Origin of the sequence: Pandoraea bronchicola, from assembly GCF_902459805.1 — a bacterium.
GTDB lineage: Bacteria > Pseudomonadota > Gammaproteobacteria > Burkholderiales > Burkholderiaceae > Pandoraea > Pandoraea bronchicola.
The window spans coordinates 624,628-739,970 of sequence record NZ_CABPST010000001.1 but is presented as its reverse complement, the minus strand read 5'-3'; the positions used below and the strand labels follow the sequence as shown (position 1 = coordinate 739,970).

The 115,343-nt window shown below is 64.2% G+C and carries 98 protein-coding genes, 1 tRNA gene and 1 pseudogene (2 of these 100 only partly in view); 72 read left to right on the top strand and 28 right to left on the bottom strand.

Annotation, left to right across the window (positions count from 1 at the left end; all coding sequences use genetic code 11):
• A protein-coding gene (locus PBR20603_RS03345) for a FadR/GntR family transcriptional regulator (RefSeq protein WP_174977759.1) crosses the window boundary here: on the top strand, window positions 1-95 show its 3' portion. Its footprint begins 946 nt before the window's first position; the window shows 95 of its 1,041 coding nt (coding positions 947-1,041); its start codon lies beyond the left edge, outside the window; it ends in the stop codon at window positions 93-95.
• 14 nt (window positions 96-109) lie between these two features.
• Here PBR20603_RS03345 and PBR20603_RS03340 read toward each other — a convergent pair whose 3' ends face one another.
• The 4 genes from PBR20603_RS03340 to PBR20603_RS03325 all read right to left on the bottom strand — a co-directional run bounded on the left by PBR20603_RS03340 (window position 110) and on the right by PBR20603_RS03325 (window position 7,009).
• Window positions 110-1,180, bottom strand: a complete 1,071-nt coding sequence (locus tag PBR20603_RS03340; RefSeq protein ID WP_150558087.1) for an agmatine deiminase family protein — start codon at window positions 1,178-1,180, stop codon at window positions 110-112.
• Between the two features lie 63 nt (window positions 1,181-1,243).
• Complete coding sequence (locus PBR20603_RS03335) at window positions 1,244-1,813, bottom strand: molybdopterin-dependent oxidoreductase (RefSeq protein WP_150558086.1); 570 nt, start codon at window positions 1,811-1,813, stop codon at window positions 1,244-1,246.
• A 139-nt stretch (window positions 1,814-1,952) separates the two neighbouring features.
• Window positions 1,953-5,714: an ATP-binding protein gene (locus PBR20603_RS03330; RefSeq protein WP_150558085.1), complete on the bottom strand. Its 3,762-nt coding sequence runs from the start codon at window positions 5,712-5,714 to the stop codon at window positions 1,953-1,955.
• A gap of 338 nt (window positions 5,715-6,052) precedes the next feature.
• Window positions 6,053-7,009 (bottom strand): aliphatic sulfonate ABC transporter substrate-binding protein, encoded by a 957-nt coding sequence (locus PBR20603_RS03325; protein ID WP_150558320.1) that lies wholly within the window; start codon window positions 7,007-7,009, stop codon window positions 6,053-6,055.
• Window positions 7,010-7,689: 680 nt separating this feature from the next.
• Here PBR20603_RS03325 and PBR20603_RS03320 point away from each other — a divergent pair.
• Together PBR20603_RS03320 and PBR20603_RS03315 are read left to right on the top strand one after the other, a co-directional pair.
• On the top strand, window positions 7,690-9,933 hold the full coding sequence (locus tag PBR20603_RS03320) for a TonB-dependent receptor (protein ID WP_150558084.1): 2,244 nt from the start codon (window positions 7,690-7,692) through the stop codon (window positions 9,931-9,933).
• Between the two features lie 152 nt (window positions 9,934-10,085).
• A complete protein-coding gene (locus tag PBR20603_RS03315; protein WP_150558083.1) occupies window positions 10,086-10,772 on the top strand; it encodes a Fe2+-dependent dioxygenase in 687 nt (228 codons plus the stop codon).
• 126 nt (window positions 10,773-10,898) lie between these two features.
• Here PBR20603_RS03315 and PBR20603_RS03310 read toward each other — a convergent pair whose 3' ends face one another.
• Entirely contained in the window at window positions 10,899-11,459 is a 561-nt protein-coding gene (locus PBR20603_RS03310) for a Spy/CpxP family protein refolding chaperone (RefSeq protein WP_150558082.1), read from the bottom strand.
• A gap of 234 nt (window positions 11,460-11,693) precedes the next feature.
• Window positions 11,694-12,101: a DoxX family protein gene (locus tag PBR20603_RS03305; protein WP_150558081.1), complete on the bottom strand. Its 408-nt coding sequence runs from the start codon at window positions 12,099-12,101 to the stop codon at window positions 11,694-11,696.
• Window positions 12,102-12,484: 383 nt separating this feature from the next.
• On the opposite strand from PBR20603_RS03305, the gene PBR20603_RS03300 reads away from it, so the two are divergent.
• The 3 genes from PBR20603_RS03300 to PBR20603_RS03290 all read left to right on the top strand — a co-directional run bounded on the left by PBR20603_RS03300 (window position 12,485) and on the right by PBR20603_RS03290 (window position 14,559).
• On the top strand, window positions 12,485-13,072 hold the full coding sequence (locus PBR20603_RS03300; protein ID WP_150558080.1) for a hypothetical protein: 588 nt from the start codon (window positions 12,485-12,487) through the stop codon (window positions 13,070-13,072).
• Window positions 13,073-13,183: 111 nt separating this feature from the next.
• A complete protein-coding gene (locus PBR20603_RS03295) occupies window positions 13,184-13,585 on the top strand; it encodes a PaaI family thioesterase (RefSeq protein WP_150558079.1) in 402 nt (133 codons plus the stop codon).
• Between the two features lie 74 nt (window positions 13,586-13,659).
• A complete protein-coding gene (locus tag PBR20603_RS03290) occupies window positions 13,660-14,559 on the top strand; it encodes a patatin-like phospholipase family protein (protein WP_150558078.1) in 900 nt (299 codons plus the stop codon).
• Between the two features lie 2 nt (window positions 14,560-14,561).
• Here PBR20603_RS03290 and PBR20603_RS03285 read toward each other — a convergent pair whose 3' ends face one another.
• Window positions 14,562-15,572, bottom strand: a complete 1,011-nt coding sequence (locus PBR20603_RS03285; RefSeq protein ID WP_042113870.1) for a D-2-hydroxyacid dehydrogenase family protein — start codon at window positions 15,570-15,572, stop codon at window positions 14,562-14,564.
• A gap of 562 nt (window positions 15,573-16,134) precedes the next feature.
• On the opposite strand from PBR20603_RS03285, the gene PBR20603_RS03280 reads away from it, so the two are divergent.
• The 3 genes from PBR20603_RS03280 (at window position 16,135) to PBR20603_RS03270 (ending at window position 18,946) form a co-directional block, all read left to right on the top strand.
• Window positions 16,135-18,021 (top strand): phosphoenolpyruvate carboxykinase (GTP), encoded by a 1,887-nt coding sequence (locus PBR20603_RS03280; RefSeq protein WP_246174350.1) that lies wholly within the window; start codon window positions 16,135-16,137, stop codon window positions 18,019-18,021.
• A 257-nt stretch (window positions 18,022-18,278) separates the two neighbouring features.
• Complete coding sequence (locus tag PBR20603_RS03275; protein ID WP_174977758.1) at window positions 18,279-18,485, top strand: FitA-like ribbon-helix-helix domain-containing protein; 207 nt, start codon at window positions 18,279-18,281, stop codon at window positions 18,483-18,485.
• 17 nt (window positions 18,486-18,502) lie between these two features.
• Window positions 18,503-18,946 (top strand): type II toxin-antitoxin system VapC family toxin, encoded by a 444-nt coding sequence (locus PBR20603_RS03270; RefSeq protein ID WP_150558076.1) that lies wholly within the window; start codon window positions 18,503-18,505, stop codon window positions 18,944-18,946.
• Between the two features lie 33 nt (window positions 18,947-18,979).
• Here the strand turns inward: PBR20603_RS03270 and PBR20603_RS03265 are convergent, their stop codons facing one another.
• Together PBR20603_RS03265 and PBR20603_RS03260 are read right to left on the bottom strand one after the other, a co-directional pair.
• The gene (locus PBR20603_RS03265) at window positions 18,980-19,612 is read right to left on the bottom strand and encodes a response regulator (protein WP_150558075.1); all 633 of its coding nucleotides are present in this window, start codon (window positions 19,610-19,612) and stop codon (window positions 18,980-18,982) included.
• Complete coding sequence (locus PBR20603_RS03260) at window positions 19,609-20,994, bottom strand: cache domain-containing protein (RefSeq protein ID WP_150558074.1); 1,386 nt, start codon at window positions 20,992-20,994, stop codon at window positions 19,609-19,611. Before PBR20603_RS03260 ends, PBR20603_RS03265 begins: the two co-directional genes overlap by 4 nt.
• Window positions 20,995-21,360: 366 nt before the next feature.
• Here PBR20603_RS03260 and PBR20603_RS03255 point away from each other — a divergent pair, with 366 nt between their 5' ends.
• Together PBR20603_RS03255 and PBR20603_RS03250 are read left to right on the top strand one after the other, a co-directional pair.
• On the top strand, window positions 21,361-23,427 hold the full coding sequence (locus PBR20603_RS03255; RefSeq protein ID WP_150558073.1) for a carbon starvation CstA family protein: 2,067 nt from the start codon (window positions 21,361-21,363) through the stop codon (window positions 23,425-23,427).
• A 17-nt stretch (window positions 23,428-23,444) separates the two neighbouring features.
• A complete protein-coding gene (locus PBR20603_RS03250; protein ID WP_150558072.1) occupies window positions 23,445-23,642 on the top strand; it encodes a YbdD/YjiX family protein in 198 nt (65 codons plus the stop codon).
• Between the two features lie 91 nt (window positions 23,643-23,733).
• Here PBR20603_RS03250 and hemN read toward each other — a convergent pair whose 3' ends face one another.
• Complete coding sequence (hemN, locus tag PBR20603_RS03245) at window positions 23,734-25,278, bottom strand: oxygen-independent coproporphyrinogen III oxidase (RefSeq protein WP_246174349.1); 1,545 nt, start codon at window positions 25,276-25,278, stop codon at window positions 23,734-23,736.
• 446 nt (window positions 25,279-25,724) lie between these two features.
• Here hemN and PBR20603_RS03240 point away from each other — a divergent pair, with 446 nt between their 5' ends.
• Entirely contained in the window at window positions 25,725-26,675 is a 951-nt protein-coding gene (locus PBR20603_RS03240) for a LysR family transcriptional regulator (protein ID WP_246174347.1), read from the top strand.
• A 125-nt stretch (window positions 26,676-26,800) separates the two neighbouring features.
• Here PBR20603_RS03240 and PBR20603_RS03235 read toward each other — a convergent pair whose 3' ends face one another.
• The 3 genes from PBR20603_RS03235 to dprA form a co-directional block, all read right to left on the bottom strand.
• Window positions 26,801-29,509 carry a DNA topoisomerase III gene (locus tag PBR20603_RS03235; protein WP_150558070.1) on the bottom strand — a complete coding sequence of 903 codons (2,709 nt, stop codon included), beginning with the start codon at window positions 29,507-29,509 and terminating at the stop codon, window positions 26,801-26,803.
• 227 nt (window positions 29,510-29,736) lie between these two features.
• The gene (locus tag PBR20603_RS03230) at window positions 29,737-30,126 is read right to left on the bottom strand and encodes a thioredoxin family protein (RefSeq protein WP_150558069.1); all 390 of its coding nucleotides are present in this window, start codon (window positions 30,124-30,126) and stop codon (window positions 29,737-29,739) included.
• Window positions 30,127-30,227: 101 nt separating this feature from the next.
• Entirely contained in the window at window positions 30,228-31,631 is a 1,404-nt protein-coding gene (gene dprA, locus PBR20603_RS03225) for a DNA-processing protein DprA (protein WP_246174345.1), read from the bottom strand.
• Window positions 31,632-31,761: 130 nt separating this feature from the next.
• On the opposite strand from dprA, the gene def reads away from it, so the two are divergent.
• The 14 genes and pseudogenes from def (at window position 31,762) to PBR20603_RS03155 (ending at window position 45,958) form a co-directional block, all read left to right on the top strand.
• Window positions 31,762-32,265 (top strand): peptide deformylase, encoded by a 504-nt coding sequence (gene def, locus PBR20603_RS03220; protein WP_039370642.1) that lies wholly within the window; start codon window positions 31,762-31,764, stop codon window positions 32,263-32,265.
• A gap of 144 nt (window positions 32,266-32,409) precedes the next feature.
• Window positions 32,410-34,152, top strand: a complete 1,743-nt coding sequence (locus PBR20603_RS03215; protein WP_150558068.1) for an ArnT family glycosyltransferase — start codon at window positions 32,410-32,412, stop codon at window positions 34,150-34,152.
• Between the two features lie 30 nt (window positions 34,153-34,182).
• On the top strand, window positions 34,183-35,163 hold the full coding sequence (gene fmt, locus PBR20603_RS03210; RefSeq protein ID WP_150558067.1) for a methionyl-tRNA formyltransferase: 981 nt from the start codon (window positions 34,183-34,185) through the stop codon (window positions 35,161-35,163).
• A 213-nt stretch (window positions 35,164-35,376) separates the two neighbouring features.
• Window positions 35,377-36,237 (top strand): zinc metalloprotease HtpX, encoded by an 861-nt coding sequence (htpX, locus tag PBR20603_RS03205; RefSeq protein WP_150558066.1) that lies wholly within the window; start codon window positions 35,377-35,379, stop codon window positions 36,235-36,237.
• 174 nt (window positions 36,238-36,411) lie between these two features.
• Window positions 36,412-37,725, top strand: coding sequence for a 16S rRNA (cytosine(967)-C(5))-methyltransferase RsmB (rsmB, locus tag PBR20603_RS03200; RefSeq protein WP_150558065.1), 1,314 nt, complete (start codon window positions 36,412-36,414; stop codon window positions 37,723-37,725).
• Window positions 37,722-38,315 (top strand): annotated as a pseudogene (locus PBR20603_RS03195) (DUF4390 domain-containing protein); the annotation flags it as partial. The gene rsmB and the pseudogene PBR20603_RS03195, both read left to right, overlap by 4 nt.
• A gap of 289 nt (window positions 38,316-38,604) precedes the next feature.
• Window positions 38,605-40,896: a sensor histidine kinase gene (locus PBR20603_RS03190; RefSeq protein ID WP_281355984.1), complete on the top strand. Its 2,292-nt coding sequence runs from the start codon at window positions 38,605-38,607 to the stop codon at window positions 40,894-40,896.
• On the top strand, window positions 40,897-41,640 hold the full coding sequence (locus PBR20603_RS03185; RefSeq protein WP_150558062.1) for a response regulator: 744 nt from the start codon (window positions 40,897-40,899) through the stop codon (window positions 41,638-41,640).
• Between the two features lie 106 nt (window positions 41,641-41,746).
• Window positions 41,747-41,822: transfer RNA gene (locus PBR20603_RS03180), tRNA-Phe, on the top strand.
• Window positions 41,823-42,031: 209 nt separating this feature from the next.
• Window positions 42,032-42,769, top strand: a complete 738-nt coding sequence (queC, locus tag PBR20603_RS03175; RefSeq protein ID WP_150558061.1) for a 7-cyano-7-deazaguanine synthase QueC — start codon at window positions 42,032-42,034, stop codon at window positions 42,767-42,769.
• A gap of 22 nt (window positions 42,770-42,791) precedes the next feature.
• Window positions 42,792-43,427 (top strand): 7-carboxy-7-deazaguanine synthase, encoded by a 636-nt coding sequence (gene queE, locus PBR20603_RS03170; protein ID WP_150558060.1) that lies wholly within the window; start codon window positions 42,792-42,794, stop codon window positions 43,425-43,427.
• 9 nt (window positions 43,428-43,436) lie between these two features.
• Window positions 43,437-43,880 (top strand): 6-carboxytetrahydropterin synthase QueD, encoded by a 444-nt coding sequence (queD, locus tag PBR20603_RS03165; RefSeq protein ID WP_039370303.1) that lies wholly within the window; start codon window positions 43,437-43,439, stop codon window positions 43,878-43,880.
• Between the two features lie 804 nt (window positions 43,881-44,684).
• Entirely contained in the window at window positions 44,685-45,107 is a 423-nt protein-coding gene (locus PBR20603_RS03160; protein WP_150558059.1) for a DsrE family protein, read from the top strand.
• A 137-nt stretch (window positions 45,108-45,244) separates the two neighbouring features.
• Window positions 45,245-45,958 (top strand): tetratricopeptide repeat protein, encoded by a 714-nt coding sequence (locus PBR20603_RS03155; RefSeq protein ID WP_150558058.1) that lies wholly within the window; start codon window positions 45,245-45,247, stop codon window positions 45,956-45,958.
• 72 nt (window positions 45,959-46,030) lie between these two features.
• On the opposite strand, the gene rodA is transcribed toward PBR20603_RS03155, so the two are convergent.
• The 5 genes from rodA to PBR20603_RS03130 all read right to left on the bottom strand — a co-directional run bounded on the left by rodA (window position 46,031) and on the right by PBR20603_RS03130 (window position 52,216).
• A complete protein-coding gene (rodA, locus tag PBR20603_RS03150) occupies window positions 46,031-47,179 on the bottom strand; it encodes a rod shape-determining protein RodA (protein ID WP_150558316.1) in 1,149 nt (382 codons plus the stop codon).
• Window positions 47,179-49,443 carry a penicillin-binding protein 2 gene (gene mrdA / locus PBR20603_RS03145; RefSeq protein ID WP_150558057.1) on the bottom strand — a complete coding sequence of 755 codons (2,265 nt, stop codon included), beginning with the start codon at window positions 49,441-49,443 and terminating at the stop codon, window positions 47,179-47,181. The genes rodA and mrdA overlap by 1 nt, the downstream gene beginning before the upstream one ends.
• Before the next feature lie 54 nt (window positions 49,444-49,497).
• Window positions 49,498-50,010 carry a rod shape-determining protein MreD gene (gene mreD, locus PBR20603_RS03140; protein ID WP_058376794.1) on the bottom strand — a complete coding sequence of 171 codons (513 nt, stop codon included), beginning with the start codon at window positions 50,008-50,010 and terminating at the stop codon, window positions 49,498-49,500.
• A 9-nt stretch (window positions 50,011-50,019) separates the two neighbouring features.
• On the bottom strand, window positions 50,020-50,988 hold the full coding sequence (gene mreC / locus PBR20603_RS03135) for a rod shape-determining protein MreC (protein WP_150558056.1): 969 nt from the start codon (window positions 50,986-50,988) through the stop codon (window positions 50,020-50,022).
• Between the two features lie 184 nt (window positions 50,989-51,172).
• Window positions 51,173-52,216, bottom strand: a complete 1,044-nt coding sequence (locus tag PBR20603_RS03130; RefSeq protein ID WP_010805637.1) for a rod shape-determining protein — start codon at window positions 52,214-52,216, stop codon at window positions 51,173-51,175.
• A 550-nt stretch (window positions 52,217-52,766) separates the two neighbouring features.
• Here PBR20603_RS03130 and gatC point away from each other — a divergent pair.
• From gatC to PBR20603_RS03055, 15 genes are all read left to right on the top strand, one after another.
• Window positions 52,767-53,066, top strand: a complete 300-nt coding sequence (gatC, locus tag PBR20603_RS03125; RefSeq protein WP_150558055.1) for an Asp-tRNA(Asn)/Glu-tRNA(Gln) amidotransferase subunit GatC — start codon at window positions 52,767-52,769, stop codon at window positions 53,064-53,066.
• A gap of 112 nt (window positions 53,067-53,178) precedes the next feature.
• Entirely contained in the window at window positions 53,179-54,669 is a 1,491-nt protein-coding gene (gene gatA, locus PBR20603_RS03120; RefSeq protein WP_150558054.1) for an Asp-tRNA(Asn)/Glu-tRNA(Gln) amidotransferase subunit GatA, read from the top strand.
• 95 nt (window positions 54,670-54,764) lie between these two features.
• Window positions 54,765-55,181: a hypothetical protein gene (locus PBR20603_RS03115; protein WP_246174388.1), complete on the top strand. Its 417-nt coding sequence runs from the start codon at window positions 54,765-54,767 to the stop codon at window positions 55,179-55,181.
• A 115-nt stretch (window positions 55,182-55,296) separates the two neighbouring features.
• Entirely contained in the window at window positions 55,297-56,769 is a 1,473-nt protein-coding gene (gatB, locus tag PBR20603_RS03110; protein WP_150558052.1) for an Asp-tRNA(Asn)/Glu-tRNA(Gln) amidotransferase subunit GatB, read from the top strand.
• 225 nt (window positions 56,770-56,994) lie between these two features.
• Window positions 56,995-57,801: a polyphosphate kinase 2 family protein gene (locus PBR20603_RS03105; RefSeq protein ID WP_150558051.1), complete on the top strand. Its 807-nt coding sequence runs from the start codon at window positions 56,995-56,997 to the stop codon at window positions 57,799-57,801.
• 148 nt (window positions 57,802-57,949) lie between these two features.
• The gene (locus tag PBR20603_RS03100; RefSeq protein WP_150558050.1) at window positions 57,950-59,182 is read left to right on the top strand and encodes an efflux RND transporter periplasmic adaptor subunit; all 1,233 of its coding nucleotides are present in this window, start codon (window positions 57,950-57,952) and stop codon (window positions 59,180-59,182) included.
• Window positions 59,179-62,337, top strand: coding sequence for an efflux RND transporter permease subunit (locus PBR20603_RS03095; protein WP_150558049.1), 3,159 nt, complete (start codon window positions 59,179-59,181; stop codon window positions 62,335-62,337). Before PBR20603_RS03100 ends, PBR20603_RS03095 begins: the two co-directional genes overlap by 4 nt.
• Before the next feature lie 533 nt (window positions 62,338-62,870).
• Entirely contained in the window at window positions 62,871-63,467 is a 597-nt protein-coding gene (locus tag PBR20603_RS03090; protein WP_174977757.1) for a type 4 pilus major pilin, read from the top strand.
• 55 nt (window positions 63,468-63,522) lie between these two features.
• Complete coding sequence (locus PBR20603_RS03085; protein ID WP_150558047.1) at window positions 63,523-64,098, top strand: toxin co-regulated pilus biosynthesis Q family protein; 576 nt, start codon at window positions 63,523-63,525, stop codon at window positions 64,096-64,098.
• A 51-nt stretch (window positions 64,099-64,149) separates the two neighbouring features.
• A complete protein-coding gene (locus tag PBR20603_RS03080; protein WP_150558046.1) occupies window positions 64,150-65,913 on the top strand; it encodes a secretin N-terminal domain-containing protein in 1,764 nt (587 codons plus the stop codon).
• A 1-nt stretch (window position 65,914) separates the two neighbouring features.
• Window positions 65,915-67,270: a type 4b pilus protein PilO2 gene (pilO2, locus tag PBR20603_RS03075; protein WP_150558045.1), complete on the top strand. Its 1,356-nt coding sequence runs from the start codon at window positions 65,915-65,917 to the stop codon at window positions 67,268-67,270.
• Window positions 67,260-67,721 carry a hypothetical protein gene (locus PBR20603_RS03070; RefSeq protein ID WP_150558044.1) on the top strand — a complete coding sequence of 154 codons (462 nt, stop codon included), beginning with the start codon at window positions 67,260-67,262 and terminating at the stop codon, window positions 67,719-67,721. The genes pilO2 and PBR20603_RS03070 overlap by 11 nt, the downstream gene beginning before the upstream one ends.
• Entirely contained in the window at window positions 67,705-69,423 is a 1,719-nt protein-coding gene (locus PBR20603_RS03065) for a GspE/PulE family protein (protein WP_150558043.1), read from the top strand. The genes PBR20603_RS03070 and PBR20603_RS03065 overlap by 17 nt, the downstream gene beginning before the upstream one ends.
• A gap of 42 nt (window positions 69,424-69,465) precedes the next feature.
• Window positions 69,466-70,557: a type II secretion system F family protein gene (locus PBR20603_RS03060; RefSeq protein WP_150558042.1), complete on the top strand. Its 1,092-nt coding sequence runs from the start codon at window positions 69,466-69,468 to the stop codon at window positions 70,555-70,557.
• 2 nt (window positions 70,558-70,559) lie between these two features.
• On the top strand, window positions 70,560-71,450 hold the full coding sequence (locus PBR20603_RS03055; protein WP_150558041.1) for a prepilin peptidase: 891 nt from the start codon (window positions 70,560-70,562) through the stop codon (window positions 71,448-71,450).
• Here PBR20603_RS03055 and PBR20603_RS03050 read toward each other — a convergent pair.
• On the bottom strand, window positions 71,421-73,133 hold the full coding sequence (locus PBR20603_RS03050; protein WP_150558040.1) for a GMC family oxidoreductase: 1,713 nt from the start codon (window positions 73,131-73,133) through the stop codon (window positions 71,421-71,423). The genes PBR20603_RS03055 and PBR20603_RS03050 overlap by 30 nt on opposite strands.
• A gap of 288 nt (window positions 73,134-73,421) precedes the next feature.
• Here PBR20603_RS03050 and PBR20603_RS03045 point away from each other — a divergent pair, with 288 nt between their 5' ends.
• Window positions 73,422-75,086 (top strand): isovaleryl-CoA dehydrogenase, encoded by a 1,665-nt coding sequence (locus PBR20603_RS03045; protein ID WP_150558039.1) that lies wholly within the window; start codon window positions 73,422-73,424, stop codon window positions 75,084-75,086.
• A 152-nt stretch (window positions 75,087-75,238) separates the two neighbouring features.
• Window positions 75,239-76,639, top strand: coding sequence for a coniferyl aldehyde dehydrogenase (locus tag PBR20603_RS03040; RefSeq protein ID WP_425495785.1), 1,401 nt, complete (start codon window positions 75,239-75,241; stop codon window positions 76,637-76,639).
• A 128-nt stretch (window positions 76,640-76,767) separates the two neighbouring features.
• On the opposite strand, the gene metK is transcribed toward PBR20603_RS03040, so the two are convergent.
• Window positions 76,768-77,946, bottom strand: coding sequence for a methionine adenosyltransferase (gene metK, locus PBR20603_RS03035; protein ID WP_150558037.1), 1,179 nt, complete (start codon window positions 77,944-77,946; stop codon window positions 76,768-76,770).
• 186 nt (window positions 77,947-78,132) lie between these two features.
• Between metK and PBR20603_RS03030 the strand changes: the two genes are divergently transcribed.
• The 5 genes from PBR20603_RS03030 to PBR20603_RS03010 all read left to right on the top strand — a co-directional run bounded on the left by PBR20603_RS03030 (window position 78,133) and on the right by PBR20603_RS03010 (window position 83,244).
• Window positions 78,133-79,029, top strand: coding sequence for a lipid A biosynthesis lauroyl acyltransferase (locus tag PBR20603_RS03030; RefSeq protein ID WP_150558036.1), 897 nt, complete (start codon window positions 78,133-78,135; stop codon window positions 79,027-79,029).
• Between the two features lie 43 nt (window positions 79,030-79,072).
• Window positions 79,073-79,924: a diaminopimelate epimerase gene (dapF, locus tag PBR20603_RS03025; RefSeq protein WP_150558035.1), complete on the top strand. Its 852-nt coding sequence runs from the start codon at window positions 79,073-79,075 to the stop codon at window positions 79,922-79,924.
• 151 nt (window positions 79,925-80,075) lie between these two features.
• Entirely contained in the window at window positions 80,076-80,744 is a 669-nt protein-coding gene (locus tag PBR20603_RS03020; RefSeq protein WP_150558034.1) for a DUF484 family protein, read from the top strand.
• A 203-nt stretch (window positions 80,745-80,947) separates the two neighbouring features.
• Window positions 80,948-81,871 (top strand): tyrosine recombinase XerC, encoded by a 924-nt coding sequence (gene xerC, locus PBR20603_RS03015; RefSeq protein ID WP_150558033.1) that lies wholly within the window; start codon window positions 80,948-80,950, stop codon window positions 81,869-81,871.
• 158 nt (window positions 81,872-82,029) lie between these two features.
• Complete coding sequence (locus tag PBR20603_RS03010) at window positions 82,030-83,244, top strand: class I SAM-dependent rRNA methyltransferase (protein ID WP_150558032.1); 1,215 nt, start codon at window positions 82,030-82,032, stop codon at window positions 83,242-83,244.
• 19 nt (window positions 83,245-83,263) lie between these two features.
• On the opposite strand, the gene PBR20603_RS03005 is transcribed toward PBR20603_RS03010, so the two are convergent.
• Window positions 83,264-84,139 (bottom strand): DMT family transporter, encoded by an 876-nt coding sequence (locus PBR20603_RS03005; RefSeq protein ID WP_150558031.1) that lies wholly within the window; start codon window positions 84,137-84,139, stop codon window positions 83,264-83,266.
• 148 nt (window positions 84,140-84,287) lie between these two features.
• Between PBR20603_RS03005 and PBR20603_RS03000 the strand changes: the two genes are divergently transcribed.
• From PBR20603_RS03000 to hslU, 7 genes are all read left to right on the top strand, one after another.
• The gene (locus PBR20603_RS03000; RefSeq protein ID WP_150558030.1) at window positions 84,288-84,782 is read left to right on the top strand and encodes a Fur family transcriptional regulator; all 495 of its coding nucleotides are present in this window, start codon (window positions 84,288-84,290) and stop codon (window positions 84,780-84,782) included.
• A gap of 91 nt (window positions 84,783-84,873) precedes the next feature.
• Window positions 84,874-85,962, top strand: coding sequence for a CobW family GTP-binding protein (locus PBR20603_RS02995; protein ID WP_150558029.1), 1,089 nt, complete (start codon window positions 84,874-84,876; stop codon window positions 85,960-85,962).
• A 389-nt stretch (window positions 85,963-86,351) separates the two neighbouring features.
• The gene (gene dksA, locus PBR20603_RS02990) at window positions 86,352-86,771 is read left to right on the top strand and encodes an RNA polymerase-binding protein DksA (RefSeq protein ID WP_010805609.1); all 420 of its coding nucleotides are present in this window, start codon (window positions 86,352-86,354) and stop codon (window positions 86,769-86,771) included.
• 231 nt (window positions 86,772-87,002) lie between these two features.
• Window positions 87,003-87,461: a hypothetical protein gene (locus tag PBR20603_RS02985; protein WP_150558028.1), complete on the top strand. Its 459-nt coding sequence runs from the start codon at window positions 87,003-87,005 to the stop codon at window positions 87,459-87,461.
• A gap of 370 nt (window positions 87,462-87,831) precedes the next feature.
• A complete protein-coding gene (locus PBR20603_RS02980) occupies window positions 87,832-89,883 on the top strand; it encodes a TonB-dependent receptor (protein WP_150558315.1) in 2,052 nt (683 codons plus the stop codon).
• A 292-nt stretch (window positions 89,884-90,175) separates the two neighbouring features.
• The gene (gene hslV, locus PBR20603_RS02975; protein WP_150558027.1) at window positions 90,176-90,727 is read left to right on the top strand and encodes an ATP-dependent protease subunit HslV; all 552 of its coding nucleotides are present in this window, start codon (window positions 90,176-90,178) and stop codon (window positions 90,725-90,727) included.
• 124 nt (window positions 90,728-90,851) lie between these two features.
• Window positions 90,852-92,210 (top strand): ATP-dependent protease ATPase subunit HslU, encoded by a 1,359-nt coding sequence (gene hslU / locus PBR20603_RS02970; RefSeq protein WP_150558026.1) that lies wholly within the window; start codon window positions 90,852-90,854, stop codon window positions 92,208-92,210.
• A gap of 61 nt (window positions 92,211-92,271) precedes the next feature.
• On the opposite strand, the gene PBR20603_RS02965 is transcribed toward hslU, so the two are convergent.
• Entirely contained in the window at window positions 92,272-92,814 is a 543-nt protein-coding gene (locus tag PBR20603_RS02965) for a response regulator transcription factor (protein ID WP_150558025.1), read from the bottom strand.
• The gene (locus tag PBR20603_RS02960) at window positions 92,811-94,079 is read right to left on the bottom strand and encodes an ATP-binding protein (protein WP_150558024.1); all 1,269 of its coding nucleotides are present in this window, start codon (window positions 94,077-94,079) and stop codon (window positions 92,811-92,813) included. The genes PBR20603_RS02965 and PBR20603_RS02960 overlap by 4 nt, the downstream gene beginning before the upstream one ends.
• 219 nt (window positions 94,080-94,298) lie before the next feature.
• Here PBR20603_RS02960 and PBR20603_RS02955 point away from each other — a divergent pair, with 219 nt between their 5' ends.
• On the top strand, window positions 94,299-94,790 hold the full coding sequence (locus PBR20603_RS02955; RefSeq protein ID WP_150558023.1) for a copper chaperone PCu(A)C: 492 nt from the start codon (window positions 94,299-94,301) through the stop codon (window positions 94,788-94,790).
• Between the two features lie 28 nt (window positions 94,791-94,818).
• Here the strand turns inward: PBR20603_RS02955 and PBR20603_RS02950 are convergent, their stop codons facing one another.
• Entirely contained in the window at window positions 94,819-95,079 is a 261-nt protein-coding gene (locus tag PBR20603_RS02950) for a cysteine-rich CWC family protein (RefSeq protein ID WP_174977756.1), read from the bottom strand.
• A 432-nt stretch (window positions 95,080-95,511) separates the two neighbouring features.
• On the opposite strand from PBR20603_RS02950, the gene argB reads away from it, so the two are divergent.
• A complete protein-coding gene (gene argB, locus PBR20603_RS02945; protein ID WP_150558021.1) occupies window positions 95,512-96,417 on the top strand; it encodes an acetylglutamate kinase in 906 nt (301 codons plus the stop codon).
• A 120-nt stretch (window positions 96,418-96,537) separates the two neighbouring features.
• Entirely contained in the window at window positions 96,538-97,236 is a 699-nt protein-coding gene (locus tag PBR20603_RS02940) for an adenine nucleotide alpha hydrolase (protein ID WP_150558020.1), read from the top strand.
• 16 nt (window positions 97,237-97,252) lie between these two features.
• On the opposite strand, the gene PBR20603_RS02935 is transcribed toward PBR20603_RS02940, so the two are convergent.
• Window positions 97,253-98,158 (bottom strand): LysR family transcriptional regulator, encoded by a 906-nt coding sequence (locus PBR20603_RS02935; protein WP_150558019.1) that lies wholly within the window; start codon window positions 98,156-98,158, stop codon window positions 97,253-97,255.
• 279 nt (window positions 98,159-98,437) lie between these two features.
• On the opposite strand from PBR20603_RS02935, the gene mdlC reads away from it, so the two are divergent.
• From mdlC to PBR20603_RS02920, 3 genes are all read left to right on the top strand, one after another.
• Window positions 98,438-100,066: a benzoylformate decarboxylase gene (gene mdlC / locus PBR20603_RS02930; RefSeq protein ID WP_150558018.1), complete on the top strand. Its 1,629-nt coding sequence runs from the start codon at window positions 98,438-98,440 to the stop codon at window positions 100,064-100,066.
• 84 nt (window positions 100,067-100,150) lie between these two features.
• On the top strand, window positions 100,151-101,620 hold the full coding sequence (locus PBR20603_RS02925; protein ID WP_150558017.1) for an aldehyde dehydrogenase: 1,470 nt from the start codon (window positions 100,151-100,153) through the stop codon (window positions 101,618-101,620).
• Window positions 101,621-101,754: 134 nt separating this feature from the next.
• Entirely contained in the window at window positions 101,755-103,140 is a 1,386-nt protein-coding gene (locus PBR20603_RS02920) for an MFS transporter (RefSeq protein ID WP_150558016.1), read from the top strand.
• 85 nt (window positions 103,141-103,225) lie between these two features.
• Here PBR20603_RS02920 and PBR20603_RS02915 read toward each other — a convergent pair whose 3' ends face one another.
• From PBR20603_RS02915 to PBR20603_RS02905, 3 genes are all read right to left on the bottom strand, one after another.
• Window positions 103,226-104,170, bottom strand: coding sequence for a PDR/VanB family oxidoreductase (locus tag PBR20603_RS02915; protein ID WP_150558015.1), 945 nt, complete (start codon window positions 104,168-104,170; stop codon window positions 103,226-103,228).
• Entirely contained in the window at window positions 104,167-105,231 is a 1,065-nt protein-coding gene (locus tag PBR20603_RS02910; RefSeq protein WP_150558014.1) for an aromatic ring-hydroxylating oxygenase subunit alpha, read from the bottom strand. The genes PBR20603_RS02915 and PBR20603_RS02910 overlap by 4 nt, the downstream gene beginning before the upstream one ends.
• An 84-nt stretch (window positions 105,232-105,315) precedes the next feature.
• Window positions 105,316-105,984: a GntR family transcriptional regulator gene (locus tag PBR20603_RS02905; RefSeq protein WP_150558013.1), complete on the bottom strand. Its 669-nt coding sequence runs from the start codon at window positions 105,982-105,984 to the stop codon at window positions 105,316-105,318.
• Between the two features lie 212 nt (window positions 105,985-106,196).
• On the opposite strand from PBR20603_RS02905, the gene PBR20603_RS02900 reads away from it, so the two are divergent.
• The 11 genes from PBR20603_RS02900 to PBR20603_RS02850 all read left to right on the top strand — a co-directional run.
• Window positions 106,197-107,039 carry a gallate dioxygenase gene (locus PBR20603_RS02900; RefSeq protein ID WP_150558012.1) on the top strand — a complete coding sequence of 281 codons (843 nt, stop codon included), beginning with the start codon at window positions 106,197-106,199 and terminating at the stop codon, window positions 107,037-107,039.
• Window positions 107,036-107,395: a protocatechuate 3,4-dioxygenase gene (locus PBR20603_RS02895; RefSeq protein ID WP_150558011.1), complete on the top strand. Its 360-nt coding sequence runs from the start codon at window positions 107,036-107,038 to the stop codon at window positions 107,393-107,395. Before PBR20603_RS02900 ends, PBR20603_RS02895 begins: the two co-directional genes overlap by 4 nt.
• A 7-nt stretch (window positions 107,396-107,402) precedes the next feature.
• Window positions 107,403-108,743, top strand: a complete 1,341-nt coding sequence (locus PBR20603_RS02890; protein WP_150558010.1) for a LysR family transcriptional regulator — start codon at window positions 107,403-107,405, stop codon at window positions 108,741-108,743.
• Window positions 108,744-109,134: 391 nt separating this feature from the next.
• On the top strand, window positions 109,135-110,331 hold the full coding sequence (locus PBR20603_RS02885; RefSeq protein WP_150558009.1) for an ABC transporter substrate-binding protein: 1,197 nt from the start codon (window positions 109,135-109,137) through the stop codon (window positions 110,329-110,331).
• Window positions 110,332-110,368: 37 nt separating this feature from the next.
• On the top strand, window positions 110,369-111,241 hold the full coding sequence (locus tag PBR20603_RS02880) for a branched-chain amino acid ABC transporter permease (RefSeq protein WP_150558008.1): 873 nt from the start codon (window positions 110,369-110,371) through the stop codon (window positions 111,239-111,241).
• A gap of 22 nt (window positions 111,242-111,263) precedes the next feature.
• Window positions 111,264-112,328 carry a branched-chain amino acid ABC transporter permease gene (locus PBR20603_RS02875; protein ID WP_246174343.1) on the top strand — a complete coding sequence of 355 codons (1,065 nt, stop codon included), beginning with the start codon at window positions 111,264-111,266 and terminating at the stop codon, window positions 112,326-112,328.
• A complete protein-coding gene (locus PBR20603_RS02870; RefSeq protein ID WP_150558006.1) occupies window positions 112,325-113,077 on the top strand; it encodes an ABC transporter ATP-binding protein in 753 nt (250 codons plus the stop codon). The genes PBR20603_RS02875 and PBR20603_RS02870 overlap by 4 nt, the downstream gene beginning before the upstream one ends.
• Window positions 113,070-113,789: an ABC transporter ATP-binding protein gene (locus tag PBR20603_RS02865; RefSeq protein WP_150558005.1), complete on the top strand. Its 720-nt coding sequence runs from the start codon at window positions 113,070-113,072 to the stop codon at window positions 113,787-113,789. Before PBR20603_RS02870 ends, PBR20603_RS02865 begins: the two co-directional genes overlap by 8 nt.
• 35 nt (window positions 113,790-113,824) lie before the next feature.
• A complete protein-coding gene (locus PBR20603_RS02860; protein WP_150558004.1) occupies window positions 113,825-114,580 on the top strand; it encodes a PIG-L deacetylase family protein in 756 nt (251 codons plus the stop codon).
• Window positions 114,577-115,281: a 4-carboxy-4-hydroxy-2-oxoadipate aldolase/oxaloacetate decarboxylase gene (locus PBR20603_RS02855; RefSeq protein WP_174977755.1), complete on the top strand. Its 705-nt coding sequence runs from the start codon at window positions 114,577-114,579 to the stop codon at window positions 115,279-115,281. Before PBR20603_RS02860 ends, PBR20603_RS02855 begins: the two co-directional genes overlap by 4 nt.
• Before the next feature lie 19 nt (window positions 115,282-115,300).
• A protein-coding gene (locus tag PBR20603_RS02850) for a 4-oxalomesaconate tautomerase (protein WP_150558003.1) crosses the window boundary here: on the top strand, window positions 115,301-115,343 show its 5' end (the start). It continues 1,076 nt past the right edge of the window; the window shows 43 of its 1,119 coding nt (coding positions 1-43); its start codon is at window positions 115,301-115,303; its stop codon lies beyond the right edge, outside the window.

The window sequence follows — 115,343 nt, the reverse complement described above, 5'->3', positions numbered from 1 at the left end:
CCAGCAAGACCTCAGCGAAGCCAAAGACGGCAGATACGGAGACGGCTGCGGCGAAAGCGGCAGCCCCGCGCAAACGTCGTGTGGCGTCGAGCTAAGACGCTCTGATGGCTCAGGGCAGGGCGGCGGCGGGCTGCTGTTGCGTGCAGCAGTGAATGCCACCGCCGCGCCGGGCAATCCCGCGAAGCGGCAACTGCACGATGCGTCGGTCGGGGAACGCTTGTTTCACGACGTCGTGCGTACGCGCATCGGCCACCGCGTCGCCAAACGACGCCATCACGACGCCCCCGTTGGGCAGATAGAAGTTCACATACACCGGCGCGAAGTCGGGATCGTCTGCGACGTTGGCGGGCAGCGCATCGAAGTCGGGGGACGGCAAGATGCCGATGTCGAACGGCCGTCCGCGGGCGTCGCGCGCGAGCCGTAGCGCACGGAGATTCTCTCTCGCCTCGCGCGACCATTCGTCGTTCCCGTCTGCGCCCGTTGCGAGCAGCACGCCGGGTCGTACGAAGCAGGCGGTGCCATCGACATGACCGTCGGTAATCGTGTCGAGCCACGAGCCCGGCAGCCACACAACGTGCGTCACGCCCAGCCAGTGACGAAATACCGCTTCGGCCTCGCGGTGCGTCAGACCGGGATTGCGGTTTGCGTTGAGAATCGACGTCTCCGTCACGATCAGCGTGCCTTCGCCATCCACATGCAACGATCCGCCTTCGGCCACGAGCGACGCGGGCGATGTGCCGGCGCCGAGCGCGCAGGCAACGCGTTCCGCCACGCGTGGATCGGCGTCGGGCATCGGCCGCATCTTTTGTCCCCAGCCGTTGAAGTTCCAGCGCACGGCGTGCAGTGTCATCGCGTCGTCGAAGACGAAGGTCGGGCCGGTGTCGCGCATCCAGTGATCGTCCACTGGCATGACGTGGAGCGTGGCGCTGCCGGGCAAAAACCGCAGCGCTTCGTCCAGATGGGCCGGATCGACGGCGACGCGCAAGGGCTCGAATTGGGCGATCGCATGTGCGATCGCCCCCAGTTCATGAATGACTTCGTGCCGTCGTGCGCCCGACACGACGCTGTGGCTCGGCCACGCCATCCAGCAGGCGGCATGCGGATGCCATTCGGGCGGCATGCGCCAGCGGCCGATGGCTTGCGTGCCTGCCGCGTCGGAGTTCTGGTGAGGTGCCGTCATGTTTCGCGTGACCGTGAGAAGAGTGCCACCAGTGTAGGGGGCGCACGGCAGTCGCGAAGGGGGTCAAAGCGCGTGCGGATCGGCCAGATGGACGGTGAGGCGCTTGAGTGCTCGCACCTGACGTAGCGCCACGCGCAAATCGCACGTCGAAATTAGGCCGATGCCTCCCTCGTCGTCGCCAAGCGGGAGGCCGTCGCGTTCATAGACGACCAGCGCACCGACGCCGACCGGCGTGTTGTACAGCTCGTGCCACGAGAACATGACGGTGTAGCCGTCAGCGCCTTGCGCCAGCACGAACGCCCGTGTGAAGTCGCGCGCTTGCGGCAGACGCAGGCGTGCGATGTCGAGCAGCGCGGTCAGCCGCACGCCTTTGTAATCGCTTGCGCTTCGCACCGTCCTGCCCGACAGACAGACGACGTCGAGCGGCCCGGTCAGTTGCGTTGGCAAACGCATGAGCGAGCAGAGATCGAAGGAGTGACGACGATTGACGCAACCTGAGACGACGACTTCGCGTGAGACAAGCGGGGCGGGGGCCTCGCGCGCGGGGCTCACCAGCGTGAGCGGCGCGCCGTTGGCGCTCAGGCGACTGTCCGGCGAAGCGCCGGACGGCATACGCAAGGGGTCGATGGGCATGTCGGTTCGGTATGGGCTTGGGGGCACCGGTCGCCTCAATATAGCGGCCGGGCCCCTGGCGGACATACGAAGCGCCTGATAGCGCCTATTCGCAGGGCTTGAGCGTGCCAAGTACCGGCAACGACTTGCCGGTACCCGGTCAACTTCCGTAGCGGGCAGTGCGGTGCACGGATTGAGGGGCCAACATATCGGCAATCATGGCGCGCGCCTCCTGCACGTCGGCGAGCGTCTCGCCGCCATGTAGCGCGTCGAGCGCCTCGCGCAGCACCCTCAAGCGTTCGTCGTCTCCGGGCGCATTGCCGCCGCTCAGACGTAACAGACTGAGTGCAGCACGCAAGGTGAGCATCGGCGACGCCTGCGCGCGTGCGATCTGCAACGCCTGTTCCAGACACGGGCGCACCACTTCCTCGGGATGATGACCAGCGCGCAGGAAGTCGCCTTTCTGACGCAGGAATTCCGCTTGCCAATGGGCGTCGTTGCGGCGCGCTGACACGTGCACACCACGCTCGGCCGCGTGCAGCCCGAGGGCAATGTCGCCGGTGCCTGCACAGGCTTCCACCAGCAATCCGAAGAATATGCCTTCGACCCCGCCCATGATTTCGCTCAGGCGTCCCACGCTGTCGGTGATGCGCTCCAGGCCATTCACGTCGCCGCGTGAGGCGAGTGCCCATCCGCGAATCGTCTGTCCGGCGAGCGCCCAGAGTGCAACGCCTGTCTCCGTCGCCACTTCGGCGGCTTCGCTCGCCAGCGCCTCGGCAGGCGCGACTTCGCGACGCAACCGTCGCAACAACGCCGCAAACACCAGCGCAAACGAGAAAGAGTAGCGACGGCCTTGCTGGCGTCCCATTGCCAATGCCTCCTCGCTGGCTGCGAGCGAGGCGTCGTGGCGTCCGGTGAACCAGTACGCCCATGAGAGGAACGACAGGCCGGTAATGCGAGCGTCTTCCCCAAGGCCGGTGTCGGCGTGTTCGGGACGGTAATACGCGAGGCCCGTCTCCAGTGCCTTCACGGCATTACCGAAGTCACCCTGGCAGCACAGGCTGTTGCCCAACGCATAGTAAGCGTGCGCGAGCAGCGGCGCGGCGCCGGCCTGCTCGGCGATGAGGATGAGTTTGCGCGCGAGTTCGACGCTGCGGTCGAAGTCGCTCCACGAACTGGAACCGAGCCACAGCCCCCAGTAGACGGGGAACAGCGCGACATCGTCGCCCATCGGTTGCGCCAGAGCGAGCGCGGTTTCGAAATTGTGGCGCGCCGGTTCCGAGCCGTAGCCATGCAGCGAGACGAGCGGCACGCCGAGCGCCATGCGCAGTTGCAATTCTTGTTGTGCGGTCTGGGCACTGGTACCCGTCTGCCGCAAGACGTCCAGCGCGCTCTGGTAGTGGGCGCACGCTTCACGGAATGCCTGACGGCCTGTCGCATACTCGCCCGCGAGACGGTAGTGCTCGATGGCCGCCTCCGGTTCGTCGGCCTGACGGAAATGCCACGCGAGCACTTCGGGTTCGGTCTGCACGGCTGTCGCGTCATGTTCGCGCATGGCGAGCGCGATCCGGCGGTGCGCATCCTGACGGCGTTCCTGCGGCTGCGCGTCGTAAGCGGCCTTGTGCAGCAGCGCGTGACGGAAGACGTAGCGGCCGCTGTCCCGACGCTGCACGAGGGCGCAGGCGACGAGCGTGTCGAGCGCGCGCTCGACGAGCGCCATCGAACGTCCGCTTGCGGCGGCGAGGACATCGGCCTGAAACTCCGGGCCGAGGCACGATGCAAAGTGCGCCACTGGCTTGGCGCTGCCCGCGGCGTCGATGCGGGCCATCATCAATTCCTGAAGGCTGGCCGGCATCGGCATGGTGCCGACGGCACCGCGTCCGCCTTGTTGTGCGGCGGTGGCTCGCGCCAGCTCTTGCAGGAACAGCGGCACGCCCTCGGCCAGATTCACGATGCGCTCGCGCATGGCGGCCGGAAGCGCCACGCGCGGCGTCGCCGCGCGCACGATGGCGGCGGCCGCACCCGCATCGAGCGGCGCCAGATCGATCCGGCGCAAACCCGCCGTGTGATGCCACGGCAGCTCGAACTCGGGCCGTGCGCACACGATCAACAAGCGGCCGCCGGGCGGATTCTCCGCCATGAGGGCGAGCAATTCCTGCGTGGACGGATCGGCCCAGTGCGCGTCGTCGAGCACGAGTACGCCGCCGTCGGGCAGCAGCGTGGCGAGCAGCGCCGGCGCTTCGTCGAGCACGGCCTGTTTCCAGGCGTGCGGCACGTTGCCGTCGGCGTGCATGTCGAACAACGCGTGCAGGCGACGATGAGCGAGCAGGGCGGGTTGGGGGAGTTGCGAGGCGTCGTCAGCGGACTGCGTGCGCAGCCAGCGGGCAATCGGATGGAACGGGGTGCCTGCGCCGTCTTGTGCGCAGGCCAGATCGATCACGCGCAGACCACGCGTTTCGACGAAATGACGCACCAGCGCCGACTTGCCGATGCCGGCCTCGCCGATCACCAGCGCGAGCACGCCGTGAACAGCACTGGCGTCGCGCATGGCCGCGTGCGCGCCGGCGAGTTCGGCGAGCGCCGCGTCACGGCCGAAGAGCATGGCCGCGCGCCGGCGTGAGCGGCGTTCCGGCGTTGGGTCGGGATTGACGCGAAACACCGCGATATCACGATTGGCGTGGCGCTCGCGCACACTGCCATGCGGCGTGGTCGCGATGGCTACGCCAATGAGGCGTTGCGTGGCATCGCAGATCACCACTTCGCCGGGCAACGCCATGTCGGCCAGTTGCGTGGCTGAGCGTGAGACACGTCCGCCCGTATCGGGACTGTCGTCGGCCACCGAACTGATGACGAGTCCGGTGTGAACGCCTGCACCAATGCCCACGCGTGCCGTGCTTGCCTGCACGCAGCGCAAGGCGGCTTCGACGGCATGACGGCCGGCGCCCTCGAGCGCGGTGGGGTAGCCGAAATAGCCGAGCAGGCCGCCCGTCGGCGTGCGCATGGTGTAGCCCCACGACTGGCGCAGGATCGTTTCGCATTGCACGAGCGGCGGACGCATCATGCCCACGAGCTGATCGGGGTCGTCAAAGCCGTTGGGCGCGAATTCGATGGCCACGACCGTCAATTGGCGGCGCTCGGGCCCCGTGGCGCGCTGCTCCATGCGTGCGGGCGGTGTCTCCAGCAACTGCGTCAGCGCCTCGCCGGGCAATTCACCGAGTTCCTCGTGCAGGATGTCGCACAGGCGGCGGTATTCGGTTTCGGCTTCGTCACGACGTCCGGCGCGCAATAGCAGGGCAAGCAGACACTGCCAGCCCGACTCGTCGAACGGCGCGAGAGCGACAAGCTGTCGTGCGTGAGCGAGTGCCTGATCGAGGTCGCCCAATCGCGCGTAACCGTCGGCAAGCAGTCGTTCGCCGAAGACACGGCGGCGCTGGTATTCGTCGCGTTGCAGCTCGATCCACTGTTCGAGATCGGGCGTGTCGCGCACCGACAGGCCGTGAAGGAAGGGGCCTTGGTAAAGCGCAACGGCGTCGGCCAAGTGCTGGAGATGGGCGGCGAGATCCAGCCCCGTCACCCCGTCGAGCGTGCGATGCGCCTGCTCGATCATGCTCGCGAAGACATGGGCGTCGATCCACAGACCCGTCTCGGGACGCAGGCGCACGACCTGACGATCGGATTCGAAGAGTTCGTCACCGAGGGTGTCGCGCAGATGGAAGAGCATGCGCTTGAGCTTGTCGCGGCCACCCTGGCCGTCTTCTTCCGGCCAGAACAGGTCAGCGAGTGCGCCGCGAGTGTGATAGCCCGGTTGCAGGGCGAGATAGGCCAGCAGCCCGCGCGCCTTCGTATATTTCACGGCGCAGGCTTGTTTGCCTTGTTCGACCCGCATCGGTCCGAGCAGGTAGAGCGATCTGGTGGCTTGCATTGTCCCTGGACGGCAAATAGGCAACACCGGCGCACACGTATGAGTGTTGCACCGGGGTCGCGAATTTCATGATGTCGTCGAGCCAGACCGACGGTTCCGGAAGGCAGCGAGCGCTACCGTCGGCGCCGGACAGTCGGTAATCTGGCGAGACGCCAAGGCCGTTCCGGGGGGGCTCCGGCCGAATGCTTCAGATATTACGCACTCAAGTATAAACACCTGTATGAAATTCCGTTGGGAATACCTGAGAAATTCTCACGATATTGTGGGAATTACGTCATGGCGGTGGGACCGGGCCCAGGCTGCCGTTCCACTGCGCCATGCGTTGCCCGTCGGCGCGGTCAGACCGGCGGGTGCCAGAGGGTGGCGTCGGCGGCATCGACCCGCTTGGGCAGCAGGCCAGCCTGTGTGAAGACATCGGCAATGCGTTGCTGCTCGGCGATGGCGTCGCGCCCTACCGGTTGCACGTCGTAACTGCGCCGTTTGTTAGCGGCTTCGATCGTGGCGGCATCCAGTCCCCAGAGGGGGGCGAGTTGCGCTGCGGCGTCGCGGGGGTTGGTGCGTACCCACTGACCTGTCTCGCGCAACGTCCGGTAGACCTCGCGCAGAACGGCGTCGTGTTCGCGGGCAAACGCGGGCGTCGCGAGGTAGTAGCGCTGATAGCCCGCCAGGCCGCGCGCTGTAGTCAGCGTGCGCACCTTGTCCTGATGCTCGACGCTGGCCAGGAACGGGTCCCATGTCACCCAGGCGTCGACGTTGCCGCTGACGAACGCCGCGCGTGCGTCGGCCGGCGTGAGGTAGGCGGGCTGCACATCGTTGATGCGAAGGCCGGCGCTTTGCAGTGCCACGATCAGCAAGTAATGCACCCCCGCGCCCTTGGTCACGGCAATGCGCTTGCCCTTGAGATCCGCGAGCGTCTTGATCGGTGAGTGTTGCGGCACAAGAATCGCTTCGGCGTCGGGTGACGGTGTCTCGCGTGCGATATAAGCGATGCGCGCGCCCGCGGCCTGCGCGAACACTGGCACCGTGTCGGCCACGTCCGCCGAGAAATCGATGCTGCCTACGTTAAGCGCCTCGAGCAGCGGCAGCCCGCTCGTGAACTCATGCCACGTGAGCGTGACGTTGTGCGGCGCCAAGGCTTGCGCCAATGTGCCGCGCGCCTTGGCGAGCACGATGAGTGTCGACGACTTCTGATATCCGATGCGCAGCGTGAGCGGCGTGGCGGCCGCGCAGGCGTTGCCACTGAGCGCCAATGCCCCCGCTGCACCGAAGGCATGGATGCCGCCGCCCGCGAGCATCGCCGTGCCTGCGCGCCGGAGAAAGTGGCGGCGCTGTGGACGTTGCGGGGCAGCCTCGCAAGCGTGAGCGGACTGGACGGGCAGGGTGGAATCGATCTGACGGGACATGACGCAGTGAGATGGAAGACTGTGACGACGCGGCGCAAGTGCCGCGCAAGCAAGAGATATCCCTTGTATCGCAACGTCACTCGACCACGCCAATAAGCGATTTGTCTTTGGATATCGATGCAGGCGTCATATCGATATGACACCCGCCAGAACGCCAATATCGACAGTCGAAACCGGCGCAGCTCGGCACAACGAACACGATTGCCTCAAAAGCGCCGCAATCGTTGCGGCATTGGTTCTAGGGAAAACCCTTGGTTGAACGGGGCAGTGCGAGCGAATACCGATTCAGTGTCGACGAAGCAATCGCCGTGCTTTCATCACCTTACCGATCGCGCGCACCGAATCGGTGCATATGTATTACCGGATATTACAAGAAAGTCTTTGATTTCATGGGGTTACTGCCAATCGCATGTCTTGTAATGAAAATCATTCCTATTTATATTCGCGCCGCATGTCGAGGGTGACGACCGGGAATGAAAAAAGGCAGCGGTTGTCCTGGTACGTCATCCGTCGGCGCCTTTTCTGCATTCCCGATTCCTCATCCCGATAGCGACGTACTTCGAAATCCGATCATGATGCAACGCAAGCCGCTGGCCCTGGCAATGATGGCGCTTTTCGCCACGCCACTCGCCGTCACCTACGCCTCGCCCGCCATGGCGCAGAGCGCGGACCCGGTGCAACCTCAGGGCGCGCCGCAGAGTGCGAGCCCGGCAGCAGTGGCCGCCACGCCGTCCGCTGCGCTGCCGCAGACCGAGGTGTCCGGTACGTCGATTCGCGACGAGTATCAGCGTGACGTCTCGACCGTCGGCGGCAAGGTGCCCACGGCGATTCGCGATATTCCGCAGTCGGTCACGGTGATCGACAAGGCTGTCATGCAGGCGCAGGGGGCGACGTCGTTTGCCGACGCCCTGCGCAATTCGCCGGCCATTACCATCGGCGGCGCGGAGGGCGGGCAGATTGGCAACAACATCAACTTGCGCGGTTTCGCGGCGCGCACCGACATCTATCTCGACGGATTTCGCGATCGCGGGCAGTACTACCGCGATACGTTCTATCTCGACGCCATTGAAGTGCTGGAAGGCCCGTCGTCGATGCTGTTCGGACGCGGCTCCACCGGCGGTGTGATCAACCAGGTCAGCAAGCAGGCGAATCTCAAACCGCTTAACGAAATCTCTGGCACCCTCGGCACGAACGACCGGTATCGCACGTCATTCGACTTCAACCATCCGCTGTCGGACACCGCCGCCTTCCGCATCAACGGCTTCGCGCAGGATATCCACACCACGCGCGACGTCATGAACAATCAGGACTGGGGCGTCGCGCCAACGCTCAAGCTGGGCATCGGTACGCCCACGCAAATCACGCTCTCGGCGCTCATCGAACATAACCGCGACATGGCGGACTATGGCACCGTGGGCTACAACGGCAGCCCATTGCCGATCTCGAAGCACCAGTTCTACGGCCTGACCAGCGACCGCACGGTGCAGGACGTCGCGAGCTTCACGGCGAAGATCGAGCACAAGGTCGACGACAGCCTGAAGATCACGAACCAGACGCAGTACAGCCGATACGTCATCGACGCCATCGAAACCTCGTCTCACGCCGTCGGCGTGCCCAATGGATCGGGCGGCTTCACGACGCTGCCCACCGGTGCCACGGCAGGTATTCCGTCTTACTCGCTCGATCAGCTCTGGGTGCAGTTGCAAAGCCACGACCGGAAAATTACCGACACGTCGCTGTTCAACCAGACCGATGTCGTGAAGACGTTCTCGACCGGGCCGTTCAAGCACACGCTGATTGCCGGGGCGGAACTCGGGCGCGATACCTACGAGAACCAGGCGTATTCGCGCACGGGCGCCGGACAGGCGACGGGCATGCTGGGCTGGATTCCCGCCGATAGTACGGCGTACTACTCGAATCTGCCGAACGTGACGACCAGCGTTGGCAATCTGGCGCAGGGGTCGGCGGAAACGGTCGCGTTCTACGCGAACGACACTATCGAGTTGACCAAGCAGTGGAAGATCGTGGGCGGTTTGCGCTGGGATCGTTACAAGGCACAGCTCTCGAACTCCATCAGCGCGCCGGGTTATGCGACGCAGACGGTCAACTACACGAGCGTGCGCACGGGGGTGATCTACCAGCCGAGCGAAGCGCAATCGTATTACTTCTCGTACGGCACGTCGTTCAATCCGTCGCTCGAAACGCTGACCGTCACGAACAATACGCAGGCGTTGCCGCCTGAGACGAACCAGTCGTTTGAAGTGGGCAGCAAGTGGAATCTGTTCGACGACGATCTGTCGATCAATACCGCGCTCTTCCAGGTCACGCAGAACAATTCGCGCACGCAGACCGGCACATCGGGCGAGTACTCAAGCGCGGGCAAGGTTCGCATTCGCGGAGCGGAAGTGAGCGCCACGGGCCACGTCACGTCGAACTGGCAGGTGATGGGCTGCTACATGTTCCTGAATTCGCAGGTCTTGCAGGCGAACGACGGCACGCAGGGCAATGTGCTGGCAAACACGCCGCGGCATTCGCTCACGCTCTGGTCGACGTACACGCTCGGTCACTGGGAAGTGGGCGGCGGCATGAACTACATGTCGATGCGCTATGCGGCCAATACGAACCTGATTCGCGTAGGCGGTTACACCCGCTGGGACGCCACCATTGCCTACCACCAACCGAAGTACGACATTCGCTTCAACCTGCTCAACGTGTTCAACAAGAACTACTTCGACGCGCTGATCCAGTCCGATGGCGGACGTGCGGCGCCGGGTATCGGGCGCACCGCGTTGCTCACGGGCACGTATCGCTTCTGACAGGTGCCGGGCGGCGCAGCGCGGGGTGACCGGGCAGCGAAAAGCCGATCGCCGCGTTATCGCCCCTGGCAAAAAATGTCGCACAATACAAGGCGCGAGCCGGTGCGATGCGCCGTGTTCGCGTCTTGCGCTTTCCCGAGGGATGTCAGCCTATGTTGCTCCGTATACCGAATGTGCTCAGCGCCGATCAGGTGCGTTGGGTTCGCACCAGGCTCGACAACGCGGGCGACGCCTGGGTCGACGGGCTCGCCACGGCGGGTTACCAGGGGGCGCCCGTCAAACAGAACCAGCAGATCGATGAGCGTTCGGCCGTCGCCCGCGAACTCGGCGACGTGATTCTCGGCGCGCTGGAGCGCCATCCGCTATTCATCAGCGCCGCATTGCCGAATAAGGTCTACGCGCCGATGTTCAACCGTTACGGCGAAGGCATGCACTTCGGCAATCACGTCGACGGTGCGATTCGTCTGCAACCGGGCAGCGGCATGCGTATCCGCACCGATATTTCCGCCACGCTCTTTCTCACCTCGCCGCAGGAGTACGACGGCGGCGAACTCGTGATCGAAGACCTATACGGCACACATCAGGTGAAGCTGGCCGCGGGCGAGATGGTGCTGTATCCGGCGACGAGCCTGCACCGTGTGAATCCCATTACGCGCGGCTCGCGGGTGGGGTGCTTCTTTTGGGTGCAGAGCCTCGTGAGGGACGACACGCAGCGCACGCTGCTGTTCGACATGGACAACGCGATTCAACGCCTGAATGCGACGGAGGCGGATGAGACCGCACGCCGCACGCTGGTTGGCACTTATCACAACCTGCTGCGTCTCTGGAGCGAGACTTGATTGCTCCTGGGCGCCGTCGGCCGGCATTCTTGCGGCAATAAAAAACGCCCGGCCCCTGCATGACGGCAGGGACCGGGCGTCTCACGGCATGCCGGGCCGTTGTGCCCGGCGGCGCTGGCCTCGCGCTTATTGTGCTTGACTGGCCGGCGCTGGCGTTGCCGGCGCGCCCTTGTGCATCTGACCGCGATGCTGCATCGCCTTATCATGCCAGGCCTTCATCTTGGCCCAGCGCGCCTTGATCGCGTTGCTCACCAGAATTTTCTGATCGTTGTTCAGCCCGTTGTACACGTTCAGCCACGCATCTTCCGTCTGACTGCGAAGCTGACGGTTCTGATCGAATACCTTCTCGCGTGCGGCACGCATACCGGCCAGATCGAGCACCTGCTGGTCCTTCGCTTGCGCGATCATCTGACCGAACTGTTCGCCGTTCTTGCGCATGGCGTCGTGATTCTGCTTCGACGTGTTCACCGCCTGCTGCCAGGCTTGTTCCTGCTGCGCGTCGAGCTTCAACTGATCGTGCAGTTTGCGAATGTCACCGAGCCCCCAGGGACCGTGTTCGCCGCGCATATGGTGCATTGCAGCGTGCGGACCCGTGGCCGGCGCAGTGGCGTCTGCGGCATGGGCGACGCCGAACATCGAGGTGGCGACGAGAATTGCCGACGCGGCGGCGATCTTCAGTTTGCGCATGGTGTTGACTCCTGTTGATACTGCCGGAATTGGCAATTTCAGAGTAAGCCATCGCCACGCTGAACAGGTTGCAAAGTGCAACCGCCGTATTACCCCACGTTACCGACGCCCGCGTATGCAACATTCCGAAACGACTCGGCCCGCCCGTGCCGGCATTCGGCAGGGGCGGGCCGTCACGACCTTCGACGCGATGGGGCGTTCGCGGGCCGGTTCCCGATGGATCCTGTCTTTCGATCAGTCCCAGGCGCCACGGCCGCCGGACACGCTGTAGCGGCCAGCGCCGAAGAGAATGACGCACAGGCCCGCGACCAGATAGAAGCCTTGCAGCTCCAGCGCCCAGCCGCCCGTTTTCGCGAGGTCGCCGAGTTGGCCCAGGTGGACCAGCGAGAAGGCGACGAGCATGTTGCCCACGACAAGCAAGCCGCCCAGACGGGTGAGTACGCCGAGAATCAGCAGCACCGGTGCGAGCACCTCACCCAGGTAGGCGCCATAGGCGAGAAAACCCGGCAGGCCGTGCGACGTGATCATGCCCTCGATGAAGCCGACCCCGTTGATCACCTTACTGACGCCGTGAAACAGCAGCAGGATGCCGAGGGTGAGTCGCAAGATCAGTTTGCCGAGGTCGTCTCTGGTGCTCTGCATGGTGAAGGCTCCTTCTTGGCTTGCTAGTTCGCGTATGGGGGGGATGAAAGATATCGGGGGGCGCGCGACGGTAGGGCGTGCCGGCCAAATGGGCACCACTGTATCAAATCGTTACGGCGCTGTCTGCGGCTGTCTGAACGAATTCAGGGACATAGCGCGCGCCAGGCGGCGCGAGGAGATTACAAGCCGTTACTTTTCGGACTGCCCGGTTACACGATGGCTGTCGGCGCAGCGCTCGTCCGCTTCGTTAATCCGCATAAGGACGCGGTCATTCGCTGGCAATCCCGCCAACGGCTCCGGTCCCGCCAGTTTCCTGAGTACGCATTCTCCAAATCGTGTTCGGGAATTTTGAAAGCACTGCCAAAGTCAATAAGGATTCCATCATGAACGTTCGTAAAACTCTGATCCTCAGCGCCGTGACCGTTGCGCTCGGCGGTGTGTTCGCCTCGCAGGCGTTTGCGCAAAACACCACGACCGAGACGGCGCGCGACGTCAACCAGCAACAGCGCATCGAGAACGGGCTGAAGAGCGGTCAACTGACGACGAAGGAAGCGTCGAGTCTCGAGAAGGGCGAGGCAAAGATCGATCGTATGCAGGCCCATGCTGATCACACGGGTGACACGGCAGCGGAGAAGGCCCGCATCGCGAACGCGCAGAACAAGGAGAGCGCGAAGATCGATCAGCTCAAGCACAACGGCCGGGTGGGGAATCCCACGTCGAAGTCGTCGGAGCGCATGCAGGCCGACGTGCAACGTAACGTCAATCAGGAAAAGCGCATTGCTCAGGGGCAAGCCGCCGGTACGCTGAACAATCGTCAGGCCGGCAACCTTGAGCGCGGGCAGGCCCATGTCGATAGCGCCGAAGCTCGCGCGGGCAAGAACGGTCATGTGAGCGCGGGTGAGCAGGCCGGCATCCAGCACCGTGAAAATCATCAGAACCATAAGATTCATCAGGACAAGACGAACGGATGAGTTGCCGCTGATTACGGTTCGCACGCATGACGTCAGCGCCACCCCTTACCGGGTGGCGCTGCTGTTTTGGGGCTATCATCGGCGTCACAACGAAACCGGAGGATGCTCAGGATGGAGCTGGTGCAAGCGCAGGAAATGCTCGATGGACTCGTCTCGCCGTGGGTGCGGCAACTCAATCTGCAAGTCGAGGCGACCGGGCCGGAGCAAAGCGAATTGCGATTGCCGTTCGACCCCGCATTCAAACACGGCGGCGGCGTCATTTGCGGGCAGGTGTTCATGGCGGTGGCTGACACGGCGATGGTGGTCGCGCTCAGCGCCGCGCTCGGTGGCTTCGAGCCGATGACGACCGTCACGCTCAACACGCAGTTCATGCGCCCGGTGAGCGAGGGCGATCTGCGCGTGATCGCGCGGATTCTGCGTCGCGGCAAGAATCTGGTGTTCGGCGAGATCGAGATTTTCGATGTGTCGGGCAAGATGGCCGTACATGCCACCACTACCTACGCGCTGTTGTAAGCGTTCCGCTTCGAGGCGTTCGGCGCGGATGGCGTCCAAAGCGTAGAGAATGCGATACCACCGGGGGAGACCAAGTGTTCGATCAGATCGTATTTGCCGGCGGCGGCAACCGTTGCTGGTGGCAGGCGGGATTCTGGGAGCGTGTTGCGCGCGACGTGCCGCTGCGCCCGCGAGTCATCACCGGGATATCGGCTGGCGCAGCCACGGCGTGCATGCTGCACATGCGCGCGTCGGACTGGGTCATGGATTACTACCGGCAGGCACTTGCAGGGAATCGCAAGAACGCGTACTGGGGGAATCTGCTGCGCCGTGAGCGAGTGTTTCCGCATTACCGCATTTATCGGCAGGCGCTGCTCGACATCTATGACGGCCAGCTCGACAAGCTCGCCGCCGGGCCGGAAATTCGTGTGGGGGTGTCGCACATCCCGCGCTGGCTCGGGCCGCGCACGGCGACGGCGGCAGGACTGTTGGCATACAACATCGACAAGCATGTACGCCGCACGCTGCACCCGACGCTTGCCCGGCAACTCGGCTTCACGCCAGAATTCGTGCGTGCGCAGGACTGCCGCTCTACCGAGGATCTGGCCGATCTGATGCTGCAATCGTCATGCACGCCGCCGTTCACGCCGATTTTGCGCCGCGGTGGACGGGCGGTGCTCGATGGCGGCATGGTCGACAATGTGCCCGTCGACGCGCTCGATGCCACGCCCGGCCAAGTGCTCGTGCTGGTGACCCGGCGCTATCCGCGGCCGCAGATATTCACGCAGCATCACGCCGGGCAGGACCGGCTTTACGTGCAGCCGTCCGTGCCCGTACCGATTTCCAGTTGGGATTACACGCGCCCCGACATGATGGGCCCGGCGTTCGAATTGGGCCGAAAGGACGGCGAGACGTTCCTGCGGCATCTGGATACGATGAATCAGGGCGCGCCTCGCCGGCTTGACAGGGGCTGCGATGGGGGTAAAGGGCGCTAGCGTTATCGGCCGAACCCGAGCAGTGCCGCCGGGTTCGCAACGTGAGCGCGGTCGCCGTTCAGGAAGTCGACGATGTTCTGGAAAGCCACGCGGAAATACAGTTCGTAGCTCTCACGCTCGACGTAGCCGATGTGCGGCGTACACACGCAATTCTCCAGGCGCAGCAGCGGGTTGCCTTGCAGAATCGGCTCGCTCTCGAAGACATCGATGGCCGCCATGCCCGGACGGCCGCGATTGAGTGCCGTGATCAGCGCGTTTTCTTCCACCAGTTCCGCCCGGCTCGTGTTGACGAACAGCGCGGTCTGCTTCATCTGCAGCAGATCTTCGAGCTTGACGAGGTGACGCGTCTCGTCGTTCAGGCGCAGATGCAGCGACAGCACATCGCTTTGCGTGAAGAGTTCTTCCTTGCTGTTCGCCACGCGCAGGCCGTCGGCCGCTGCGGCTTCACGCGACCCCTCACGGCCCCACACCATCACTTCCATGCCGAACGCACGGCCGTAGCCCGCCACGAGACGGCCGATCTTGCCATAGCCCCAGAGACCCAACGTCTGGCCGCGCAGCACCTGACCCAGACCGAAGTTCGGTGGCATGCTCGACGACTTCAGGCCGGATTGTTGCCAGGCGCCGTGCTTGAGGCTTGAGACGTATTGAGGAATGCGGCGCTGGGCGGCCATGATCAGCGCCCAGGTGAGTTCGGCCGGCGCGATGGGCGAGCCCACGCCCTCGAGCACGGCCACGCCACGGGCGGTGCAGGCGTCGATGTCGATGTGATTGCCGGCGCGTCCGGTCTGGCTGATGATCCGCAGACGGGGCAGTTTGTCGATGAGCTGCGCCGTGATGGCGGTACGCTCGCGAATCAGCACGAGCACTTCGGCTTCGCCGACGCGGGCGGTGAGTTGCCCAACGCCTTTGACCGTGTTGTTGAAGACTTTGACGTCGTGACCGGCCAACAGGGAGAAGCAGTCGAGCTTGCGAACGGCGTCCTGATAGTCGTCGAGAATGGCAATTTTCATGGCAAAACGTAATCGGATCGGCGCGGGACCGGGAAAGTCCTGCGCAGACGGAACAATTGTCGGAGGCCGCCGCACTGGCGGGCGTTCTGGTCGTGGACATGGGCGGCGTCTATCGGGGCAAATCCCCTGCCGTCCTTGTTGCGACGCAGCACCGGCGCGATTTGCGCGGTGGTATGCTGACGCCTCGTTTTGCATAGTATGGCAGGTGTCCTGGCAACCATGGCGAAACCGCCTCAACACGATGGCAAAAAATCGAATCCACCCCGCAAACGCAAGCCGGATCTGGTGAACGAGACGCCTGAAGCGCACGTATCGGTGCGCCTGTTGCCTCCTGCCTTCCCGCGTGTGTTGTTACGTGCGTCGCAAGACGCGCCACACGCGCCTCACTTCACGCGGCCCGAGCCTGCGAGCGCCCTGATTGACCGCGCCCGCAGTAATTGCCGGGGCATTTCCACCTGTCTGGTATCCCCAACCGGATGGGCCGCCCGGCGATCCAAGGTGCCCGCGCGACGGACGCTCGCCGTCCGCATCGATTTCTAGACTCTGCATGGAGACAACCCCCATGACGCAAGCCAGTGTGAGCGCCAGCGCGCTCAACGCCTCCTCCTCGTCCAACGTCGCCACACGTGATCTGCCCGCCTGGGTGCGTCACAGCAAGCTGATCGACTGGGTGTCGCGCATCGCGGCGATCACCCAGCCCGAGCGTGTCGTCTGGTGCGACGGCTCGCAGGAGGAATACGACCGTCTGTGCGAACAGATGGTGGCCGCCGGTACGATGAAGCGGCTCAACCCCGCCAAACGCCCGAACTCGTTCCTCGCGCTGTCCGATCCGTCGGACGTGGCGCGCGTGGAAGATCGCACGTTCATTTGCAGCGAGACGCGCGAAGACGCAGGCCCGACCAATCACTGGGTCGATCCGCGTGAAATGCGCACGACGCTCGATGGCCTGTTCCAGGGCTGCATGCGCGGCCGCACGATGTATGTCGTGCCGTTCTCGATGGGGCCGCTCGGCTCGCCGATCGCCCACATCGGTGTGGAATTGTCCGATACGCCTTACGTGGCCGTGAACATGCGCATCATGACGCGCATGGGGCGCGACGTGTACGACGTGCTCGGCACCGACGGCGAATTCGTGCCGTGCGTGCATACGGTCGGCAAACCGCTCGCCGCCGGCGAGAAGGACGTGGCATGGCCGTGCAACAACACGAAATACATTGTCCACTTTCCCGAAACCCGCGAGATCTGGAGCTACGGCTCGGGCTACGGTGGCAACGCGCTGTTGGGCAAGAAGTGCTTCGCGTTGCGCATCGCCTCGAAGATGGGCCGCGACGAAGGCTGGCTGGCCGAACACATGCTGATCCTCGGCGTGACCTCGCCCGAGGGCAAGAAGTATCACGTGGCCGCAGCGTTCCCGTCGGCGTGTGGCAAGACCAACTTCGCCATGCTGATTGCGCCGAAGGGCTTCGAGGGCTGGAAGGTCGAGACCATCGGCGACGACATCGCCTGGATCAAGCCGGGCAAGGACGGCCGTCTGTACGCGATCAACCCCGAAGCCGGCTTCTTTGGCGTGGCACCGGGCACGAGCGAGAAGACTAATCCGAACGCGCTGGCGACGCTCGGCGCGAATGTGATCTTCACCAACGTGGCGCTGACCGACGATGGCGACGTCTGGTGGGAAGGTATGACCGACACGCCGCCTGCGCATCTGATCGACTGGCAGGGCAAGGACTGGACGCCCGAGAGCGCAAAGGAGACGGGCCGCAAGGCGGCGCATCCGAATTCGCGCTTCACGGCACCGGCGTCGCAATGCCCATCGATCGATGCCGACTGGGAGAACCCCGCCGGCGTGGCAATCGATGCGTTCATCTTCGGTGGCCGCCGCTCGACGACGGTGCCGCTGGTAACGGAAGCACGCGACTGGACCGAGGGTGTGTACATGGCCGCGACGATGGGCTCGGAGACGACAGCCGCGGCGGCGGGTCAGCAGGGCGTGGTGCGCCGCGATCCGTTCGCCATGCTGCCGTTCTGCGGCTACAACATGAGCGACTACTTCCAGCACTGGCTCGACACCGGCGCGCGACTCGGCAAGACGGGGGCGAAGCTGCCGAAGATCTACTGTGTGAACTGGTTCCGCAAGGGCGCCGACGGCAAGTTCGTGTGGCCGGGCTTCGGCGAGAACATGCGCGTGCTGGCATGGATGCTCGGCCGTATCGATGGCACGGCGCAGGGCGTGGAGAACGCGTTCGGTATCACGCCGCGTTACGAAGATCTGAACTGGAACGGTCTGTCGTTCACGCAGGCGCAGTTCGACGACGTGACGTCGATGGACCCGGCCGCATGGCATGAGGAGCTGAAACTGCACGCCGAATTGTTCGACACGCTCAAATACCATCTGCCGCAGGCGCTGCTCGACACGAAGGCCGACATCGAGCGGCGTTTGAAGTCGTGATTCGTCTGATCGTCAGCATGATGGCGCGCTGATCGTGCGTGATTGCCGGTTGCGCCGGTAACGCCAGGGCGGTGCGCACAGTGGTCCCACCGAGGGAAACTTCGGTGGGATTTTTTATTGCCTTGTGATCATTCCGAAAGGTGCGCCGGACAAGGTTCTGGCCGGTTTTCGAAAGTTCTCCGGTGCTAGCATTTCTCCTGGGGTTCGGGTGTTCGATTCGGACGGCGATTTCTGGTTAAGTACGGAGAGAGGCGCTTATGCACATGATGCTGATTGAGGGGATTGATGAGCCGCTGATGAGATCGATCCGGTCTCGCGCGGCGCTGCATGACAGAACGCCGGAGGCAGAGGTGCTGGCGATTCTGGATAACGTGGCGAGAGTTCCAGGGTTTCGGTGCATTGGAGAAGCGATCATGAACTTCCCTAATGTCGGACTCGATAGTGATTTCGAGCGTGGCAATTGAGCCAGTCGAGTCCCGCAATGTATCTGCTTGATACGAACGTGATCAGTGAGTGCAGGAAACTGGGTGGGGGCGACGTTGGGGTGCAACGATTCATTCGTCACACGACGCAAAACGCGATACCCCGCTACCTGTCGGTCATCACGCTTGGGGAATTACGACGCGGGGCGCTCTTGCTCCGTTACCGCAACGATCCGCGTCAGGCGACGCTTGTCGACAATTGGGTGACGACGGTGCATCGCGATTTTTTGGAGCAGATTCTCCCCGTTGATTTGAGCGTCTGCAACATGTGGGCCCGTCTGCGAGTCCCCCATCAACAACATCCCATCGACAAGCTGATCGCTGCGACCGCGCTAGTTCACAAGCTCATCGTAGTGACGCGCAACGTCAAGGATTTCTCCAATACTGGTGTGGAGGTGTACAACCCCTTTCAGCATGGATCCCGTGATGGATTCCGCACGTGATCTCATGAAGGCGCGTAAGAACGCCGCGTTGCGTCACAGCCGATTCTCCACCGCGAACTTGATCAACTCGGCTTGCCCTTCGATGCCGAGCTTGCGCTTGATATTGAGCCGGTGTGTCTCCACTGTCCGGACCGACAAATCCATTTCCGTCGCAATCTGCTTGTTTGCCAGTCCGCGCGCGATACGCGTGAGGATTTCCCGTTCTCGGGGCGTGAGCGAATCGATGGGGGCATGCGAAGTCGAGGCCTGCACCACGCGCGCGGCAATGGCGGCGCTGTAGTAGGCGTCGCCGCGCGCTACGCGTTCGATGGCGGTCACGATCTCGTGCGCAGGTGCGTCCTTGAGCACGTAGCCGCGTGCACCGGCACGCACGGCCTGACGCACATACTCGGCGTTGTCGTGCATCGAGAGTATCAATACGGCGATGTGCGGAAACTGCTCGCGAAACTGCGCCGTCAGTTCGATGCCATTTGTGCCGCGCATGCTGATGTCCATCAACGCGAGATCCGGCGACGATGTCGTCGCCCGCATGAGCGCCTCCTGCGCGTTGCCCGCTTCTCCCACGACCTGAAGATTGGGAGAGGCATCGAAGCGCGCACGCAGTCCGTCGCGTACGAGCGGGTGATCGTCGATCAAAAGCAATCGGATGGGATGAGCTTGCATCATTTGCGTGTGGTTGCGCGAAGCGCCGCTTTCACCGCGGCGGGCGTGAGGGGTACCCACGCGCTGATGGTGGTGAGGCCGGGCCATGACTGAATGCCGAGCACGCCGCCGACGGCATCGAGACGCTCGCGCATGTTGCGCAGGCCAATGCCGTGGCTGGGATCGTGGTGCACGTCGGTCACATCGAAACCGCGCCCGTTGTCGGCAATCGACAGATGAATGCCGTCGGATTTGAAGATCAGCAGGATCGAGACGTGCGACGCCTGCGCATGGCGCTCGATGTTGGTCAGCGACTCTTGCGCGATGCGGTAGAGCATCGTCTTGATGTTGTCGTCGAGAACAGGCGCGTCGCCTTCGACCGTCATTTCGACGGGAAGCCCTGCGTGTGAGCCGAACTCCCGCGCGAGCTGATCGATGGCGGCGGCCAGCCCGAGATCGTCGAGCATGGCCGGGCGCAGCGCCTGCGAGATCCGGCGCACCTCGCCGAGCGTGCCGTTCAGCCGCTCGATGGCAACGCCCAGCGTGGTGCTGGCCGCGGCGGGTGAACCCGGCAGACGCATCGATGCCGACTCGAGCAGCAGCTTGACCGAGACAAGGAGCTGGCTGATGCCGTCGTGCAACTCGCGCGAAATACGCGAGCGCTCCAGTTCCTGCGACTCCACGACCTGACGCGCCAGTTGACGCAGCTTCGCGTCGGCGGTCTTGAGTTCGGTGATGTTCACGACGAGCCCGCACAGACCCACGATCGCCAGACACGATGACGCGATGAGCGTAATCCAGATCAGGGTACGGTCGATGTTCTCCTGCGCCCGCTCGTCCGACTCACGCAGTGTGGCTTCGACATCGTCGAGATAAATGCCCGTACCGATCATCCAGTTCCAGCGCGGCAGGGCAATGACGTAGCCGAGCTTCGGTGTCATTTGCTGGCGGGACGGCTTATCCCATGCGTACTGCACGTAGCCCCCGCCCGCGCGCGCAGCCGCGATCAGGCGTTGGATCGTGGGGGCGCCCGACGCGTCCTTGAGCGACCAGAGGTTGTGGCCGACAAGCTCTGGTTGACGCGGGTGCATCAGGCTGCGGCCTTCGAGATCGTAGACGAAGAAGTAGCCGTCCTTGCCGAACTCCATGCGGGCGAGGGTGGCGAGGGCCTGCTCGCGCGCGGCGGGAGTGTCGGGGCCGTTGTACAGCGGTTCAATGGCATTGCGCGCAAGACCCACGTAATGCAGCAGCTCGGCCCGCTTGCTGGCCAGCGATGTGGTTTGCACGGCGTCGTGCTGCGCGCGCGAAAGCTCGTTGCCTTGATGTCGTACGGCCAGCGCAATGGCGACCATCGCCAGCGCGACCGGTAACAGCGCCAGGACGAAAAATTTCTGTCGGAGATTCATGGCGTTCGAAAAGCCTGCAATGCCGTATGTCACAGCATTTGGCTACGTAGTAGCACGTAGCGGATCTGCGTAGTTCCGCGCTTGTGGCGCAATGGGCAAACGCCAATACTACACGCCGAATCGTGGCCGGGGCTGCCGAGCGCAGCCCGCAAGCGTCTCGCACGCGTCGCGCAAGTTCGCATGCCGGCATGCGGCCTCTGTGCAGATCGCCGCCGGTCCTCGCTGTAGGCAGACCCCCGAAAGAGGGGCGTTCGCAGTGAGCCACGATTCGAGGCGTCTCGATGGCGCCGAATCAAGAGGCGGGACAGTGCCGTAACGGCACCGTCCCGGGTTGCTGCCCGAAGGAGGCAGTTCCGAGGAGAGACAATGAATCGCATCTGGCAACAACTGCCCTGGGCAGCGGTGGCCATCGTCGGCGCGTGCGCGCTTGGCACGGTGGCACTATCGCGCGGCGAAACCGTCAGCGCACTCTGGATCGTGATCGCAGCCATCTGCGTTTACCTGATCGCTTATCGCTTCTACAGCAAGTTCATCGCCACGCGTGTGGCGCAACTCGACGGCACGCGCATGACGCCGGCCTGGCGTCATAACGACGGGCTCGACTACGTGCCGACCAACCGCTACGTGCTGTTCGGTCACCACTTTGCCGCGATTGCCGGTGCAGGACCGCTCGTCGGTCCGGTGCTCGCCGCCCAGATGGGCTATCTGCCGGGCATGCTGTGGATTCTCGCCGGGGTGGTGTTCGCCGGCGCCGTGCAGGATTTCATGGTGCTGTTCATCTCAACGCGCCGCGACGGCCGTTCGCTGGGCGATCTCGTGAAGTCCGAACTCGGCATGATCCCCGGTGTGATCGCGTTGTTCGGCGCGTTCCTCATCATGATCATCATTCTCGCCGTGCTGGCGCTGATCGTGGTCAAGGCGCTCACGGGGTCGCCGTGGGGCACGTTCACCGTTGGGCTGACGATTCCGATCGCGCTCTTCATGGGCATCTACACGCGTTTCATCCGTCCGGGCCGCATCGGCGAAGTGTCGATCCTCGGCTTCGTGATGCTGATGGCCGCGATCTACTTCGGCCAGAGCGTGCATGACAGCGCTGCGCTCGCGCCGCTGTTCACGTTCGACGGCAAGCAACTCACGTGGATGTTAATCGGCTACGGCTTCGTCGCGTCCGTGTTGCCGGTATGGCTGCTGCTCGCCCCGCGCGACTATCTGTCGACGTTCCTGAAAATCGGCACGATTCTGGCACTGGCCATCGGCATTCTGGTGGTCGCACCTGAGCTGAAGATGCCGGCGCTCACGCAGTTCGTCGACGGCAGTGGCCCGGTCTGGTCGGGCAAGCTGTTCCCGTTCCTCTTCATCACGATTGCGTGCGGTGCCGTCTCCGGCTTCCACGCATTGATCTCGTCGGGCACCACGCCGAAGCTGCTCGATAACGAAGTCAACGCGCGCTTCATCGGCTACGGCGGCATGTTGATGGAATCGTTCGTGGCCATCATGGCGCTCGTCGCAGCGTCGGTGATCGACCCGGGCGTGTACTTCGCGATGAACAGTCCGGCCGCCGTGATCGGCACGACGCCGGAAGCCGTGGCGCAAGTCGTCTCCGGCTGGGGCTTCTCGATCACGCCGGACGTGCTGCGAGCCACCGCACACGCGGTCGGCGAGAACACGATCATCTCGCGCGCCGGTGGCGCACCGACGCTGGCCGTCGGCATGGCCCACATCCTGCATCAGGTGGTGGGCGGCGAGGCGATGATGGCATTCTGGTATCACTTCGCGATTCTGTTCGAGGCGCTGTTCATTCTGACGGCGGTCGATGCAGGCACGCGTGCCGGCCGCTTCATGCTGCAGGATCTGCTCGGCACGTTCGTCCCGTCGCTCAAGCGTACGGAATCGCTGCCCGCCAACCTGATTGCCACGGGGCTTTGTGTGGCAGCGTGGGGTTACTTCCTCTATCAGGGCGTGGTCGATCCGCTCGGCGGCATCAACACGCTGTGGCCGCTGTTCGGTATCTCCAACCAGATGCTGGCCGCCATCGCACTGATTCTCGCGACTTGCGTGCTCTTCAAGCTCAAGCGTGAGCGCTTCGCCTGGGTGACGATCCTGCCGACGCTGTGGTTGCTCGCCTGCACGCTCACGGCCGGATGGCAGAAGATGTTCGATCCGGATCCGAAGGTGGGCTTCCTCGCTCACGCGGCGAAGTATCAGGCCGCGCTGGCCGACGGCAAGCTGCTCGCTCCGGCGAAGTCGGTGGCCCAGATGCAGCAGATCGTGTTCAACGACTACGTCGATGCAACGCTCGCCGGTATCTTCATGTTTGTGGTGGTGGCTGTGGCGGGCTTCGGTCTGCGCACCATCCTCGCGGCGCGCCGGGCCAACAAGCCGACGGCCCGGGAAACGCCGTTCGAGCCGATGCCGGCAGGCCGTCAGGTCTGAGGCCGGAGGAGAACGCCATGCTCGATGAAGTCGGCAAGGTCGGCCGGTATCTGGGACAGGCCATGCGCCTGATGGTCGGCCTGCCCGACTACGACACGTACGTGGCGCACATGCGGGCCACGCACCCGGATCAGGAGGTCATGAGCTACGAGGCCTTCTTCCGCGAGCGGCAGGAAGCGCGCTACGGCGGCAAGAGCGGTGGACGATGCTGTTGACGCGCCGATAGCCTTGCCACGTCGACGTCGATAATGAAAACGCCCGGTGCGGTTTGCACCGGGCGTTTCCTTTTGTGGCCAGCGCTCGTGCTTACATGACCTTCGCACAACGTGCGTTCGCAGCGCTGCGGCGATAGCCGTCGAAGACTTGCGCCACGACGCGCACCAGCAGGCGCCCGGCGGGCAAGATGCGCAGCCCGCGGGCGTCGATGGCCACCAGACCGTCGGCGGCCAGACCGGCCAACTCGCCCAGTTCGCTCGAGAAGTAAGTGACGAAATCGATGCCGTGCCCCTGCTCGATGTCGGCGAAGCTGAGCGACATGTGGCACATCAGGCGGGAAATGACGTCGCGCCGGATATGGTCGTCTTCATCGAGGCGCACGCCGCGCGTGATCGCGAGGCCACCGGCATCGATGGCTTCGTAATACGTCTTCAGCGTCTTGGCGTTCTGTGCGTAGCTGTCGCCCACACGGCCGATGGCCGACATGCCGACGCCGACGAGATCGCAATCCGCCCGCGTGCTATACCCCTGGAAGTTGCGATGCAGGGTGCCCGCCGCTTGCGCGCGTGCGAGTTCGTCGTCGGGCCGTGCGAAGTGATCCATACCGATGTGGACATAGCCCGCGGCGCTCAGCCGGGCGATGATCGTCTGCAACAGCGCCAGCTTTTGCCGGCCGTCCGGCAGGGCGTCGGGCAGGCAGCGTTGCATCTTGAACTGCTCTGGCAGATGCGCGTAACTGAAGACCGACAGGCGTTCCGGCGCCATCTCGATCACGGCGTCGAGCGTGTTCGAGAAAGACTCAGGCGTCTGGTAGGGCAAGCCGTAGATCAAATCGAAATTGACCGACCGGAAACCGCAACTGCGGGCCGCGTCGAGTGTGGCTTCGACCAGTGCGCGTGGCTGAACGCGATGAATGGCCTGCTGAACGCGAGGGTCGAAATCCTGCACCCCGATGGACAGGCGATTGAATCCGAGCGCCCGCAAGGCGCGAATCGACGCGGGACCCGCGCTGCGGGGATCGATCTCGATGGAGTACTCGGCACTGTCGTCGGACATCATCACGAAGTGGCGGCCGATGGCGTCGATCAGCGATGTGATCTGTTCCAGTGCGAGAAACGTAGGCGTGCCGCCGCCCCAGTGCATCTGCGCGAGCGCGCGGCCGGCACCGAGCAGCGACGCCTGGCGCGCAATCTCCGTGTGCAGGCGCTCGACGTAGGCATCGGCATGCGCACGGTTGTGGGTAACGACTTTGGTGCACGCGCAGTAAAAGCAAACGGTGTCGCAGAACGGAACGTGCACGTAGAGGGAGAGCGGCGCGCCGGTGCGCTTGGACTGGGCCGCCGCGCGCGCGTAGTCGCTGGCGCCGAAGTCGTCGCGAAATTGCAGCGCCGTGGGGTATGACGTGTAGCGCGGCCCGTTGACGTCATACCGGCCCAGCAGCCGTGCATCGAAGTGGATCGGCGCACGCGGGATGGCCGGGGCCGCTCGCGACGCCAGGCGCGTTGCGCACCGCGATTGCCCATGGCCTTCGGTTGACGCGTGCGACTTGCAGCCAGGGCAGGGCGAATCAGTGGGCGATTCGCCGGTGGCGGAGGCGTTGGCACACGGCGTCGACAAAAGGGGGAGGGGGTTCATGACGAAGCCTGTAACAATGGGTGATATTCGACTGTAACTTTGTGGTGAACACCCCGCTCTGACCTGCGTCAAACCTCCCGCTGGCAACCGGGACGCTGCGCGCGAAGGGCATGATCGAGCACGAAGCTGCGTGAAATCCAGCGTTGAACGCAGGCCCGAGCGTTGCGATGCGCATGCAATACGGCAGCCCTGCACGGAAATCATTGCCGTGTCAGGCAAATTTTGGCCGTCTACGGTAAGCTAGCGCCTTATTGAAGAAGTCTCCCCGCCGTGTCGACACCCCTGGCGGCACGCGCGCGGCTCGCCCCGGAATGCTCCGCGGCGGCGGCCCGACCGGTGCCCGTGGGTATCCACAGTGCCGGTGAACCACCGGTCCGCCCATGCTCGTTTTTGCCGGAACGACGCGGCACATCACGATTGGAAAGAACACGGACCGACTGCAATCAATGCGCGTTTTCGTCAAAGTGGCTGATAACGGGAGCTTTGCCCGTACCGCCGCCCAGATGGATCTGTCGGCCGCCGTGGTCACGCGGCATGTCGCGGAGCTGGAGTCGCACCTCGGCGTGCGTCTTCTCAACCGCACCACGCGCAGCCTGTCGCTGACCGGCGCGGGGCAGGTGTATCTCGAGCGCTGCCGGCAGATCATCGACGAAGTCGATGAGGCCGACGCCCTCATCTCCAGCGCTTCGCGCGATCCGAAAGGCACCTTGAAGGTCGTCGCCCCGGTCTCGTTCGGCTTGCGCAACCTCGCGCCGCTCGTCAAGAAGTATCAGGAGATGCACCCGAAGGTGGTGGTCGATCTCACGCTGACCGATCGTGCAATCGATCTGGTAGAAGAAGGCTACGACTGCGGCATTCTGCTCACCCGCATGATCAACAGCGAAAGCCTGATCTCGCGTGTGCTCGCCGAGACACGCGTGATGCTGTGCGCGTCGCCCGCTTACATCGCCGAGCACGGGGAACCGGTGACGCCGCAGGAGTTGGGCGAGCACGGCGTGTTGGGCCTGCCAAACGACTTCTGGAGCGACGATCGCGTGTTCTCCGGTCCAGACGGCGAAGTGCGTGTGCGCGTGCAGAACAAGTTCATCTGCAATAACACCGCGCTGCTGCGCCAGTCGGTGCTACTGGGACACGGCATTGCGTTCCTGCCCTCGTATCTCGTGGGCAACGACGTGCGCGATGGCGACCTCGTCGCGCTGCTGCGCAATTTCTCGCAGACACCGGTGGATGTTTCGCTTGTCTATCCGAGCCGCAAGTATCTGTCGGCCAAGACGCGCGGCTTCATCGACCTGACGGTGGAATATTTCCGTCAGAACGAAGGCATTTCGGCTGCCGAGCGTTGGGTGCCGCCCAAGCTGCCGTCACCGACGCCGCCGATCACCGAAATTCCGGTGTGACGTCGTTCGCGCCACCAGATGGCAAAACGGCCACTCCCGTGAGGAAGTGGCCGTTTTTTATTGCCCCGGTGCCTCGTTGCCCCGCGTGCCCCATGGATCACGGGGCAACGCGGCGCTCGGCTCGCTTAGAACGGTGCGTCGTCATCGTCGAAGGCAGCGGCGTCGTCTGACGTGCCGGAAGCCGGTTTCGTGGCCGGTTTGGCCTTCGCCGTCGTCTTCTTGGCAGCCGCCTTCTTGGCCGGCGCCTTGGCAGGTGCCTTGGCGGCAGCGGTCTTCGCTGCCGTCTTGCGCGCCGGTGCGGCTTTTTCGTCACCCTCGGCGTCGCCCGCCTTCGCGGCTGTCTTCTTCGGTGCCTTCGCCTCGAATTCGAAGCCGATGGAGCCGTCCTTCTGCTTGGCCAGATAGGCCTTGAACGTCCGGCCCGTGCGCGACGACTTGAAGTTCGTCAGCAGATCCGTCTTGCCTTCGTTGAGCAGCTTGTGAATCTGCTCGCGCGTGATTTCCTGCTGGAGAATCACCTTGCCCGACGTGAAATCGCAGGTCTTCGGGTTCGCGACGGCGTTTTCGCAGACATAACGCATGCCATGCTCGAATACGCGTCCACCGCACTTCGGACACTTGCCGACCGGCTCGTGTCCCGTGAAGTCGGGGGCTTCGCCGTCTTCGTCGCCGTTGTCCTGACCGAAGTCGAACTCGAGCTTGTAACCCATCTCGTCATCGGGCGAGAGCTTGAGAATCGCCGAGAACGGACGCCCCATCTTGCTGCGGAAACCCGACAGCGGCCCGATCGTCTTGTTCTTGAGCAGCTCTTCGACTTCCGGGATTTCGAACTGGCGTCCGCCCGGAATCTTCGAGATCGAGAAGCTGCAGTTCGTACACGCGAAACGGCGGTAGTTCTCTTTGACCACGCCACCGCAATGCGGGCACGGCGTGGTGAGCGTTGCGTAGTCGCCGGGAATCGTGTCGGAGTCGTATTCCTTCGCACGCTTGACGATGGTCTGCGTCATTTGTGCGATCTCGTGCATGAATTCGTCACGCTTGAGGCCGCCGCGCTCGATCTGCGAGAGCTTGGCTTCCCACTCGCCTGTGAGTTCGGGCAACGTGAGTTCGTCCACGCCGAGGCCACGCAGCAACGTCATCAACTGGAACGCCTTGGCCGTCGGATGCAACTCGCGGCCTTCGCGCACAAGGTACTTTTCCGTCAGCAAGCCTTCGATGATGGCCGCGCGCGTGGCTGGCGTGCCCAGTCCCTTGCCGGCCATCGCTTCGCGCAGTTCGCCATCTTCGACCAGCTTGCCCGCGCCTTCCATGGCGGAGAGCAGCGTCGCTTCGCTGTAGCGCGCCGGCGGCTTGGTCTGCAGGCCGACGGCTTCGACCTTGTCCACGCCGACCTTCTCGTCCTTCGCGACCGGCACGAGGTTCGGCTGGTCTTCCTTGGCGTCCTTGCCGTCTTTGCCGTCGCCCGCGCCTTCCTTGCCGTAGATGGCAAGCCAGCCGGCGTTGACCAGCACCTTGCCTTCGGTCTTGAAGTGATGGCCGACCACTTCCGTGATGCGGGTCGTCACCAGAGACTCGGCGGCCGGGAAGAACACCGCCAGGAAGCGCTTGACCACGAGGTCGTACAGCTTCTGCTCCGGCTCGGAGAGGTTCTTCGGCGCCTGCAGCGTCGGGATGATGGCAAAGTGATCGCTGATCTTGCTGTTGTCGAAGATCCGCTTGTTCGGCTTGACCCAGTCCTTGCTCAGGACCTGGCTCGCGAACTGATGGTAGTTGTTGCTCTCCTTGAGCACGGCCATCGTCTCTTTGACGGTGTCCAGATAGTCTTCCGGCAGTGCGCGCGCGTCGGTACGCGGATACGTCAGCACCTTGTGCTTTTCGTACAGCGCCTGCGCCAGACCCAGCGTGTTCTTCGCAGAGAAGCCAAAGCGGCTGTTGGCTTCGCGTTGCAGGCTCGTCAGGTCGAACAGCAGCGGCGAGAGTTGCGACGACGGCTTCGATTCTTCCGTGACCGTGCCATGCTTGCCACGCACGGCGGCCACGACCGATTCGGCCGCTGCCACGCTCCACAGGCGTGAGTCGCGCTGCTCCGGATCGAATTCGTTGCGCTTGAAGTTCGGGTCGAACCAGCGGCCTTCGTAGAAGCCGGCGGAAGCGACGAACTCGGCTTTCACTTCCCAGTAGTCGCGCGATACGAACTTGCGAATCTTTTCTTCGCGCTCCACCACGATCGACAGCGTCGGCGTTTGCACGCGACCGACTGTCGTCAGGAAGAAACCGCCGCCCTTGCTGTTGAACGCCGTCATGGCGCGGGTGCCGTTGATGCCCACCAGCCAGTCGGCTTCAGCGCGGCTGCGCGCGGCGTCGGCCAGCGGCAGCATGTCGTCGTCGGTGCGCAGGCGCTTGAAACCGTCACGAATCGACTGCGGCGTCATCGACTGCAGCCACAGACGCTGGACCGGCTGCTTCGCCTTCGCGTGCTGCGCAATCAGACGGAAAATCAGCTCCCCTTCGCGCCCCGCGTCACAGGCGTTGATCAGGACGTCGATGTCCTTACGCTTGATGAGACGGGTGAGCACCTTCAGGCGCGATTCGCTCTTGGCGATCGGCTTGAGGTCGAAGTGCGGGGGAATCACGGGAAGGTTGGCGAAGCTCCACTTGCCGCGTTTGACTTCATAGTCTTCCGGCGCGCCGATTTCGACGAGGTGGCCAACCGCCGACGAGACGACGTAATCGTCGTTCTCGAAGTACTCGTCATGCTTGGTAAAGCCGCCCAACGCCCGCGCGATGTCATTCGCGACGGACGGTTTCTCGGCAATGATCAGAGCTTTTGACATGACGTTAGGTAATGTTGAGGGGGTGTCGCCAAGCGACATTCGTTGGCTTTATAACATATAGCCAATCCGCCGTTGCCGTCGGATCGGGCACAAGGCGTGCCTGAAAGCGGCACATCATAAGCGCGTCGCAGGCCGGCGGCAAGCGTGGGGCCGGCGGGGCAGTGTCGCGGCTGTGGCCATGACACCGCGCCGTGCCCGGCGTTCCCGTCATGGGGTTCCGGCAGGCGTTATCCGGCAAGGAGATGCTCGCGCAGCGCGGGGGCGATAACGGTGGCGTCGCCCAGCACGCGGGTGTCGAGCATGCGCTCGAGAATGCCGATGGCGGGCAGTACCGGGCCAAAGAAGCGTGCCTGTCCGGGCGGCTGCGCCGCGTCCTGGACCAGCACGGTCGGGAAATTCTCGATATCGTGGTCGTCGAGCCAGTCGGCGTGGGTCTCGATGTCCACCCACACGAAACACAACGCCGGATGGCTGGCCGCCAGTTGCTCGAACGTCTGCGCATACTCGCGGCAGGTGCCGCACCACGCCGCGCACAGGCAGGCCACGAGACGCGTGTTGCCATCGGCCAGCGCGGCGGCCAGCGCGGAACGGTCGGCAACGGGATCGAAAACGGGCATGGTGTCGGTAGTATCGGAATTTCGGTATTGAGGGAATGCAGTCTGCAGCCGCTACCCGGCCTTGCGCAATCGGGCCACGACCCCGGCGCGCGGCGCATTCGCTAGCGTTCGCCCGGTGCCGTCAGCCGCACAAACCGGCCGCCGGCAAGGCGGGCGATCCGGCCATCGAGTTCAAGCACGCTCAGGTGCGCGAGCACGGTGGTGATCCCTATGCCGGTGCGCTCGCAGAGGGTGTCTGCGCTGACCGGATCATAACCCAGCGCCTCCACGACCGCTGTCATGCCGGGTGGCGCGCTGGCGGTCGACGTCACGGTGGCATGGACAGCCGATGCGCGGTGAGCGTTCCCGTCGCCAACGCCCTGGCGGGTAGCTTGCGAGCCCGGGCGCGTATGTGTTGGGCCGCCACGGTGTCGTGCGCGCTCTTCGCCCGATTGCTTTGCGTCGAGCGTGACGGCGGGCGGTGCAATGCCCAACGCCTCGAAGACGTCCTCGGGCGACGCCGCGAGCGTGGCGCCATCCCGGATCAAGGCATGACAACCTTGGCTTTGCGGCGCGTGGATCGAGCCGGGAAGGGCGAGCACGTCCCGGCCCAGTTCGCCCGCCAGACGCGCTGTAATGAGCGAGCCCGATTGCGTCGCGGCTTCCACGACCACGGTGCATCGCGCCAGCGCCGCGATCAACCGGTTGCGACGCGGGAAATGATCCGGCCGGGGCGGTGTGCCGAGAGGAAACGCGGATAGCAGCAGGCCGCGTTCGGCAATGCGCTCGGCGAGCCCGTGATGGCGCGCCGGGTACACGATGTCGGCCCCCGTCCCAACGACCGCGCAGGTACGCCCGGAGGTCTCCAGCGCGCCCTCGTGCGCGGCCGCGTCGATGCCGGCGGCCAGTCCTGACACGACGGTAACGCCCGCCCGGCCCAGGACTTGCGCGAAGTGCCGCGCATTGTCGCGTCCCTGCGGCGTGGCACGGCGGCTGCCGACGAGGGCCGCCGCCCTGTTGCCCGCCCGGTTCGGCAAACCGACGTCACCTCGGCAATAGAGAATGGGAGGCGCGTCGCCGAGCGTCAGGAGGGCGCGCGGATAGGCCGGTTCGGACAACGTCACCACAGCGCACCCCGGCCGGCTGGCCCAGTCGACGGTGCGGGCGATCTGCGCGGCTACGTCGGCGCGAACCGGCGCCAGCAGCCGGGCGACGAGATCGTCAGGCAGGACGTGAGCGAGGTCGGCGCGTGACGCGCGAAAGATCGCCTCGGGCGGGCCGAAGGCGATCAACAGACGCCGTATGGCAGCAGGCGGCACGCCGGGGGCGTGACAAAGCCTTAGCCAGTCCTTGATTTCCGCGCGGTCGGCACCGATCTGATCACAATGGGGCGATGCGGTGAGGTTTTCGGCGGACAGGACGCCGGCGGCGACACCCGAAAGGGTGCCGGAGCGGGCGTCCCGGGCGGGCGGGGTGTCGCCGGCCGCCAGCGCCGGCAGGGGCGCTATGCTAAAATTTTTCATCATCCGGTAAGCATTGACCGGGGGGCCAAGGTTGGCATCGGCTGCGGCGCGAGCCTCGCGACGCAGTCACCATCACAAGATTGTGCGTTCGCGGCCATCCTCAGGGCAATGCGGCGAATTCCCGTTTTTCATCATGGCATTACTGACAATTCTTCAATATCCCGATCCGCGTCTGCACAAGGTGGCCAAGCCGGTTGCCCAGGTCGACGACCGGATCCGCCAACTCGTCAAGGACATGGCCGAGACCATGTACGACGCCCCAGGCATTGGCCTCGCGGCCACGCAGATCGATGTTCACGAGCAGGTCATCGTGATGGATCTCTCGGAAACGCGAGACGAACTGCGCGTGTTCATCAACCCCGAGATCGTCTGGCGCAGCGACGAGCAGAAGGTGTACGAAGAGGGTTGCCTCTCGGTACCCGGCATCTATGACGAAGTCGAGCGCGCCGACCGCGTGCGCGTGCGCGCCCTGAACGAGAAGGGCGAGAAGTTCGAACTGGACGCCGACGGCCTGCTCGCCGTGTGCATCCAGCACGAAATGGATCACCTCAAGGGCCGTGTGTTCGTCGAGTACCTCTCGCCGCTCAAGCGCAACCGCATCAAGCAGAAGATGAAGAAGCAGGTCGAGCGCGCCTGATCCTGTCCGGCACGCCCAACGTGGGCGCGCCCGGTAAAGTCCTCTATACTTGCAGCGCTCGCGGGCCCTTGCGTCCGCTTTCCGCCGCTGCGACGGGGCGTCTCGAACGTCTGCCGTCGGGCCAACTCCCGACTGTTTGCCGAGATGTCCATCGCCATCACCTCGTCGTCTTCCCGTACCCGTACGATTTACTGGCTGAGCGCCACACTCCTGTTCGCCTTCGTGCTGGCGGGACTGTTCGACCGCGACCCCTGGAAGGCGGATGAGCCGTATTCCGTCGGCATGGTGCTGAATTTCTTTCGCGGTCACGATCTGATCGTGCCGCATGTGGCGGCCGATCCCTTTGTGGAAAAGCCGCCCGTCATGTATTGGACGGGGGCGTTCTTCGCGCGATTGGCGTCCGGTGTGCTGCCCGTCTTCGACGGCGCGCAGCTCGCGGTATTTGCGTGGCTCGTGATGGCGGCACTTTGTGTCGGGCGTCTGGCGCAACGCCTTTACGGGCCGGCCCACACGCGCGACACGGACACCTTCAACTGGCTCGCCCCCATGCTGATGGTCGGCAGCTTCGGGGCCATCGAGAACATTCACAAACTCACGGCAGATGTGCCGCAACTGGCGGGCGCCGCGCTCGCCCTCGCGGCGCTGGCACATCTGGCCAGAGCAGGAAATTCGTCGCGCCTGTGGGGGCTGCTGTTCGGGACGGGCGCCGGGATCGCATTTCTGAGCAAGGGCTTGCTCGTGCCCGGTGTGCTGGGGCTGACCGCGTTGGCGGTACTCATCGTGCCGGCCTATCGCACCCGCCGATACGCCGCAGCGCTCGCGTGGGCAGTGCTGGCGGCGCTGCCCTGGGTCGTGATCTGGCCGGTGCTGTTCTGGCATGCCTCCGAGCCGCTCTTCATCGAATGGTTCTGGGACAACAACTTCGGCCGGTTCTTCGGTTTCGTCCACTTGGGGGGGGAACGCAAGTCGTACTGGAACGACGTCACGAGCCTGATCGGGCTGACGTTCCCGGCGGGCTGGCTCGCCCTCGGCGCATTGATTGCGCAATTGCGGCAGGGCGGCGGGGTGCGGGGTTTGCTGAACGAGCGTCCCGAACAGGCCATGCTCTGGCTGTACGCCGGATTGTTCGTGCTGACGCTGGTGGTCTCGTCGGCCATTCGCGATATCTATATGTTGTCGCTCTTCCCGGCCATCGCCGTGCTCGGTGCGGGCGTGCGCTTGCCGGCGTGGCTCGAGAAGACATGGTCGGGCGTGGCGCTTGTGCTCATGAGTGTGCTGGGCCTGTTCCTGTGGGTGCGCTGGGGACTGCAACTGACCGGTAACGGACATGTCGCGGCCGGACCGATCGGCAAATGGTTGCCGCTCGACTACGTGCTGCCGTTCTCGCCGGGCCTTGTGCTCGCGGCGCTCGTCATCGCCGTGTTATGGGGGACCGCCATCGTGCATCGCCGTCAGTTGGGGGCCCTCGTCTTCGGCTTCGCCGGCTTGATGTTCGTCTGGGGAACGCTCTCGACGCTGCTGCTGCCGTGGGTCAATGAGGCTCGCAGCTACCGCACGCCTTTCGCCGCGCTGCGCGAGTCGCTCGCGCATGTTGCGCCGCCCGGCAGCCCGCTGGCGAACACTTGCGTCGGGTCGTTCAATGTCGGCGAGTCCGAGCGCGCGATGCTCGACTATTTCATCGACGTGCGTCCGGTGCAGCTCCCGGATCTGGCGCAGGCGTCACGCTGCGGCGTGTTGTTGCTGCTCGACAAGGCCAACGCGCGCATTCCTGCGCCCGACGGCTGGCGCGAGATCTGGCAGGGCGGTCGTGCAGGCGACACCAACGAGCGTTTCCGTGCGTTCGTCGCGCCAGCCGTTGCCGACGCCGCCGCCGGTGCCGTCAAGTAAGTTACAGCGTTCAGCAGGAGTAAGGTCGTCATGACGCTTCGCATCGTCTTCGCCGGTACGCCGGAATTCGCACAAACCGCGCTAGCCGCTATCGATGCCGCTGGCTTTCCCGTTGAGTTGGTACTCACTCAGCCAGACCGTCCGGCAGGACGAGGGATGAAGCTGCAAGCCAGCCCGGTCAAACGCTACGCGCTGGCGCACGGCATGCCGGTCTCGCAGCCGCCGTCGCTGCGCCGTAACGGCAAGTACCCCGAGGAGGCGGCCGCCGCCATCGAACAACTGCGTGCGCTTGCACCCGACGTCATGGTCGTGGCCGCCTACGGCCTGATCCTGCCGCAGGAAGTGCTCGATCTGCCGCGTTACGGATGCCTGAATATTCACGGCTCGTTGCTGCCGCGCTGGCGCGGTGCGGCGCCGATCCACCGTGCCATCGAGTCGGGGGACACCGAGACCGGCATCACCATCATGCAGATGGATGCGGGCCTCGATACGGGCGCCATGATTCTGCGTGAGGCCGAACCCATCGGTCCCGAAGACACGACAGCGGTGCTGCACGACCGCATGGCGGCGCTCGGCGGCAAGCTGATCGTCGACGCGTTGCGTCAGCTCGCGCGCGACGGGCATCTGCCGAGCGTTGCCCAGCCCGAGGCCGGTGTGACCTACGCAGAGAAGATCGCGAAGCAGGAGGCCGTGCTCGACTGGCGCAAGCCTGCCGATGTGCTGGCGCGTCAGGTGCGGGCGTTCGATCCGTTCCCGGGCGCACTCGGCACGGTACACGACACCCCTGTCAAGCTGTGGCGCGCGAGCGCTGTGGCGGGTAAGCCGGGGGCGGCGCCCGGCACTGTCCTCGAAGTGAGCGCTGACGCCATCGTGGTCGCTTGTGGCGAAGGCGCATTGCGTGTGACCGAATGCCAGAAGCCGGGCGGCAAACGCCTGCCGGTGCGTGAGTTCCTCGCAGGTTTCGCACTGACGCCGGGTGACGTGTTCGTGACGGCCGATCCGCAGGCATAGCGCTCGACGCCGGCTCACGCGTTTTTGCCATCAAAACAGCGCGAAAAGTTCGCAAAACGTCGGTGAAATGACGAGAAATCCGGGCGAACGTCTGAAAAATATCTAAGCTGAAGCCGCTGCCGTTGAATTTTTGACGGCCGGCCCCATCTAACGCCCGAGGACACGCAAAGTGCGTGGTTCCTCGAGTCATCAAGATTTGCAGAGGAGAACACCATGTTCAATTGGATGAAGACCACCCTGCTGATGGCGGCCATCACCGCGTTGTTCATGGTGGTGGGCGGCATGATCGGCGGCAAGCAGGGCATGATGCTCGCGCTGGCGTTCGCGCTCGCGATGAATTTCTTTTCGTACTGGTTCTCGGACAAGATGGTGCTGCGCATGTACAACGCGCAGCAGGTCGACGAGACGAGCGCACCGCAGTTCTACAACATGGTGCGCGAGCTGTCGCAGCGTGCCGGCCTGCCGATGCCGAAGGTCTATCTGATCAACGAAGACGCGCCCAACGCGTTCGCGACCGGCCGCAATCCGGAGCACGCCGCCGTGGCCGCCACGACGGGCATTCTGCGTGTGCTGTCTGATCGTGAGCTGCGCGGCGTGATGGCGCATGAGCTGGCGCACGTGAAGCATCGCGACATTCTCATCTCCACCATTTCCGCGACGATGGCCGGTGCCATTTCGGCGCTTGCCAACTTCGCCATGTTCTTCGGCGGACGCGATGAGAACGGCCGTCCGGCCAACCCGATCGCCAGCATTGCCGTGGCGATTCTCGCGCCGCTGGCAGCGTCGCTGATTCAGATGGCAATTTCGCGCGCCCGCGAATTCGAGGCGGACCGGGGCGGCGCGGAAATCTCCGGCGATCCGCAGGCGCTTGCGGCGGCACTCGACAAGATCCACCGTTACGCACAGGGCATTCCGTTCGAGGCCGCGGAACAGCACCCGGCCACCGCGCAGATGATGATCATGAACCCCCTGTCCGGCGGCGCGATCGCCAACCTGTTCTCGACGCACCCGGCGACCGAAGAGCGCATTGCCCGTCTGATGGAGATGGCGCGCACCGGACAGTATCCGGTCTGATCGCTTGAGCGGTGCGCCGGAAGTGAGGACTGACCTCGCCGGCGATGGCCCTGCCCGCTGGCGCGAGTGGTGCCCTCGGGCAAGGCTCGCCAGTCTGCTATCCTGTCGCCCGACAGCCGTCCGATAGCCTCGCATGCCCGCCGTCGCGCGGGCATGTTTGTTTGTAGAAAGCCCATGCCGCAACCGAGTCTGCCCACCGAATCCCTGGCCTATGCGCTGCAACGCGCCGCGCAGGCCCTCGAATCCGTCCAGAAGGGCACCGCGTTGCCGCAAGCGCTTGCGCAAGCCACCGTGCAGTGCGTGCCGACCGCGCGCGCCGCCGCACAGGATCTGGCTTACCGTGCCGTGCGCCGCCTGGGCAGCAGCCGCGCATTGCTCGCGTTGCTGGTCAAACCCGCACTGCAAGCCCGGGTGAGAGACATTCTGCTATGCGCCCTCGCGTTGCTGCAGGACGACCCCAAGGATGCTGCGTACACCGAATTTACCGTCGTCGATCAGGCGGTCGAGGCGATTGCGTCTCAGCGGCGGACTGTCGCCGCAAAGGGGCTGGCCAACGCCGTGCTGCGCCGCTTTCTGCGCGAGCGCGACGCCCTGATGGCTCAGATCGCCACGCAACCCGAAGCGCGCTGGAACTACCCTGCGTGGTGGATCGACACCGTGCGCCGCGCCTATCCGGACCAATGGGAGACGCTGCTTGCCGCTGGGGACAGCCGTGGCCCGATGACGCTGCGAGTCAACACGCGTCGCATCAGCGTGGCCGACATGCAGGCGAGCCTGACGCTGGCGGGCATGGAAGCCGAAGTCATCGGACCGGTGGCGTTGCGTCTGGCGCAGGCGGTGCCGGTGGATCGCCTGCCGGGGTTCGCCGACGGATGGGTGTCGGTGCAGGACGCCGGCGCGCAACTGGCCGCACCGCTCGTGCTTGGCGAGAACCCGCGCGCAGGCATGCGCGTGCTGGACGCCTGTGCGGCCCCTGGCGGCAAGACCGGCCATCTGCTGGAAATGGCAGACGTGCAGGTCACGGCGCTGGAGTCGGACCGCACGCGGGTGCCGCGCATCTACGAGAACCTCGAGCGTCTGGGGTTGAGCGCCGACGTGCGCATCGGCGACGCCGGTGCCCCGTCGAAGTGGTCCGGCGGCGGCTGGGACGGCGTGCCGTTCGACCGCATTCTGGCGGACGTGCCGTGCTCGGCGGCTGGCATCGTGCGGCGTCATCCGGACATTCGCTGGCTGCGCCGCGAGGCCGACATCGCAGCGCTGGTGCAAGAGCAGCAGCGCATCCTGCTCGCGCTCTGGGACACCCTGGCCGTGGGCGGCGAACTGATCTACGCCACCTGCTCCATCTTTCCGGCAGAAAACGAAGCGCAAGCGCAATGGTTTGAACGTGTTCGCACAGATGCGGTACGATTGGACGCTCCCGGGCAATTGCTAATGACCCCTGGCGGCGCCCATGACGGCTTCTACTACGCTCGCTTCCAGAAACGGTGACTTTCTCTCAACGGCTCCTGGCCAGTTTGCTGCCGCTGCTGCTGTGCGTTTTCGCGCTCGGCTTCGCAGCGCCCGCGCGCGCCGAAAACGAAATTCAGGTGCGCGAAGCCCGGCTCGAGCCCTCCGAGGGCGGCTGGTCGCTCGACGCGCGCTTTGCCTTCGAACTCAACAGCAGCCTTGAAGACGCGGTCAATCGCGGCGTCTCTCTTTACTTCACGACCGACTTCGAACTCACGCGCTCGCGCTGGTACTGGTTTGACGAGAAGGTCGTGACCACTTCGCAGAGCGTGCGGCTTTGGTTCCAGCCGCTCACGCGTCAATACCGTGTCTCCAGCAACAACGGCAACAGCAATAGCGGCGGGTTGCAGCTCGGCTTCAGCTCGTTGCGCGATGCGCTGGCGCTCGTGCGCAATGTGAGCGGTTGGCGCGTCATTGAAAAGGGTGTCGCCAAGCCGGGCACCCAATATCAGGCGTCGGTGCGCATGCGTCTCGACAATGCGCTCATGCCGAAGCCCTTCCAGATCGACGCCGTCAACAACCGCGACTGGAATCTCAGCTCGGACTGGGCACGCTTCCTGTTCTCGCCCGCATCCCCGCCGGCGGCGGCCAGCCTGTCTGTGTCACCGGCCGTCGCGACGTTGAGCGTTGCGCCGAACGCTTCGGCCGGGGCCGCGGCACCGGCGAGCGCAACTGCGAGTGCCGGTATGACAGCGTTGCCGCTCGCGGCAACACCAACACTTGGCACTGCGAATTCCTCGCCCCGCCTGACGGGTAATTTGCCGCTGGCTTTCAGTGCGGCATCGCCGCCCGGAGCTACCCGTGTCAAATAACGGCGGCGGCCTGCTCAAGCACATCGTCATTCGCACGCTGATCGTCACGATGGCGCTCGTCGCCATCGGGCTGTTTGGCTTGCTCGCGCTCGCGTCGGCCAATACCGAATTCTTCGACCGTTACTATTCGCTGCTTTACACCGCAAACATTGCGGTGGCGATCATCTTCGTCTTTATCGTCGGTGCGCTCGTCTGGATCATTCTCGTGCGGCTGCGTCAGCGACGCTTCGGCACGCGTTTGCTGGCCAAGCTCGCGATTTTCTTCGCGCTGGTCGGGGTGTTGCCGGGCGGCATCATCTATCTGGTGTCGTTGCAATTCGTCTCGCGCAGTATCGAATCGTGGTTCGATGTGCGCGTGGAGACGGCGCTCGATTCCGGGCTCGAACTCGGCCGCGCCATTCTGAATAACGGCCTGTCGGATTTGAGTGCGAAAGCGCAGCTCGTGGCCGACAATCTGACGTCGAGCGGCGATAAAGGCGGCACGCTCACCCTGCTGCGCATGCGTGAACAGTTCGGCTTGCAGGACGCAACGATCGTCGACGGCAACGGGCGCGTGCTCGCGTCGGCGTCGGGCAACTTCAACGCGCTCGTGCCCGATCTGCCAACACCGCTCATGCTGCGTCAGGCCCGCACGCAGTCACGTGGCTACACGGCTATCGAAGGCGGCAGCGAGGGCTACGACAAACATCAGGGAAACGATCAACTGCGATGGCGTGTGGTGATACGTATCCCGTCCGGGTACTCGTCGTCGCTGCAGGACGAAGAGCGTTTCCTGCAAGTCACGCAACTGGTGCCTGCCAATCTCGCGCAGAACGCCGAGGCGGTGCAGAACGCCTATCGTGAATATCAGGAAAAGGCGCTTGGCCGTACGGGCCTGCGCAAGATGTATATCGGCACGCTGACGCTGTCGCTGTTCCTGGCGACCTTCGTCGCGATGATGCTCGCACTGGCCCTCGGAAATCAGCTCGCGCGGCCGCTTTTCCTGCTCGCACGCGGCACGCAGGAGGTGGCGGCAGGCGATTTGTCGCCGAAGGGGGAAGTGCGCACCAACGACGAACTCGGCTTCCTCACGCAGGCGTTCAATGCGATGACGCGTCAGCTGTCGGACGCCCGCGCAACCGTTGAGCGCAACCGCCTCGCGCTCGAAAGCTCGAAGGCTCACCTGGAGAGTATTCTGTCGAGTCTGACGGCCGGGGTGTTCGTCTTCGACCGGGACTTCCGCCTGACGACGGCCAACGCCGGTGCCGAACGCATCTTCAAGCAGAGCTTTCAGGGCGAGCTGAATCGTTCGCCCGCGCATATTCCGGCGCTGGTGGAATTCGGGGAGACGTTGCGCCGCGCATTTGCCGATCGCGATGCGAATGTCGATCTCGGGCCGGGCGGCCACTGGCAACAACAGATCGGCCTGACGTTGCCAGGCGAAACCGATGCGGTCACGCTGCTCGTGCGCGGCTCGCATTTGCCGGAACCGATGGTCGCCGTGGCCGGGGTGCCGATGCGTGCGGGTGGCGGCTATGTCGTGGTGTTCGACGATATCAGCGACGTGATCTCGGCGCAGCGTTCGGTCGCATGGGCGGAAGTGGCGCGGCGTCTGGCGCACGAGATCAAGAATCCGCTGACACCGATCCAACTGTCGGCAGAGCGATTGCAGATGAAATTGTCGGACAAGCTTCCACCGGCCGACGCCGAAGTGCTGCGCCGGGGGGCAACGACCATCGTCAATCAGGTGGCGGCAATGAAGCGCATGGTCGACGATTTCCGCGATTACGCGCGCCTGCCGCCGGCGATCATGCATCCGCTGCAACTCAATGAGCTGATCGGCGAGGTGTTGACGTTATACGGCGTGGACGAAGGGCGCGGTGCGATTCGCCCCTATCTCGACGTTGAGCTGCCGGAGATTCGCGGCGACTCGACGCAATTGCGTCAGGTTATTCATAATCTGCTGCAAAATGCTCAAGATGCCGTCGTTGGAACCGAAAACCCTCTTATCACGGTAGAAACGAAGACAGTAGAATACGCAGGATCGGATGTGCATTCCGGTGAGCCGAAGCGCACTGCGGTGCGTCTGACGATCTCGGACAACGGGCCGGGCTTTCCGGCACGCATTCTGACCCGCGCATTCGAACCTTACGTGACGACCAAGTCGAAGGGCACCGGGTTGGGGCTCGCGATGGTCAAGAAGATCATCGATGAGCATCAGGCCCGCATCGACATTCGCAACCGGTCATTACCCGAGGGCGAAGGCAGTGCAGGTGCACAAATTTCGATCTTGTTTACTCAATTGGCTGACGACCAGGACCTGCCGCGCCTCAAGCCGGCAGAACACACGAAGGTAGCGTAAATGGCAACCATTTTGGTGGTGGACGACGAAATGGGGATCCGGGAGCTGCTCTCGGAGATTCTGAGCGACGAGGGGCATGTCGTGGAAGTGGCGGAGAACGCGCAGGAAGCGCGCGCGTTCCGCGCGACCCACACGCCTGACCTCGTGCTGCTCGATATCTGGATGCCCGATACCGACGGCGTGACCTTGCTCAAGGAGTGGGCAGCACAGCAGTTGCTGACCATGCCTGTGATCATGATGTCGGGCCACGCGACGATCGACACCGCTGTCGAGGCGACCAAGATCGGTGCGCTCAATTTCCTCGAAAAGCCCATCGCCCTGCAGAAACTCCTGCAGGCGGTGGAACAGGGACTCGCACGCGGCAAGCGCGATCCGTCCGGTGGTGCCGCGAGCGCGTTCGATGCCGACGACGATGCGCTGGAGACGGGCGTCTTCGGCGAGAGCGACGCACGCCATGCGGGCACGGGCCTTAACGGTGCGGCCACGCATCATGCACCGCTCGGCGCTCACGATGCCGAGGGTGTCGCGGGGGCGGCCGGTGCTGCCGGCATGTCGGCAGACATCTCGTTCGACGTACCGCTGCGTGAAGCGCGCGACGCTTTCGAGCGCGCGTACTTCGCTTACCACCTGGCCAAGGAACACGGCAGCATGACGCGCGTGGCCGAGAAAACCGGCCTGGAGCGCACGCATTTGTATCGCAAGCTCAAGCAACTGGGCGTGGAACTCTCCAAGAGCAAGACCTGATGGCAGCGTGGCGCCCCCTGATGCGCCGCGGCGCCGCTTTCCCGCAGATTTTTTCGATATAGGGCTTGCGTAAAGCGCCTGCAGTCTCTATAATCGCTTTTCTCTTGGCCCGGTAGCTCAGTTGGTAGAGCAGCGGATTGAAAATCCGCGTGTCGTTGGTTCGATTCCGACCCAGGCCACCAAATTCGAAGGGCTTGCGCACATCGCAAGCCCTTTTTGCGTTTGAACGAAAACGCTGCCCGATGATGGGTATCACGTCCCGGCGATAGCGACGCGGGGCATCGCGGTTCAAAATCGCGGACATATCCCGCACGCGGGCTGCCCGAGAGGTGGCCGCAAGCGCGTGCCCCGGCCCCCGTCGCTCTGACGGCGAGGGCGATACTGCTAGCGCATGATCATGACGACAAGCACCGATTCCGCTCTGGTTCTGTTCTCCGGTGGACAGGATTCGACCACCTGCCTCGCGTGGGCACTGTCGCGCTACGCGCGCGTCGAGACGCTGGGCTTCGACTACGGCCAGCGCCACAGCGTAGAGCTGGAGTGCCGCACCGACGTGCTGGCCAAGCTGCGTGAGCGCTTCGCGCAGTGGGCCCCGCGTCTGGGGGATGACCACATGATCGATCTGTCGATCCTGGGTCAGATCAGCGAGACGTCGCTCACGCGCGAGACCACGATTGCGATGGCGGAGAACAACCTGCCGAATACCTTCGTGCCGGGCCGGAACCTGCTGTTCCTGACGATTGGTGCGACCATTGCATATCGCCGCGGTTTGCGTGTGCTGGTCGGCGGGATGTGCGAGACCGATTTTTCGGGCTATCCCGACTGCCGCGACGACACCATGAAAGCCCTCCAGGTCGCGCTCAATCTGGGGATGGATCAGCGCTTCATCGTCGAGACGCCGCTCATGTGGATCGACAAGGCAGACACGTGGCAGATGGCGCAGGATCTGGGCGGCGACGTGCTCGTCGAGACCGTGCGTGAAGACACGCACACGTGCTATCTGGGCGAGCGCAGCGTGCTGCATCCGTGGGGCTACGGTTGCGGCGAATGTCCGGCGTGCCAGTTGCGCCAGCGCGGCTACGAGCAGTGGCGCGCACGCCATCACGATCAGGATCGCGGCGCGGCCTGACCCTTCGACTATCGAGAGCATCATGACGTACGCAGTAAAGGAAATCTTCTACACCTTGCAGGGCGAGGGCGCGAACGCCGGCCGCCCGGCGGTGTTCTGCCGGTTTGCAGGGTGCAACCTGTGGACTGGCCGTGAAGAGGACCGTGCTGATGCCGTCTGCCAGTTCTGCGACACCGATTTTGTCGGCACCGACGGCGAGAATGGCGGCAAGTACCGCACGCCGGCGGAACTCGTCGCGCAGATCGTGGCGTTGTGGCCGCAGGGCGACCGCGCGCACCGCTTTGTCGTGTGTACCGGCGGCGAGCCGCTGCTTCAGCTCGATGCACCGCTCATCGATGCGCTGCATGCCGAGGGCTTTCGCATTGCGGTGGAGACTAACGGCACGCAAGTCATCCCCGAGGGGATCGACTGGGTGTGCGTGAGCCCGAAGGCCGATGCGCAGATGATCGTCACGCGCGGCGACGAGCTGAAGGTCGTGGTGCCGCAGGATCGTCAGCGTCTGGCCGATTATGAAGCGCTCGATTTCCAGCACTTCTATCTGCAGCCGATGGATGGTCCGTTGCGCGACACGAATACGAAGCTGGCGATCGACTATTGCAAATCGCATCCGCGCTGGTCGCTGTCGATGCAGACGCACAAATACCTGAACATTCCCTGAGCCGTTGCCGTGATTACGATTACCCGGAAACTCGAATTCGATGCGGGCCACCGCATTCCCGATCACCGAAGCCAGTGTCGCAACCTGCACGGGCATCGCTACGTGCTCGAGATCACGCTCGCGGGTGAAGTGAGCCGCGAGAGCGGAGCGTCAGACAACGGCATGGTGATGGACTTCGCCGACGTGAAGGCGCTGGCCAACGAACACCTCGTGTCGGTGTGGGATCACGCGTTCCTCGTTTATGAAGGCGACACGGCCGTGCGCAATTTCCTCGAGACGATGCCCGATCACAAGACGGTGGTTTTCGATCGTGTGCCGACCGTCGAGAATCTGGCGGCTGCCGCGTTCGACAAACTGAGCAGCGTCTTCGATACGCACTACGGCCATGACCTTCGTCTGGTGCGTTTGCGTCTGTACGAGACGCCGAATTGCTGGTCGGAAGTGACGGCGTAAGCCGTCGCATCGCCGCATCGCCGCATAGGTCGCTGCGGCATTCGTTCGCGTCGGGCACGCGATTTGTGCCGATGCCGTCCAATTTGACTGGGATGGTGCCTACGGCACGACGAATTCGAAACTCTGCCGGCGAAGTCGATGGCCGCCGGCAATGACATGGTCGAAAGTCAAAACCCGCCAGATCTCGATGTCTGGCGGGTTTTTTCATTACAGGAAAGGTCATGTCAAAAATCTCTTCTGGCAGCAATGCCGTTGCCTACGATCATCAGACGGACGTGCGGTTCATTTCGATGCGACGAGTGGATTCAAGGGGGAATCTGATCGCGCTCGACCATGTGGCCAATCGGCCGGTCGCCGTTGTGTCCGCCCGGCCGCGACCGAGCGCACCTGTATTGCCTCGCGGCGATTTCCGTGCGGATTTCGCTGGCACGAGATCGACTGACCGCGCGTTGTTGCCAGATCCGGCGCGAGGCGCTCACCTCTGGTCATTCGCTACGCCGGCGCCGACCGACGCCGCGCCCGACGCACCACCGCCGTATCCGGCAACGCAGACCGATGGCGCATGGGGCGCCCCGCCGCCCTATTCGGGACTCGACATCGCACCTCGCCAAGCGTCTCCGAGCGCGCCGTCTCCCGATTCGCCGCCTGCCTATAGTCCGCCGAGTCTTGAGTGGTATTTGCGACAAGGCTATCCGAGCTCGATTGTCTGACCCTGGCCGGGCCAGCGCACCTCGTCAATGACCCGCTGCGTGCCAACGCGCTATGATGCGGCTGGCACAACGTAACCCACAGGAGACTCCATACATGAAGACGCTGCTGCGCGGCTTGCTGGCCGCATTCCTGCTTACGGCATTGGCTCTGCCTGCCACGTCGGCGTTCGCGCGCGACAAGGTCGTGTATCACATCAACGATGCCGAACATCAGGCGCTCGCCGGGTTGCGCAACGTCCGCAACCAGCTCGATACCGCGCCGGATACCGACATCGTGGTCGTCGCCCATTCGCAGGGGGTCGACTTCCTGATGGAGAGTTACAAGGATGCCGCCACTGTCGGGCCGCTGATCTCGGCGCTCCATGCACGCGGCGTCAAGTTCGAGGTGTGCGAGATCACGCTCAAGCAGCGCAATCTGAAGAAGGACCAGTTCGTGCTCGATGCGGACTTTACGCCGTCCGGTGTGGTCGAACTCACGCGTTTGCAGCAAAAGGGCTACGCGTACATCAAGCCGTAAACGGGCGGCTTTGTGCGACACCCAACCCCGGCCACGCGCCGGGGTTTTTCGTTGGGCGACGCCAAAGATGGCGGGGCCGGCACGTCTTTTCCGTTTGGCGCACAATAGGCGCAAGCCCGCCCTCCCGGAGGTTTGACATGTCGCCGCTTTACGCCATGCGCCGGCTGTTTGCCGGTTTTGCCGCCACGCTCGTGAGTGTGGCGTGCCAGCCCATCCCCTATGCCGTGGCGGCCGCACAGGCCCCGGCGCAGACATTGACCGATCAGGCCGTACACCACTATGAAGCGGGGCAGCAGTCGCAGGCGCTCGAGGAATTCCGCCGGGCGGCGGAACAGGGCAATCGTCTGGCGCAGTTCGACTACGCGATGATGCTGCTCAACGGCGAAGGCGGCACATCCGATCCGGGCGGCGCGGTGCATTGGCTCGAGCGTGCGGCGAACGCGGGCATGACGCAGGCGCAGTACGTCTACGGAAAGATGTTCGATGACGGCTACGTCGTCGGCAAGTCGATTCCTCAGGCCAACCTCTGGTACGAGAAGGCGGCGCAGCAGGGCCATGTTCAGGCGCAGGCGGCCATCGCCAACGAGTACTTCATCGGACGCGGCGTTCCCAAGGATTACAAGGTTGCATTCGGCTGGTACCAGAAGGCGGCGCGCGGCGGCGATCTGCCGTCGCAGTACATCGTGGCGAGCTACTACGAGCGAGGCTATGGGGTTGTGACGCCGGATCTCGATCGGGCGCGTCTGTGGTACGAGAAGGCGGCCGCGCAGGGCGACGTGGCGGCTCAGGGCAAGCTCGACGCGATGAATCGCGAGCGTATGCAGCCGCCCGCACCGGCCCCGGCCCGCTAGGCCGCATGCCAAAACAAAAACGGCAGGGCGATGCGCCTGCCGTTTTGTCCGCGTCGTGGTGTCAGCGCACCGTCAACTCTGCATGAGCCGTTTCTCTCGCGCGACACTCATCAGAATGCCGACCCCGAGGCCGAGCGTCACCAGTGCAGTACCGCCGTAGCTCATGAACGGCAGCGGCACGCCGACCACCGGCAGAATGCCGCTCACCATCCCCATGTTCACGAAGGCATAGGTGAAGAAGATCATCGTGACGGCGCCTGCCAGCAGCCGCCCGAACAGGGTCGCACCGGAGGCCGCGATCATCAGTCCGCGCGCGACCAGCAGCAGGTAGAGCACCAGCAGCACGCCTTCGCCGATCAGCCCGAATTCTTCCGCGAACACGGCGAAGATGAAATCGGTGTGCTTCTCGGGGATGAACTCGAGGTGGGCCTGCGTGCCTTTCAGCCAGCCCTTGCCCATGACGCCGCCGGAGCCGATGGCGATGACCGACTGAATCGTGTGGAAGCCCTTGCCGAGAGGGTCTGACGTCGGATCCAGCAGCGTACACACGCGGTGCTTCTGATAGTCGTGCAGGATGTGCCATTCGACATCCGGCTGGCAGATCTTGTCCTCGAGCGCGAGGATCGTGCCGATGCCGAGCACCCCGGCGACGAGCACCGGCAGAATGAGCTTCCACGACAGGCCGGCCAGATAGATCACGTAGAGGCCGGCGGCCGCCACGAGCAGCCCCGTGCCAAGGTCGGGCTGCTTGGCGATGAGCCCGACCGGCACGCCGAGCAAAGCCAGCGCGGCCAGATAGTCGAACCAGCGGATGTTGCCTTCGCGCTTCTGGAAGTACCACGCGAGCATCAGCGGCATGGCGATCTTCATGATCTCGGACGGCTGGATCACCATGCCGACGTTCAGCCAGCGCTTCGCGCCCTTCTTCGTCAGCCCGAACATCGCCACCGCAATGAGCAGCGCGACCCCGGCTGTGTAGAGCGGTACGGCGAACTTCATCAGCGTCTGTGTCGGCAACATGGCCAGCACCCACATCAGAATGAACGTGAGCACGATGTTGCGGAGCTGGTCTTCGACGCGTCCGGGCATATCGATACTCGCGCTGTAGAGCGTGACCAGTCCCACGCACAGCAGCAGGAAGACGATCAGCGCCAGCGGCTTGTCGAAGCCGGCGAACAGGCGCTTGACCTGTTCTTTCCACGTATGTTTGTCGAGCGCCATCATGGCGTTCCTCCTTGCGCGCCTTGTGCGCGAATCGCGGCGCGATGGCGGGCCTCGTCGGCAACGGTCGGGCTCACGGCGGGCTGACGTTGCGGGGCAGGGGCGGGCTTAGGGGGTTCCGGTGCGACCGGGGCCGCAGCGGCTTTGGCCGCGGAGGCCTTGCCCTCAGCCGTGCGCGGCACACTGGCGGCCGCCCCCGATGCGGCAGGCGCAACACGCGCCACGCTCGCCGGGGCGCCGGCGGCACGGCTGCCGAGTTCGGCGGCGCTGGCGGGCGGGGCGTCCGGTGCCGCCGACACGGCCAACGCACCCGAGGCTACGCCCGGTGCCGACGCCGACGCCTGCAATGCGGCCGCTTCGGCTGCACGCTCCTTCGGTTCGTCGATGAGGTAGTAATCGAGCAGACGGCGCGCAACCGGACCGGCCTGCGCGGCACCCCAGCCGGCGTTCTCGACGATCAGTGCAATGGCGATCTTCGGTTCGTCGACGGGGGCAAATGCGATGAACAACGCGTGGTCGCGTTTGAATTCGGGAATCGCGTTGTGGTTGTACTTCTCGTTCTTGCCGAGCGAGTAGACCTGTGCCGTACCGGTCTTGCCGCCCGCCTCATAAGGTGCGCCCGCGAACGCCTGACGGCCCGTGCCTTCCTTGATCACGCCGACCATCGCGCGTTTGACGAAGTCCACGTCCGCCTGCTTGTACGGCAGCCGTGCGCTCTCCTTCGGCACGGTCAACTGACGCGAGTGCGTGACGGGGTCTTCGACGGCTTTGACCAGGTGAGGCTTCATCACCACGCCGTTGTTGGCCAGCGTGGCCGTGGCGTGCGCGAGTTGCAAAATCGTGAACGAGTTGTAGCCCTGACCGATGCCCAGACTGATCGTCTCGCCGTCGTACCACTTCTGCTGTGCGGGCTTCTTGTAGGCTTTGCGCTTCCATTCGGTCGAGGGCAGAATGCCGCGCGCTTCGCCTTCGATGTCGATGCCCGTCAACTGACCGAAGCCGAGCGGCGCCATGAAATCGTGAATGGCGTTCACGCCGAGATCGTGCGCGAGCATGTAGTAATACGTGTCGTTCGACACCACGATCGAGCGGTACATGTCGATCCAGCCCTGACCGTTGCGAACGTCGTTGCGGAACGTGTGGTTGCCCAGCGTGAACGAGCCCGTGTCCTGGAAGCCCCAGTTGGTCGTGCGCTTGCCGAGTTCGAGGGCGGCGAGCGCCATGAACGGCTTGTACGTCGAGCCGATCGGATAGGTGCCGCGCAGCGGACGGTTGAGCAGCGGCCGGTCGGGCGAGTTGTTCAGGGCGTCCCAGTTCTGCTGGTCGATGCCTTCGACGAACATGTTCGGATCGAAGCTCGGGGCCGACACGAACGCGAGCACGTCGCCCGACTTCGGCTCGATGGCGACGACGGCGCCGCGGCGTCCGGCGAAGGCCTGCTCGGCCACCTGCTGGAGCTTGATGTCGATGGACAGCACGAGGTTGTCACCCGGCGTGGCGGGGGTGCGCGAGATCGTGCGCACCGGACGGCCGCCGGCCGTCACTTCGATTTCCTCGAAACCGGTAATGCCGTGAAGCTGCGTCTCGTAGCTTTGCTCGACACCGATCTTGCCGATGTAGTCGGTGCCCTTGTAATTGTTGACGTCACGGCGGATGTCGTACTTGGCGCTATCGCTGTCGTTCTCGTCGCTCATCGCTTCGATACGCTGGCGATCGCGCTGCGAGATCCGGCCGATGTAGCCGATCACGTGCGCGGCCGTCTCGCCGAGCGGGTACTGACGGAAGAGACGAGCGTGCACATCCACGCCGGGGAAACGGAAGCGCTGTGCGGTGAAGCGGGCGACTTCCTCGTCGGTCAGCCGCGTGCGGATCGGCAGGCTCTCGAAGCTCTTGCTGTCGTCCATGAGCTTCTTGAAGCGGGCACGGTCGCGCGGCGTGATCTCGATGACGTCGGACAGATCGGTGACGAGATCCTCGAGCGGACGGCCGATCTTCGACGGCGTAATTTCCAGCGTGTAGGCGGAGTAGTTGCGCGCGAGCACCACGCCGTTGCGATCCATGATCACGCCCCGGTTGGGCACGATCGGGGCGAGCGAGACGCGGTTTTCGTCGGCTTGCAGCGCGTACTGGTTGTGACGGAAGACCTGCAGGTAGACGAAACGCACCGCGAGCAGGCTGAAGCAGATCAGCACGAAAAGCGCAGCCGCCGTCACCCGCAGATGAAACGTCTGCAGTTGTTGCTGGGGATTCTTGAACTCGGTCATTCTGGCTGGGCTGGCGGAACTCTGTGGCGCGATCGTGCGGGCGTGGGGCCCATCTCAGATCGGACGCGTGTCGTCGCGGTCGACGGCGCGTTTCTGAGGCGCCAGCAGCAGGATACTGATCACCGGCCAGAGCAAGGCTTCAACGAAGCTCGCCGCAAGCGGCCACCAGCCCGGAAATGCCGCGCCGGTCGCCAGACGAATGATGAACGGTACCACGTGAGCGAGCAGTAGCAGCGGCAGTACCGTCAGCGCCTGACCGAGCAACGTGAAGAACAGGACGCGGCGGTGAATCATGATCGCGCCGTAAGACAGCAGCGTGTAGGCGAGCGCATGCTCGCCGAGCAGGCCGGCGTTGTGCACGTCCATGAGCAGCCCGACGAGGAACGCCACGCCCATGCCCACCTTGCGCGGCTGGTGGATGTTCCAGAACATCAGCACCAGCGCCACGAAGTCGGGCATGGCGGGGGCGTGGCCCCATGGCATCAGGTTCACCAGAAACGCCACCACGAGACTGAGCGCGATGAAGTACGGATTGACCGGCAGCAGAATGTATTGCGGTCGTGGCATGTCGATTCCTCAATGGCCCTTGCGGACGGCCGGCGCGCGCTTCGGATCGGCGCGCGTGCCCCCCTTCTGGCCGGGCTTTTCGCCGCTTGCCGACGGATCGGAGGCGCGCGCGAGATCGGCGGCAGCGTCGGGATGCAGGGCGAGCGGCGTGGTGTATTGCAGCACCAGCACCTGACGCTGGCTGCGCAGATTGGCCACCGGCTGACACAGAATGCGCGCAAACGCGGTATCCGAGACGCGGTCGACCTTGGTAATACGGGCCACGGGCAGGCCGGCGGGGTAGATGCCGTCCAGACCGCTGGTGGCGATTTCGTCGCCGACCTTGACGTCGGCCGACAGCGGAATGAAGCGCAGGTCGAGCACGTCGCCGCGCAGTCCGCCATAGATCACGCTGTGAACGCCGCTGCGCGTGACTTGCACGGGGACGGCCTGTTCCTTGTCGGTGAGCAGCGTGACTTCGCTTTGCAGCAGGAAGACACGTGATACCTGGCCAAGCAGCCCCTGTTCCGTGACGACCGGCGCGCCGAGCTTCACGCCGTGCTTCGTACCGCGATCGATGACCACGCGCTGTGTGAACGGGTCGCGCGTGTCGTATTCGATCTCGGCGGGAATGCTCGGCACGGGCAGGCGCTCGCGCAAGGCGAGCATCTGGCGCAGATGTTCGTTCTCGGCCACCAGCTGGTTATTGCGCTGGGACTGCACGGAGAGTTCGAGGTTTTGCTCGCGAAGCGTGCGGTTCTCGCCGCTGAGTTGCGACTCGGTCGAGAAAAAGCCCGCCACGCCGAGAATGGCGTCGCGCGGCAACAGCATCATGCGTTGCACCGGGTAGAGCGCGGTGCCGACGACCGACCGAACCCGCTCCAGCGTGTTGTAGTGCGAGTCGACCACGAGCAGGCCGATGGCGAGCGCGACGAAACAGATCAGCCGGGCCAACGCCGACGGTCCCTGTTTGAACAGTGGCGGCGGACTGTACTGCATGGTGGGCCCTTCAGGGGAGCACGCGCAGCGAATCGCTGCGGTGCGCGAATGGTGTCAGTCGGGCGCGACGGAACGGCATGACGACAGGCTCCGTGCGCGTGGTCTTGCTGCGTGGCCGGCCGTGCCTGGCGAGGTGTGGAAGGGATTGCCCCACCGCGCCGGACGACGAACCACGCACGTTGGCTTACTCGTAGGAGAAGATGCTGCCGAGCTTGTCCATGCGCTCGAGTGCCATGCCCGAGCCGCGCACCACGCAGGTCAGCGGGTCTTCGGCGACGAGCACCGGCAGGCCGGTTTCTTCAGCGAGCAGACGATCCAGATCACGCAGCAGCGCGCCGCCGCCCGTGAGCATCATGCCGCGCTCGGCGATGTCGGCGCCCAGTTCCGGCGGGGTTTGTTCCAGTGCAATCTTCACCGACGACACGATCTGGTTGAGCGGATCGGTCAGCGCTTCGAGGATTTCGTTGCTCGAAATGGTGAAGGCACGCGGAATCCCTTCCGAGAGGTTACGGCCCTTGACTTCCATTTCCTTGACTTCGGAGCCCGGGAAGGCCGAGCCGATTTCCTTCTTGATCGCTTCCGCGGTCTGCTCGCCGATCAGCATGCCGTAGTTGCGGCGGATGTAGTTGACGATGGCTTCGTCGAACTTGTCGCCACCGACGCGCACCGAGCCTTTGTAGACGATACCGCCCAGCGAGATCACGCCCACTTCGGTCGTGCCGCCGCCGATGTCGACGACCATCGAGCCCGTGGCTTCCGAGACCGGCAGGCCGGCACCGATGGCCGCCGCCATCGGCTCTTCGATCAGATACACCTGCGAGGCGCCGGCACCGTGCGCGGCTTCCTTGATGGCGCGACGCTCGACCTGGGTCGAACCGCACGGCACGCAGATGATGATGCGCGGCGACGGCGAGAACAGACGCGACTCGTGCGCCATCTTGATGAACTGCTTGATCATCTGCTCCGTCACGGTGAAGTCGGCGATCACGCCGTCCTTCATCGGGCGGATTGCCTCGATGTTGCCCGGCACCTTGCCGAGCATCTGCTTGGCTTCCTTGCCGACGGCCTGAATCGTCTTCTTGCCGCTCGGGCCACCTTCCTGGCGAATGGCGACGACCGACGGTTCGTCGAGAACGACGCCCTTGCCGCGCATGTAGATGAGGGTGTTGGCCGTGCCCAGGTCAATGGCCAGGTCGTTGGAGAAGTAGCTGCGAAGAAAACCGAACATGCAAAATCCTGTGTTTGCGTGAGGCTGTCCCAATGGATGTGACTGGGACGGCTGCCTGTCATCTGGGTTCCGGACTGTTCGCAAAAAAATCGCCAGGCGCCACGCGGCGGCTCGCGAAACATGCGGACAAACCGAGGAATGCTGTACCGGGCAGGAGGCGGGGCTGCCGTCATAAATCCGTCGCGTCAGGGTCTTCCAATGGACTGCGCGATCGTCTGTCGCGCCCCCCGGACTGACCGTGGCCCACCTGCACGACAGCGGCGAAGGGTGCAAAAACACGCTCCGACGCAAATTTAATGCGCAATGATACCTTATAATTTCGCAGGTTTTGCAGGAAAAACGAGCACGTTGAGACCACATTCGACGCCCTCGGCGTCTGGGCCGGGAGCCTTGTGGCACGGCGCGCCAGCCCTCCTGCGCAGCCCGGTGCACGGAGTAAAACCGCAGACGAGTCTGAACTCGTTCGCGCATTCTCCGCATTCTGTCCCTAATATTGGCGTCATGTATGCATCCGGTTGCTCCCCAATGCGCATTTTTTCGGGATTTCTTCATGGCTTTGAATCTCTCAGACGTCAAACGCATCGCTCATCTCGCGCGTCTCGAGCTGGCCGATGACGAGGCGGCTCACATGGAAAAGGAGCTGAACGGCTTCTTCGTGCTCGTCGAGCAGATGCAATCGGTCGATACGAAGGGTGTCGCCCCGCTTGCGCATCCGATCGAGCAAATTCAGGCGGTTGCCCAGCGGCTGCGTACCGACGCCGTGACGGAACTTGTGGACCGCGAGGCGAATCAGCGTCCGGCCCCCGCCGTGCAGGACGGCCTCTATCTGGTGCCGAAGGTCATCGAATGAGTCCGGCGCGTTGCGTCGCGGCCGGCCCGCTCGGCGCGGCCGGCGCCCACGCAACGGTTTGCCGCGCGCCATCGGCGCACCTCATTCCCTCATGCGCTACACAGCAGCCACCATGGAACAAGATCTGATTCATTTGCAGGATTTGCGCGCCGCGCTCGACGCCAAGCGCGTCTCGAGCGTCGAGCTGACGCAGCACTATCTGGACCGCATTGCCGGTGCCGCCGATTTGAACGCGTTCGTGCACGTCGATGCCGAGGCGAGTCTCGCGCAGGCACGTGCCGCCGACGCCCGCATTGCCGCCGGCGACGGCGCGAACCAGCCCCTGCTGGGCATTCCCGTCGCGCACAAGGACGTGTTCGTGACACGCCACTGGCGCAGCACGGCAGGCTCGCACATGCTCGAGAATTACGTGAGCCCGTATGACGCGGCCGTGGTCGAGCGTCTCGCAGTCGCCGGTATGGTCACGCTGGGCAAGACCAATATGGACGAGTTCGCCATGGGCTCGTCGAACGAGAATTCGTATTACGGCCCGGTCAAGAACCCGTGGGACAAGCGCGCCGTGCCCGGCGGTTCGTCGGGCGGGTCGGCCGCCGCTGTGGCGGCGCGTCTCGCGCCGGTCGCCACCGGCACCGACACCGGCGGCTCGATCCGTCAGCCGGCCGCCTTCTGCGGCGTAACCGGTATCAAGCCGACGTACGGCCGCGTGTCGCGTTACGGCATGATCGCGTTCGCTTCGTCGCTCGATCAGGGGGGGCCGTTCGGTCACAGCGCGGCAGATTGCGCATGGCTGCTGAACGGCATGGCGGGCTTCGACGCCCGCGACTCGACCAGCCTCGAGCGTGCCGACGAAGATTTCGCGCGCGGTCTGGGCAAGCCGCTCGATGGCGCCACGGCGGACAAGCCGCTGGCAGGACTGCGTATCGGTCTGCCGGCCGAGTACTTCGGGGAAGGTCTCGACACCGATGTGCGCGAGGCCATCGACAACGCCCTGCGCGAGTTCGAGAATCTTGGCGCCGTGCGCGTGCCGGTGTCGCTGCCGAAGACGGAACTGTCGATCCCGGTGTACTACGTGCTGGCACCGGCCGAAGCCTCGTCGAACCTGTCGCGTTTCGACGGTGTGCGTTTCGGCCACCGCGCGGCCGAGTATCGCGATCTGCTCGACATGTACAAGAAGTCGCGTGCCGAAGGTTTCGGCACCGAGGTCAAGCGCCGCATTCTCGTGGGCACGTACGTGCTCTCGCACGGCTACTACGACGCCTACTATCTGCAGGCGCAGAAGATTCGCCGCCTGATCGCTCAGGACTTCCAGAACGCGTTTGCGCAGTGCGACGTCATCATGGGTCCGGTGGCGCCGTCGGTCGCGTGGAACCTTGGTGAGAAGAGCGCCGATCCGGTGCAGATGTATCTGGCAGACATCTACACGCTGTCGGTCAGCCTGGCCGGTCTGCCGGGCATGAGCCTGCCGGTCGGCACGGGACGCGATGCGCGTCCGGTCGGCCTGCAACTGATCGGCAACTACTTCGACGAAGCCCGCCTGCTGCAAGTGGCCGACGCGTTCCAGCGCGCGACCGACTGGCACAAGCGCGCGCCGGCGGGCGTCTGATCATGAGCCGCCCGCGCGTGGTGACGTCTCTCGCTCCCGCTGGCTCGCGCACCGCTGCGCTGGCCCTGGCCTCGAAGGGGCTGGCGCTGGCCGGCATGGTGCTCACGCTCGCGTCGTGCAGCCTGCCGTTCGGTCGGCCGACGCCGATCGCGTACCGCGAGATCAATCTGTCCGGCTATTGCTCGCAGACGGATGAAGACGGTTTTCGCGAACAGGCGACGCTCAAGGTGTCGGCCAATCAGGTGCAGTCGCTCGACTGGCGTCTGTGGGTCGGCAAACGCGGGAGCTGCCACTTCAATCTGGCGGACTTTCACCAGACGCAATGGCGTCCGAGCATCGAACTGCGCGCGAACAGCGGGAGTTGCAAGCTGCTCATCTGGCAGGACCCGGGCAATGTGACCATCGGCCACGCGAACTGCGAGGCGTATTGCACGCCGGGCATTTACGAGAACGCATGGCCGGTGAGTTTCGATCCGAGTTCGGGGATTTGCGCGGCGGGCACTCGCCGATAAGCGCCGGTCAATACGGGCGAACAGGAACAGGCCGGAGCGTCACCGCAGCGGAGACGACCGGCGGCAAGGGCAGGGCGAATGCGCCATGCCGACAAGTTGAGACAGGGTGAACCTTATGCAATGGGAAGTCGTTATTGGTCTGGAGACGCACACACAGCTCTCCACCGCTTCCAAGATTTTCTCGGGCGCATCGACGCAGTTCGGCGCGGCCCCCAACACGCAGGCCTGTCCCGTGGATCTGGCGCTGCCGGGCGTGTTGCCGGTGCTCAATCGCGGCGCGGTTGAGCGCGCGATCGAATTCGGTCTGGCCATTGGGGCGACGATTGCGCCGCGCAGCATTTTCGCGCGCAAGAATTACTTCTATCCCGATCTGCCGAAGGGCTATCAGATCAGCCAGTACGAAATTCCGGTGGTGCAGGGCGGCTCGCTGAAGATTCAGGTCGAAGCCGATGCCCGCACCGGCCGTGAAGCCTATGAAAAGGTCGTCACGCTCACGCGCGCCCACCTTGAGGAAGACGCAGGTAAATCGCTGCACGAAGACTTTGCCGGCATGACCGGCATCGACCTGAACCGCGCCGGCACGCCGCTGCTCGAGATCGTGACCGAGCCCGACATGCGCAGCGCTGCCGAGGCGGTGGCCTATGCGAAGGCGTTGCACGGGCTGGTGGTGTGGCTCGGTATTTGCGACGGCAACATGCAGGAAGGGTCGTTCCGTTGTGACGCCAACGTCTCGGTGCGTCCGGTCGGTCAGAAGGAATTCGGCACGCGCGCCGAGATCAAGAACCTGAACTCGTTCCGCTTTCTCGAAGAGGCGATTCAGTACGAAGTGCGCCGTCAGATCGAACTGATCGAAGACGGCGGTACGGTGGTGCAGGAAACGCGCCTGTACGATCCGGACAAGAAGGAAACGCGTTCGATGCGCAGCAAGGAAGACGCGCACGACTACCGCTACTTCCCGGACCCGGACCTGATGCCGCTCGTGATCGACAGCGAATGGGTCGAACGCGTGCGCGCCGCGCTGCCTGAGCTGCCTGCCGGCATGCAGGTGCGTTTCGTCGAATCGTACGGTCTGTCCGAGTACGACGCCGCCGTGCTTACCCAGTCGAAGGCCCAGGCGGCTTACTTCGAAGCCGTGGTTGCCAAGGCGGGCAAGGCGAGCGCCAAGCCGGCCGCCAACTGGATCATGGGCGAACTGTCGTCACTGCTCAACCGGGAGGACATCGGCATTGCCGACAGCCCGGTGTCGAGCGCCCAGCTCGCGGGGCTGCTCGCCCGCATCGCCGACAACACGATCTCCAACAAGATCGCGAAGGAAGTCTTCCAGTTGATGTGGGAAGAGCGCGCCACCGACGAAGGCGCGGCAGACCGCATCATCGAGGCGAAGGGTCTGAAGCAGATCACCGACACGGGCGCGATCGAGAAGATCATCGACGAAGTGCTGGCCGCCAACGCCAAGTCCGTCGAGGAATTCCGCGCGGGTAAGGAGAAGGCGTTCAATGCGCTGGTCGGTCAGGCGATGAAGGCCACCAAGGGTAAGGCCAACCCGGCCCAGGTCAACGAGTTGCTCAAGAAGAAGCTCGGTGCCTGACGGCGGTTGAGGCTGCCGCCATTGCGGCGGCCGAAGCGCATCAAAAAAGCGCGGTAGCCGGTTCGGCGCCGCGCTTTTTGTTTGTCGGCCCGTCGTGTCGCGCCCTTTGTTGCGCCTTGGGTCGTCTGATCGCGCCGGACGACTCGCTTATGCCGCGCCTCTTTTCTCGCTTACGCAAATTGCGCGATACTGCCGGCTAGCCAGTCATGAGGAGAGGAGTGGGCGATGTTCGAGAAATTCCGCGTACCGCTGGGCAAGAAGCTCGACCTGTCGGACTACGATCCGGCTGAAAAGCCATTCTCGGGGGACAACAAGGACGACGACAAGACTCGCATGGCCGAATTGGCGTTCAAGCTCGACGAGTTGCAGACCATTCTGCACGCCAACAGCCGGCACCGCGTGCTGCTCGTGCTGCAAGGCATGGACACCAGCGGCAAGGACGGCACCATTCGCGCGGTGTTCCAGAACGTCGATCCGCTCGGTATTCGCGTGGCCAATTTCAAGGCGCCCACGCCGATGGAGATCGCGCGTGATTTCCTGTGGCGCGTTCACGCGGCCGTGCCTGCGGCGGGCGAGCTGGTGATCTTCAATCGCAGTCATTACGAGGACGTGCTCATCACGCGTGTACATGACTGGATCGACGCCGACGAGTGCAAGCGCCGCTACACGCACATCAACAACTTCGAACGCCTGCTTGCGGACAACCACACGCACATCATCAAGTGCTTCCTGCATATCTCGGCGGAAGAGCAGCGCAAGCGCCTGCAGGAGCGCATCGACGATCCGAACAAGCACTGGAAATTCGATCTGAACGACATCAAGGAACGCAGCTTCTGGCCGCAATATACGAAGGCCTACGAAGCGGCTTTATCGGCCACCTCGACGGAAGATGCGCCGTGGTATATCGTGCCTTCCGACTCAAAACGTCACCGTAATCTAATGGTGGCAGAGTTGCTGGTGCAGGCGCTGACCGATCTGAAGTTGTCCTATCCGCCCGCCCGGCCAGAACTGATGGGCATGAAGGTGGAATGACGCGGCGCTGCGCTGCAACAAAAATACAAACAGGTATGACGCGAACGGCTGTGGCGAGCCGCAGCCGTTTTGATAGAAGAAACAGGCGCGGCCGGGCGAACGGGGGTTTGCCGGGCAATGGGCGTCGCATGGGGAAACGGGGAAGAAGATGAGTGACGAGAACGCCCGCCGGCATGTGCCGGGGGACGCTGCCGAGCGCGGGCATCAGACGGCTACCGAGGGTGGCGCAGGCGGTACGCCACGAGGCGCGACGCGCTCGCGCCGCTGGGTTGCCGGGGTGCTGGCGGTTGTGGTGATTGCCGGGAGCGGCGCATGGTTGCGCTCTCGCGGTGCAGAGAAGCCCGCCAAGGCCGCGTTGGCCCCCTCGGTGACCGCCGCCACCGTCGAAGTGCGCGACGTGCCAGTGCGGCTCATCGCCAACGGCACGGTTACGGCGCGCCAGACCATCGACGTGCGCCCGCAGATTTCCAGCACGATCCGTCAGGTACACATCAAGGAAGGCGACTTCGTCAAAGCCGGGCAGTTGCTGTTCTCGCTCGATGCGCGCATGGACGAAGCCAACCTCAAGAAGGTGCAGGCGCAACTGGCGAAGGACGAAGCCGATCTCGCCAACGCCCGCCGCACACTCGCTCGCACGAAGCAACTGATCGCCGAGCATTTCGTATCGCAAAGCGCGCTCGATACTGCGCAGAGCAGCGTCGACAGCCTGACGGCGCAGGTCGCTGCCGACCGGGCTGCGATTTCGGCCAGTCAGGTCGCCGTCGACTACAACCAGATTCGCGCGGGTATCGACGGCCGCACGGGGGCGATCAACGTTCATCCGGGCAGTCTCGTCACGCCGGGCGGCGCGGCGCTCGTGAGCATCACCCAGCTCGATCCGATCGACATCAGCTTCACGTTGCCGGAAGGCGCACTCGCCGAGTTGCAAGCCGCGCGTGCCGGCGGCCCGGTCGCCGTGACGGCCACGCTCGGCACGACCGGCATGACGGCGACGGGGCAACTCAGCTTCATCGACAACGCGGTGGACTCGCAGACGGGCACGATTCGCCTGAAGGCCGCCTACGACAATCGCGATGCGAAGCTGTGGCCCGGCATGTATCTCAACGTTGCGGTGATCGGGCGGGTGCTCAAGCAGGCCAGCGTGGTGCCGCCGCAGGCGGTGCTGACCGGCCCCGACGGCAAGTTCGTCTATGTGATCGGCGCAGACGGCAAAGTGAGCGCGAAGCCGGTGAAGGTCGGCTATGTGGAAGCCCGGCTCGCGGTCGTCGAAGGCGTGCCCGCGGGCGCGCGCGTGGTGCAGGAAGGCGCGGAAAACCTGCGTCCGGGCAATGCGGTGACGATCGTGGCGTCGCGTGAGGGTGCCGCAGGCAAAGCGCCATGAACCTGTCCGAACTTTGTATCCGCCGGCCGGTCATGACGATCCTGCTGTGCGTGGCGGCCGTCGTGGCTGGCCTGATCGCGTACGGCCAGATTCCGATTTCTGCCCTGCCCAGCTACAACTCGCCGGTCATTCAGGTGACGGCGACACTGCCCGGCGCGAGTCCGGAGACGATGGCCGCGTCGGTGGCCGCGCCGATGGAAAAGCAGTTCTCGACGATTGCCGGTGTGGCGGTCATCAGCTCGACCAATACGCAGGGCACCACGTCGATCATCATTGAATTCGACAGCGACCGGGATATCGACGCCGCCGCCGTCGACGTGCAGGCGGCGCTGTTCCGCGCGCAGCGCAAGCTGCCGGTGGAAATGACCACGCCACCGTCGTATCGCAAGGTGAACCCGGCCGACGCGCCGATTCTGTTCCTCGCGATGAATTCGCCGTCGATGTCGCTGGCCGAACTCGACGACTACGCGGAAAACCTCGTCTCGCCCACGCTTTCCACGCTGCCGGGCGTGGCGCAGGTGCTGATCTTCGGGCAGAAGCGTTTCGCCGTGCGCGTGAAGGCGCGTCCCGATGCGCTGGCGGCGCGCAAGCTCACGCTCGACGACGTGGCGCGCGCGTTGGCCTCGGCCAACGCGAACAGCCCGGTGGGCACACTCGACGGTAATCGCCAGACCCTGACCATCGAGGCCAACCGTCAGATGACGAAGGCCGAGCAGTTCGCGAACCTCATCATCGCGAGCGTCAACGGCAACCCGGTGTATCTGCGCGATGTGGCCGACGTGCAGGACAGCGTGGAATCCGTGAAGACCGGCAGCTGGGTCAACGGCGAGCGCTCGATCGTGCTTGCGGTGCTGCGTCAACCCAATGCAAACACGGTCGCCACCGTCGATCAGGTCAAGGCGGCGTTGCCGCGGCTCGCGGAGCAGATGCCGCAGTCGATTCAGGTCAAGCTGCTCAACGATCGCTCGGTGTCGATTCGCGAATCCATCGACGACGTGCAGTTCACGCTCGGCCTGACGGTGATTCTCGTCACGCTGGTGATCTTCCTGTTCCTGCGGCGTCTGGCGGCCACATTGATTCCGGTGATGTCGCTGCCTGTGTCGTTGATCGGCACGGTCGCGCTCATGAAGGGCATGGGGTATTCCATCGACAATATTTCGCTGCTGGGCATCACGCTCGCGGTAGGGCTTGTCGTGGACGACGCCATCGTGATGCTCGAGAACATCGTGCGCCACATCGAGAACGGCGTGCCGCCGCTGCGTGCGGCGCTGGTCGGCTCGCGCGAAATGGGTTTCACGATTCTGTCGATCTCGATTTCGCTGGTGGCCGTGTTCATTCCGATCTTCTTCATGCCGGGTGTGATCGGGTTGATGTTCCACGAGTTCGCCGTGGTGGTGTCGCTGGCGATTCTGGTGTCGGCGGCGGTCTCGCTCACGTTGATTCCGATGCTGTGCAGCCGCTATCTCAAGCACGAGCAGGACGAAGGGCTCGGACTGCGCGCCACGCAGTGGTTCGAGGATGGCTTCGTGTGGGTACAGAACGGCTACGTGCGCAGCGTCGATTGGTGCCTCGCGCATCGCAAATGGGTGATGGGGGCGGCGGGGGCCACGTTCGTCGCCACGGGCGTGCTGTTCGCCACGATTCCGAAGGGCTTTTTCCCGAGCGAAGACATCGGGCAGGTGCAGGTGACGGCCGAAGGTGCGCAGGACATTTCGTTCACGGCCATGTCGGCGTTGTTGCGCCAGGCGGGCGACATCATCCGCGCGAATCCGGCCGTCGAGACAGTGATCGTCTCAGCCAGCGACAGCAATCAGGGCCGCATGTTCATCAACCTGAAGCCGCACGGCGAACGTCCGCACATGAGCGAGGTGCTTGAAGTGCTGCGGCGCGATGTCAAACAGGTGCCGGGGCTCAATGTCTACTTCAATCCGGTGCAGAACCTGCAACTGGGCGGCAAGCAGAGCAAGAGCCGATATCAGTATGTGATGCAGAGCGTGAAGCCGGGCGAGATGCAATTGTGGTCGGACCGGCTGATGAACCTCATGCGTGCCGATCCGATCTTCCGCGACGTGACGACCGACGCGCAGATGAAGGGTCTGCAAGCGCAGCTCACCATCGACCGTGACAAGGCGAACACGCTGGGCGTGGCCATTGGCGATATTCGAAGCGCGTTGTACAGCGCGTTTGGCGAGCGTCAGGTGTCGACGATCTACACGCCGAGCGACAGCTATCAGGTGATTCTCCAGGCTGACGACAACGACCGTCGCGACGAAGGGGCGTTCGACAAGATCTACGTGCGCGGCAAGGGCGGTGCGCTCGTGCCGCTCTCGGCCGTGGCAACCGTCGAGCGCAAGATGGGGCCGGTGGCGGTCAACCATCAGGGCCAGTTGCAGGCGGTGACGCTGTCGTTCAACCTCGCGCCGGGGGCGGCATTGGGCGATGCGTCGCAGAAGATCGTGGGGTTCCAGCGCCAACTGGGCTTCCCGCCGAGCATCATCACGAGCTGGGGGGGCGACGCGGCAGCGTTCCAGAAGTCGCAGTCCAGTCAGATCGTGCTGCTGGTCGGCGCGTTGCTCGTGATCTACGTGCTGCTCGGCGTGCTCTATGAGAGCTACATCCACCCGATCACGATTCTCGCGGGCCTGCCGTCCGCGGCTGTCGGTGCGCTGATTACGCTGCGTCTGTTCGGGATGGATCTCTCGCTCATTGCGGTGATCGGCGTATTGATGCTCATCGGTATCGTGAAGAAGAACGCGATCATGATGATCGACTTTGCGCTCGACGCGCAGCGCAATGGCGGCATGACACCCGCCGAGGCCATTCGTCAGGCATGCGCGCTGCGCTTCCGGCCGATCATGATGACGACGCTCGCCGCACTCATGGGTGCGTTACCGATTGCGCTCGGCCTTGGCGCAGGCGCAGAGTTGCGTCAGCCGCTCGGGTTGGCAGTGGTCGGCGGCTTGCTGTTCTCGCAGGTCATCACGCTTTACATCACGCCGGTGATCTACCTCTATCTCGACCGGTTCGCCGGGAAGGGGCCGCTCGTGCTGCCCGGCGACAAGGCGGCAAACGATAGCGTCGAGACGCATGGGAGCGGTGCCAATGAGCACGGTGCGGCCCGTGTCGACGGCCCTCACGCGGGCACGGCGCATTGAGGCTAGGCATCCTGAAGTCGTGAAACCGAAGGCAGGTGGGGCGAATATCGCGTTTTGCGCCACCTGACTTCGGGACCTCACGCGGACAGCGAACCCGCGTACGCATGGCATGCAATGTGCCTTGTGAAAACACTGAATAGCACCTTCGGCCAACGACGTTGTGAATACTCTCGTTGCGGTTGGGCTAATTCCGACGATCGAAAAGATCGCCATGGCGGCACCGATTCTCGGTGATCCGCGTCCCCCCTTGTTCGGCATGCGCTGGAAGGCACGGCGTTGCACTTTGGCGATGGTCATCGACTTATCTGAATTGATGCGCCAATGGGTGGTTTCTTGCACCTCGCATTTGTCAATTTGCGAAAAATCTGGATAACACGCGATAACGCCGTGCTCGGTGTTCAGGCATAAATCGCCCCTGTCGCGGCTTAGGGGAGACATCGCTTGGCCGCGCGATTTTTCCAATCGATTTGCTCAGGATGAGGGATATGAACATGCAAGTGAACGGGGGCGCACTCGTACCGATGAAAAGCAAAATGGTCAGCCGCTTGAACAAGCGCCGTCAGCGCGGTGTGACGCTGGTGGAGCTGTCGGTGGCCGTGGCGGTGATGGGCCTGATCATGGCCGGTGCGATGGTCGGGGTGCCGCGACTGATGAACTCGGTGCGGGTGAATCAGGAGATCAAGGACTGGCAGATGGCGGTGGTTTCGGTGCAAAACGCTGTCTTGTCGGGGCAATTGACCGCGAAGACCGCCGCGGAAGACATGGACAAGATGGGGTTGTTCAACGGCATGACACCTGTTGCCGGTCAGGCTGGCGAATATCTGAACCGCTTCGGCGGAAAGATGAAAATGGAACCGATCACGTCCGCTATCGCCAATGGGCCCAATTTTGGCGTGAAGGTCACGTCCGAGGAAGTGCCTAGCGACCAGTGCCAGAAATTCATGACCACGTTGCAGTCCAACTTTACAACCATCAGCGTGAACAGCACGAACCTCAAGGATATGAGAACGCCGTTCAAGATGGGCGATCTGGCAACGGCTTGCCGATCCTCGGATGCGAACAGCGCAGACGGGGAACAGAAAAATAACCTGACGAAGGCGAAGCTCGAATTCACCATCAGCGGCTCCTGATCTCGTGATCGAACCACATCCGGCATTTCGGCATTGAATTCGACGTGAGGAAAAGATGCGCATCAAAAGGATGCTGACCGCGGCAGTCGCGTCAACCGTATGGTCGAGCGCGGCGCTCGCTCTGGAGAGGGCTCAGGAGGAACATCGGTCGCCTGACATCGAGATCGCCTTCGCCAGCCATAAACCGTTGACGTCCGGCGGCGCGGCGCCGGCGATGACGCCGCCGCCGCGTTCCCTTGCGAGTGCGCTGGAGCCGCTGCCATCGAGCGATGTGTTGTCGGATGTGGCTTCGATGCCCGAGCCGTCATCGCAGACTGTGCAGTCTGCGGCAGCTCAGGAGTCTCCCGAGCTACCCGCGCAGGTTGAGGTTCGCGAGCTTCTCGAACTGTTCATGTCGCCCGGCGACGGCCGCGTGTCCGTGGCGCTTCAGCGTTATCTGGAAGGGCACGGCTGGCAGCTCGCGTGGGAAATCGACCGCGACTTTCCTATCGAGTATCCGGCCACGTTCAGGGGTGACTTCCTCGGCATCGTCGAGCAGATCGTGGTCTCTCTGCAGAACACCGATGCGCCCATTCGCGTGAAAGTCTACGAGGCCAACCGCGTGCTGCGCGTCGTTCACGCCACACAATAACGAGCGCTGCGCACCCCCCGGGCGCGGCCACCATGACGGAAGCGGTAATCCATGAGAAAGCGACTTGGCGTGTTGTGCGCCACAACGTTTCTGACGGCGTGCGGCACGCCTGGCATGCTCACCAAGACCGATGCCAATGTGTCGCAGGCGCAGACGGATGTGCAATCGGCATTCGATACCTACACGGCGACCCCGATTCGCGCCATCGAGCATGTCGAAGGGGCGTGGCTCGCGAAGCGTTCCGTCCCCATCCATGCCTCGATAGCGCTACCCGATTTCTTCAAACGCAACGTACGCTTTGCTACCGGCGCGCCGTTGCCCATGTCGATCGTGCTCGCGCAGGTGGCGCGCGGTAACGGTCTGACCATTCGCATGGCCTCGGACGTGTCGTGTGCGGCAGGCAACGAGCGCAGCGGCAATGGCGCCAATCGTGGCGCCAATCGCAGCGGCGGTCCCGCCAACCTCTTCCAGCTGAACTGCGCCGACACGGGTGAGCCGACGGTGCCGCTGCAGTACTCCGGATCGCTTTCCGGGCTGCTCGACACCATCGCGCATCGAACGGGCACGCACTGGACCTATCGCGACGGCGTCGTTCATTTCGCGCGCTACGTGACACGCACCTTCCAGATCAAGATGATGCCCGGCAGTTCGTCGTATTCGGCGTCGGTGGGCAAGGCCTCGCAGATGAAGGCCAATCGCGGTGCGGCGGGCGGCAGCGGGCCGGGCAGTTCGGCCGGTGGCGTCGATCTGAGCTTCAACGCCGACGCCAACGTGAGCGTGGAATCCGAACTCGATTACTGGTCGGATCTCGTTCGCACGGTGACCGATATGCTCTCCGACGGGGGGCGTGTCACGCCGTCCGTCGTGACGAGTTCGCTCGTCGTCAGCGACACGGCGGATGTCATCGAACGCGTGGCAAGTTACATCGACGCCGAGAACGCCGTGCTCGGCCGTCAGGTCAAGTTGCGCGTGCAGGTGTACTCCGTGGCGCTCGAAGAGAACTCCGCCTCGGGCGTCGACTGGGATCTGGTGTATCGGGCCGCGAGCGGCATCACGTTGGGCCTGGCCGGGCCCGCGGCAGGCGGCACGCTCATGGCGCGCAAAGGCGGCCTGCAACTCAACAAGATCGACAGCGGCAGATTCAAGGGGTCCGGCGCATTCATTCGCGCACTCAGCCAGCAGGGCCGCGTGAGTACGGTGATCGATACCACGGTGGTGACGCTGAACAACCAACCGGCGCCTGTTGCCGTCACGCAGAATCAGGGCTTTGTCGCGCAAACGAAGATGACGCCCGGCAACTATGGCGGGCAAGCGGTCGTGACGGCCGAACAGTCGGTGCTGACCACGGGCTTCGTGATGAACCTGTTGCCCACGCTGATGGACAACCGGAGCGTGATGTTGCAGGTGCAGATCGACATGTCCGACCTGAAGAAGCTCGACAAGATCAATCTGCGTACGGGCAAAGAAGCGCCCAGCGGCACCAATACGGAGGGCGGCACCAGTCCGGACGTGAGCGCGGAAGTCGGCCCTGATGGGGTGAAGGTGGGCGTAGGCGGGAAGGACGACAGAGCGGGTGCCGATGACGGACTTGGCGTCGGGACGTTCATGCAGTTGCCGATTACGGCGTCGATACAGACCATGCAACGGGCGTCGCTCAAGGCGGGCGACACGCTGGTGCTCAGTGGCTTCCGTCGCCGGGACGACTCGACCGATCGCGATGGCCTCTTCAATTACCAGGGCGGCACCAAGGAGGCGCGGCAGCAGGTCAAGGAAGTCGTGATCCTGATTTCGCCGGAATTGACCGAGGGCGTGTGATATGACGCGCATATTGTCCAACCGGCTCGTCGTCGGTGCGCAGTGGGAGACACTGATCGGCCTGCAAAAGGAGCCTACGGAGATCCGCGGACTCGCCCGAAGTCGCGACGCCTCGCACTTCGCCGTAGCCGACGATGGCGCCGGCACGCGCACGGTGGGGCTGTTCTCGCTGGTGCCTTCGATCAAAGGGCAGAGCGCGCCGGAACTGTATGCCTTGGGTGCCTTGCTCGGGACGATGGTCGATGCGCCGAACGTGGCGTTCGTGCATCCTGATCCCGACGATCTGTCGGCGATGTTCTTCGTCACGTTGCGCGATCGCCGCCCGGAGCTGGATCTGGTCGTCCCCACATCGGAGCTGCGCACAAGACTGGAGCAATGGGCGGCGGAGATCGAACGCGGAATCACGATCGCGGGCATCGCGCCGTTAAATGGCAGCGGCGCCGACGTGACGCTCACGCTCGACGATATTGCGGCGCATGCGCACAAGGAAACGCCGCGCGACGCGTGTCTGCAAGTCGTGCGCAAGCCGCTACCGGCGCGGCAACTGAAAATTGCCGCGATCTCGCTCGCAGTGCTCTCGCTTGTCTGTCTGGCCGGGTGGTGGGGTTGGCGTTGGTACGACGACAGGCAGCAGGCAAAGCTGGCGGCCGCCAATCAGATCGATCCGGTCGATGCCTACCGGCGAGCGCTCGCCCGCGCGATCGCTGCGGAACCCTTCTCGACGGGCGCGTCGTATGCCCGGCGCGTGCAATACGCCGTCCAGTCGCTGCCAGCGAGCGCGGGAGGCTGGCGCCCGGCGGCCATCGAGTGCAAGGGCGATCGTTGCGAGATTCAGTGGCGTCGTCAGGAAGGCGGTACGTTCGATTTGCTTCTCTCCCAACGGCCGAATGCCCAGATCGTCGATCTCGATAACGCGCGCGAAACCATGACGCCCGCCGACACCGTCCCGCCGGTATCGGCGCACGCCGAAGCCCTGCCCGTTGCGGCAAACGTGCAGCCACTCGCCGACAACGAAGACGAGCTCGACGATGGCGAGGCGCGCGTAACGCCCGTGCCGCGCACGCAGTTTCTGCGCACCGCGGGCGCGCGCCTGCAATCGCTGGGTGACTACGGCATGGATATTTCTCTGACGATGCCGCAACCGCTCGTTCAGGCGCCGGCGGCCGTGGTGACGCGCAGCGACGTTCCGCCACCCATCGCCAAGGGGGAATGGAAGATGGCGGGGCATCTCGCGTTCGTCGATTCGGTGGCGGGTTTGATGATGCGCGCCGGCAACATGTCGTTGCACGAGTTGACCATCGTGATCGACGAGACCAAACCCGTCTTCTCCGCTCAAGGAACCTACTATGTCCATTAAGCTCCGCCGCACGGCATGGATTGCGACAGCCGTGGTGGCGTCGACTTCGATGCCGGTCATGTCCGCGCATGCCGAAGAAACGATCGACGCGTTCGCTCGTTCGCACCTCAAATCGTCGCAAGAGACGCTGACTGCCGACGGCACGCCGGCCCCTGCGGCCACCGCCACGCCCGAGGTGTTGCCGGAACTGATGTTCATTCACGGCGTTGACGACACGACCGTCGCTTATCTGCGCGTCGATGGGCGCTTTGGTTACAGCGTGAGCGACGGCGACCGGTTCGGCGATTGGCGGGTGGTGAAGATCGGCAGCGATTTCGTGGATGTGACGCGAGGCGGAAAGTTACAGCGTCTGCTGCTGCCCAATGCGATAGGGACGTCATCGGCGAGCGAAGCACAGGCGAGTCGCGCGAGACTCGGTTCATCGGGGCGGCGCAATGGCGAAGATTTCTGATCGTTTCCAGGCGGCGCTCTCGCGTGTCAACTCGCGCAGCGGCACCGTCGCTCGGCCCATCGCGGATCTTCGTGTCGACGACATTCAGATGCAAGGCTGGCGTCAGGATCTCGGCATCACGCTGGCCGGGGCGGAAAACGGGTCGCTGGTGCTCGTTGCCCCGAAGCCACGGCTCTTTCTGGTATTGCTCGAGCACACGACATTCGTGCGCATGCAGGGTTCCGATTTGCTGTCGCGTTTCGAGCAGGCCGTTCGCGCCACGCATCGGCTCGATCTGGAGGGCATTTATGTCGGCACGACGGAAGAAATACTGCTCATGCAGTCGCGCCTGCAACAGCAGGGCGGAAGCGGCGCGCGCACTGAGGAGCAGCGCACCGGGGCCTATCGGAATTTCGACCTGATCATCGAACGTGCCATTGACGCGCGTGCCTCCGACGTCCACTTCGAATTCCGCGAAGGCCAGCATGTGCGCGTGCGCATGCGCATTCACGGCAAGCTGCGCGCGACAAGCGAGACGGATCGCCTCTCGCGCGACTATCACGCGATGCTCGATGCCGTTTCGGCGGCGTACAACTCGCGCGCCGACCCCAGCAGCCGTAGCCACAACCACTTCGATGAGGACCAGCATCAGAGCTGTTCGATTCCGCTGAACCTGCGCAACCGCAAGTATCAGCTTCGCTTGCAGAGTATCCGCGAGAATCGCGGCGTCGACGTGGTGCTGCGGCTGCTCGTCAATGAAGCCGTGGACGATGACGTCATGTCGCTCTCCGAACTCGGCTATTCCGACGATCAGATCGAGGTGCTCGAGAACGCGGTATATCGCAGTCCCGGCTTGACGATCATCGCCGGTGAGACGGGCTCGGGCAAATCAACGACGTTGCGCACGATGATGATGTACGAGCGCGACTCCGGTAAGAAATTCTTCTCCATCGAAGATCCGGTGGAGTACATCCAGCCGCACGTGACGCAGATCCCGATTCAGCGGCGTGCCGAAGACGGTCACGGCGAATCGGCTTTTGGCGCAGCCGCCAAGGTGTTGTTGCGTGGCGATCCGGACAAACTCATGCCCGGCGAAATTCGCGATGTCGAGACCGGTTCCTTCGCCAAGTCGATGACGGAGACGGGCCACCAGGTGTTGTCCACGGTTCACGCGTCGAGCGCGTTCGGCATCATCCCGCGCCTGATCAGCGAGGAGATCGGCATGCCGGTCTCGGCCGTGACATCGCCCAACTTTCTCACCGCCATGGTCTATCAGAAGCTCATTCCGGTGCTGTGCGATCACTGCAAGCTGCCCGCCGTCGGGCATCTCGACGAGATGACGTTGTGCGTCATCGGTGGCCTCGGCATCGATACCGCCGGTGTGCGCGTTGCAGGCCCGGGCTGCGATCACTGCAAGGGCCGTGGCACGGCAGGGCAGACGGTCGTGGCAGAGGTGTGCGAATTGTCCGACGAGTTGCTCGACCTGCTGCGTCAGTCGAAGTTCTGGGAGGCGCAACGCTATTGGCGAGCCCATCACGACGGCGATCTCACGAGTCCGGTCATGTACGGCAAGTCGGCCATGGAGCATGCGATCTACAAGATGGCGCAGGGCCGCATCGATCCTGCGGACATCGAAGCCGCGTTCCACAAGCTCAAGAAGTTCCAGGTCTGGAAGGGCGGTTCCACCTCGCCTCAACCGCCACGCCGTCTGGCGAGTGTGTAAGTTTCCTTCACGAGATTCGTCTGAAACACAGCGCTAATCCCTATGCTCGAAGCCGCCAATCGTCTGCTTGCCAAGCTGTCTCCCGCGCGTGATCCGTATCCGGGCCTGAGTCGTGCGAAGCGCCACTTTCGCAAGACACGCGCGAAGTTCTACAGTGACTTCGCCGATGCCATCGAGGACGGTGCCAATCCGTTCGAACTGTTCTCCCGCCGGTATGCGCGCGCCAAGGAGCGGCGCAATCCGATGGCGCCGCTCTACGCCATATGGCGGGATCGCGCCAGTTCGAAGAACTTGCGCAAGTCGTGGGAAGGCACCATTCCCGACGAAGATCTGATCGTGATTTCCGCGGGGGAGAAGGGCGATCTTCCCGGCGCGCTGCGCTTTCTGGCGCGCGTGGTCACGCTGCAGCAGCAGACGCGCGCGGCGATTGCCGGGGCCGTGGTGCTGCCGATCTTCATGTCGGTGCTGCTCGCGGCGATTCAACTCGGCGTGGCCTACGGCATGATGCCGATCATGGTCGAGATCATGCCGCCGGATCAGTTTCCGATGGTGGGCGCGGGACTGTACATCGTGTCGGGTTTCGTCGCGAACTGGTGGCCACTACTCTATGGCGTGCCGCTGCTGCTTGTGGTGGCAGTGTCGCTCTCGCTCAGCCGATGGACGGGGCCGTTGCGACGGCGCGCCGACAACTTCGGTCCCTACGCCGTGTACCGCGACGTGCGCGCCGGCGAGTTTCTAGTGGCGCTTGCCGCGCTGACCGGGGCGAAGACATCGGTGTTCGATGCCATTTCGCTACTGCTTGCAGGGGCGTCGCCCTGGATGCGCTCTCATTTGCTGCGTATGCGCGCGTCGCTCAAGAGCGAACGGAGCATGGTCAAGGCGATGGATACCGGCATCTTCAACGAGGAAGTCTTCGACCGTCTGGTCGAATACTCGGGACGTTCCAACTTCGACGCGGGCATTCGCAAGATCGGGCTGATGACCATCGAGGAAGTCGCCGAGCGCATCAAATTGCGTTCAGCAGCGCTTCGCTCCCTGTTGATGGCGCTCGTCGGTCTGACGATCATTTTCACCGTGGCCGGCATGTTGCAGATCGGACACGCTGCGGGTGAGTATGCGGAGTCGATGTTCTGACGATGTCGTCGCTCATCGATCTTCTGTCGGCCGAATTCCGGGCGCTGCCGCGTGAAGCGGTCGTGGCGGCGATGGCGATGTTGGGACTGCTCGTCGGGAGCTTTCTGAACGTCGTTGTGTATCGCCTGCCGCGCATGCTCGAAGCGCAGTGGGCGCACGAGGTCGCTGCGTGGGCCGGACGGGTGCCGCCGGTCACCCCCGTGTTCAATCTGGCCTGGCCACCGTCGCGCTGCCCGCATTGCGAGACACGCATCGCCGCGCGTCATAACTTCCCGGTGCTCGGTTTTCTTCTTCTGCGCGGCCGCTGCGCGCATTGCCGTTCGGGGATCGCGTTGCGCTATCCGCTCGTTGAACTGGCCGTCGGGGCCATGTTCGCGGGCATCGCGTGGCAGTTCGCGCCCTCGATGCAGTACCTCACGATGCTGGCATGGTGCGGCTTCGGCACCGTGTTGCTGGCGCTCACCCTGATCGACATGGACACGCGGCTGTTGCCCGATGTGCTCACGTTGCCGCTGCTATGGGCCGGCTTGCTGTGCAGTGTGATCGGACTGACGCTCCCCATCGATGACGCCGTGCTCGGCGCCGCGTTGGGGTACGGCGTCATGGGCGCGATCGCGGGGGCTTATCGCATGCTGACGGGGGAAGACGGGCTCGGCGGTGGCGACGCCAAGCTCGTCGCGGCATGCGGCGCGTGGCTGGGCTGGGTTGGCGTGCCGCTGATGCTGGCGTTCGGCGCGGTGGCGGCGACACTGGCCTTTGCGGTGTTGGGGCTGTGGCGCGGCCGCGCGTTGCGCGAGCCGCTGCCGTTCGGTCCGTGGCTGAATCTGGGCGCGCTGGCGAGCCTGTTGTGGGGCGAGCCGTTCCTAAACCTGTGGCTGCGCGCGGGCGGCTAACACCGTTGCGCCGGCCGCGGGCGTGCGAGAGGCGTCCACCGCCGCCGGGCCGGGGTTCTGCGCCGACACCGACACCGATACCGGCACCGACACCGACACACGTCCCAGAATCAGATCCGCAGCCTTTTCCCCGATCATCATCGACGGTGCGTTGGTGTTGCCGCCGATGAGCGTTGGCATGATCGAGGCATCGACCACACGCAGTCCCTCCACGCCGCGCACCTTCAGTGCCGTATCGACGACCGACTTGGCGTCGCTGCCCATGCGGCACGTGCCGACCGGGTGATAGATGGTGTCCGCGCGCGCACGGATCAGCGCGGTCAGCGCCTCGTCGGACTCCACGCCCCGGCTGTGCAACTCCGTCCCGCCGAACTGCGCGAGCGATGGCGCCGCGAGAATTCGCCGGATCACGCGGGCGCCGCGCAGCAATGTGTCGACATCCTCTTGCGCTTGCAGGAACGCCGGGTCGATACGCGGGGCGTCGCGCATGTCGGCGGAGGCGAGCGTCACGCGTCCTCGGCTCTTCGGACGCAGCACGCACGCGTGCAACGACAGGCCGCGCCGCAAATGCAACCGGCGATTGTGGTTGTCGCAGATGCCCACGAGAAAGTGCATCTGCAAGTCTGGGCGTGCGAGGGAAGGATCGCTCTTGAGGAACCCCCCGGCCTCGGCCACGTTGCTGGCGAACAGGCCGCGCCTGTCGCGCAGATAGTCCAGCCCTTGGGCGAGCAGATGCCACAACCCGGCAGGCGTATAGCCGACCAGATCGCGATGCGCGACGTACTTGTTGATGATGAAGTCGATGTGATCTTGCAGATTCTCACCGACACCCGGCGCATCGACGCGCACTTCCAGCCCATGCGAGCGCAGATGATCGGCAGGACCGATCCCGGAGCACATCAGCAACTGCGGAGAGTTGAACGCGCCTGCGCTCAGTATGACCTCCGCGCGCGCACGAATCGTCTCCAGCGCGCCGCGACGTTGTAGTTTGACGCCCGTCGCCCGCTTGCCGTCGAAGACGACGCGTTGCACGAGCGCATCGGTAACGATGTGCAGATTCGCCCGCGATTTCCCGTGCAGATAGGCGCGTGCGGCATTCCATCGCTCGCCGTCTTTCTGCGTCACCTGATAAACGCCTGCGCCTTCGTATTGCGCACCGTTGAAGTCGTCGCTGACGGGAAACCCGGCTTCGCGCGCCGCCTCGACATAGTGTTTCGAGAACGGGTTCACCGTGCGCAGATCCGAGACGTTGAGCGGGCCGCCCGTGCCATGCCAGGCGTCGGCGCCGCGCTCGTTATGTTCGTTGCGGCGGAAGTACGGCAGCACGTCGTCCCATCCCCAGCCGGTGCAGCCGGCCTGCGCCCAGTCGTTGTAGTCGTCCGGGTGGCCGCGTGTGTAAATCATCGCGTTGATCGAACTCGAGCCGCCGAGGCCGCGTCCGCGTGGCTGATAGCCCTGACGCCCCGTCAGCCCCGCCTGCGGTGTCGTGCGATAGCCATAGTTGCGACGCGAGCGAAACGGCACCAGGGCGGCGATGCCCAGAGGCAGCCGGATGAGAAAACTGTCGTCGGGCGGACCGGCTTCGATGAGCGCGATCGTGCGATCCGGTGCACCGTCGGCCAACCGCGCGGCCAGCGCGCAACCGGCAGAGCCGCCGCCGACAATGACGTAGTCGTAGTCCATGCTGTCATCCTCCCTTGGATGGGCACTGCATCTACTGCTTTGTCGAATTATTGTTCGCTGCTTTTTGCTTATCGTTCTGCGCGCTTTTTCTTGTGCCGGGCCACGCGGTCTTCACCTCATGGATGTCACTTCGCAGCGGCACTCATTGTAGGCAGACATTCCCTATGCCCGGGGGGGAAGTGAAGCATTCCTCTAATTTGTGCGAGCGCGTGAGCCTAGCCGCTATGATGAAAGGATGCACTTAAAGTGAGCGTCCCATGTTTGGCAGATGGGCATACGGAGACACGGATGACTGAAGCCTGGCAGACTCACGACGTCACCAATCAGGTGCCGCCGCTCACCGATTACAACCTTTACACGACGGATAACGCTCTGCAAGCTGCCGTGGCGGCCTTCGACGCGGATTGGCATGGAAAGGCGCTGTACCGTCAGGGCGCGCGTCTGGGCGAGGCTGAGGTCCAGCAGTGGGCGCAGACGGCCAATCGTCACGAGCCGGAACTGCAATCCTTCGATCCGCAAGGCAATCGCATCGATCACATCGCGTTTCATCCTGCGTGGCATTCGCTCATGGGCCTGTTGCGCGGTGCACAACTCCAGTCGTTGCCGTGGGCGCATCCGCGCGGCGGGGTGATGGCGGCACGTACGGCGTCGTATTTTCTGCACGCGCAGAACGAGGCGGGTGCGCTGTGTCCCACGACCATGACCTTCGCGAGCATTCCCGTGCTCGCCAAGGAGCCCGCGCTCTTCGCGTCGATCAAGGACAAGCTGCTCGCGCCGCAGCACGACCCGCGCGATGTGCCGCTCGCACAGAAGCACGCCATCCTCATTGGCATGGGGATGACGGAGAAGCAGGGCGGCTCTGACGTGCGCACCAATACGACCACGGCGACCGAGCGCGGCGATGGCACGTTCTCGCTTGTCGGCCATAAGTGGTTTTTCTCCGCGCCGCAGTGCGACGCGCATCTGGTGCTCGCACGCGATAGCGACAGCGACGCGCTCTCCTGTTTCTTCGTGCCGCGCTACACCCCGGACGGCCGTAAGAACGCCGTGCAGATTCAGCGTCTCAAGGACAAGCTCGGCAACCGTTCGAACGCGAGCAGCGAAGTGGAGTTTCAGGCGGCGTATGGCACGCGCGTCGGTGCGCCGGGACGCGGGATTCCCACGATCATCGAGATGGCGACGTACACGCGGCTCGATTGCGTGATCGGCAGCGCAGCGATGATGCGCGCGGGCGTTGTGCAGGCGATTCATCATGCGCGACACCGTACGGCATTCGGTGCGAAGCTCGTCGATCAGGCTCTGATGACGACGGTGCTCGCGGATCTCGCACTGGAGTCGGAAGCGGCGACGTGGCTGGCGATGCGTCTCGCGCAAGCGTTCGACGCGAGCGCGTGCGATGACGACTCGCCCGTCGAGCGGGCATGGCGGCGCATCGTGCTGCCCGCGGCGAAGTTCTGGGTGTGCAAGCGCGCGCTCGAACTCGCGGGCGAATGCATGGAGGTGTGGGGCGGCAACGGCTACGTCGAGACGGGGCCGCTCGCGCGTCTGTATCGCGAGGCGCCGGTCAATTCGATCTGGGAAGGCTCGGGCAATGTGATGTGTCTCGATGTGTTGCGCGCGATGAGCCGCGAGCCTGACGTTGCGCAGCACTGGTTCCGGTGGCTCGAACAACGTACCGGATCGCACGCAGCGTTGCGTGCGGCGTTGGCGCAACTGCACGGGTGGCTGGCCGCCGATCCTGCGACGCATGCGATCCGTGCGCGCGCCATTGCTCAGCAGGTGGTATTGCTGTCTCAGGCGGCATTGCTGCTCGAACACGCGCCGGCCGAATTGGCGCACGGTTTTATCGAGAGCCGCTTCTCGAATGCCGGCGGACGCGTCTATGGCGTCATGCCGGAGACGCTCGCGGCAGGGGTTCAACGTGCCTGGCTCGACCGGGCTTTTCTCGCATAACGCATAACAACATATCGATGGCGCCGGGCGGCACGGATGTGGGGCGCCGGCGACGGCAGGGAGGAGGCAGCATGGGACATCAGCATGAGATAAACGGTTTGCACGAGGCGGCAGCGGTATCGCCGGGGGGCGATGCCGCGGCGGAAGACGACATGGCGCGCGCGTTGCTGTCTCCTCGCTTCGATGCGATGCGCCGCGCGCACGACGCTGCACCACAAGTCGACTGGCCGACGCGCAAACGTCACCTGAAGGCGTTGCAGGCGATGTTGCATAAGTATCGCGAAACGTTTGCGAATGCCATCGACGAAGATTTCGGCGGCCGCTCGGCACAGGAAACGGACATGCTCGAGCTGTTCCCGTCGCACGGCAATCTGAAGCATGCGCTTTCGCACACGCGTCGCTGGATGCGCGGCTCGCGGGGCTGGGCCAACCTGTGGCTGTTGCCCGCACGGCAGGCGGTCGTTCCGCAACCGCTGGGTGTCGTCGGCGTGATCGTGCCGTGGAATTACCCGCTGTTTCTCGCCGTCGGCCCGCTGACCGACGCCCTGGCGGCGGGCAACCGCGTGATGATCAAGGTTTCCGAAGTCACCCCGCGTTTTGCCGAGGTTTTCGCGGCGGCGGTGGCCGAGACGTTTCCGCCGGAGTGGGTGACGGTCGTGACCGGCGACGCGCAGGTCGCGCGCGCGTTTTCGACGTTACCGTTCGACCATCTGCTGTTTACCGGCGCGACGTCGATCGGCCATCACGTGATGCGCGCGGCGAGCGAGCATCTCACGCCGGTCACGCTGGAGCTTGGCGGCAAGTCGCCCGCCATCATCGGGCCGGGAGCGCGTTGGGAGCATGCGGTCGAGCGCATCATGCTCGGCAAGCTGGTCAATGCCGGGCAGACCTGCGTGGCGCCCGACTACGTGCTCGTGCCGCGCGAGAAGCTCGATGCTTTCGTGGCGACGGCGAAGCAGGTGGCTGCGCGTCTCTACCCGAACGCCGTCGACAATCCGCAGTACACGAGCATCGTGTCGGCACGTCACTTCGAGCGCTTGTCAGGGCTGGCGGCTGAGGCGGCGGCACAGGGCGCCACGTCGCACGCCCTGTTCGATACGCCGGCGCAGGCGGTGCGCAGACGTTTGCCGCCCGTAGTGCTCACCGGTGTACACGACGGCATGCGCGTCATGCGAGAGGAGATCTTTGGGCCGCTGTTGCCGGTGGTGCCCTACGACGATCTGGACGCTGCCATCGCGTATGTGAATGAGCGTCCGCGTCCGCTGGCGCTGTATGTGTTCGATACCGACACCGCGCGCATCGATCAGGTCGTGGACGGCACGATTTCCGGTGGCGTGACGATCAACGACACGCTGCTGCATGTCGCCGAGCATGCGCTGCCGTTCGGTGGCGTGGGCGCGTCGGGTATGGGCGGATATCACGGCGAGGCGGGCTTCCGCACGTTCTCCAAGGAAAAACCGATTTTCCGGCAGGCGCGCTGGAACGGCGCCGGGCTGCTCAATCCGCCCTACGGCAAGGTGTTCGCCGCGATGATCCGGCAGTTGCTGCGCTGACATCTGCCTGAGTCGCCGGCGTCCGACACGCAGACAAAACAAAACCCCCGCCGGGTTGACCCGGGCGGGGGTTTTGTTGGGCTGCTACCGGTCGAAACCGGACACAGCCGGGGGGGCGTCGGGCTCGATCAGGCCACGGCGCGCAGGCCGGCGTCGGCCAGCAAGACGTCGGCGCGATCGGTCGCTTCCCACGTAAATTCCGGCTCTTCACGGCCAAAGTGACCATAGGCGGCCGTCTTCTCGTAGATCGGGCGCAGCAGGTCGAGCATCTGAATGATGCCCTTCGGACGCAGATCGAAGTGCTTCTCGACCAGCTCGGCGATGCGCTGATCGCTGATCTTGCCGGTGCCGAAGGTGTTGACCATGACCGACGTCGGACGGGCCACGCCAATGGCGTACGAGACCTGAATCACGCACTTCGAGGCCAGACCGGCAGCCACGATGTTCTTCGCGACGTAACGGCCGGCATAAGCGGCCGAACGGTCGACCTTCGACGGGTCCTTGCCCGAGAACGCGCCACCGCCGTGCGGCGCGGCGCCGCCGTACGTGTCGACGATGATCTTGCGGCCCGTGAGGCCGGCATCGCCTTGCGGGCCACCGATCACGAAACGGCCAGTCGGGTTCACCAGGAACTTGATGTCGCCCTTGATCAGGTCGGCCGGCAGCACCGGCTTGATGACTTCTTCGATCACGGCTTCGCGCAGGGCTTCCAGGCCGATGTCCGGCGCGTGTTGCGTGGACAGCACGACGGTGTCGATGCTGTGCGGACGGCCGTTTTCGTACTTGATGGTGACTTGCGACTTGGCGTCCGGGCGCAGCCAGGGCAGACGGCCGTCACGGCGCACTTGCGACTGGCGCTCGACCAGACGGTGCGACAGGTAGATCGGCAGCGGCATGAGTTCCGGCGTTTCATCGCAAGCGTAGCCGAACATCAGGCCCTGGTCGCCGGCACCTTGATCAAGGTTGTCGTCATGCGCACGGTCCACGCCCTGAGCGATGTCCGGCGACTGGCGGTCATAGGCGACCAGCACCGCGCAACCCTTGTAGTCGATGCCATAGTCGGTGTTGTCGTAACCGATGCGGCGAATCGTCTCACGCGCGACTTGCTGGTAGTCGACCGTGGCGGTCGTGGTGATTTCGCCAGCCAGCACGACGAGACCCGTGTTGCAAAGCGTTTCGGCAGCAACGCGGGCGTAGATGTCCTGCTTCAGGATGGCATCGAGAACGGCGTCGGAAATCTGGTCAGCGACCTTGTCCGGGTGACCTTCGGAAACCGATTCGGAGGTAAAAAGATAGTCGTTCGCCACTTCTGGCTCCTTTATACGAATTTGGCGACTCACGTAGCCGTCATCGGAGGAGAAGCGGCGACGCTTTAGCGGAAAGTTGGTCGAATGCGCTGCCAGTGAGGTGGCTCATTCGAATCGCCCCGCAAGTTGTCAGTTAACTCGGCGATGTCGATTATTATACGCCCCTGAAGAAATTTTGCTGGCGACATGGCAACTACTCCCAAGAAGTCCATCGGCTACTACCTTAGCGTTGGCCTGCTGCGCGGGCTGAACCTGCTGCCTTATAGCTGGGTCGCGCGTTTCGGCGCGGGCCTGGGGCGGGTGCTTTACGCCCTGCCCAGCTCGCGCAAACGCGTGGTACACACCAACTTGCGCCTATGTTTCCCCCATTGGGACGACGCTACGCGTGAGCGGGTCGCCAAGGCATCGTTCGTCCACGCCATCCGCAGCTATGCGGAGCGCAGTGTGCAATGGTTCGCCGACGGCAAGAAGCTGGAGCGGCTCATCGAGCTCGACTCGGCGGTCGATCTGCGCGATCCGAACATGCCGCCGACGATTCTGCTCGGCTTCCACTTCGTGGGCATCGAGGCGGGCTCGGTATTCATCAATTACTCGCTGCACCGGCCTTGTGCATCGCTCTACACGCCGATGTCGAGCCCGGCGTTCGATGCCATGGCGCGCGAGCAACGCGGCCGTTTCGACGCGGAAATGATTCCGCGCGGCGACAGCGCCCGCGACGTGCTGCGCATGTTCCGAAAGGGCAAACCGGTCATGCTGGCGGCCGATATGGACTACGGCGCGCGAAATTCCACGTTCGTGCCGTTCTTCGGTGTTCAGACCTGCACGCTGACGTCCGTTTCCCGCCTTGCCGAAGTCGGACGGGCCCAGATCCTGCCATTTATCGGTGAGGTGCTGCCCAATTACAAGGGCTACCGCCTCAAGGTGTTCCCCGTGTGGGAAAACTATCCGAGTGGCGACCCGGACGCCGATGCGCGCCGAATGAACGCGTTCCTCGAAGAGCAGATCCTCAAGATGCCGGAGCAGTACTACTGGGTACACAAGCGTTTCAAGACGCGTCCGCCCGGCGAGCCGGGCGTGTACTGACCGGCACCGGATGCGCGTCGACCTTCTCCACTACAATAGCGGCATGAAGCTCAAATTCACCAAGATGCAAGGCGCCGGTAACGACTTCGTCGTGATCGACGGCATCTCGCAGACCATCGATTTCACGCCCGAACAGTGGCGTGCGCTCGCCGACCGCCACTTTGGCGTGGGCGCGGATCAGCTGTTGCTCGTCGAACGCTCGGCGCTGCCGGGCGTGGACTTCCGCTACCGCATCTTCAACGCCGACGGCGGCGAGGTGGAGCATTGCGGTAACGGCGCGCGCTGCTTCGTGAAGTTCGTGCGCGACACGGGGCTCACCGACAAGCGTTCGGTACGCGTCGAAGTTCAGCAAGGCGTGATCACGCTCACCATGCGCGACGACGGTCAGGTCAGCGTGGATATGGGGGCGCCGATCCTCACACCATCCGACGTGCCGTTCGACGCCAGCGCTCTGGAAGGTCGCCGCGAGGGGGCCGACACGCTCTGGCCGCTCGACGTCGCCGGCAAGACGACCTGGATTTCCGTGGTCTCGATGGGCAATCCGCATGCCGTGCAGGTGGTGGATAACGTCGACACCGCACCGGTGGAGACGGACGGCCCGCTGATCGAGCGTCACGCCCGCTTCCCGCGCCGTGTGAACGCCGGTTTCCTGCAAGTGGTGGACCGGCATCAGGCACGTTTGCGCGTGTACGAGCGCGGTGCCGGCGAGACACTCGCCTGCGGCACCGGTGCCTGCGCGGCCGCCGTGGCGGGTATCCGCCGCGGGTTGCTGAGCGCACCCGTGGCCATCGAAACGCATGGTGGCACGCTCACGATCGACTGGGACGGCGCGAGCGGTCCGGTCATCATGACGGGGCCGGCCGCCACGGTCTTCGAAGGCACGATCGAGATCTGACGCAAAGCGTCGGTCCCGGCGATGCGCTCCGGCAGCAGGACAGTACGATGTTGGTTTCTCACGATTTCTGATTTAGCGACCCAGGCGGCCGCGGGCCACCCTTGTGCTCGAGGGCGGCTGGCGGCAGTTGACGAACAGCAGACGGACACTCATGAACGACCGAGATATTGCGGAATACCTGATCGCGCATCCCGACTTCTTCGAGCGCCATGCCGAATTGCTGGCCGGTGTGCGGCTCACCAGCCCGCACGGCCAGCGCGCGGTGTCGTTGCAAGAGCGCCAGATCGAGATGCAGCGCGAGAAAACCAAGCAGATCGAGCGACGCCTCGCCGAGCTGATGCGCTACGGTCACGAAAATGACGACATCTCGGCCAAGCTGCACCGCTGGACCCTCGGCCTGCTCGGCGAGCGCGATCCGCATGCGTTGCCCGAAGCCATTGCCCGGGGCCTGCGCGACGTCTTCAATGTGCCCTTCGCGGCAGTCCGCCTGTGGAACGTGGCGGCGCCGTATCAACCGGCCGAGTTCGCCCGCAGTGTGAGTGAAGAGGTGAAGATCTTCGCGTCGAGTCTGGCCACGCCGTATTGCGGTGCCAATACCGGCTTCGAAGCGGTGACGTGGCTGGGCGCGCCGAGCGATCCGGCATCTGTGGCATTGCTCGCCCTGCGTGATCCGCAAACGCCCGAGGGGCCGATCTTCGGATTGCTCGTCATGGGTTCGGAAGACGCACGGCGCTTCCATGAAGGCATGGCGACCGACTTCCTGACGCAGATCGGTGAGCTGGCCGGGGCGGCGCTCGGCAAGCTCCGCGCAGACGACTGATGCCCGCCGGGTCCGTGGCGAACTGACGACTCCATCGCCTGCACCTCATGGTCACGTCGACCCGAACGCCTCGCTCTGCCAGCGGGGCCGCAAACAGAACCCGAACCGGCAGCGCCTCGCCGGTTCGCGCCCGCAAGCCCAAGGCGGCCATCGTGGCGGCCGACGATCGATCAGGTCCGCCTGTCACGCCGGAAGTGCCTGACATGCCGCTGGAACCGGGCATTCGCAGCTACCTCACCTCACTCGCCAGCGAACGCAAGCTCGCCGGGCTGACCCTCGAGAACTACACGCGCGACCTGCGTCAGTTGCAGCGGCTCGCGCATGGCCGGCCGCTCGAATCGCTTCAGCACGGCGACATTCGCCGCTTCGCCATGCAGTTGCATAGCGAGGGGCTCGTCGGCCGTTCGATTGCTCGCAAGCTCTCTGCCTGGCGCGGCTATTTCGCGTGGCTTGCGCAGCGTACTGCGCTCGCAGCCAACCCTGTCGAAGGGGTGCGCGCCCCCAAACAGCCCAAACCGTTGCCGAAGGCGCTCTCGCCCGATCAGGCGTCGGCGCTCGTCGAGCATGTCTCGGGCACGTCTGCCGAGGCCGTGCGCAACCGGGCGATGTTCGAACTGCTGTATTCGTCCGGCCTGCGTCTGTCGGAACTGACGGGCCTGGACCATCGCTACGTGGAAGCCGACGGCTATCGTTCCGCGAGTTGGCTGGATCTGCCAGAACGCGAGGTGGTCGTGACAGGTAAGGGGAACAAGCGACGTCGTGTACCGGTCGGCGAAAAGGCGGCACAGGCGCTCTGCCTCTGGCTCGACATGCGCACGGCGCTGGCAACCGCCGAGCCGCACGCGCTGTTCCTCTCGGCGCGGGGCAAACGCATCGGCGCGCGCGCGGTGCAACAGGGGCTGGCGCGTCACGCGCTGGCCGCCGGGTTGCCGACGCACGTTCACCCGCACATGCTGCGTCATTCGTTCGCCACGCATGTCCTGCAATCGTCTGGCGACCTGCGCGCCGTGCAGGAGATGCTCGGTCACAGCAATATTTCGACGACGCAGATCTACACGAAGCTCGACTTTCAGCATCTCGCGAAGGTCTACGATCAGGCGCATCCGCGCTCGCGCAAGAAGACCTGAGCTTTCCGGCGGGCGGCGCGACTCGGTGTAGAATCGCGTCCTTCCCCAGCAAGTCCCGCATGTTGTCCGTCCGCCGGACGTCGCCCCTGTGTGGCGATGCCGCCTTGTGCTCCGCGCGACTTGCCGCCATTCCGTATGCAACCGTTGGTCCGTCCCGCATGAATACCTTGACCCTCAAGCCCGGCAAAGAAAAGTCCTTGCTGCGCCGTCACCCCTGGATTTACGCCACCGCCGTGGCGCGCGTGGACGGCAAGCCGGCTTCCGGCGCAACGGTCGTGGTGCGTGCCGCCGACGGGCGTTTCCTCGCGCGCGCCGCGTTCAGCCCGGTCTCGGCCATCCGCGCCCGCGTGTGGACGTTCGACGAAAACGAGCCGGTCGATCATGCATTCTTCAAGCGGCGCGTGTCCGCGGCCCTCGCGTATCGCGAACAGATGGTGCACGACACGGGCGCCACGCGCCTGATCTTCGGCGAAGCCGACGGCTTGCCGGGCCTGATCGTCGATCGCTATCAATCGGCGCCCGGCGCGCCGGTGACGGACCAACTCGTGTGCCAGTTCATGGCGGCGGGCGTCGAAGCCTGGAAGGACGCGATCGTGAAGGCGCTCACCGGCGTGACCGGCTGCCCGAACGTCTACGAGCGCTCCGACGCCGCCGTGCGCGAACGCGAAGGCCTGCCGAGCATCACCGGCGTGCTGGCGGGGGCAGAGCCGCCCGAAGCGCCCGATTTGCTGACGACATACGAATGCGGCGTGAAGTATTACGTCGATGTGCGCAACGGGCACAAGACGGGCTTCTACGTCGACCAGCGCGACAATCGTCTGCTCGTGCAACAGCAAGCCAAGGGCAGCGACGTGCTCAACTGCTTCTGCTATACCGGCGGCTTTTCGCTGGCGGCGCTGGCAGGCGGCGCGCAGAGTGTGCTGTCGATCGACTCGTCGGGTGACGCGCTGGCCATCGGCGCGCGTAACGTCGAACTCAATGGCTTCGACGCCGCGCGTGCCGAGTGGCGCGATGCAGATGTCTTCAAGACCCTGCGCGCCTTGCGCGAAGAGGGACGAACGTTCGACATGATCGTGCTCGATCCGCCCAAGTTCGCCCCGTCGGCCCATCACGTGGATCGTGCCGCTCGGGCGTACAAGGACATCAACATGGCGGGCTTCAGGCTGCTGCGTCCGGGCGGTCAGTTGCTGACGTACTCGTGCTCGGGCGCCATCGACGCAGATCTGTTCCAGAAGATCGTGGCGGGCGCGGCGGTCGATGCCGGTGTCGACGCACGGATTCTGCGCCGCCTGTCGGCAGGCATGGATCACCCGATGCTCACGCAATTCCCCGAAGGCGAATACCTCAAAGGGCTTTGGTTGCAGCGTATGTAAGTGCTTGCTATTGAGGGCGTTAGCCCAGCGTCAGGGCGACGACACCCAGCGCGATGAGCACGGCACCGCCCACGCGGCGGTGCATCTCGCCCTCTCCCAGCAGACGCACGCCAAGCAGTGCGGCGATCATCATTGACATCTCCCGCGCCGGCGCGACGTGTGAGACCGGCGCGTACTTGAGCGCGGTCAGGATCAGGAAGTAGGACATCGGCGAAATCAGCGAGATCAGCATGATCTTGCGCCAGTTCGACTGCCAGAGCACGGCCATGCGCGCGGGGCGCGAGCATGCCATCGGTGCCGAGAGCACTACCCGCAGCACATTCTCCAGGTAGTAATAGACGAGCGGCGTGAGCAGCAGGGTGCGAATGGCATAGGCGTCGGCCAGCGTATACGCCGCGATGAATCCGCCCGTGAGCACGCCCCAGCCGGCACCGGCGTGCATGCTGCCGCGCCGGAACAGGCGCTCGCCACCGGCGATGACCAGCACGCCGCCCACCACGAGTCCGATGCCGGCGAGCGCCAGCCAGCCCGGGCGTTCCCCCAGCAGCACGATGGCGCCCAGCGACGACAGCAGCGGCCCGGTGCCGCGCGCGAGCGGATAGACGACCGATAGGTCGCCGACCCGGTAGCCGCGCTGCAAGACCAGCGTGTAGCCGTAGTGCAGCGCGGCACTCGCGGTGATGACGACCCAGCCCAGCGCCGTCGGCCAACTGGCTTCGGCGCCGATCAGAAAGCACAGCGCCAGCGGCGTGTAGAGCACGACGGTGAGCAGCGCATAGAGGAAGACGAGTTGCGGGCCGCCCCCTTCGCTGGTGTCGATGCGTTTGGCGAGGAAATTCCACGTGGCGTGAAGAAATGCGGCAGTGACGACGAGGGCGAGAGCGGTGGGCGACATGGTGAGGGGGATTTTTTTGTGTCAATTGTATGACGCATTGCCCGTCCACTTTCGGTCACTTTGGGCTGGGGGCCTGCAACGCTCGACCGCGAGCCCTCACTTTTGCAACTCGGTTGCAGCGCTGGCGGCGCTGTGCTTAAATCGATTCATGAGCCTTACTCAACTACAACCGTATCTGGAAGCTGCCCGCGCGAGCTTGCAGGAACAATCGGGCCGCGTGACTTCGGGGCGTGTACGTGTGCTGGCGCTGCTGCTCAAGGCAGGCCGGCCGCTCACCCATCAGGAAGTGCTGGCCGATCTGGCCACCGATGCCGACCCCCTCGACCGCGTGACGGCCTACCGCGTGCTCGACTGGCTGGTCGCGCAGGGCTGGGCGATCAAGCAGGCGGGCGACGACCGTATCTTCCGCTTCGTCATGGCCGAGCACGTCGACCCGGAACGTGCCGCCTCGCCGCGTCCGCATACGCAGCACGGTCATTTTCGCTGTGTACGCTGTCACCGGACCTTCTGTCTTGACGATTGGCCCCAGCATCCCCAATTGAGTGAGCGCGAACTCAAGCGCCTGCCCAAGGGTTTCGTGGGCGAACAGGTCGAGCTGCTGATTCATGGCACCTGCGCACAGTGCGCGGGCGCCCCCAACTGACGCGTCCCAAGCCGCCATTCGTCACCTCGGGTACAGTGAGTGACATTCAGGCGGCATCGGGCACGCCGCTTCACAACAGGACATTGCATTCATGACCCCCGTCACCATCCTGACCGGCTTTCTCGGCAGCGGGAAAACCACGTTGCTCAAGCGCATCCTGACCGAAGCGCACGGCATGAAGATTGCCGTCATCGAAAACGAATTCGGTGAAGAGAACATCGACAACGACATCCTCGTGCAGGAAAACGCCGAGCAGATCGTGCAGATGAGCAATGGCTGCATCTGCTGCACGATTCGCGGCGATCTGGTGCAGGCGCTGTCCGATCTGAACAGCCAGCGCGACGCGGGCAAGATCCAGTTCGATCGCGTAGTGATCGAGACGACCGGCCTGGCCAACCCCGGCCCGGTGGCGCAGACCTTCTTCATCGACGACGAAGTCGCCGATACCTATCGGCTCGATGCCATCATCACGCTGGTCGACGCCAAGCATGGCCCGCAGCAGCTCGATCAGCACGAAGTGGTGCAGCGTCAGGTGGGCTTTGCCGACCGCCTGTTCATCACCAAGGCCGATCTGGTCACGCCCGAGGTGCTGCACGATCTGAAGCATCGTCTCGCGCATATGAATCCGCGCGCACCGCAGCAGGTGGTCGACTTCGGTCAGGCCGACCTCAAGCAGATTTTCGACATCCACGGCTTCAACCTGAACGACAAGCTCGATATCGATCCGGACTTTCTGGCCGCCGACGAGCATGCGCAAGATCATGATCATGACCACGATCATGGCCACGATCACTCGCACTGCGATCATGATCATGGCCAGTGCGCCCACGAGGGGCACGACCACGGACATGACCACGGGCATCACCACCATGCCCACCACGACGACGCCATCAAGTCGTTCGTCTTCCGTAGCGAGAAGGCGTTCGATCCGGCCAAGCTGGAGGATTTCCTCGGGAGCATCCTACAGGTGTACGGCGAACGCTTATTGCGTTATAAAGGCGTATTAAACATGCGCGGCATCGACCGCCGGGTCGTGTTCCAGGGCGTTCACCAGATGATGGGCAGCGACGTGGGCACGAAATGGCAACCCGGAGAGACGCCGAACACCAAGATGGTGTTCATTGGTGCCGAGCTGCCGAAAGACATCATCCTGCAAGGGCTGGAGCGCTGTCTGGTCTGAGCGGGGCTGCCGAATCGACCAACGGGAAACCCCTTAACCGGGGCTTTCCGATGATTCGGTTACAATACCTGCCCACTGGGCTGTCGCCAGCGAATTTACGCGGCATTCCGGGGGGTAGGCAGGGGAGCACCGCCATGGCCACCGCCTCTCGCAAGACTGCCACCGCACGCCCCACGCGCCGGGCTGAACCGGCGCCGGATGCGGGCGCCAAGCGTGCTCCAGCAGGCAAATCGAAGACGGGCGAGAAGGTCGCCGCCAAAAAGGCCGCGCCCCAATCGTCCGGCAGGAACGTAACCCAAGAAGCCGCCCGCGGCATCGCCGGTAAGCAAGACGTCCCATCTGCTGCAGGGGCGTCGCCGGACTATCCGAAAGAGACGCCAGAAAAACCCATGAGCAAGAAAAGACTTTTGACCGAGGCCGAAATTCTGAAGATGGGCGAGAAGGACTACATGAATGAAGATCAACTCGCCTTCTTCAAGGATCGTCTGGAAACTCTGCAAGCTGACATTCTGCGCAACGCCGGTCAAACGACCGAGAACCTCCGGGAAACCATTCTCGTGCCGGACCCGGCTGACCGCGCCACGATTGAAGAGGAGCACGCACTTGAACTGCGTACCCGTGATCGTGAACGCAAGCTGCTGAAGAAAGTACAGCAATCGCTCGCTCGCATCGATTCCGGCGAGTACGGCTGGTGCGAAGAGACCGGTGAGCCGATCGGCATTCCGCGTCTGCTCGCCCGCCCGACGGCCACCCTGTCGCTCGAAGCGCAGGAACGTCGCGAACTGCGTCAAAAGCTGTTCGGCGACTGATCGCATCACGCAATCCGGCCCGATGCCGCGCGGTGGCGGCAAGTCAGTCGGGCCCCTCGGTTTGCCAAAGGCATGTCTTCACGGCATGCCTTTTTTATTGCCCTTTCGACGCCGGCCGGTCGACCGCGCTGTGCGCGCCCGGCACTGTCGTCTGCACGCAACGCAAGGTAAGGCTCGCGGCAGGACTCGCTTTATGGCAGAATTGCAACTCAGTTGCAATTATACCCGTCCATGCCGTTCATCGAATCCGTCACTCGCCAATGGCGCGCGCTTTTACGTGCGCAGACGGGGCGTGGGCGAAGCGGCTGGATCGCGTGGCTTATCGTCGCGCTGGTCTGCGTGCAGATGTGGGGGTTGCAACACGAAATCTCGCATGCGCGCGGGTTGTCCGGCAGCGTGCAGAGCGCGTCGGCCGCCGTCAATTCGGACGATTCGGACAATTCGGACGATTCGGATCTCACGCTTGCCGAGGATGATGCTGCGGCGTCGACGCAAGTCGGCTTCGGCCATCATCATCATCATTGCCACCTCTTCGAGGGGGCGACGCTGGCGGCTGCGATGGCCGTCGCCGTTTTGCAATGGCGTGGCGACACCGTCACGGCGAATGCCCCGCGGCGGACCACCGGCCGCAGTCACGCCAGTGCGCTTCAACGCCCGTTCGATTCTCGCGCCCCGCCGGTCACGGTCTGACCTGACGCGTTCTCTCGCGTTTTTCCGCGCTTAGCGCGCGAATTCCTGCATCCCTGCCGACTTCAGTACTGACGTTCACGGTTCCCCGGGCCTGTGACGGCAGCGTGCTGCTGCGCGTTCGTTCGCCGAGCCACCGTTCGGCGCCGGACGGGGCGGGTATTCGTTCGCACCGATTCACGCGGTATCCGGGAGCCCCACGTCTTCGGGCGAGGGCTCCCCGCACAGACCCAACAGAATTCATACCGACATGGCACACCCTTCCTCGAACGCTGCGCGTGAGCGCGCGGCGTCTTCGCTCGCTTCTGCCTCCGCTTCCCGTTGCGCCGCCCGCCGTGCGTGCCGCGCGCTACCCGGCCTTGCACCGCTGCCGATGGCGGCTGCGCTCACATTCAGCGCGCTCGCCATGATGGGCGTGTCGGCGCACGCCGCCGACGTGTCTTCGGAAACATCGTCGGCCACCGCTGCTCCGGCGGCACCCGAAGCCGCGCTGCCGACGACCTTCGTCACGGGCAACCCGCTCGGACGCGCCACCGCCGATCTGACCGTCCCCGTCACCGAACTCGACGGGAAGGCACTGACGCTGCGCCGTGCCGGCACGCTTGGCGAGACCCTCGACGGACTGCCGGGTGTCTCTGCAACGTCGTATGGTCCGAACGTCAGCCGCCCGATCATTCGGGGTCTCGACGGCGACCGTATTCGCCTGCTGCAGAACGGCACCGCAGCGCTTGACGCCTCGTCGTTGTCCTACGATCACGCCGTGGCGCAAGACCCGCTGACGATCGAACGCGTAGAGATCGTGCGCGGCCCGGCGGCCCTGCTCTATGGCGGCAACGCGGTCGGTGGCGTAGTCAACACCATCGACAACCGTATTCCGCGCGAATCGATCACCGGTATCTCGGGCGAGACGGATTTCAGCTACGGGGGGGCGAACCGCGAACGCGCGGGCGCCGCGCAGCTCGAGTTCGGCAACGGACAGTTCGCGTTCCATGTTGACGGCTTCGCACGAAAGAGTGCTGACCTGCGTATCCCGGGCTTTGCACATTCGGCGCAACAACGCGCCCGCGACGACGAAGACACACCGCAATCGTCGGGCACGTTACCCAACAGCAACGGGCAGGTGAGTGGTGCGGCCGTTGGCGCGTCGTGGACGTGGGCCAACGGCTACACAGGCCTTTCGTACTCCGGTTACGACGCCGATTACGGCACGGTGGCTGCGGCCGACACACGTATCCGGCTGCGGCAGCAGCGTCTGGCAATGGCCAGCGAAGTCCGCAATCTGAGCGGCCCGTTCACCGCGCTCAAGTTCAATTTCGGCTACACCGATTACGAGCACAAGGAAATCGAGAACGGCCAGACGGGCACGACCTTCAAGAACCACGGCTACGAAGGACGCATCGAAGCCCGGCACGCAAAGATCGGGCCGTTTGAAGGTGCTGTGGGCGTGCAGTTCGCGCAGAACACATTCTCGGCGCTTGGAGAAGAAGCCTTCGTGCCGAAGAGCGATACCATCAACGTGGCGCTGTTCGCGCTCGAAGAGTGGGCCGTCAATCAGGCGGTGAAGCTCTCGTTCGGCGCGCGCATCGAGCACTCGAGCGTCAAACCGGCGGCCGGCGGCAACGAGCGCTTCGAGAATCTGCCGTCGCGCAACTTCACCCCGGGCAGTGTGTCGGCGGGGGCAGTCTTCGCACTGGCGCCTAAGTGGTCGGTCGCACTCAATACGTCGTATACGGAGCGTGCGCCGACGTTCTACGAGCTATACGCCAACGGCCCGCATCTGGCGACCGGTGTCTGGGAAATCGGCAACCCGCAAGCCAAGCTCGAAAAGGCCTTCTCTACCGATCTGTCATTGCGCTATGAAAGCGGTCCGAACAAGGGCAGCGTCGGCCTGTTCTACAGCCGTTTCACCAACTTCATCGCCCTGAGCAACACCGGGCAGAGCATCGAAGAGGAGGACTCGACGCTGCCGGTCTATCAATACGCGGGTGTGCCGGCCGACCTCTATGGTGTCGAAGCCGAAGGCCGCGCGCGGATTTGGCAGGGCTACGGCAATCTCGATCTGGAACTGCGCGGCGATTACACCATCGGGCGCAATCGCGATACGGGCGAGCCACTGCCGCGTATCGCACCGTTGCGGCTGACGGCGGCGCTGGCCTACGGTCTGGGCCACTGGGGCGCGCGCGTGGAAATGGTGCACGCGAGCCATCAGGGACGTGTGCCGGCCAACGATCTGACGACGAGCGGCTACACCACGCTCGGCGCGGCGCTGACCTATCAGTTCAAGGCGGGCGGTGCTCAGTGGCTGGCGTATCTGAAGGGTGAGAACCTGACCAATCAGGAAGTGCGTCTGGCCAGTTCGGTGCTGCGCGACGTTGCGCCGCAGGGCGGCCGCTCCGTTCGCGTGGGTTTGCGCACCACGTTCTAAGCGGGAACGCTCCGCAAAATCGAGGGAATTTCTGAGAAATTTCCTCGCAACATTCGATTCGCGCGGTGCAACGCCGCGCGAATCTCCCGATCCATGCCGCGTTTTGCGACATCGGCCTGCTGTCGACGGCGAGGCTTGCCCGCCGCCGTCGACGCCTCTTGATATTCTTTCGATTGCCCTAAACTACAGTGACGTCTCGCCCGGTCGGGTGCGTCGTCACAGTCGTGAGGACGCGTCAGGCGTCCGGGCCAATCGTTACGGGGCGCGTGTCGCCCCCCGAAAAGGAACAGGCATGGAGCAATATCACGGCACCACCATCGTCTCCGTTCGGCGCGGCGATCAGGTCGCGCTTGGCGGTGACGGTCAGGTCACGCTGGGCAACATCGTGATGAAGGGTACGGCACGCAAGGTGCGCACGATTTATGACGGCAAGGTCATGGTCGGCTTCGCCGGTGCCACGGCGGATGCCTTCTCGCTGCTCGACCGCTTCGAGGCGAAGCTCCAGAAGCATCAGGGGCATCTGACGCGCTCGGCCGTCGAACTCGCCAAGGACTGGCGTACCGATCGCATGCTGCGCCGGCTCGAAGCGATGATGATCGTCGCCGATGCCGAGACCACGCTGGTCATCACAGGCAACGGCGATGTGCTCGATCCGGAGGGCGGTGTTGCTGCCATCGGTTCGGGTGGATCGTATGCACAGGCGGCGGCCCGCGCGCTGATCGAGAACACCGATCTGACGCCGGGCGAGATCGTCAAGAAGGCGCTGACGATCGCTGGCGAGATGTGCATCTACACCAACGGCAACCACATTATCGAGACGCTGCCGCCGAAGGCAGCGAAGTGACGACGGACGACGCGCGCGCCGCAGCAGGTGGACTCCTGCGGCGCGCTTTGTCGGCCGGCGGCTGAACGACAGCCGACCGGCCGCGCGTCGCCCTCGGTTCGAACCCCCAATTTTGGCGAACGTCATGACCCATATGACCCCCTCCGAGATCGTTTCCGAACTCGACAAACACATCATCGGCCAGCAAAAGGCCAAGAAGGCCGTTGCGGTAGCGCTGCGCAACCGTTGGCGCCGTCAGCAGGTGGCAGAGCCCCTGCGTCAGGAAATCACGCCGAAGAACATTCTGATGATCGGTCCGACCGGTGTCGGTAAAACCGAGATAGCACGCCGTTTGGCCAAGCTGGCCGACGCGCCGTTCATCAAGGTCGAGGCGACCAAGTTCACCGAGGTCGGCTACGTGGGCCGCGACGTGGACAGCATTGTGCGCGACCTCGCGGAAATCGCGATCAAGCAGACGCGCGAAGCCGAAATGAAGAAGGTGCGTACCAAGGCCGAAGATCGTGCCGAGGACCGCATTCTCGATCTGCTGTTGCCGACCGGGCGCGAATCGTCGCGCGATATCCGTTTCGGTTCGGCGTCGCACGAGGCTGAGCCGAACACCGAAGACAACGCCACGCGTCAGACATTCCGCAAGCGCCTTCGTGAAGGTCAGCTCGACGACAAGGAAGTCGAACTGGAAGTGGAAATTCCGGCACAGGGCATGGAGATCATGGGCCCGCCGGGAATGGAAGAGATGACCGAGCAGATCAAGGGCATGTTCGCGAATCTGGGCAATCAGCGCAAGAAGCGCCAGAAGCTCAAGATCAAGGACGCGCTCAAGGTGCTGACGGACGAAGAAGCGTCGAAGATGCTCAACGACGAAGAGGTCAAGCAGTTGGCCTTGCGCAACGTCGAGCAGAACGGCATCGTGTTCCTCGACGAAATCGACAAGATCGCCACGCGCAGCGAAGTGGGCGGCGGTGACGTGTCGCGTCAGGGGGTGCAGCGCGATCTGCTGCCGCTCGTCGAAGGCACGACCGTGAGCACGAAGTTCGGCATGATCAAGACGGATCACATCCTGTTCATCGCGAGCGGTGCGTTCCATCTGGCCAAGCCGAGCGATCTGATTCCGGAACTGCAAGGCCGCTTCCCGATCCGCGTTGAACTCGAATCGCTGTCGGTCGAGGATTTCGAAGCGATTCTCACGCAAACGGACGCCAGCCTCGTGAAGCAGTATCAGGCATTGCTCGCGACGGAAGACGTGAATCTCGAATTCGCGCCAGACGGCATCAAGCGTCTTGCGGAGATCGCTTTCTCGGTCAACGAGAAGACGGAAAACATCGGTGCACGACGTCTGTACACCGTCATCGAGAAACTGCTCGAAGACATTTCGTACAACGCTGGCAAGCAGGCGAACGAGGGGGTGTTGATCGACGCCGAGTACGTCAATCGCTTCCTCGAGGAAGTGGCGCAGAACGAAGATCTGTCGCGCTACGTGCTGTGAGTTCGCGGTAATGTGAAAAAGGCCCCTTGCGGGGCCTTTTTTTTCGTCTGCGGGCCAGGCGTTACTGCTTCACCGGCCGCTTCAGCAGCTTGCGCTGCAATGTGCGCCGATGCATGTTCAGCGCGCGCGCCGTGGCCGAGATGTTGCCGTTGTGTTCGGCCAGCACGCGCTGAATGTGCTCCCACTCGAGGCGTGCAACGGATAGTGGCGAGGGATTCTCGATGGCTTCGTCGGCCTGCGTTTCGCTCGCATCGCTGCGCAGCGATGCGAGGATCGTGTCCGCATTCGCGGGCTTGGCCAGGTAGTTGTCGGCACCGTCCTTCACCGCCTGCACGGCCGTCGCGATGCTCGCGTAACCCGTGAGTACCAGCATGCGGGCTTTCGGTTGCAATGCACGCAGCGGTGCGATGAGGGGCAGTCCGGAGTCGTGTCCCAGATGCAGGTCGACCGAGATCAGATCGAACTGACGCGTGCGTGCCGCGAGCAGCGCCGCTGCACCGTCGGCGGCGATCTGCACGTCGTAACCGCGACGGGTCAACGCGCGGGCCAGCGTTTCTGCGAAGACGACATCGTCGTCGATAAGGAGGAAATGCGAGGCGTTCATGTCTGACTCCGCGAGCCGAAGAAGAAAGAGGCCATCGGCAGGCGCAACTCGGCGCGCGTGCCTTGCGGCGTGTTGGGCGTAAGGACGATGTCACCGCCGAGACGCTGCGCGCTGGCAAAGGCCAGATACAGCCCCATGCCATGCCCGCCGTGAGTGCTCATGACGGGAGAATTCCCCAGCCGGGTGCGCAACTCGGCGGTCATGCCGGGGCCTTCGTCGCAGACGGTAAAGCGGGCATCCTCCGGCGTGACGCTCACGTCGAGCGTGACCGACGACGGGCTGAAGTAGGCCGCGTTATCCAGCAGGATGGTGAGGATCTGACCGACCTGCACCGTGTCTTCGATGCGTGCGGTCAACTGCGGCGGTACACGTAACTGGAACTGCACCTGCGGATGGCGCAAGCGCCATTGCGTGGTGAACGCGGGCAGCCATTCGGCCACTGCTTGACGCACGGGCGCTGCGGCGCGTGTCTGCACGTGGCCGATGGCGCTCTTGCACAACGCGATCTGCTGTTCGAGCGTCTGAAGATCCGGTTCGAAGGGCTTTAATGCGGCATTGCCCAGACTCTCGCTGCGCAGTTCGCCGACGACCACGGCCATCGTCGAGAGCGGCGTGCCGAGTTCGTGCGCCACGCTTGCGGCCTGAGCGCCGAGCGCGGCCATCCGTTCATCGCGCAGCAGGCGCTGTTCCGCGCGGGCGAGTTGCGCGTCGCGGGCGCGCAGTGCACGCGACATTCGCGAGACGAACCACGCGATCACAAGCACGCTGACCACGAAGTTGACCCACATGCCGGCCAGATGCAGGCGCAGCAAATTGCCCGGATCGGCCAGATCGAGCGGCACATACTGGAAATTCAGTGCGCCATAGGCGACCAGCGAGAGCAGCGCCAGTTGCGAGGCGTTACGCCACGGCAGCACGGCGGCGGCAATTGCCAGACCCGGGAGGAAGAGCGAGACGAAGGGGTTGGTCGCGCCACCGGAGAAGAACAGCAACGCGGTGAGCGCGGCCAGATCGACGAGCAACTGGCTCATCAGATCGAGATCGGTGCGTCGCTTGGCGCGCTCGATACCGCGTCTGGCCCGTACCCAGGTGAGCACGTTGAACAGCACTTCGAGGGCGACGATGGTGAGCATCGGCTCAAGCGGCAGACGCACGCCGAGCCAGAGTTGCGCGACGCCGATGGTTGCCAGTTGGCCGACGATGGCCAGGCAACGCAGCCAGAAAAGCTGGACGACGTTGGTTCGCTCGATGGGAAAATGAGTCATACGACAAGTGTACCAAGTCCGGGTCACGGGCCATCTTGCGTCTGCCGGCGCTGCGACACTCTGCCGCATGGGGCTGATGGCCCGCATCACGCCGTGCGCACGCGCATCTGGCGAGGCACGACTACAATGGACGTCCACGTCTCGCGCGGCAGGGTGTCGCGCAGCGTCTCATGCGATACAGGGCGGATGCGTGTCCGTCGACAACGAAAAGGAGTTTGCATGAAGCACAAGCTTTGGGTGGCTGCCGCGCTGAGTCTTGGCATGGCTTCGGCGTATGCACAGGTGGATGTCTCCGACGCATGGGCGCGCGGTACCGTGCCCGGCCAGACCGCGACCGGCGTTTTCATGACCTTGCAGGCGCATCAGACGACCACGCTCGTTGGCGTGAGCAGCCCCGCTGCGGCGAATGCCGAAGTCCACGAAATGAAGCTCGAAGGCACGCTCATGAAAATGCGCGCCCTCCCGAACGGCCTGCCGCTGCCGGCCAATCAGCCGGTGCAGCTCAAGCCGGGCAGCTATCACATCATGCTCACGGACCTGAAGGCGGCGCTCAAGAAGGGCGATACCGTGCCGGTGACGTTGCGCTTCGAATCCGCGGATCACAAGATGTCCGAGCAGCAGGTGCAGGTGCCGGTACGCGATCTGACGGCAGGCGCACCCGCTGCGAGCGGCGGCATGGCTGGCATGGCGCACGGCGCGCACAGCCAGTAATCGCTGCCGCGCGCGCTCGCCCGCCGCCTCAACCGGGATCGGCGGCGGTGCCGCCGATCGCCACACCGGCGTCGGCGAGCGCCGCGCGAAGACAGGCGGGGCACAGGCAGGCGCCGGCACCGAGACGGGCCGCGGCGGGCAGACGGGGCCCGTCGAGACACCAGCAGCGCACGTCGCCGGCGGCGTCTGCCGACGACAGCGCGCCGCATGTCACAACGGCGCCGCATTGAGGGCAGCGTGACGGAGCGCAGGCCACGCCTGGAGGCGTCGGATCATTTGTGCCGGTCATGTTTGCGATTCCCTTGGCCATCGATTACCACGACGTGAGAGACGCCGCCCCCATGGCCCCCATGCCCTGCCAGGGCGTTCGCCGGCACGAGTTGCGCAACTGCAACAGCGTGCATTCTGTCATCGACCGGCCCCAAGCGGGCGGTCGCGGCGCCGAAATCGGGGGGCGAAGGGCGATGAGGTAAAAATCGGCCACTGACGGGCGTCCATGACGAAGTGAAAGGGGTGATACGCACGCGCGATTCTGTGCCGCTGGGCGGGCGAAAATCGCCGCTTTTGCGGTTACCGTCCGGCATGTGACGAAGGGTAGCCATGGGCATTTGCCGAGGCAAGTCCCAGACCCTTCCGAATCCCGTCAAAGCCCCGCACGCAAAGGCTTCTTGGTTGTACAATGCGCCGTGTTTCTGGTCCACCTGCGAAAAACCTTCCCGCCATGTCCGATCCGCAACTGTCTTCTATCGACGACATCGCACCTGCTCTCAAGGCCGAAGTTCTGGCCGAGGCGATGCCATATATCCGCAAGTACCACGGCAAGACCGTGGTGATTAAATATGGCGGCAACGCAATGACGGAAGAGCGTCTGAAGCGAGGCTTCGCGCGCGACGTCATTCTGCTCAAGCTTGTCGGTATCAACCCGGTGGTGGTGCATGGCGGCGGCCCGCAAATCGATCAGGCACTCAAAAAGATCGGCAAGCAGGGCACGTTCATCCAGGGCATGCGTGTGACCGACGAAGAGACGATGGAAGTGGTCGAGTGGGTGCTCGGCGGCGAAGTCCAGCAGGACATCGTCATGCTGATCAACCAGTACGGCGGTCAGGCGGTGGGCCTCACTGGCAAGGACGGCGGTCTCATCAACGCTCGCAAGATGCTGATGCCGGATCGTGAGCATGCGGGCCAGTTCCTCGACATCGGTTTCGTCGGTGAAGTCGACTCGATCAACCCGGCCGTGGTGCGCGCGCTGCAGGACGACGCTTTCATTCCCGTGATCTCGCCGATCGGCGTGGGGGAAGACGGCCAGGCGTACAACATCAATGCCGACCTCGTGGCAGGCAAGCTCGCTACGGTGCTGGGCGCCGAGAAGCTCGTGATGATGACCAACATTCCGGGCGTGATGGATCGCGAGGGCAATTTGCTGACCGACCTGTCGGCGCGCGAGATTGACGAACTGTTCGCAGACGGCACGATTTCGGGCGGCATGCTGCCGAAGATCTCGTCGGCACTCGACGCCGCGAAGAGCGGTGTGAAGTCGGTGCACATCGTCGACGGCCGTATCGAGCACTCGGTGTTGCTCGAGATCCTGACGGAGCAGCCGTTCGGCACGATGATCCGCTCACACTGAGCGCGATGTCATGCGGGCCGCGTCGATGGAAACATCGCAACCCGCAAGTCTCAAGGGCGGACCCTGCGGGGTCCGCTTTGCATTGGTACGCTCCAACGACCGACTTAGTCACGTGACCCCATGCCCACACCCGCCTTTTTCTCCTGGAGTGGCGGCAAGGATTCCTGCCTTGCCCTGCATCACGCGTTATCGTGCGACACGGCCGGCGTACCGCACTACGACGTGTGGCGGCTGCTGGCGATGTTCGACGAGACGGGCGACAGCTCGCGCTCGCACGGCTTGCCACGCGAATTGATGCAAGCGCAGGCGGATGCACTCGGCATCGCGCTTGACGTCGGACAAGCTGGCTGGCGCGAATATGAGGCCGCATTCGTTGCGCGTCTTCAGGCAATGCGTGCCGACGGTATCACGCACGGTCTGTTCGGCGACATCGATTTGCAGCCGCATCGCGATTGGGAAGAGAAAGTGTGCGCGGCTGCGGGCATGACCGCCGTGCTGCCACTGTGGCAGCGTGAGCGTCTGACGTTGGCCCACGAGTTCATCTCGCTGGGCTATCGCGCGGTGATCGTGTGTGTGGACGGGCGTCACCTCGGACCGGAATTTGTCGGCCGCGAGTACGACGCGTCGTTGCTGGCCGAGTTGCCGGCGACTGTCGACGCGTGTGGCGAGAACGGCGAGTTCCATACATTTGCCTACGATGGCCCGCGCTTCGCACAGCCGGTGCCGTGGCGCATCGAGCGGGTCGAGACGATTCACGGTCCCAAGGAGTACGGCGGCACGCCGTACCACCGCGCGCACATCGTGCCCGCGCCGGGCTGATTCGTATTCCGAAGTGTTAACCGGGCGCTGTGAGTTGCCGCAACTCGTCGAGCAGCTTGGCAGCGGGGCTCGGCAAGATGCCCTGACGGCGGCGAAACGCCGTGAGGGTGCGCGTGGCGCGCACGGTCGAAATCGGTAGCGTATCCATGACCTGCGCCCGCGCTTCGACGTCGTACATGGGCTCGGGCATCCACGTCAGAAAGCCGCATCGCGCGACCATGCTCTTGAGTACGGGAACGGAGCGTGTCTCCACGACGATATTCGGCAACCCTAGCCCGTGCGCCGCAAACACGCCCTGCATATGCGCGTACGGCGCGGTGCCGCGCGGTGGTATCGCCCAGCGCTGCGTGAGCGTGTCGGCCAACGCGAGGGGCTTGCGCTGGCGCAACGGGTGATCGCACGCGGCCACCACGTAGCTATCGTCTTCCCAATGGCAGTCGGTGATGGCGACGATGTCCTCGGTATCGGGGGCGAGCGTCGAGAGCGCCAGATCGATCTCGTGCCGCATGAGCCCCTGAGCGAGCCGGTCCCACACCCCTTCGATGATCTCCACGCGCAGATTCGGCCAGCGATTGAGCACCCGGTCGACGGCGAGCGGCAGCACATGACTTGCGATGGCCCCGACCGCGCCGACTTTGATCGTGCCTTTGGCCAGACCGCGCAGCGCATCGATTTCTTCGCGCGCATGGTCGGCTTCGCGCTCCAGCAACATGGCATGGGGGAGCAGCGCTTGCCCGAACGCCGTCAGTTCCATGCCCTTGCTGTGCCGCTCGAACAGCGGCGCGCCCAGATCGGTTTCAAGGCGTTTGATCGTGCGGCTCAACGCGGGCTGGGTGAGGTGCAGCTCCATGGCTGCGCGCCCCAGACTGCCGGTCGCGACGATGGTCGTAAAAGCGCGCAATTGCTGGAGATTGAGGCTCATGGCGGACAGCGGAACTCCAGGGGAAGGGATGGCCGATCGATCGAGACGATAGGGACGTGTGGCGACGCTGGAAAGTCATGCAAAAGCGTAATGACTTCGGCACACAAAAGCAATTCCAGTGCATATATCGGCTGCCTATACTGGTCCAAATCGCTCGTCCCAGCCGCTGATCCCGATCGACTCGCCCGTCGCGTGAGCGTGAGGCCGTGCGGCACGAGTCAACACAAGAACCACGCTGTTACGCGCGAGCGACGACGGCGGCACGAGACAACCGCATCCATGAAAGACAGCCGAGAACTGCGCGCTGGCCAAAGCGCCGGCACCCCTCAAGCCCTGAGCGTTCGTGAGGTGGTCATCGATCTGATGCGCCGCCACGGCATGACCAAGGTGTTCGCCAACCCCGGCTCGACCGAGTTGCCGCTGTTCCGCGATTTCCCGCCAGACTTCGAATATGTGCTGGGGCTTCAGGAAGCGGTGGTCGTCGGCATGGCCGACGGTTATGCGCAGGCGACCGGCAACGCGGCATTCATCAATCTGCATTCGGCCGCCGGTGTCGGCAATGCCATGGGCAACATCTTCACGGCCTATAAGAACCAGACGCCGCTGATCGTGACTGCCGGCCAGCAGGCTCGCTCGATTCTCCCGTTCGACCCGTTCCTCGCGTCGGTGCGTGCGACGGAGTTGCCGCAGCCGTACGTCAAATTCAGTCTGGAACCGGCGCGCGCCGAAGACGTGCCATTGGCACTCGCCCGCGCGTACCACATCGCCATGCAGGAGCCGAAGGGACCGGTCTTCGTCTCGATTCCTGTCGACGATTGGGATCGCCCCGCGCAGGCGCTGCCACCGCGTCAGGTGAGTACGCGTGTGCAGCCCGATCCGGTGGCGCTTGCGCAACTGGGGGCCGCGCTCGACGCGTGCGCGCGTCCGGCGTTCGTCGTCGGCTCTTCCATCGACCGTGCGGGGGCATTCGACGCCGTGGTCGCGCTGGCCGAACGGCATAACGCCCGTGTCTTCACCGCACCGATGTGCGCCCGCTGCGCATTTCCGGAAGATCACCGCCTGTTTGCGGGCTTTCTGCCGCCGATGCGCGAGAAGATCGTGGGTCTGCTTGGCGGTCACGATCTGATTCTCGTGATTGGCGCCCCGGCGTTCACGTACCACGTGGAAGGCGCCGGGCCACATGTCCCCGAGGGCGCGTCGTTGTTCCAGTTGATCGAAGATCCGGGCGTGGCGGCCTGGACGCCGGTCGGCGCGTCCGTGGTGGGGAATGTGCGTCTCGGTGTCGAAGCGCTGCTCGCACGCGACATGCCGGGCGAGCGCGCATTGCCGCCCGCACGCGCTGTGCCGCCGGTGGCCACGGCGAACTTGGCGGGCGAGCGCATGACGACCGCGTTTGCGCTGCAAACGCTTTCCGAAGTGCGCGACGCCCGCGACATCGTTGTCGAAGAAGCGCCGAGCGCACGCGCCATCATGCAGCAATACCTGCCCTTTACGTTGCCGGGCACCTTCTACACGATGAACAGCGGCGGCCTCGGTTACTCCATGCCCGCCGCAGTCGGGGTGGCGATGGCGCATCCGGCGCGGCGTGTCGTCGGCCTGATCGGCGACGGCTCCGCGATGTACTCCATTCAAGGTCTGTGGAGCGCTGCGCAAGCCAGGTTGCCCATCACGTTCGTGATTCTGAACAACCGTCGTTACGCCGCATTGCAGGACTTCGCGCCGTCGTTCGGCTTCAGTCCGACGGACCCGGTACAGGGAACCGATCTGCCCGATCTCGATTTCGTGCGTCTGGCCGAAGGCATGGGCGTGCGCGCACAGCGTGTCGAGCAGGGAAGCGAGTTGCGCGACGTCTTGTCGCAGGCCATGGCGAGCGGCGAGACACGTCTGGTCGAAATCGTAGTGGCATGATGCACGGCGAATGCTCGCGCCGGTCGTCGAGACCGCGGCGCGCGCCATCCCGTGACGAACCATCGAGCAAGGAGACGATTACCCATGCAAGCCCAACAAGATCCCAAAGCCCTGACGATGCTGATCGCCGGCAAGCGCGTCGGCGCGACACGGGGGGCTACTTTCGAGCGCCGCAATCCGCTTGACGGCGAAGTCGCCTCTTGCGCGCCTGCGGCCACCGTCGACGACGCCCGCGCTGCCGTGCGCGCCGCATGGGACGCTTTCCCGGCGTGGTCGAACACCGGCCCTGGCGAACGTCGTGCGCTGCTGATGAAGGCCGCCGATCGGCTGGAAGCGAAGGTCGAACAGTTTCAGTCGGCCATGGCGGCAGAGACGGGGGCGTCTGGTTTGTGGGCCGGCTTCAACGTGCATCTGGCCGCGCAGGGGCTGCGTGAAGCCGCGGCGATGACGACGCAGATTGCCGGTGAAATCATCCCGTCGGATGTGCCGGGCAGTCTCGCGATGGGGGTGCGTCAGGCGGCAGGCGTGGTGCTCGGTATCGCGCCGTGGAACGCCCCGGTCATTCTCGGCGTGCGCGCGCTAGCGTTGCCGCTGGCCTGTGGCAATACCGTGGTCTTCAAGGGCTCCGAGTTGTGCCCCGCCACGCATGGTTTGATTGCCGATGCGCTGGACGAAGCCGGTTTGCCGCCGGGCGTGGTGAACTTCATTACGAATGCACCGAAAGACGCGGGTGCCATCGTCGAAGCGTTGATCGCAGAGCCCGCCGTGCGTCGTGTGAACTTCACCGGCTCGACGCGCGTAGGCCGTATCATCGCCACGCTGTGCGCCGAGCATCTGAAACCTGCCGTGCTCGAGTTGGGCGGCAAGGCACCGTGCCTCGTTCTCGAGGACGCCGATCTCGATGCCGCCGTGAACGGCGTCGCATTCGGCGCGTTCGCCAATTCCGGTCAGATCTGCATGTCGACCGAACGCATCGTCGTGGCGGAATCGATTGCCGACAGCTTCGTGGAAAAGCTCGCCGCCAAGGCGCGTTCGCTGCCCTTGGGCGATCCGCGCGAAGGCCCGGTCGTGCTGGGCTCGGTGATCGACATGGCGACGGTCGAGCGCTGCAACGCGCTGATCGACGATGCCCTCGCCAAGGGCGCGACGCTGCTGTGCGGCGGCCGTGCCGACACCACGCTCATGCCGGCAACGCTGCTCGATCGCGTCACGCCCGACATGAAGATCTACAGCGAGGAGTCGTTCGGTCCGGTCAAGGGGATCGTGCGCGTGACGGACGACGAAGCGGCCATCGCGTGCGCCAACGACAACGCTTACGGCCTGTCGTCCGCTGTCTTCAGCCGCGACATTGCACGGGCGATGGGCGTTGCCAAACGCATTGAGTCGGGCATCTGCCACATCAATGGCCCTACGGTACACGACGAAGCGCAGATGCCTTTCGGCGGCGTGAAGTCGAGCGGCTGGGGGCGTTTCGGCGGCAAGGCCGGCGTTCACGAATTCACCGATCTGCGCTGGATGACGGTGCAGACCACCCCGCGTCACTACCCGTTCTGAGCGACGCTCGGCGGCCAGACGCATTCTGGCGTGACCCAGCGTGAAGCAGGGCAAAACAAGATAACGCAAGGTAACGCAAGACCACCATACCGCCGCAGCCGGGGGACCGGAACAGACGGCCGGAGGAGACAACCGTGTCACAACCATACGAAACCGCCCCTGCGGGGGCGGGTGCAACGTCGGGCCATACCAGCGCCAGCGAGGTTCACCACCCCGAGGCCAACGCTGCCGCGACGACAGCCATGCCCGGGGCATCGGCGAACTACGGCCGCGTGGTGGCGGCCAGTTGTTTCGGTACCGCCATCGAGTGGTACGACTTTTTCATCTACGGTTTTCTGGCGCCCATCGTGTTCGACCGGCTGTTCTTCCCGCAGCTCGATCCGATGGCGGGCATGATTGCCGTGTTCGCGACCTTCGCCGTCGGGTTCATCGCGCGGCCCATTGGCGGTATCGTGTTCGGACACTTCGGCGATCGTATCGGACGCAAGTCGATTTTGCTCTTCACGCTGATTCTGATGGGCGTGGCCACCACGATGATCGGCTTGCTGCCAACGTACGACATGGTCGGCATGTGGGCGCCGGTCATGCTCGTGACGCTGCGCTTCGTCCAGGGCTTCGCGCTCGGCGGTGAGTCCGTCGGCGGTTTGCTGATGACGGTCGAAGGTGCGCCCGCGCACTTGCGCGGCCTGTTCGGCGGTCTGATTCAGGCTGCGGGGCCGACGTCGATCGTGGGCGCGTCGCTCGCCATCGTGCTCATCACGCGACTGCCGGAAGACGACCTGCTCACGTGGGGCTGGCGTTTGCCATTCCTCGTGAGTCTGCTGCTGGTGGCGCTGGGCACCTATGTGCGTCTCAAGGTGGAAGAGTCGCCGAGCTTCAAGGCGGCAGAGCAGCATCGCGACATCGCGAAGGTGCCGGTGGCGGAAGTCATCACGCATTACTGGCGGCCGACGCTCGTCACGTTCTTCATCTGTCTGGCCGAAACGAGCTTCTTCTATCTGGTGGCGATTTTCTCGCTGTCGTACGGCACCAAGTCGCTCGGCCTGCCGCGCAACACGATGGCCGACGGCGTGCTGTACGCGAACATTCTCGCGATGCTGACGATCCCCGCGTTTGGCATGCTCTCCGACAAGCTGGGACGCCGTCCGATGTTCCTGATGGGACTGGCTGCCACGGCGATCTTCATTTACCCGTTCTTCCTGATGATGGGCAGCAAGGAGACGGCACTCGTCGTGCTCGCCATCGTGATCGGCGCGGGCGTGATTCATCCGATGATGTTCGGCCCGGAAGGCAGCTTCTTCTCGGAGCTGTTCGACACGCGGGTGCGCTTCTCGGGCGTGTCGCTCGGCAAGCAGATCGGTACGGTGCTGGGCGGCGGGCTGGCGCCGATGATTGCGGCGAGTCTGCTGGCGTGGAGCCACGGTCAGATCTGGCCCGTCATTGTCTACTTCCTCATCCTCGCGGCGATGGCGCTGATCTCTACCGTCCTCGTGCGTGAGACGAAGGATCGGACGTTGTAACGGGGTCCGGTCATCCATGAAAAGACAACGGCCCCGCTTCGCGTCGCGAGCGGGGCCGTCGTCTTATGGCGCAGGCTGTACTGGGTTACAGATCGAGCACCAGCATGGCCGATCGACTGCGCGAGCAGCACGGCAGCATCTGGTCGTTGGCGGCGCGTTCATCGTCGGTCAGGTAGACGTCGCGATGATCGGGCGTGCCGTCGATGACGCGCGTGAGACACGTGCCGCACACCCCTTGCTCGCACGACATCTGCACTTCCACGCCCTGCGCGGCGAGTGCCGCGACGATGGTCTCGCCGGCCTTCACGTCGATCACACGGCCGCTCGAGTGCAGCTTGACCTGAAACGGCTTGTCGCCATCGGTGTCTGCCGTCACCGGTGCGGCGAAGTACTCGCGATGCACATTCCCTTCCGGCCATTGCGCCGCTTCCGCTCGCGCCAGCACTGCCTCGATGAAGCCGGCCGGGCCGCAGACATACAGGTGCTTTGCGGCCGACGGCTGCGCGAGGATGGCGTCGAGATCGGCGCGTTCGCCGTCGTTGTCGAAGTACAGGCGCGTCTTCGCGGCGAGATCGTGCCTCGCGAACCGGTCGCGAAAGGCGGTACGCGCGGACTCGCGGGTGCAGTAATGCACTTCGAACGACGCATTGCTGGCGGACAACGCTTCGGCCATACACAGAATCGGCGTCACGCCGATTCCTCCGGCGAGCAGAATGCTGTGCTTCGCCTGCTCGGCCAGCGGGAAGTGATTGCGCGGTGCGCTAATCTCCAGCGTCGTGCCGACCGTGAGCGCGTGCATGCCGACGGAGCCGCCCCGCGACGCCGGGTCGCGCAGCACGCCTACGCAGTAACGATGTGTCTCGCCGGGGGCGTTACACAGCGAGTACTGGCGCACGAGGCCGTCGGCCACATGCACGTCGATGTGCGCGCCCGCCGTGAAGGCGGGCAGCGGGCTGCCGTCGAGACTCACCAGTTCGAATTCGCAGATGTCGGTTGCGACATCGCGCTTGTTCGCCAGCCGGACTTTCATGCGGCGCTCCCCAGGCTCTGCACATGCGCGGCACCCGCGCGTTCGGCGTCGATCAGACGGTCGAGCACCTTGCGCGATTGCACACCGCCTGCGTCGATGTTGAGTTTCAGAATCTTCTTCTCGGGATACGCCGAGAGATTGCGTTGCTGGGCTTCGAGCACTTCCTGGTCTTCGGCGAAGATGCCGCCCTGGCCACGCTTGATAGCCGCGGTCAATTCGGCGTCCTCCGGCTTGAAGTTGCGCGCCATGCCCCAGAAGTACCAGATCGATTCGTCGGTCTCAGGCGTGATGAAGTCGACCACGATGCTGCCCGCTTTCTTGTCGGCCGGGGCGTCGTAACCGCCATGGCCCGCGTGCGCTACGCCCACTTCGATCATCACGTGGCTCGGCGGCGTGAAGCGGCAGACTTGCCAGCGGTCGCATGCTACCTGATCGTCCAGACCGTTCGCGCGCAACGCGCTCGCCCAGAACGGCGGCGCCTTGATGTTCTCCATATGACGCGCCGTGATCACCATGTCACCCTCGACGGTCGTCTTGGGCGGCGCTTCTTCGATTTCCTCCTGACCGATGCTCGTGGCGTGCACATAGGTCTCGTGCGTCAGATCCATCAGGTTGTCGATCATCAGGCGATAGTCGCACTTGATGTGATACAGGCCGCCGCCATAGGCCCACTGATCGCTCACCGCCCACTCCAGATGCGGGATCTCGTCGGGATTGGCGAGCGCCGCGTCGCCCGGCCATACCCAGACGAAGCCGTAGCGCTCGACGCACGGATATGCGCGCGTTTTCGGGAAGCCGCCGACACGTTGGCCGACCATCTTGGTGCACTTGCCGCCGCCGTCGACCGTCAGGCCGTGATAGCCGCACACGAGGTGGCCGTCCTTGACGAAGCCCAGCGACAACGCTGCGCCGCGATGCGGGCAGAAGTCTTCCAGCGCGGCGGCGTTACCGTTCCCGTCGCGGAAGAACACCATCGGTTCGTTGCAGATCTTGCGGCCCAGCGGCTTGTCGGCAAATTCGTCCGGTGTGCAAGCGACGTACCAGGTATTTTTGAGGAACATGATCGTTTGTCTCCTTGGCGCTCGTTCGACTGGCGCGCTCTCGTTTCGATAGGGGGTGGTCGGGATGAATTCGGGCGGTGCGCGTCAGAGCAACTGCGCGCCCATGCTGTGTTCCTGCGTGACGATGTGCTCGCGGCACATGAATTCGGCGCGATCGGGCTGCCGTGCGGCAATCGCCTCGACAATGGCGTGATGCTGACGATGGGCATACGCGATGATGTCGGCGTACTGACGCCGGTCTTCATGCCCGAACGCGACCGTGCGCGGGGCGACGAACGGCACCAGATTGCAACGCGCGATGAAGCCGTCGAGCAGCGGATTGCGCGCGCCGGCGACGAGCAGGTCGTGAAAGCGCGCGTTGAGCGACGCGTAGCCGATCTGCACTTCGGCGGTCATCGTGTGATCGGCGAGCAACGCGTCGCCCTCGGCCAGCAGGTCGCGCAACTGCGTGAGCAACTCGGCGCTCGCACCTTTCTCGGCGAGCAGACGCGCGGCGTAACCTTCGAGCGCGCCGCGCAGATGCAGCGCCTCGACACTCTCCTCTCGCGTGTGCGCCCGCACGGCGTAACCGCGCTGCCCCGCGCGCACCACCAGTCCCTCTTCGGCGAGCACCGGCAGCGCCTGCCGGACCGGCATGCGCGAGACGCCCAGTTGCTCCGCGAGCTTGGCTTCGGCGAGACGTTCGCCCGGCGCGAGCTCGCCCTTGAGGATCATCTCGCGCAATTGAACCGTGGTCGGCGTGGGATGCAGCATGCGTCTCCTTTCGATCGCTGGAATGCCTGCCGGTCGTTCTGGATCCGGCCAGATCCGGCTTTTCTTCATTATGGGATCCCGTAATCGGTAAACGCATTAGTAAATACCCTGCTTTATGCCGATATGGGATCCCGGATAGACTCGGCGCTGCACAAATGCGGGTGGTTTCATTCGGCTGCCCGGCATCACAAGACAAAAGACGGAGACTTCGCGTGGCAAAGATCATTGGTGGGATCGGTACGTCGCATGTGCCGACCATCGGCGTGGCATACGACAAGGGCAAGCAGCAGGACCCCGCATGGGCGCCGCTGTTTCAGGGCTACGAGCCCGTAGCAAAGTGGCTGGCCGAAAAGCAGGCCGACGTGCTCGTGTTTTTCTACAACGATCACGCCACGACGTTCTTCTTCGACATGTACCCCACGTTCGCGTTGGGCGTGGGAGAGTCGTTCCCGATTGCCGACGAAGGCGCGGGGCTGCGTCCGCTGCCACCGATTCGGGGCGACGTGGCATTGCAGGCCCACATTGCGGAGTCGCTGGTGAACGACGAGTTCGATATCACCGTGTTCCAGGACAAGCCCATCGATCATGGCTGCGCGTCGCCGTTGCCATTGCTCTGGCCGCACAAGCCGGACTGGCCCGGCACGGTCGTGCCGATTGCCATCAACGTGCTGCAATACCCGCTGCCGACGGGCCGCCGTTGCTACCGCCTCGGTCAGGCCGTGCGCCGCGCCATTGAGTCGTATCCCGAGGATTTGCGCGTGGTCGTGGTGGGCACCGGTGGTCTCTCGCACCAGATTCATGGCGAGCGCGCGGGCTACAACGACGAAGCGTGGGATCGGGAATTTCTGGAGCTGCTCGAACATCAGCCCGAAAAGCTGACCGAACTCAAGCATGTGGACTATGTCGAGCGCGGCGGTGCCGAGAGCGTTGAGCAGATCATGTGGCTGTCGATGCGCGGTGCGCTTGGGCCCCGCATCAAGCGTCTGCATCTGAACTACTACCTGGCGACGACGACTGCCATGACTGTCGCGCTCTACGAGGAGGACGCCGCATGAATCCGCAACTCGAAGGGATCGAGGCGATCACCGGCACGTACGCGTTCGACTTGCGCGTGAGCCACCGCACGCTCAAACTCAATCGCTTCTTCTGGCACATGATTCGCGCAGAGAATCGTGAAACCTATCTGAGCGATCCCGTTGCCGCGATGACGGCCGCGGGGCTGACTGCCGACGAGCAGGCGATGATACAGGCACAGGACTGGCTGGGTCTCGTGCGTCATGGTGTGAATTTCTTCGTGCTGGAGAAGTTTGCCCGCGTCGTGCGCAAGACCAATCTCGAAGTCTATGCTCTCATGCGCGGCGAGACGCTCGACGAGTTCATGGCCACGCGCCGCGTGCCGACCATGCGCTGAACCGGGCATGTCCATCGACACCGCCATCGATTCGACCAACACGCCGGCCGCGCCCCGGCTGGCCTGCCACGAGCGCGGCACCTGGAGCCGTGCGCCGCAGAGCAACGAAGCGATGCTGCTGTGCCGCAAGCTGCGAGGTTTGCGCGCGATGGTCGCCGTGCTCGAATGCGATTCGGTCGCGCGTGCGGCGCGCATGCTGCATCTCTCGCAGTCGGCCGTGGCTCGCTCGATCTCCGATATCGAGGCAGAGCTGGGTTTCCCGCTTTTTCATCGCAGCGGGCGCGGCCTGATCCCGAATGCCGCGGGCCAACGCCTCGGCGTGCGCGCCACGCGCGCGCTTGCCGAACTGGCCAACGGCTATCGCGAGGCATTCGCCGCCACCGCGTCGCAGGCCGACGGCGGTGCGCGCGCGGCGAGCCGTTTCGCGGCAGTCGTCGCGCCTCAGCAACTCACGAGTTTCATCGCCGTGGCGGAGCTGGGGAGCGGGCCGCTGGCGGCGAGCCGTCTGCAATGTTCTCAGCCGACGATCCAGCGCAATCTCGATCAGCTAGAAGATCTCATCGGCATCAAGCTCTTTCGACGCACGCCGCGCGGCACACGTCTGACGGACGAGGCACAGGCGTTGCTCGGCCCCGTCAAGCGGGCGCTTGCCGAACTGGCGATTGCCGAAGACGAACTCGCGCCGTTCGGCGGCCGTCAGCAAGGCACGGTGATCGTGGCGGCGTTGCCACTGTCCAGCGGCTTCTTGTTGCCCAAAGCGATCGACAGCCTGTTGCACAAGTCGCCCTACCTGAGCGTGACAGTCGTTGACGGCACCTACGAGGCGCTTGTGCGGCAGTTGCGACAGGCGGATGTCGACATGATCGTTGGCGCGTTGCGCGCGAACGACGTGCCGCCGGACATCCGTCAGGAGGCGCTGTTCGAAGATCATCTCTCGGTCGCCGCGCGAGCCGATCATCCTTGTCTGACGTCGGGACGTGCGCCTACGCTTGCGGAACTTGCCGGGTACGGCTGGGTGAGCCCGCTGCCCTGTACGCCGGCACGCGGCGTTTTCGAGCGCGTGTTTCATGCGGAAGGGCTGCCGCTGCCGCAGACGCAGGTCCACGCGAGCAGCTCACCGGTGGTACGCGGACTGTTGTCGTCGAGCGACCGGCTCGCGTTGCTCTCGCCGGTGCAGATCACGTCGGAGCTGCGCACGGGGGAACTAGCCGTCGTGCCGGTGCCGCTGCAACACGCGCGTCGCGCCATTGGTGTCGCCACGCGCCGCGAAGGGTTGCTGTCTCCGGCCGCAGAGCAGTTGCTCGATGAATTGCGCGCGTTGGCGCCGACGATGCAGCATCCGACGTAAGGCGCGCGGCGTGTTTGTGACGCCGCCGGCGAGCGCGGCGAAAATCGCCGGATTCGCCATGAGTTGCATGTCTCGCCGCATTCGCCCGCGAACCCTTTCCGAATCGCAGGCCGATCAGTGACGACCGCTCGCCGCGCCTTATGCGGCGGGCGTTCCACCAGGGGAACGTCAGGTGTCCCGCAGCGCGAAATTCCCCTCGCAAAAAACGTCACATCACGTAGGGGAAATCTCGGGGATATACGAAAAACGCAACGCTCGACGCGGGAGTTTCATTCGACGTGTCGCCTTCGGCTGCCTAAGCTGTTCCGAACACATTGAAAAGGTGCGCCAACCCCCGGCGCACCACATCAAAAAACGGAGCGGCGCACGACGCCGACGAGGAGACGACACCATGATGAAGCGCCATCTCTGGCTCGCTGTGGCACTTGCGAGCGTATGCCAACTCACCGCAGTCTCGGCGCGCGCCGAGGAAATCAAGATCGGCGTGCTGGGCCTGTTCTCCGGCTCGGCGTCGTGGTGGGGCACGGAGTACCGTCGCGGCATCAACCTGTGGCTCGAGCAGAACAAGAACAAGGTCGGCGACGACACGCTGGTGATTCTGGAGCGCGACGAAGGCGGTGTGAATCCGCAGCGCACGCGTCAGCTCGCGCAAGAACTCGTGGTGCGCGATCAGGTGCAGTACCTGTTCGGCGGCTCGTACACGCCGAACGTGCTGGCGATGGCCGACGTGGCCAACCAGACCAAGACGCCGCTGGTGATCGGTAACTCGGGCACCTCCAACGTCACGCTCAAGTCGCCGTACTTTGTGCGCACGGGCTTCACGCAATGGACCGTGAGCGTGCCGCTCGTGGAGTACGCCGCCAGCAAGGGCGTGAAGAACGCCGCCATCGTGGTGGCCGATTTCGCCACCGGCTACGACGCCATCGACGCGTACAGCGAGACGTTCAAGAAAGCGGGCGGCAAGGTCGCGGTCGAAGTGAAGGTGCCGCTGGGTACGACGGATTTCTCGAGCTACCTGCAGCGTGTGCGCGATGCGAAGCCGGATGCCGTCTTCATGTTCATGCCGGTGGGCCCGATGTCGGCAGGCTTCGTGAAGGCGTTCAAGGAACGCGAACTCGACAAGGCCGGTATCCGGCTCTTCGCCACGACGGAGACGATGGAATCCGACCTGCCGGCCATCGGCGACAGCGCGCTGGGCACGATCACCGCGCTGCACTACTCGCCGTATCTGACGTCGCCGGAGAACACCGCGTTCGTGAAGGCTTACAAGGCGAAATACGGTCCGGGCGCACTGCCGTCGATCGCTTCGGTGTCGGCGTACGACTCGATGACGCTCATTGCTCAGATGATCAAGGCCACCAAGGGCAAGAAGGACGGCGACAAGGCCGTTGCCGCCGTGAAGGGCTACGCCTGGACGAGCGCTCGCGGCCCGGTGTCGATCGATCCGAAGACGCGTGAAATCATCCAGAACGTCTATATCCGCCGCGTGGAAACCATCGACGGAAAGCTCGGCAACAAGCCGATCGAGACCTACAAGTCCGTGGTCGAGCCGTGGCACGTGAGCCACCCCCAGGTGGCTGCCAAGTAACGCAGGCGTCGTCTTTCAGTTCGTTCGGTAATTTGTCATGACGCAATCGCTTGCCACTTTCCTGTCGTTGTCGATCGATGGTGTGGCCTACGGGATGCTGCTGTTCCTCATCTCCGTGGGTCTTACCGTCACGCTGGGTGTCATGCGCGTGGTGAACCTCGCGCACTCCGCCTTCGCCATGATCGGCGGTTATTTCACGCTGTGGGCCATGCAGCGTGCCGGGCTCGATTTCTTCGTCGCGCTGCTCGTCGGCGTGGCCGGCACCATGGTGCTGGGCGCCGTGCTCGAGCGCACGCTGTACCGCTGGGTCTACACGGCCAACGGTCTTGGGCAGTTGCTCATGACGATCGGGCTCGCGTTCATCATCTGCGCGCTTGCCAAGCATCTTGCCGGCACCGAACTGCAAACGATTCCTGTGCCGCAGGGTCTGCGCGGCACGTGGGACTTCGGCGCGTTCTCGGTGTCCGTCTATCGCATCTTCGCGCTGGTGTGCAGCGCGGTCGTGGCCCTGGGCATCTGGTGGGGCCTGGAGCGCACGCCGTTCGGTGCAAAGCTGCGCGCCGCCGTCGACAACCCGCGCATGGCGCGTTGCGTCGGCATCGATGTGCCGCTCGTGTTCTCGATTACGTTCGCCATCGGTTGCGGTCTGTCGGGGCTGGGCGGCGCGCTGTCGAGTCAGATCCTGCCGCTCGAGCCGTACTACGGCCTGAAGTATCTGGTGCTGGTGCTGATCGTCGTGGCGGCCGGTGGTCTGGGCAGTCTGCGCGGCTCGCTCTACGCCGGATTGCTGCTGGGCCTGATCGACACGCTGGGCCGCTACTACGTGCCCGCGCTCGGCGCCTTCATGATCTATCTGGCCGTGCTGGCCATTCTGCTGATCCGCCCGCAAGGGTTGGTCGGCCGCGCCTGAGCGGAGGGTGACGATGTCTCATATGAATCCTCTGCCGCCGGCCACGGGTGCGGCGCAGGTCGCGCCTGCGCTGCGTCGCAAGCGTCTTGGCGCGCTCGACGCGGTGCTGCTCGCCGCCGCCGTCGCCACTTACTTCTTCGCCGATCTGTATCTCGCGCTCGCGACGAGCGTGCTGATCATGATCATCTTCGCGCTCTCGCTTGATCTGGTGCAGGGCTATTGCGGTATCGAGACGTTGGGGCACGCCGCGTTCTTCGGTAGCGGGGCCTATGCGGCGGGACTCTTTGCGTTGCACGTGTCGCCCAATCCACTGCTGGGTCTGGCGGCGGGCGCTGTCGTTGCGGCGGTCGTGGGACTCATCACCGGCGTCGTGGTGCTGCGGGTGAGTGGTCTCACGCAGATCATGCTCACGTTGGTGTGTGCCACGCTGCTCTACGAAGCGGGTAACGTCGCCAAGTCGATCACGATGGGCGACGACGGTCTGACCGGCTACACCATTGCGCCCTTGCTCGGTCTGTTCGAGTTCGACATCTACGGCCACACCGCGTATCTCTATGCGCTGGCGGTACTGCTCGTCGTGTATCTGTTCACACAGTTTCTCGTGAATTCCCCGTTCGGCCTGACTGTGCAGGGCATTCGGGAGAACGCCATGCGCATGTCGCTGCTCGGTGTGCGCGTCGGGCTGCGTCGTCTGATGCTGTACACCCTCGCTGCCGCTGTCGCAGGTGTCGCCGGTGCGCTGTCGGCGCAGGTGAACAACATTGTCGCGCTCGACACCTTGTCGTTCACGCTTTCGGCCAATGTTCTCGTGATGCTCGCGTTGGGCGGCACTGGGCGTCTGTATGGCGCGGTGCTTGGCGCCGTCGTGTTCATGGTGCTGTCCGACCGCATCGCGGCGATCGACCCGACGAACTGGCTCGCTGCGCTTGGCGTGCTGCTGATCGTCGTGGTGCGCTTCGCCCCCGATGGCCTGATCGGACTGGTGGATCGGTTCGCGGCACGCCTGCGTCGTCCTCGTCAGGGCGCGACGCCCCCGGAGGCTGGCAGTGCCAAGGCAACGACCACGGACAAGGAGGTGACGCCGTGAGCGCTGCACTCGAAATTCAAGGACTGTCCAAGCGCTTTGGCCAGTTGGACGTCACCCGCAACGTCAGCCTGTCGCTGCCCGTCGGTGCGCGGCACGCGTTGATCGGCCCGAATGGGGCAGGCAAGAGCACGTTGATGAATCTGCTTACCGGCGTGCTCAAGCCGAACGCGGGTGTGGTGCGCGTGGGCGGCACGGACGTGACGTCGATGCCGTCGCACAAGCGCGTGAAGCTGGGGCTGGCTCGAACGTTTCAGCTCAATACATTGTTCGACACCCTTACCGTGGCCGAGAACGTGGCGCTCGCGCTTACGTCGCGGCGCGGTCTCGACGGCCGTATCGGCAAGCCGCTCGCGAGCCGTCCGGCGGTGGTGGAGGAGGCAGCGGAGCGTCTGCGCGAGCTGGGCATGCTCGACCTCGCAGGCAAGCGTATCAACGAGTTGGCTTATGGCCAGCGCCGTCAGGTGGAGATCGCGCTGGGCCTGGCGCTCGACCCCAAGGTGCTGCTGCTCGACGAGCCGGTCGCAGGCGTGCCGTCGGGGCAGGGACGCAAGCTGTTCGAACTGCTCGAACGCCTGCCCGAAGACGTGGCGGTGATGGTCATCGAACACGACATGGATCTGGTCTTCCGCTTCGCGCGCCGCATCACGGTGCTGGTCGAAGGCGCGGTGTTGATGGAAGGCGAGAAGGACGAAGTGCGCAGCGATCCGCGTGTGCGCGACATTTATCTGGGGCGTCGCCATCATGACTGACATGCTGCTCGAAGTTGGCGCACTGAGTGCCGGGTACGGCGAGACCATCGTGCTCGAAGACCTGAGCCTGCGCGTGGGGACGGGAGAAGCCGTCGCCATTCTCGGCCGCAACGGCGTGGGCAAGAGCACGCTGTTGCTCAGCCTGCTGGGACTGACCACGCGCCACGGGGGGGCGGTGCGCTACCGCGGCGACGACATTTCGTCGTGGCCTGCGTACAAGCGTGCCCGCGCCGGGCTGGCGCTGGTGCCGCAGGAGCGCGAGATTTTCAAGTCGCTCTCGGTCGAAGAGAACTTGCAAGTCTCGGCCATGGGCAATGACGACGCCGACTGGACGCTCGATCGCGTATACGACCTGTTCCCGCGATTGCACGAACGGCGCCGCAACCTCGGCAACCAGCTCTCGGGCGGTGAGCAGCAGATGCTCGCCATCGGCCGTGCGCTGATCGGCAATCCCCGCGTGATTTTGTTCGACGAGCCGTTCGAAGGGCTCGCACCGGTGATCGTCGATCAACTGGTCGACGCGTTCTGGAAGTTGCGCGCCGATGGCGGCATGGGCGTGGTGCTCGTGGAGCAGCACGCGGAACTGGGGCTGGAGCTGACCGACCGGGCGCTGGTGCTCGACCGGGGCCGCGAGGTCTGGGCCGGGCGCAGCAGTGAACTCGCGGCGTCGCCGGAATTGCTCGCCACGCTGGTCGGACTGGAAAGCGCCTGAACAGGCAGCCCACAACACGTATTGACGTCAATCACATGAGCACATCACAGAACACCTCTTCGCGCGCATTGGCAGGCCTCGTCGTCAGCGCGCATTCGGCGGACTTTGTCTGGCGCGCTGCGGGCACGATTGCCACGCACGTTGCTCAGGGGTATCGCATGAAAATCGTCTGCCTGTCGTTTGGCGAGCGCGGCGAGTCGGCCAAGCTCTGGCGCAAAGGCGCAGAGATGACGGAAGCGAAGGTCAAGGCTGCGCGTCGCGAAGAGGCGCAGCGCGCCGCCGACATCCTCGGCGCGGAGATCGAATTCCTCGACATCGGCGACTACCCGATGCGGGTGTCCGATGAGACGTTGTTCCGGCTCGTCGACATTTATCGCGACGTGCAACCGTCGTTCGTGCTGAGTCATTCGGAAAAGGACCCGTACAACTTCGATCATCCGCTGGCGATGCACGTCACGCAGGAAGCGCGCGTGATTGCGCAGGCCGAAGGCCACAAGCCGGGCGAGAAAATCATCGGCGCCCCGGCGGTGCTCGCGTTCGAGCCGCATCAGACCGAGCAGTGCGAATGGATTCCGAACACCTTCGTGGATATCACGCCGGTGTGGGACAAGAAGCGCGCCGCTATCGAGTGCATGGCCGGTCAGGAGCACTTGTGGGATTACTACACGCGCGTGGCGTTGCAACGCGGTGTGCAAGCCAAGCGCAACATCGGCATCACGGCTGCGCGCGACATCAAATACGCGGAAGGGCTGATGCGCCTCACGCCGGTCGTCACGGAGCAACTGTCATGATTCGCGGCGTCGTCGTTCGTCAGATTCCCCGGGTCGATGCCGCTACGCTCGACATTCTGCGCAGCGCAGGCAGCGCGACCGTACACGAAGCGCAAAGCCGTCTCGGCTTGATGGCTACCTATCTGCGTCCGATCTACGCGGGCGCCGCCGTCGCAGGCAGCGCCGTGACGGTGCTGGCACCGCCCTCGGACAACTGGATGCTGCACGTTGCGGTGGAACAGGCGCAGCCGGGCGACATCGTCGTGGTGGGCGTGACATCGCCCTGCGACGACGGTTATTTCGGCGATCTTCTCGCCACGTCGATGAAAGCACGCGGCGTGGCCGGACTCATCATCGACGCCGGGTGCCGAGACATCGGCACGCTCACCGAGATGCAGTTCCCGGTGTGGTCGAAGGCCATTTCGTCGCAAGGCACGGTCAAGGAGACGCTCGGCTCGGTGAACGTGCCGGTCGTCTGCGCCAACCAGATCGTGAACCCGGGCGACGTGATCGTGGCCGACGACGACGGTGTGGTCGTGGTGCCGTTCGCCACCGCGCAGATCGTTGCCAAGGCCGCCGCCGCACGCGGTGCCGATGAAGCCTACAAACGCGGTGTGCTCGCGGGCGGCACGCTGGGGCTGGACTATTACAAGATGCGCGAGCGTCTCGCCGCGAAGGGCTTGCGCTACGTCGACTCGCTCGACGAGCTGCAAGGCGAGTGAGGACGGCGACTTGACCGACATGAAGCATTCTCAAACGCGTATCCGCGCGGCGGTCATGCGGG

Coding starts and splice junctions, on each gene's coding strand:
- PBR20603_RS03340 (WP_150558087.1), bottom strand. CDS start 1,180: ATGACGGCACCTCACCAGAACTCCGACGCGGCAGGCACGCAAGCCATC.
- PBR20603_RS03335 (WP_150558086.1), bottom strand. CDS start 1,813: ATGCCCATCGACCCCTTGCGTATGCCGTCCGGCGCTTCGCCGGACAGT.
- PBR20603_RS03330 (WP_150558085.1), bottom strand. CDS start 5,714: ATGCAAGCCACCAGATCGCTCTACCTGCTCGGACCGATGCGGGTCGAA.
- PBR20603_RS03325 (WP_150558320.1), bottom strand. CDS start 7,009: ATGCTCGCGGGCGGCGGCATCCATGCCTTCGGTGCAGCGGGGGCATTG.
- PBR20603_RS03320 (WP_150558084.1), top strand. CDS start 7,690: ATGATGCAACGCAAGCCGCTGGCCCTGGCAATGATGGCGCTTTTCGCC.
- PBR20603_RS03315 (WP_150558083.1), top strand. CDS start 10,086: ATGTTGCTCCGTATACCGAATGTGCTCAGCGCCGATCAGGTGCGTTGG.
- PBR20603_RS03310 (WP_150558082.1), bottom strand. CDS start 11,459: ATGCGCAAACTGAAGATCGCCGCCGCGTCGGCAATTCTCGTCGCCACC.
- PBR20603_RS03305 (WP_150558081.1), bottom strand. CDS start 12,101: ATGCAGAGCACCAGAGACGACCTCGGCAAACTGATCTTGCGACTCACC.
- PBR20603_RS03300 (WP_150558080.1), top strand. CDS start 12,485: ATGAACGTTCGTAAAACTCTGATCCTCAGCGCCGTGACCGTTGCGCTC.
- PBR20603_RS03295 (WP_150558079.1), top strand. CDS start 13,184: ATGGAGCTGGTGCAAGCGCAGGAAATGCTCGATGGACTCGTCTCGCCG.
- PBR20603_RS03285 (WP_042113870.1), bottom strand. CDS start 15,572: ATGAAAATTGCCATTCTCGACGACTATCAGGACGCCGTTCGCAAGCTC.
- PBR20603_RS03280 (WP_246174350.1), top strand. CDS start 16,135: ATGACGCAAGCCAGTGTGAGCGCCAGCGCGCTCAACGCCTCCTCCTCG.
- PBR20603_RS03275 (WP_174977758.1), top strand. CDS start 18,279: ATGCACATGATGCTGATTGAGGGGATTGATGAGCCGCTGATGAGATCG.
- PBR20603_RS03270 (WP_150558076.1), top strand. CDS start 18,503: ATGTATCTGCTTGATACGAACGTGATCAGTGAGTGCAGGAAACTGGGT.
- PBR20603_RS03265 (WP_150558075.1), bottom strand. CDS start 19,612: ATGATGCAAGCTCATCCCATCCGATTGCTTTTGATCGACGATCACCCG.
- PBR20603_RS03260 (WP_150558074.1), bottom strand. CDS start 20,994: ATGAATCTCCGACAGAAATTTTTCGTCCTGGCGCTGTTACCGGTCGCG.
- PBR20603_RS03255 (WP_150558073.1), top strand. CDS start 21,361: ATGAATCGCATCTGGCAACAACTGCCCTGGGCAGCGGTGGCCATCGTC.
- PBR20603_RS03250 (WP_150558072.1), top strand. CDS start 23,445: ATGCTCGATGAAGTCGGCAAGGTCGGCCGGTATCTGGGACAGGCCATG.
- hemN (WP_246174349.1), bottom strand. CDS start 25,278: ATGAACCCCCTCCCCCTTTTGTCGACGCCGTGTGCCAACGCCTCCGCC.
- PBR20603_RS03240 (WP_246174347.1), top strand. CDS start 25,725: ATGCGCGTTTTCGTCAAAGTGGCTGATAACGGGAGCTTTGCCCGTACC.
- PBR20603_RS03235 (WP_150558070.1), bottom strand. CDS start 29,509: ATGTCAAAAGCTCTGATCATTGCCGAGAAACCGTCCGTCGCGAATGAC.
- PBR20603_RS03230 (WP_150558069.1), bottom strand. CDS start 30,126: ATGCCCGTTTTCGATCCCGTTGCCGACCGTTCCGCGCTGGCCGCCGCG.
- dprA (WP_246174345.1), bottom strand. CDS start 31,631: ATGATGAAAAATTTTAGCATAGCGCCCCTGCCGGCGCTGGCGGCCGGC.
- def (WP_039370642.1), top strand. CDS start 31,762: ATGGCATTACTGACAATTCTTCAATATCCCGATCCGCGTCTGCACAAG.
- PBR20603_RS03215 (WP_150558068.1), top strand. CDS start 32,410: ATGTCCATCGCCATCACCTCGTCGTCTTCCCGTACCCGTACGATTTAC.
- fmt (WP_150558067.1), top strand. CDS start 34,183: ATGACGCTTCGCATCGTCTTCGCCGGTACGCCGGAATTCGCACAAACC.
- htpX (WP_150558066.1), top strand. CDS start 35,377: ATGTTCAATTGGATGAAGACCACCCTGCTGATGGCGGCCATCACCGCG.
- rsmB (WP_150558065.1), top strand. CDS start 36,412: ATGCCGCAACCGAGTCTGCCCACCGAATCCCTGGCCTATGCGCTGCAA.
- PBR20603_RS03190 (WP_281355984.1), top strand. CDS start 38,605: ATGGCGCTCGTCGCCATCGGGCTGTTTGGCTTGCTCGCGCTCGCGTCG.
- PBR20603_RS03185 (WP_150558062.1), top strand. CDS start 40,897: ATGGCAACCATTTTGGTGGTGGACGACGAAATGGGGATCCGGGAGCTG.
- queC (WP_150558061.1), top strand. CDS start 42,032: ATGATCATGACGACAAGCACCGATTCCGCTCTGGTTCTGTTCTCCGGT.
- queE (WP_150558060.1), top strand. CDS start 42,792: ATGACGTACGCAGTAAAGGAAATCTTCTACACCTTGCAGGGCGAGGGC.
- PBR20603_RS03160 (WP_150558059.1), top strand. CDS start 44,685: ATGAAGACGCTGCTGCGCGGCTTGCTGGCCGCATTCCTGCTTACGGCA.
- PBR20603_RS03155 (WP_150558058.1), top strand. CDS start 45,245: ATGTCGCCGCTTTACGCCATGCGCCGGCTGTTTGCCGGTTTTGCCGCC.
- rodA (WP_150558316.1), bottom strand. CDS start 47,179: ATGGCGCTCGACAAACATACGTGGAAAGAACAGGTCAAGCGCCTGTTC.
- mrdA (WP_150558057.1), bottom strand. CDS start 49,443: ATGACCGAGTTCAAGAATCCCCAGCAACAACTGCAGACGTTTCATCTG.
- mreD (WP_058376794.1), bottom strand. CDS start 50,010: ATGCCACGACCGCAATACATTCTGCTGCCGGTCAATCCGTACTTCATC.
- mreC (WP_150558056.1), bottom strand. CDS start 50,988: ATGCAGTACAGTCCGCCGCCACTGTTCAAACAGGGACCGTCGGCGTTG.
- PBR20603_RS03130 (WP_010805637.1), bottom strand. CDS start 52,216: ATGTTCGGTTTTCTTCGCAGCTACTTCTCCAACGACCTGGCCATTGAC.
- gatC (WP_150558055.1), top strand. CDS start 52,767: ATGGCTTTGAATCTCTCAGACGTCAAACGCATCGCTCATCTCGCGCGT.
- gatA (WP_150558054.1), top strand. CDS start 53,179: ATGGAACAAGATCTGATTCATTTGCAGGATTTGCGCGCCGCGCTCGAC.
- PBR20603_RS03115 (WP_246174388.1), top strand. CDS start 54,765: ATGGTGCTCACGCTCGCGTCGTGCAGCCTGCCGTTCGGTCGGCCGACG.
- gatB (WP_150558052.1), top strand. CDS start 55,297: ATGCAATGGGAAGTCGTTATTGGTCTGGAGACGCACACACAGCTCTCC.
- PBR20603_RS03105 (WP_150558051.1), top strand. CDS start 56,995: ATGTTCGAGAAATTCCGCGTACCGCTGGGCAAGAAGCTCGACCTGTCG.
- PBR20603_RS03100 (WP_150558050.1), top strand. CDS start 57,950: ATGAGTGACGAGAACGCCCGCCGGCATGTGCCGGGGGACGCTGCCGAG.
- PBR20603_RS03095 (WP_150558049.1), top strand. CDS start 59,179: ATGAACCTGTCCGAACTTTGTATCCGCCGGCCGGTCATGACGATCCTG.
- PBR20603_RS03090 (WP_174977757.1), top strand. CDS start 62,871: ATGGTCAGCCGCTTGAACAAGCGCCGTCAGCGCGGTGTGACGCTGGTG.
- PBR20603_RS03085 (WP_150558047.1), top strand. CDS start 63,523: ATGCGCATCAAAAGGATGCTGACCGCGGCAGTCGCGTCAACCGTATGG.
- PBR20603_RS03080 (WP_150558046.1), top strand. CDS start 64,150: ATGAGAAAGCGACTTGGCGTGTTGTGCGCCACAACGTTTCTGACGGCG.
- pilO2 (WP_150558045.1), top strand. CDS start 65,915: ATGACGCGCATATTGTCCAACCGGCTCGTCGTCGGTGCGCAGTGGGAG.
- PBR20603_RS03070 (WP_150558044.1), top strand. CDS start 67,260: ATGTCCATTAAGCTCCGCCGCACGGCATGGATTGCGACAGCCGTGGTG.
- PBR20603_RS03065 (WP_150558043.1), top strand. CDS start 67,705: ATGGCGAAGATTTCTGATCGTTTCCAGGCGGCGCTCTCGCGTGTCAAC.
- PBR20603_RS03060 (WP_150558042.1), top strand. CDS start 69,466: ATGCTCGAAGCCGCCAATCGTCTGCTTGCCAAGCTGTCTCCCGCGCGT.
- PBR20603_RS03055 (WP_150558041.1), top strand. CDS start 70,560: ATGTCGTCGCTCATCGATCTTCTGTCGGCCGAATTCCGGGCGCTGCCG.
- PBR20603_RS03050 (WP_150558040.1), bottom strand. CDS start 73,133: ATGGACTACGACTACGTCATTGTCGGCGGCGGCTCTGCCGGTTGCGCG.
- PBR20603_RS03045 (WP_150558039.1), top strand. CDS start 73,422: ATGACTGAAGCCTGGCAGACTCACGACGTCACCAATCAGGTGCCGCCG.
- PBR20603_RS03040 (WP_425495785.1), top strand. CDS start 75,239: ATGGCGCGCGCGTTGCTGTCTCCTCGCTTCGATGCGATGCGCCGCGCG.
- PBR20603_RS03030 (WP_150558036.1), top strand. CDS start 78,133: ATGGCAACTACTCCCAAGAAGTCCATCGGCTACTACCTTAGCGTTGGC.
- dapF (WP_150558035.1), top strand. CDS start 79,073: ATGAAGCTCAAATTCACCAAGATGCAAGGCGCCGGTAACGACTTCGTC.
- PBR20603_RS03020 (WP_150558034.1), top strand. CDS start 80,076: ATGAACGACCGAGATATTGCGGAATACCTGATCGCGCATCCCGACTTC.
- xerC (WP_150558033.1), top strand. CDS start 80,948: ATGCCGCTGGAACCGGGCATTCGCAGCTACCTCACCTCACTCGCCAGC.
- PBR20603_RS03010 (WP_150558032.1), top strand. CDS start 82,030: ATGAATACCTTGACCCTCAAGCCCGGCAAAGAAAAGTCCTTGCTGCGC.
- PBR20603_RS03005 (WP_150558031.1), bottom strand. CDS start 84,139: ATGTCGCCCACCGCTCTCGCCCTCGTCGTCACTGCCGCATTTCTTCAC.
- PBR20603_RS03000 (WP_150558030.1), top strand. CDS start 84,288: ATGAGCCTTACTCAACTACAACCGTATCTGGAAGCTGCCCGCGCGAGC.
- PBR20603_RS02995 (WP_150558029.1), top strand. CDS start 84,874: ATGACCCCCGTCACCATCCTGACCGGCTTTCTCGGCAGCGGGAAAACC.
- dksA (WP_010805609.1), top strand. CDS start 86,352: ATGAGCAAGAAAAGACTTTTGACCGAGGCCGAAATTCTGAAGATGGGC.
- PBR20603_RS02985 (WP_150558028.1), top strand. CDS start 87,003: ATGCCGTTCATCGAATCCGTCACTCGCCAATGGCGCGCGCTTTTACGT.
- PBR20603_RS02980 (WP_150558315.1), top strand. CDS start 87,832: ATGGCGGCTGCGCTCACATTCAGCGCGCTCGCCATGATGGGCGTGTCG.
- hslV (WP_150558027.1), top strand. CDS start 90,176: ATGGAGCAATATCACGGCACCACCATCGTCTCCGTTCGGCGCGGCGAT.
- hslU (WP_150558026.1), top strand. CDS start 90,852: ATGACCCATATGACCCCCTCCGAGATCGTTTCCGAACTCGACAAACAC.
- PBR20603_RS02965 (WP_150558025.1), bottom strand. CDS start 92,814: ATGAACGCCTCGCATTTCCTCCTTATCGACGACGATGTCGTCTTCGCA.
- PBR20603_RS02960 (WP_150558024.1), bottom strand. CDS start 94,079: ATGACTCATTTTCCCATCGAGCGAACCAACGTCGTCCAGCTTTTCTGG.
- PBR20603_RS02955 (WP_150558023.1), top strand. CDS start 94,299: ATGAAGCACAAGCTTTGGGTGGCTGCCGCGCTGAGTCTTGGCATGGCT.
- PBR20603_RS02950 (WP_174977756.1), bottom strand. CDS start 95,079: ATGACCGGCACAAATGATCCGACGCCTCCAGGCGTGGCCTGCGCTCCG.
- argB (WP_150558021.1), top strand. CDS start 95,512: ATGTCCGATCCGCAACTGTCTTCTATCGACGACATCGCACCTGCTCTC.
- PBR20603_RS02940 (WP_150558020.1), top strand. CDS start 96,538: ATGCCCACACCCGCCTTTTTCTCCTGGAGTGGCGGCAAGGATTCCTGC.
- PBR20603_RS02935 (WP_150558019.1), bottom strand. CDS start 98,158: ATGAGCCTCAATCTCCAGCAATTGCGCGCTTTTACGACCATCGTCGCG.
- mdlC (WP_150558018.1), top strand. CDS start 98,438: ATGAAAGACAGCCGAGAACTGCGCGCTGGCCAAAGCGCCGGCACCCCT.
- PBR20603_RS02925 (WP_150558017.1), top strand. CDS start 100,151: ATGCAAGCCCAACAAGATCCCAAAGCCCTGACGATGCTGATCGCCGGC.
- PBR20603_RS02915 (WP_150558015.1), bottom strand. CDS start 104,170: ATGAAAGTCCGGCTGGCGAACAAGCGCGATGTCGCAACCGACATCTGC.
- PBR20603_RS02910 (WP_150558014.1), bottom strand. CDS start 105,231: ATGTTCCTCAAAAATACCTGGTACGTCGCTTGCACACCGGACGAATTT.
- PBR20603_RS02905 (WP_150558013.1), bottom strand. CDS start 105,984: ATGCTGCATCCCACGCCGACCACGGTTCAATTGCGCGAGATGATCCTC.
- PBR20603_RS02895 (WP_150558011.1), top strand. CDS start 107,036: ATGAATCCGCAACTCGAAGGGATCGAGGCGATCACCGGCACGTACGCG.
- PBR20603_RS02890 (WP_150558010.1), top strand. CDS start 107,403: ATGTCCATCGACACCGCCATCGATTCGACCAACACGCCGGCCGCGCCC.
- PBR20603_RS02885 (WP_150558009.1), top strand. CDS start 109,135: ATGATGAAGCGCCATCTCTGGCTCGCTGTGGCACTTGCGAGCGTATGC.
- PBR20603_RS02880 (WP_150558008.1), top strand. CDS start 110,369: ATGACGCAATCGCTTGCCACTTTCCTGTCGTTGTCGATCGATGGTGTG.
- PBR20603_RS02875 (WP_246174343.1), top strand. CDS start 111,264: ATGAATCCTCTGCCGCCGGCCACGGGTGCGGCGCAGGTCGCGCCTGCG.
- PBR20603_RS02865 (WP_150558005.1), top strand. CDS start 113,070: ATGACTGACATGCTGCTCGAAGTTGGCGCACTGAGTGCCGGGTACGGC.
- PBR20603_RS02860 (WP_150558004.1), top strand. CDS start 113,825: ATGAGCACATCACAGAACACCTCTTCGCGCGCATTGGCAGGCCTCGTC.
- PBR20603_RS02855 (WP_174977755.1), top strand. CDS start 114,577: ATGATTCGCGGCGTCGTCGTTCGTCAGATTCCCCGGGTCGATGCCGCT.